Here is a 99209-nt window from a genome sequence, read left to right on the forward strand (position 1 = left end):
AGTCAAGATTTCCGCCTTCAATGACCACGACGGGGTGGCCGAAACAGGTACAAATTTCGTCGAGGGATTTGCGGATGACGATCCGGTCAACATCACCCAGGTCAAGGTTAATGGCGTTATCGTCGCTGCTAACCTCAGCGGCGATACTGCGGTCATCTCGGGCGTCAAGAACGGGGATGCTGTCACCTACACCACCACCAGCGCCCACACTCGGGTGCTGATCGAAAACGTCCAACCCGTGAAGGGATCGGGTTCGAACATCACCCTCGACATCGGCGGATTCACGATCTTGAGCAGCCAGGCCGCGAGCGCGTTTGCCGGCACGCAGATCCAGTTCGACGATGACGGGCCGACGATCACGGCTGCGGCGAGCACGGCGTCGGTGCGCCACGACGAGACCGCCGAGGTGCAGGCCGACACCGATGTCGACGGCACGGTGATCGCCTTCGGCGCGACAACCGTCGCGAGCCTATTCACCAACGTGCCGTCACCGGGCGACGATCCGGACGTGGCGGGCACCGGTGCAATCGGCTTCGCCCGTAGCACCGCTTCGCTGCTGACCGTGACGGGCAGCGCCGGGGCCGATGGGCCGGCGGCGCAAGAGCTCAGCTATGCGCTGAGCGTGGTCAACGGCACCGACTCTGGGGTAGAGACCACCGCAGGCACCAAGATCTTCATGTACAACGGCACCGGCAGCGCCGCAGGCCTGATTCTCGGCCGGGTCGGTATCGAGAACGTGGGTGGTGACACCGTCGATCCCGCCGGCACGGTGGCCTTCGCCCTGGCGACGAACGCGGCCAATGGCGAGGTCTTCCTCTCCCAGTATCTGTCACTGCACCATCCGACTCCCGGCGCCTCGTACGATGAGACGATCACGCTGGCGTCGGGCGCGGTGCAGATGAGCGTCACCCGCACCGACGGCGACGGCGACACCGCCACCGACTCCGGCAACGACATCGGCCTGCTCGTCAAATTCGACGATGACGGGCCGACGATCACCGCTGTGGTGAGCGGCACCGCCTCGGTGCGCCACGACGAGACCGCCGAGGTGCAGGCCGACACCGATGTCGACGGCACGGCGATCGCCTTCGGCGCGACAACCGTCGCGAGCCTGTTCACCAACGTGCCGTCGCCTGGCGACGATCCGGATGTGGCGGGCACCGGCGCGATCGGCTTCGCCCGCAGCACCGCTTCGCTGCTGACCGTGACAGGCGGCAGCGCCGGGGCCGATGGGCCGGCGGCGCAGCCCCTCAGCTATGCGCTGAGCGTGGGCAACGGCACCGACTCTGGGGTGGAGACCACCGCAGGCACCAAGATCTTCCTGTATAACGGCACCGGCAGCGCCGCAGGCCTGATTCTCGGCCGGGTCGGCACCGAGAACGCGTTAGGCGACACCGCCGATCCCGCAGGCACGGTGGCCTTCGCGCTGGCGACGAACGCGACCACAGGTGAGGTCTTCCTCGCCCAGTATCTGTCGTTGAAGCATCCGACCGGCGGCGCCTCGTACGATGAGACGATCACGCTGGCGTCGGGCGCAGTGCAGATGAACGTCACCCGTACCGACGGTGACGGCGACACCGCCACCGATTCCGACAACAACATCGGCCTGCTCGTCAAGTTCGACGATGACGGGCCGACCATGGCGGTCAACGACTCCTCCGGCACCTACAGCGCGGGCGCCCAGGGCACCTGGACCGAGGCTCTCGGCGCCGATGGGTTCAAGTCACTGAGCCTGGCACTAGACACCTTCGAGATCGACACGCATGGCGCCGTGACGGCCACGGCTTCCAACAGCTCGTTGACCAGGATCGACGATTTCCACTACAGCGGGTCGATCACAGCCGACTTTACTGACGACGGCATCGCCAACAATCAGACGGTGCAGTTTACACTGACCTTCGACCCGAACGCTGGCCCCCCCAGCTATGACTTCGATCTGACGACTCCCCCCGGGGGGATAACGACGATTTCGAGCGCGAACGGAAGCCTCGATGCGGGCGGGCCGGATCCGGTGCGGACGCTGACGATCGGAACCCGGTCAATTGTGTTCTCGGCCGTCAAAGCCGGTGCGTCGGTAGGTGATATCGAAGCCAATTTCAACAAGACCGAAGCCCAAATCCAGACCAACCCCCTGCCGTCCTATATCGACCCGTCGGCGATGAATGTCAGCACCTCCGGCATCGGGGTGGGCAACAACAACTTCGACGGCAACGCCGAAGCCAACGTCGACACCATCGTCGACGCCAACAAGGCCTACGACGAGAGCTTTGTGATTGACCCGACGGTCCTGGTCAGCAGCATGAAGGTCTTCATCGACAATTCGGTCGGCGGCTACGACCCCACGACCGAGGGCCTCTTCTACAGGACCTACACCCGCAACGCCGACAGCTCGATCACCGTGGGCACCATTACCAAGGTGACGACTCTCACTTCAGAAGCCGGCGGGCAAAAGAGCTTCGTCATCCCCTCCGTCAACCAAACGAACGACTTGGACGCGGTCCAGCTCTTCATGGGTTCGGGCACCGTGAAGATCCCGGTGATCGAGTTCAATATTTCCAACACGTTCAACCCGGAGCCGCTCAACGTGAACTTCACGGCAACCATCGCCGACGGCGATAATGATACCAAGAGCGACCCGTTCACGATCGCTGTCGCCTGACGGAATACCATCCGCGGCCGGGCATTCGCCCGGCCGCCCTTCTTGTAGAACTGGGGTGGGGCAATGGACGCAGTACCCGAAACCTTTGTCGACGCGTTTGGCGAGATTTCGCTCAAGCACGGCATGATCCGCATCGAGCTGGTGTCGCTGTCGGGCTCCGAGCCGCGCGTGACGCAGCGGCTGATCACCAGCCTGCAGGCCTTCTCTCAAATGCTGCAGGCGCAGAACGGCATGCGCGAACAGCTCGAGAAGGCGGGCGTGATGCGGTCGCCACAGCCATCGCCCGGAGCCGAGTCGGGCTCCCAGCCCACGTCTCCCCCGCCGGTCGGGGAGGAAATGGGAGAAGCTGGCGCGACGGTGGTGCGGCTGATGCCGCAGCCGGCATGGCCTGCGGCGGCAACGCCCGCGGCGGCAACGGCGCTGCGGCTGCCGAAATCGCCGAATTTCAGCGACGAGCAATAGCCGAAATGCGTCAGCACCTCACACCGAATGGAGCCCCTCTTCGTCCGTCACGGCGGAGGCGAAGCGGGAGTATGCCGAAGCCCGTTAGCGGCAAAGCGTCCGTCCACGCGCCGACCAGCCAGCACGCCGCGGAGCGAGAGCCATGAACGATCTCTACGGCGAACTGAATCGCTGGTTGTCCGATGCGCTCGCCACTCTCGTCGCCGCCGGGCACGGGCTGGTCGCCGAGTGGCTCCACAGGCCGAGCCCCCCGGTTCAGTTCCTGCTGTGTACGGTGCTCGTATGGCTCATCCTGGCCTGGGCGACCCGAACGCGTTCGCCCGTCGTCAAGGCTGTCACTGCGAGTTATCTGCACGGTACCGTGGAAGGATCTCCAGTCGAAACCGCACTGCAGTGCCTTGTCGCCATCGGGCGGCACTACGGCATCGATCTTTCCCCCGAGCGCATCAAGCACGACTTTGCGATGAGGCCCGACGACGACATCACCCGGCTGCTGCCGAAGATCGCCCGCAGCAGCGGCATGCGCAGCCGCAAATTGAAGGTCGGCTGGAAAGATCTCCAACGCCTCGGCGACGCCTATCCGGTGATCGCCCGGCTGACAAACGGCAACAGCGTCGTCCTGCTCGGATTCAACGAGAACAAGGTCGGGGTCCTCGACCCCCTCGCCGACCGCCTCGCGGTATTGCCCCTCGACCAGGCGACGTTCTGCAGGAAGTGGACCGGCGAGCTCCTGCTGCTGCGCCGCTCATTCGCGCTGACGGATGAAAGCCGGCCCTTCGGCTTCACCTGGTTCCTCCCGGAAGTCGTCCGCAACGGGGCGATGTTCCGCGACATCGCGGTGGCCGCGGTCGCGCTGCAGGTGCTGGCGCTTGCCCTGCCGATCTTCATCCAGATCACGGTCGACAAGGTGCTCGTGCACCAAGCCTATACGACGCTCGCTGTGCTCGCCATCGGGGTCAGCGCCGCGATCCTGTTCGACGCGATTTTCAACTATCTGCGGCGCATCCTGCTGGTCTACGCCTCGGCGCGGATCGATGTGCGCACCTCGATCCGCACCTTCGCGCGTCTGCTGTCGTTGCCGATCGATTTCTTCGAGCGCGCCTCGGCCGGCGTCATCACCAAGCACATGCAGCAGGTCGAGAAGATCCGGGAGTTTCTGACCGGCCGCCTCTTCCTGACGTTGCTCGACGCCACCTCGCTGCTGGTCATCGTGCCGCTGCTGTTCCTCTACAGCAGCCGCCTCGCCATAATGGTGCTCGGCTTTTCCGCCCTCACCGCTTGTGTGATCGGCGGGCTGATCCCGCTCTACCGCCGCAAGTTGCGCGTCCTTTACGAGGCCGAAGGGCAGCGTCAGGCCTATCTCGTCGAGACCATCCACGGCATGGAAACGGTCAAGGGGTTGGCGACCGAGCCCTTGCGCCAGCGCGACTGGGACGCGCTCTGCGCCCAGGCCGCCGAGTCGCGGTTCGACGTCGGGCGGATCTCGACCTCGGCGCAGGCGGTGATCGGGTTCCTCGAAAAGCTGCTGACGGTTGCGGTCGTCGGCTTCGGCGCCCTGCTGGTCTTCGACAACCAGATAACGGTGGGCGCGCTGATCGCGTTCAACATGCTGTCGGGCCGGGTCACCACGCCGCTCTCACAGATCGTCGGTCTGGTGCAAGGCTACCAGGAGGCCGGGCTCTCGGTGCGAATGCTCGGCAACATCATGAACCGCAGTCCGGAGCGGCCACCGAATGTGCGCGGCCTGCGCCCGCCGATCGCGGGCACTGTCGAGTTCGAGCATGTGATCTTCCGCTACAGCGAAAGCGCTCCGCCGGCCCTGAACGACGTGTCGCTGACCATCCCGGCCGGTTCGGTTTTCGGCATCGTCGGGCGCAGCGGCTCGGGCAAGTCGACATTGACGCGGCTGATGCGCGGCACGTACCCGATCCAGCACGGCTCGGTGCGGATCGACGGTCATGAAATTCGCGAGCTCGACCTCCCGCATCTGCGCAGCAACGTCGGCGTCGTGATGCAGCAGTGCTTTCTGTTCCGCGGCACCGTGCGCGAGAACATCGGGGCGACCAAGCCAGATGCGACCCTGGAGGAGATCGTCCACGCCGCGACGATGGCGGGTGCCGACGAGTTCATCAAGCTGCTGCCGCAGGGCTACGACACCTTGCTCGAGGAGGGCGGCACCAACCTGTCGGGCGGCCAGCAGCAGCGCCTGTCGATCGCCCGTGCATTGCTGCGCCAACCGCGCATCCTCATCCTGGACGAGGCGACCTCCGCGCTTGATCCCGAGAGCGAGGCGATCGTCCAGGCAAACCTTGCCCGCATTGCCGAGGGGCGAACCGTGGTCATGGTTTCGCACCGTCTGTCCTCGCTCGTCGCAGCGGACGCCATTGTCGTGCTCGATCGCGGCCGGATCGTCGATCACGGGAAACATGGCGAACTCCTGTCCCGCTGCATGACTTACCGACAGCTATGGAACCAGCAGAACAGGCATCTTGCCCGATGAGCACGCTCCTTCCAGCAGTGAGAGACTTTCAAAGCGATGCCCGCAAGATCGACGAGCGGCGCCCGCCCTGGGTCGTGGGGGCCACGCTGTACGCACTTGTCGCGGTCATCATGGTCGCAGGCATTTGGGCGTCGGTGGCCAAGGTCGACCAGATCGTGGTCGCACGAGGCAAGCTGGTGACGACGGCCTCGACGATTGTCGTGCAGCCGCTCGAGATCTCGACCGTGCGCAGCATCGACGCCAAGGTGGGCGACATCGTGCGGAAAGGCGACGTATTGGCGACCCTCGACGCGACTTTCAGTGAAGCCGATGCCGACCAATTGCGGGGAAATGTCGCGAGCCTCGCCGCGCAAATCGGGCGACTCGAGTCCGAGCTCGACGACCGGCCGTACAAGCCCCAAAACCTGGATGACGAAGCGCGCCTGCAGACGACGATATGGATCCGGAGGATCGAGGAGAACAAGGCGAAGCTGGCTTCTTACGATCGGCAGATCGGTAATGTTCAAGCCCAGATGGCGACCAAGAGCGCCGATCGCGAGGCGTTGGAGCTCCGCCTTGGCGTGGCAAAGGATCTTGAGACGATGCGGGACGTTCTGGTGAAGAGGGAGGTCGGCTCGAAGGTCGACTATCTCTCTGCCAAAGGTCAGCGGCTGCTGGTCGAGCAGGAATTTCTGCTTGCGGGCAATAACATGGCTGAGCTCGAGGAGAATGTGGAGCGCTTGAAGGCCGAGGAAGCGGCTTACCTCGCAGAGTTCCGCCAGAAGACCGCTGAGGACCTGGTCCAAGCGCGCCGCGATCACGATGCCGCGGCCAGAGAACTCGACAAGGCGGTGCGGCGGAAGGCTGTCACGGTGCTAACCGCACCCGCCGACGCGATCGTGCTCGAAGTGGCGCAGCGCTCTGTTGGCTCGGTCTTGAAAGAAGCAGAGCCGCTCTACACCCTCGTTCCTCTGGGCTCTCCGTTGGAGGCAGAAGTCTCTGTCGAGGGGCTCGATGTCGGCCATGTCGAGCCCGGCAGCGAAGTTCGCCTGAAACTCGAGGCGTGGCCCTTCCAGAAGCACGGTACCCTGTCCGGTAAGGTTCGAACCGTCTCGGACGACACCTTCACGCCGGATCCGAAGAATGCTGGGCAGCAGCGTCCTTACTACAAGGCACGGGTGGAGTTGACCGCGACCGACCTGCGTGATGTGCCGAGCAGTTTTCGCTTGATCCCCGGCATGGCGGTATCCGCGGAGATCAAGGCGGGCAACCGCACGATCTTGTCATATTTCCTCTATCCGCTCCTGCGTGGTCTCGACGAAAGCATCCGCGAACCCTGAGTCACGAAGCTAACGCGAACCGACGTCCGCCGGAGCGAGCGGTCGCTGATAACGGGTTCTCGCCAAGCTGGAGGGCCGCAAGCTGCTGCCCGGCATGTCGAGCGAGGCGATGATCCGGACAGGTGCTCGCACTGTGCTTTCTTACCTCGCCGAGCCGATCACGCAGAACTTCCGCCGGGCAATGCGGGAAAAATAGCCGCTGGCCGTCCAAGACTTCTTATCTGACCGGACAAAGACCACCGCCCGACTTGACGACAGGCCCAGGATCAGGCCGCTCGGCTGGCCCACAGCACGCCGCGCTCGAAGATGCTGCGCATTTGCGGCACGGAAAACTCATCCGCCGTGTGGCCAAGCGCGCTGAAGAAGACGCGACCCTTGCCGTAGCGGCGCTTCCAGACCACGGGCATGACGACGCCGTCTACGAAGTCGAGATGCTCGCCGCCAAACGTGGTTGTCGCCAGCACCTCGTTGCTCGGGTCGACATGCATGTAGTACTGCTCGGAACGGTAGGCGAAACCGCCGATGCCCCGCACGATCGGATCATCGCTGGTGATGTCGACGCGATAGTCGATGATGTCGCCAGGATGGGCGACCCATTGGCCGCCGGTCATGAAGTGATAGTCCGGCTCGTTGCGGAAGCTGTCGCCCATGGTGCCGTGAAAGCCGGCAAGGCCGGTTCCACCTCTGACGGCGGCTACAAGGTTTTGCAGCTCCGGTTTCTCGATCGTCGACATTGTGACCACAGGGACGATCAAATCGATTGCCGAAAGCTGCGGATCGGCGAGAGCCGAGGTGCCCTGTTCGATCCGCACGTCGAAGCCGTGGCCGGCCAGCATCTCGCTGACGACAGCGGCACTGCGGGCCGGGGTATGACCTTCCCAGCCGCCCCAGAAAATCAATGCCGTCTTGCCCATGCTCGTTTCTCCTTTGGTCGACGACATTGATAGGCAAGCAGACCGCTTTTGTCTTCCCTTTCCATGGAGCCATTTCTGTCGGCAAGCATCGATCCGGCGATGAATTCCGTGGATGAGGAACGATTGGCTGCGCCTGGCGTCTTGTTTCAATGCCGGGCTGCACTCAAATCAGCTGTCTTCGCGTTTGCGCAGACATCGGTCCGATCCGCCGCAACCAGCCGGAGCCTTCCGGGGAGACCGCTTTATGAGTTTCGACCAGACGACTGTCGCCGCCTATCTGGAAGTCATCACCATCAACCTCGTGCTCTCGGGCGACAATGTCGTAGTGATCGGCATGGCGGCCGCGGGCCTGGCCAAAGCATTGCGCCAGAAGGCGATCGTCGCCGGCATAGCCGCGGCCGCGGTGATCCGCGTCGTCTTTGCCGTGATCGCGGTGCAGCTGCTGGAAATTCCCGGGATCATGCTGGTCGGCGGCATGCTTTTGTTCTGGGTGTGCTGGAACATGTTCCAGGAATTGCGTTCCACCCGCGGCGATGAAGACAGCGACGCCGACCCTGCCGCGACAGCGCTTGCGGCCGTGCGGCCGGCCAAGGCATTGCGCACGGCGATCCTGCAGATCGTGGTCGCCGACGTCTCGATGTCGCTGGACAACGTGCTGGCCGTGGCGGGCGCGGCCGCCCATGACATGAATGCGCTGGTGTTCGGTCTCATCCTGTCGGTGGTTCTGATGGCTGTCGCCTCGACGCTGGTGGCGGCGCTGCTTGCCAGATACCGCTGGATCGGCTGGCTCGGCCTGGCGATCATCGTCTACGTCGCCGGCAACATGACGCTGGACGGCATCGAGCAGGTGAGAACCGTCGACTTCCAGGCGCTGCTTTTGTCAGCTGCGAGCTAGTCCCGCGTAGCATTCAAGCGATGTCGAAAATCCGTCCGGGGTTGAGAATGTTGTGGGGATCGAAAGCCGCCTTGAGGCGGCGCATGGCCGAAATCTCGGCGTCGCTGCGCACCAGGCTCAGCCATTTCTTCTTGTCGAGGCCGATGCCGTGTTCGGCCGAGACGGAGCCGCCGCATGCGGCCACGCCGCGATAGATGATCTCATAGGCGGCGGCCGGTTCCCTGGTGTCGACCTGATAGTGCAGATTGCCGTCGCCGAGATGGCCGAAGACGTAGATCTCGGCGCTGCCATCCCTGGCTCGAATTGCCGCCTCGGCGTCGCGCAGGAAAGCCCCCATCGTCGACAGCGGAATGGAGATGTCGACGCCGATCAGGCCCTCGATTGCAAACAGGAAGCGGTTGGCCTCCTCGCGTATGTCCCAAAGCGCGCGGAATTCGCGCGGCGATTGCGAGACGACCACATCGTCGACGATGCCGTCTTCGACGGCCTGCATCAGCACCGAAGCAAAACGTTCGCCGTCCAGCTCGGCCTGGTTGCCCTGGATCTCGGCCAGAACATAGACGGGCGCGCCGGCAGGCAGGGGCGCCGGCGCGTCCATGCCGGCAATCATGGCGCCGTAGAGCGGCGAGAAATTCACCTCATAGGCCGAAAGCAACGGACCGAGCCGCTGCTTCAGCAGCCCGAGCAGCGCAATTGCCGCCTCCAGCGAGGCAAGCGCGCAGAAGGCGGCAACCTCGGTGGCGGGCTTCGGATGCAGTCGCAGGCAGGCACGGGTGACGACGCCCAGCGTGCCTTCGCTGCCAATGAACAGCTGGTTGAGATCGTATCCCGAATTGTCCTTGGCCAGACCGCGCAGCGAGGTCAGGACCGAACCGTCGGCAAGCACCGCCTCCAGCCCCAGCACCTGCGCGCGGTACATGCCGTAGCGCAGCACGCGGATGCCGCCGGCATTGGTGGCGATGTTGCCGCCGACCGTCGCGGTGCCGCGCGCACCGATATCGACACCGAACATCAGGCCGGCCGCATCGGCGGCTTCCTGCACCATTTGCAGCGGCACGCCGGCTTCCGCGATGATGGTTGCCGCCTGGCGGTCGGGCGCTTCGACCACGCTCATGCGCTCCAGCGACAGAACCGCTTCGCCCGGCTGCACGCGCGCGGCGCCGGCCAGCCCGGTGCGGCCGCCATGGACGACCAGCTTCTGGCCAAGGCCGCTGCAAACTCGCAGGATCTCGGCGACTTCGCCGGCGCTGCGCGGACGCAAGACCAGTTCGGGCCGGCTTCCGTCCTTGCCGGAGAGATCGTCTCCATAGCGCGGATCGACCGCATTGCCGGTGACAACAGCGGCGGCGTCGAGCCGCGGCTGAAGCTGGGAAAGAAGCTGATCGATCTGTTGCGTCATGGTTCCTGGATATTTCGCCTGCTCGCTGCGGTCGAGACTTTGATGCGGGACAATTTTCGCGTCAATTGATTACATTTACGCACGGTATAATTTGTCATTGCGCGTTGAAACGACTGAAGTTTCCTGTAAATTTCGTCTGAGGTTGCGGGGCGGCGCGTCGGCTACAGGACCGTCGGCAACGCCATGGGATGACCAAGGTTCTGGCGTCCGCCAGACGAGGGATCGAATGACAAAGCACAGGACGATGGAGGATTTCGCCCGCTCTTGCGGCGTCTCCAGGCCGACACTGTCGAAATATTTCGACGATCCGACCAGCGTCAAACCGGCAACGCGCAAGCGCATCGAGGATGCGCTGCGCTCATCCGATTACCAGCCCAATCTGTTTGCCCGCAACCTCAACCGCAAGCGTACCCGCAGCATCGGCATCGTCGTGCCGACGGTGGCCGATCCTTTCTATTCCGAAATGGTCAGCCGCATCGAGCTCAGGCTGCGCGACGAGGGCTACTGGCCCATCGTCATTTCCTCGCACGGTTCGCGCGAGCTCGAAGTTGAGGCGACGCGCACCATCCTGTCGCTGAAAGTCTCAGGCGCGCTGATCGCGCCGCTTGGCTTGCGCTCGGACCGCCACGCGCTGGAGAAGCTGACGCAGACAATGCCGATCGTCTATTTCGACACCTATCTCGAAGGCGGCGCACCCTTCGTCGGCAACAACAACGCCCAGAGTGTTTCGACCATCGTCGACTATCTCTGTCGCTCCGGCGACGCGCCGGTCTATTTCGATATCCCGCACGTCAACCACAATTCGCCGGAGCGGCTGAACAGCTATATCGGCGCCATGCAGCGGCTGGGCCAGGAGCCGGTCGTCATCGGCAACACAAGCGACTATACATGGGATTTCGAGCGTATCGGCTACGAGCAGATGGAACAGATGCTCGGGGCTGGCGGCCTGCCGGGCAAGACCATACTGTGCGCCAACGACCGCCTGGCCTTCGGCGTGATGGCGGCAGCCTTCGCGCAAGGCAAGAAGGTCGGCCGCAAGGCGGACTGCGACCTGCGCGTCGCCGCCCATGACGACCATCCGCTGAGCCGCTACACCTGCCCCGCTCTGACCACCATCGCGCAGGATTTTGCCGCCATGGCGGGGCGCAGCGTCGAGACGCTGCTCGCTTTGCTCAACGAGGACACAGCGAGCGTCGCGCCGAAGGTCAGCCTCGACGCCGCCTTGGTGATGCGTCAGTCGGCCTGAACACTTCCAAAGGCGGGGTCGAAGCTGCGCCATGCGGCGACCGCGATGATGGCGTCAGCGGCGATGTCGTCACGAACCAACCTGCCGTCAGGCAAGCAGGCTTGCCGCTTCCTCCTCGCCAAGCAGCGGCGGCTGATCGACCGTGCCGTTGACGGCAACCGAGTCGCGGCTTTCGCCCGAAGCCAGGATCGCCTCCATGATCTCCAGCACATGCAATGCGAGTTCGCCCGAGGCGCGCGGCTTCCTGCCCGTGGTCAGCGCGCGCGCCAGATCGGCGACGCCGAGCATGCGGTAATTGGCGCGGTCGGGCGCGGCATAGGGCCAGTTGCGGGCGCCGTAGAGCTCGCTCTCGCAGGCGAAATCGGCCCAGTCGGCGCCGCACGCCGACAGCGAGACCGTGCCGCCGAATGTGTCGGGGTCGGGCAGCCTGAGCGAGCCCTCGGTGCCGTGCAGTTCGATCGGATGGTTGGAATGTCTGAACACGTCCCATGAGGCGCCGAAGGTGACGGTGGCGCCCGAGCGGAATTCGAGCAGCGACAATATGTTTGTCGGCGTGCCGACCTTGAACGTCGTGTTCTTGAACGGGCCGTCGGCCGTGATCAGCCTCTCCTCCTGGCCGCGCGTCGCCATCGCCATGACGCGCTCGACCGGACCGAGCAGATTGACCAGCATGGTCAGGTAATAGGGACCCATGTCGAACACCGGACCGCCGCCGGGCTGATAATAGAATTGCGGATTGGGATGCCAGTGTTCCATGCCGCGTCCCATCATGAAGGCGGTGCCGGTCACCGGCTTGCCGATGGCGCCCTCGTCCATCAGGCGGCGGGCGCGGCGTCCGGCGGCGCCTAGGAAAGTATCGGGAGCCGAGCCGATCAGCAGGCCGCGCTTTGCTGCTTCGTCGACAAGCCGGCGGCCGTCGGCGGCGGTAGTAGCCAGCGGCTTTTCGGTGAAGATATGCTTGCCCGCTGAAAGTGCTGAAAACGAAATATCGAAATGCGCCGCCGGAATGGTCAGGTTCAGCACGAGGTCGACATCGGGGTCGGCGAGCAGCGCGTCGACGCCGAGCGCGCGGATGCCATATTCCCTGGCGCGGAGTTCAGCCATATCAGCCGAAATGTCGGCGCAGGCACGCAACTCGACGCCGCCGAAGAGCGCTGCATTGCGCAGATAGGTCATCGAAATGTTGCCGCAGCCGATGACACCGATGCCGAGCTTTGTCTTTGATTTTCCGTGCATTTCCAGCTTTTCCTCCGAAGCCAATGGCATGCTTGGGGGACCGTCGTGGGTGCAGCGGTCCACCTTCACAATCCGCTATACAGGATTTTAAATGTTGACGCGCGTAAAATTTTTATAGAGCATGTGATAATTCTGGCGCAGCGTTGGGAGGCCGCCAGCCTGAGGAGGAGAACATGACTGTCATGAAAAACGGCCGACCGCCGATACAAAGCCCGTGGATCATGCGCGCATTAGATCTTTCCGTCGCGGTCAGAGACCGAGACGGGTTCAGGCATAGATCACCTTCGCCGCGATCTTATCAAGCTGGCTGCGTATTGGACCGGGCAGGCCATCGTCGGTGATCACCACATCGACGGCCGACAGCGAAAATGCCTTGGAGGTCCCGCTGACGCCCCATTTGCTCGAATCGGCGAGGAGGACAACGCGCCGGGCCATGCGAACGAGGTTTCGCTTCGTTCGCGCCATGTCTTCGTTCACGTCGACCACATCCAGTGACGAGTCTATCGCATGCGCTCCAACAAAGACCTGATGCGCTACCAAGCCGCCGAGAGCCGTATCGGCATCTGTGATCAGCGTGCTCACCGTGTCGGGATAGACCCGGCCGCCGATCATATGAACGTCGAGCCCGGGACGATGCATAAGATGCTGCACGATATTCATGGCCGTGGCCGCGACCACGACATTACTGAGCGGCGGTAACTGCATGGCCAGCTGCATCAATGTCGAGCCGCCGTCGAAGATGACCGATTGGTTGTCCTCGAACAGGTCTACCGCCGCCCGGGCGATGCGCTTCTTTGCATCGAGGTTCGTTTGCATCCGCCGGGCGAACGCGGCCGTGGTCGAATCGGTGGTCCGGGTCACCGCCCCTCCACGGGTCTTGGTCAGCAATCCCTTGCGGTCCAGTATCTCGAGGTCGGAACGCACCGTGACTTCCGACACGCCAAACCCGTCCGACAGGTCCTTCGTGCGCACCTGTCCGCTGCGCTGCACCTCACCCAGGATGGATTGGCGTCTCTGCTCCGACAACATTGCCCTGCCCTTGCTTCCCTGCGCCAGGCAACCGCTCTGGCCTCGGCTCACCTTACCAAAAATACGCAAATTCGAAAGCTTTCGAAAGATTGTTTTTCTTTTTTCTTTCGGAAACACTGAGTCCGGGATTTTGAAATCAACCGATCAGGGAATTTTGCACTCATGAGCCTAGGAACCAAGGTGCGTCTAGCGCGCCTCTTCTCGCATCCATCGGGGAACCTTTTTGGCGGTGCGGTCGACCACTTCGTCGGCTATGGCGACGTGCGCAAAGGCGGCCTTGCCGACCTGCCGGGTGCGCTCGCACGCGTCATGGCGGGCAGACCCGACTACGTCAGCATCCAGCCTGGCACCGCGCGCCATCTGTGGCCGCAATATGCGGGCAAGGCTTCCCTGGTGATTCAGGCGGGCTGTTTCACTGCGGACGATCGCATCAGCGAGTTGATCGCAACGCCCGAGGATGCGGTGCGCGCCGGGGCCGATGCGTTGGCCGTTGCCATTCCGGTGCGCGGCGCGACCGAGGGCAAATACATACGCTGGCTGACCGATTCGGTGAATGCGGCGGCCCGTTACGGCATGCCTGTGGTGGCGCATATCTACCCTCGCGATTTCACCGACGGGGCAAAAATCGTCTTCACCCCCGACGAGATCGCCTATGCGGCGCGCATCGGCTACGAGTCCGGCGTCGACGTGATCAAAATCGGCTACACGGGCGATTTCGAGTCGTTCCGAGAGACCGTCCGGACTTGCCCGGTGCCGGTTGTGATCGCGGGTGGTCCAAAGACCGATACGCTGCTCGGCGCGCTTCAGCAGACGGCGGACGCCATCCGTGCCGGCGCACGCGGTGCCGTGGTAGGCCGTAATCTCTGGGGGCATGGCGATCCGGAGAAGGCAGCGCTTGCCTTTCGCGGCGTCATCCATGACGGCCTTTCGGCGCAAGACGCCCTGGCGAAGGCGGGGGCCTGAACGATGCCCACCGTCCCCTCGATCTTCGGCTTCGGCGCTATTGCGATCGACGACATCGTCTACGTCGATCAGCCGTTGTCGGCAGGCAAGGGGAAGGTTCTGCAAAGTGCCCGCGCTTTCGGGGGAAATGTCGCGACGGCGCTGGCCGCCGTCGCGCGGCTCGGCGGAACCGCCGGGTTCGTCGGATGGCTGGGCAGTGCCGCGGACGACGCCGTGCTGCGCGATCTCGTTGCGAGCGGTGTTGAAACCGCATTCGCGCCGTGCCATCCCGACGCGCGCCCGGTGCGCTCGCGGATCACCGTCGGCTCGGACGGGGAACGGTTCATTGCGTATGACGACGATGCGACGCTGGGCACCGCTCCGGACTTTCCGGACGATATCCTCAGCCGCGCGACCGTCCTGATCGTCGATAGCTATGCGATCCGGTCGCTGGATGTCGTGGCTCGGGCTCGCGATCTCGGCCTTGCGATCCTCGGCGATATCGAATGGAGCAGCGGCGCAGCCACGGAGAGGCTGATCGCGCTCTGCGACCATCTCATTCTTCCACTCGGCTTTGCGCGGACTGCCACGGGGTGCCGATCGCCCGCCGAGATACTCGATGCATTGTGGTTGCCGTCGCGGTCCGCCGTGGTTCTGACCGATGGCGGCAAGGGCGTCCACTATCGCGGACGCGACGAGACAGGGCTTTGGCACCTGCCCCCGCACCGGGTTGCGGTCGTCGACTCGACCGGCGCGGGTGACTGCTTTCATGGCGCCTATGCCTATGCATTGACGCGCGGTGCCGATACCGCCGGCCGGGTGGCATTCGCTGCCGCGGCGGCGGCCTTTTCGACAACGGGGCGTGGCGGGCGCGAGGCGCTTCCGACCGCCGACCAGGTCACGGAGCTCCTGGCGTCGACGAACGCGCCGTCGGCAGTCGAACTGAAATATGCGCAACTCGATACCGGAACATAGCCCGACCCATCCGAGGATATATTTCGCAGGTGAACATAAGCCGAGGACACCATAAAAATCAGTGGCTTAGACTTGTGGAGGAGAGGAATATGGCAGAAGTCGTTCTTGAGAATATCTGCAAGACATACGGGAACAATTTTCACGCAATCGACCAATTGAACCTGTCGGTCAGGGACGGCGAGTTCTTGATTCTCGTCGGGCCTTCCGGCTGCGGCAAATCCACAGCGTTGCGGATGATCGCGGGACTGGAGGACATCACCAGCGGCAGCCTTCGGATCGGCGGTACCGACGTCGTCGACATGCCGCCCAAGGACCGCGACATCGCGATGGTCTTCCAGAGCTACGCGCTCTACCCGCATATGACGGTGTCCGAAAACATCGCCTTTTCGATGCGGCTGGCAGGCAAGCCGAAGGCCGAGCGCAAGAAGCGCGTGGACGAGATCGCCAAAACCCTTCAGCTGACTTCTTTGCTGGATAGCAAACCCGCGAACCTTTCAGGCGGACAGCGTCAACGGGTTGCTATGGGCCGCGCCATGGTGCGTGAGCCGGCCGCCTTTCTCATGGACGAACCCCTTTCCAATCTGGATGCGAAACTGCGTGTGCAAATGCGCGCCGAAATCACCAGCCTGCAAAAGCAGCTCGGCGTAACGACCATTTACGTGACCCACGACCAAATCGAAGCGATGACGATGGGGGACAGGGTCGCGGTGTTGAAAGGCGGTGTGCTGCAGCAGGTCGACACACCCAAGAGGCTCTATGAATCGCCGGTGAACGCCTTCGTTGCCGGCTTCATCGGCTCTCCTTCGATGAACCTTTTCGAGGCGACCCTGACGGGCGACGAACTGATGTCAGGCACCTTCGCCGTCCGGCTGCAGGATGCAGCCTTCGTGCGCAGGCCGGGCTTGCGGTCGTATGAGGGGCGCAAGGTCGTGTTCGGGATCCGGCCGGAGGATCTTTATGACAGCAGCCTCGAATCCGGTCGCAAGTATCAGACGATACCCGCGAAGGTGACTTCGATCGAAGAACTCGGCTCTGAACAGATCGTCCACCTGAACATCGACGCGGTCCGGGTGGACTCCGGCGATCCGGACGCGGTGGACGATTTCGGCCTGGCATCGAACGCGGTGGCGAGATTCGAGCCGATCAGCGCCGTCCGCTCCGGCTCGGAAATCCGGTTGGCCGTGGATGATGCCAAGTTCCATTTCTTCGATCCTGAAACGCACCTGGCGATCTGAAGATCTGTGGAAGACCGCGGGCGGGAGCGAGGTGCCTGCGGAAGATACTTGAAAAAAGGCTTCTGAACAAAACAGGCGATCGTCCGCATTGTGCGGTCGATCTTGAAGAAGGAGGAGAAAGTGATGTTTCGGATACAACCCGCGATGCTGAAAATGGCCGCGGCCGCATGGTTGCTTGGCGCAACCAGCGCCATGGCGGACACGACGCTGGAATTTACCCAATGGTGGGAGCCTGAATTGCCGGCCGGATCGCTCAGGGCAATCATGAATGACTTCGAGGCTGCAAACCCCGGAATCAAAGTGACGCTGGTCAGCGGCCCCTATGCGACCACGCGAGACCAGATCTCGGTTGGTGCCGCAACTGGAACGCTTAGCGACGTCGTCGGTCTCGACGGCGCGTGGGTGAACAATCTGAACGCGCAGGGTGCGCTGGCCGACATGAACCCGATGATGGATGCGAGCAAGTTCGACAAAGCCCAAGTCGCGGACATCATCAAGGTGGACGGCAAGGCGGTGATGTTTCCCGTCGCTTCCTTCGTCTATCCTGTCTTCGTCAATTTGGACCTCGCCGCCCAGGCAGGCGTGACCAAGCTGCCGTCGACCCGTGCGGAGTTTCTCGAAGCCGCCAAGAAGATGACCCATGCCGACAAGAACCAGTATGGCTGGGTGCTGCCGCTGTCGCTGCAAACGCCGTCCGGCGTCCAGAACGACATGATGTCGTGGGTCTGGGCATCGGGTCAGTCGATGATGGCGGACGGCAAGCCGGCTCTTGAGGGCAAGCCGGTCGTCGATATGCTCACCTTCGTCAAATCGCTGAACGACGCGGGCACCATCTCGCCCGGCATCGCCACCAAGACCGAACAGGAAAAGGTCGAGGAATTCGTCAACGACCGGGTCGGGATGATGATCGACTCGCTCGCGCATGTGAACCTCATCCGCAAGCGCAATCCGAACTTGAACTTCGATCTCATCCCGGTCCCGGTCGTGGAGGGCTATACGGGCAAGCGCGGCCTTCCCTATGCCTCCTGGGGCATCGGTATCTCTGCCGCCTCGAAACATCAGGAAGAGGCCTGGAAACTCGTCCAATACCTGATGAGTGAAAAGGTGAACGCCAAGCTCGTGTCGCTAGCAAACGCCTTCCCGGGCAACGTCAACGCCAAGCCCGATTTCGTGACCTCGGACAAGGCTTTCGCCAAGGCTTTTGAAATCTTCAAGACCGGTTATCTCGCCAATGAGTTCACGGGCCTGCCGGTGGCTGAAGACCTGATGACCCAATTCGACGTGCAAGCCCAGAAGATGCTCGCCGGCGAGCAGTCTCCGGAACAGGCTGCCGCCGCCACCCAGAAGGGCTGGATGGCGAAATTCTGATCGGCCTGTTCCCGTTTCTTCGACCGGGTGGCCTGACTTCGGGCAGGCCACCCGGCACCAACGGATGGGCAATTTGAGATGGACCTGTTTTTGAAGCTTACCTTCTCTTGAAGGCGTATCCCAAGGTTGGCACATGACCCGGCAAAAGCGCTCCCACCACAAGCTGAAACGAGCGGTCGCACCCTACCTCTATCTGTCGCCCTCGCTGCTCATAATCGGGCTTCTGATGCTGCTGCCGATGGTGACGGTGATTGGCTATTCGTTCCAGAACAGCGCGGTGCTGCGTCGTGACCCATCCTTTGCCGGACTGAAACACTACCAGGCGATCTTTGCCGATCCGGTGTTCTGGGCATCGCTGTGGCACACGCTCTACTTCACATGCATGAGTGTCATTTTCCACATGACCATCGGCATGATCTTCGCGCTCATGCTGAACAGCGACCGCATCAATCCGATGCTGCGCAATATTCTGCGCGTGCTCTACATACTGCCCTGGCTGTTCACCGCGGTGATTATCGCGGTGATCTGGCGCCTGCTGCTCGAGCCGAACGGCGTCGTGAACAGCATTCTCCTGCAGATGGGCATCATCGGTTCCAAGGTCGAATGGTTTTCCTCGCCCGAGACCGCGTTGCACGCCGTCACCCTCGCCAATATCTGGGCGGGTTATCCGCTCTTCATGGTCAGCCTGCTGGCGGGCCTGCAAGGCATTCCCAAGGATTTCTACGAGGCCGCCGATATCGACGGGGCGAAGGCCTACCAGAAGCTAATCTTCATCACCATCCCGCAGCTGATGCCGATCATCATCAGCATCTCGCTGCTGGATTTCATCTGGACCATGCAGGTTTTCCCGTTGATCTGGATCACGACGGGCGGCGGTCCGATCTACTCGACCGAGGTGCTGAGCACCTACACCTACAAGCTGGCGTTTTCGAGCTACAACCTGTCCCAAGCGTCGGCGAGCGCCGTGGTCATCCTGCTGATCTCTCTCGGTCTGACGCTGTTCTACATCCGCTATCAAAAGGCTCGGTAGTCACTATGAGGAAAAAGCACACGCCGAAAGACAGGCTGATCACCGTTGCGCTCCATGTCGCGCTTGCCGCAGGGCTCTTTTTCGCGGCCTTCCCGATCTACTGGATGTTGAGCAGCTCGTTCAAGTCGAATACCGAAATCTTTGCCCTGCCACCAACCGTCCTGCCGAAGGCCTTCACGCTGGAAGCGTATGCGGCCATCCTTGGTGACCCGGTAAAGCTGCGCTTCTTCTTCAACAGCTACTTCGTGGCCGGAGCGGTGACCGTGCTGACGGTGCTGATCGCCTTGCTGGCGGCCTATGGGTTCAGCCGTTTCAATTTCCGCGGCAAGGGCAGTCTCAACACGCTTATCATCAGCACGCAGACGATCCCGCCGATCACGCTTTTGATCCCCTTCTTCGGGCTTGTCGTCTCGTATGGCATCTTCGACACCTATGTCGCGCTGATCCTGACCTACCTGGTGTTTACGCTGCCCTACGCGATCCTGCTGATGACGGGATATCTGAACACCTTGCCCCGCGATCTCGATGAAGCGGTGGCTGTCGACGGCGGCACCAGCTGGACCGCACTCTGGCGGGTGATCGTCCCGATTTCACTGCCTGGTATCGTGGCGACGTCGGTCTACACCTTCCTGTTGTGCTGGAACGAATTTCTCTTTGCGCTGACGCTGACGAAGTCAACGTCCATGCGCACCGTCCCGATCGGCATCCAGCTGTTGATGGGGCAACACGCCTTCGAATGGAACCAGATGATGGCGATGAGCGTGCTCGGCTCGCTACCGCTCTTGGTCATCTACCTCGTTGCCCAGAGGTTCTTCCTCGCCGGCATGACCGCAGGCTCGGTCAAGTAGGATGTCAAGGAATGAAAGGATGAACGTGAAAGACCTCAAAGTCGGCTGCCAGACCTTCACTTGGGAAATGCTCGGAGACCGTTTTGCCGGCGGCCCCGACGATCTGCTCAAGGCGATCGCTGATGGCGGCTATGCCGGCATCGAGATCACCGACACGATGATCGGCCGCTATGCCGGCAAGCCTGCGGAATTCGCGGCCGCGTTGAATGCGTCTGGATTGACGCTTGTCTCCTTCGCGTTCGGTTCGAAGAGCGGTTTTACGCTGCAGGATCAGATCGGCGCCGACCTCGAGACCGCCAAACGCTGGATCGACTTCGCTGCAGCCTTTCCGGGCGCGCTGGTGTCGATGGGCTCAGCCACCGTCGTCTCCGACGGACTGCGTGACGACAAGTTCGCCATTGCCGCCGAGGTCTACAACAAGGCCGGCGAGCTCGGGCGCAAGGCTGGCGTCCAGGTCGCGGTGCATCCGAGCTCGCACCACAACACGCTGCTGTTCGACCGCGCCGACTATGACCGCATCTTCGGACTGATCGACGCCTCGCTGGTTGGCTGGGTGCCCGACACCGGCCACATCTTGCGCGGCCATCAGGACATGGCGGATACGCTCGCCACCTATCGCGACCGCATCCGCTATGTCCATCTGAAGGACGTCGATGCGAGCGGCACCTGGGCGATGCTCGGCAAGGGCGTCTGCGACACGGCGAAGGTGATCGAGATCGCCGGCGCTGCCCCCAATTTCAACGGCTGGCTGGTGCTGGAGGAGGAGTCCGAGACTGCGGCTGCCGATCCGGCCAAGGCGGTCAAGACCAACCGCCAGACCATGCGCGGCTACGGAGCTTAGACGATGATTTTTTCGAACTGCAACTTCCGGAGCCTCATTCGATCATGACGAGCAAATCCCTGTCCGGCCCCGCCGCAATCGCCGCCTTGCCGCGCAACCGTCTGATCGGCGAGTTCTCGCTGTGGTCGGCCGATCTCGCCAATATGGAGCGCGATCTCAAGCGCATCGAGGCCCATGCCGACATTCACCACATCGACGTCGCCGACGCCCGCTTCACCCCGGGCTTCCTGTTCTTCCCGGATCTGGTGGCGCGCATCGCCAAGCTGACGGCCAAGCCTATTCATGTGCATTTGATGGTCGAAGCCGAGATCGTCGAGGCGCAGACGCGGCAATTCATCGAGGCCGGCGCCGACCTGATCAGCGTCCATGCCGAAAATGGCGAGGCTGGCCTGCGCGCTGTGAAACTGGCGCATGAGCTCGGCGCCGAGGCCGGCCTGGTGCTGCGGCTGGAAACGCCGGTCGCGGCAATCACGCCTTTCCTTTCTGAAGTGGCGTTCGTGACGCTGCTCGGCACTTCTATTGGCGTCAAGGGCCAGAGCCTATCGGAACAAGCCTGCCCCCGCCTGATCGAGGCGCGCGCGCTGATGCGCAAAGCCGGCCGTGAAGCCGACATCGTGCTCGCCGCCGATGGCGGTATCCGCCACGAGACGGTGCCGCTGCTGCTCGCCGCAGGCGCCGAGACCGTGGTGCTGGGCTCACTGGCCTTCGGCGACCCCGACCTCGCGCGGCGCATGGCTTGGCTGCACGGGCTGGAGGTCGCCGCCTGATGAGCAAGCTTGCGCTCGCCTTCGATCTCGGCGGCACGGCGCTGCGCGGCGCGCTGGTCGAAAGCGACGGCAGTGTCGTCGCGCATGCTTCGGCGCCAACGATGGCGGGCTCGGGCTCGGAAGCGGTGATCGGCCAGATCATTGCGCTCGCCGGCGATCTCATAGCGCAAAGTCCGCAGGCCGAAATTGCCGGCATCGGCGTCGGTGCGCCGGGGCCGCTGGACCCCAAGGCGGGGATCGTGATTGCGCCGCCAACGCTGGCGGGCTGGCACGACGTGCCGCTGATCGACATTCTGGGGCAGCATTTCGGCTTGCCGGTGCGGTTGGAGAACGACGCCAACGCGGCGGCGCTCGGCGAATGGCGTTTCGGCGCCGGACGCGGCAGTGGATCGCTGGTGTTCGTCACCGTGTCGACCGGCATTGGCGGCGGCGTCGTCGCCGACGGCCACATCTATCACGGCAGGCGTGGGCTGGCGGCCGAGATCGGCCACATGACCATCACCGGCGAAGGCGACCGCTGCTTTTGCGGCGCCATCGGCTGCTTCGAGGCTGTTGCTTCGGGAACCGCGCTCGGACGTCGCGCCACGCGGCTGACCGCAGCGGGTGACGGTTCGCAGCTGCGACGGCTGTCGAATGATGGCGACGTCTCGGCCAGGCATGTTGTCGAGGCAGCCCAGGCCGGCGACGCCAACGCTCTCGAGCTGATCGAGGCGGAAGCGAGATGGTTGGGCATCGGCTTCACCAACCTGCTGCACCTCTATTCGCCCGATTTAATCGTCATGGGCGGCGGTCTTTCCAACGGTTTCGACCTGCTGGCGCCGTCGATCGCGGCGGTCGTCCAGCAGCGGGCCATGCCGGCCTACCGCGACGTGCCGATCGTGCGCGCCGAGCTTGGCGACCGTGCCGGGCTGATCGGCGCCGCCAGCCTGATCCTGTGGGAAGGTGAGCCGGGTTTGGCACTGGCGATGGCGCAGGACGACTAGGACAGCGGCGCGACCGCTGATGCCAGGGAGCGCGGGCGATCTCCTGATTGATGGCGTGCGCGCCAACGACATCGATCCGTCGGAACGTGGCCTCGCCATGGTGTTCCAGGTCCTGCGCGCTCTACCGCACTGCACAGCCCGATCGCGCTCGACATCGCGCCGGCCGCTTGCCACCTGTTTCGCACCGATGGCCGGCGCTGGAACCGCTGCCTTAGGGAAGCCGTCCGCTCCGCCTATTTCCCGCAATGGTGGTCGTTGATCTTGTTCAGCGCATTCGCGTCCGGTCCGACCCGGTTGTAGGAGCAGGCGCCGGCGGCCGTGGTGGTCAGCATTGTGTCATAGTAACGCGGGCCGCCGAACAGAGCGTAGATCAGGTCGCGATGGGCGGGAACGTAGCGTTGCTCCGGTTCCGGCTGACGATGGCGGTGCTTTTCCTTGGCGATGGCCGTGCTGGACAGGCTGCAGCCCACCGCGAGGACGAGCGCCCAGGTCGCAAGGATCTTGGTGGTCATCGGCAGTACCCTTCTGACGGTTCGGAATCGCAGCATATCCAAAAGCGCCGGCCGAACAAAGGTTCCCTGGCGGCATTGCCGGCTGGCGTAACAATCAGCCCGCAACAGCATTCCGCGCCCGCCGCCTTTCGGCAGCAACGAGCAGGTCGACGAAGGCACGCACCTTGGCCGGCCTGAAGCGCGCCGGCGGAAAGACGGCATGGATGCCGCCGGACGGCAAGGTCCAGTCCGCGAACACCCGCACCAGGCGACCTCGGGCGAGATCGTCGGCGACGCTGTAATCCGGAAAGATGCCTAGCCCAATGCCGGCCAGCACGCAGGACAGCACGCCGGGAGTCTTGTCGCAGCTGACGACCGGATTTAGTTCGGCCACCACCGTCTCCGCCTCCCTGGAAAACAGCCATTGGCCGATGCCGCGCAATTGGGCATTGCCGACCCAGGGCAGCGCTTTCGCCTGCCTGGGGCTGGCATCAAGCGGCAGCCCGGCGGCGAGTTCCGGGCTGGCAACGACGAATTGTTCATGGCTTCCCAGCCGCCGCGCCAGATTGCTGGAATCGGCCAGCCAGCCGACGCGGATGCCGAGGTCGATCTGCTCGTCGACCAGATTGCTGACGGCATCGTCGAAGATCGTCTCGACCCGCATCTTCGGATATTTTTTGAGATAGGCGGCGATGGTCGGCGCCACCACCTTCTCGCCGTAGTCGAGCGGCGCTGTCAGCCGCAGCATCCCGGTTGGCTTCAAGGCGCTCTGCGAGATGTCGCCATAGGCGGCTTCGGCCTCGCGCAGGATTATGGCCGCCCGGTCGTAGAACAGGCGCCCTTCCTCCGTCAGCGTCACGCGCCTTGTCGTGCGGCGCAGTAGCGTCGCGCCCAGTTCCTGCTCCAGCCTGCCGACCTGATGACTGACCACTGCCTTGGCGACATCGAGCCGGTCGGCGGCGGCTGTGAAGGAGCCGGTCTCGACCACGGTGGTGAAGTAGACGAGCCGGTTGAGGTTCAGAAGCTCGGTCACAGCTCACTCATTGTCCGATCTAATCAGACAGTTTGTATGATTGATCGCTATTTTTCGCAAGCCGTGGCCTTGCCATGTATCGGAGCAACGAATGGCGAAAGGAAAACCCATGAAAATCGCACTCATCGGCGCGTCCGGCCAGGTCGGCTCGCGCCTGCTGAAAGAGCTCTCCGACCGCGGCCACACGATCACCGCCATCGCCCGCAATCCAGACAAGATCGCCGCGCTGCCGGGCGTGACCGCCAAAAAGGGCGATGTCTTCGACAGAGACGGCCTCGCCGCCTTGATCAAGGGGCATGACGCTGTGATCAGCGCGGTGCATTTCCTCGACAGCGATCCGGACACGCTGATCGCAGCGGTGCGCGCCTCCGGCGTCAAGCGCTACCTGGTCGTCGGCGGCGCCGGCAGCCTCGACGTCGCGCCGGGCAAGCGCCTGGTCGATACACCGACTTTCCCTGCGATCTACAAGGCGGAGGCGCAGAAGGGCGCCGACTTCCTCGACACGCTGCGGACGATCGATGATCTCGACTGGACCTTGCTGTCGCCGTCGGCGCTGTTCCTCGCCGGCGAGCGGACCGGCAGATACCGCATCGGCAAGGACACGCTGCTGACGTCCGACAAGGGCAGCAGCATTTCCTTCGAGGATTATGCGATCGTCATGACCGACGAGATCGAAAAGCCGGCGCATATTCGCCAGCGCTTCACCGTCGGCTACTGACCGGACTGCCGACATTGGCGACAACTGCCATCGGAGCCTCCGATGGCACTATCGTTTTCTTCCGTTTCCACTCCTGCCGCCGGCCTGCGAAATCTCGCCCGAAACGATTAGGATCGGAACGGAACATGGCAGACAAGAACAACGCTAAATCAAAGATCGTCATCGTCGGCGGCAGTTCCGGGATGGGGCTGGCGCTGGCAAGGCGCTGCCTGGACTCAGGCGCCGAAATCATCATCGTCGGACGCAACGAAGCAAAGCTGAAGCGCGCCAGCGAGGTGCTGCGGAACCCTGCCGGTTTGAACACCATCGCGGCTGATATCGCCGAAGAACATCAGGTCGCCGACCTGTTCGACCGGATCGGCCGGCTCGACCATATCGTCAGCACCGCCGCCGATATTGAAGGTGCCTACGAGTTGTTGCCTTCAGTCGACCTCAAGGCCGCGCAGGGGGTGGTGGAAAGCAAATTCTACGGGCCGTTGCTGCTTGCCAAACATGGCGCGCCGAAGCTTTCGGCCAACGGCTCCATCACCTTCACCTCGGGAATCGCCGCCTACCGGCCAGCGGCGCGCGGCTCGGTTGTCGCCGCCGTCAATGCGGCGCTGGAAGGGCTGGTGCGGGCGCTGGCGGTCGAACTGGCGCCGATCCGCGTCAACGCCGTTTCGCCGGGCTGGGTCGACACGCCGATCTGGCACTTCGTTGCCGGCGACAAGAAGGACGAAACGCTTGATGCCATGGCCAAGCGGCTGCCGGTCGGGCGTGTCGGACAACCGGACGACATCGCCGACGCTATCGCCTTCCTGATGGGCAACGGCTTTACGACAGGGACGATACTGCATGTCGAGGGCGGTCACCGGCTGATCTGACCGGCGCGAAAGTCTCACCCGCTGCCGCCAGCAGCAGCTTCAGCGCCGGCGGCTGCACCCGGCGGCGGCGCCAGATCATGACCAGGGAGGCTGCTTGGGCTGAACCCGGCCAAGGCAGCTCGACAATCTCGCCGCGATCGAGCGCCTCGGCGACCGCCAGCCGCGGCACCAGGCCCATGCCGATACCAGTCGCCACCAGGCTCGCAATGGCGCCGATGCTGCCGACTTCGGCGGCAAGTTTCGGCGCCGCCATTCCTGTCTCGGCGAACGCTGTGTCAAACAGATGCCGGTAGACGCATCCGGTTTCCGTCACCACGAAACGCATCGCGGCGAGCGCGGCCAGATCGCCTTGTCCTGATGCGGTGGCATTCTCGGCGGACGCGACAAGGACGAGCGGCTCTGGCGATATCGTGCGCCGGGCCAGACGCTCATCGAGCCCGCCCTTGTCGAAACAGAAAGCAACGTCGATCTCGCCCTCTTCGAGCTGCCGCAGCAGAACATTGCTGCCGGCGATTTTCAATCGCAGACCGATCTCCGGGTGATCGCCCTGAAAGGCCGCCAGCCATTGCGGAAGTTTCACGGCGGCAATCGTCTCCAGTGCACCCACCGTCACCGTCGCGGCGGTCGTTCCCGTCCTTGCCTCGACAGCAATTCGCGCCTCTTCCGCCAGTTGCAGGATCTCTTCGGCATAGGGTTTCAGCGCCTCGCCGGCCGTCGTCAGGTCAAGGCCCTGCCGCGAGCGGGTGAAGAGGGCGACGCCGAGTTCGCTTTCCAGCGACTGGATCTGGTCGCTGACGCTCGACTGCGCCAGATGAACCTCCCGCGCCGCGCGGGTGATATTGCGGTGCCGCACCACGGCGAGGAAGGTCTTGAGCAATCTTGGATGCATGCCGTTTCCGGATCTGGTCTGTGTCCGATATTTCGGACCTGGCCGGCTTGTTTGCAACCATTGACGCCGGCGAATGCGATTGCCGCAGACAGAAGGGCCAGGATTTCGCAGCCATTGCGCGGCGAGTTTTTGCTTGTGAACGGGCCGGCGGCTTGTAGCTTGCTCGAAAGCCGGTCCGACGGAGGCAATTCGGGGGAAATGAGCGTCATCAGGATTGTTCGGGCATGCCGCTGAAAGCCGCCGCCCATATCGAGGCTATGTCGGCCTTCGCGCTGGCGAATTTTGGCGGCTATGACCAGCCAACCCTTGCCCAGAACGAGAGCGCTTTTCCGCCAAGCCCCAACGCGATTACCGCCGGCCAGGACGCGATCGCCCGCAGCCATCTCTACCCCGATCCGGACTGGACGGTGCTGCGCGAAGCCATCGCGCGAGCCTATGGCGTCGAACGCGAGCTGATCCTGTGCGGCGCCGGTTCGATGGACCTGATCAGCTGCACCATCGCGGCATTCGCCGGCCTTGGCGACGAGGTGCTGGCCACCGCTTACGCCTATAATTTCGCGGCCTCCGCCACGGCGCGCGCGAATGCCGTCTATGTCAAGGTGGCGGAACGCGACTTCGTCGTGTCCGTCGACAGCATCCTCGCCGCCGTCACGCCGGCGACACGGATGGTCTTCGTCTGCAATCCCGGCAATCCGACCGGCACTCGCATCCGCAATGCCGAACTTTTGCGCCTACGCGCCGCCTTGCGCGGCGACGTGCTGCTGGTCATCGACCAGGCCTATGGCGAGTTCGACGACCAGGATCCTCAACCTGTCTTTGCGCTGGTCGCACGCGGCGATACCGTCGTGTTGCGCAGCCTTTCCAAAGCCTATGGGCTGGCCGGCGCGCGCGTCGGCTGGGGATTATTTCCGCCTGAAGTCGCGGCCGAAGTGCGCAAGCTGCAGAACTCGAACCAGGTCACCACGCCAAGCCTCGCCATGGCGGTCGCGGCAATCGAGGACCAGACCTATATGCGCGAGACCGTGGCGCGCACCGCCGCGATCCGCGACCGCTTCGCGCAGGACCTCAGATCCGCCGGTTACGGCGTTCCTGAAAGCCGGACCAATTTCGTGCTGATCCGCTTCGCCAATGCCGCCGCCGCTGTGGCTGCCGATGCCGCCTTGCGCGAAGCCGACATCATCGTGCGCAACCTCGGCGGCTACGGCCTGACCGATTGCCTGCGCGCAACGGTCGGCCCGCAGGACATGATGGACCGGGCGCTGCGCATCCTGACCGACCAGCGCGGCGGTTGATTTAGCGATCACGAGGAGACTTCACCGATGTCCTATGTCCCGGCCCGTGACTTCATCGGCTACGGCGAAAAACCGCCGGCAGCCGCGTGGCCCGGCGGCGCCAAGCTGGCGCTCAACATCGTCGTCAATTACGAGGAAGGCGCTGAGTACAGCATAGACGAGGGCGACGGTGTTTCCGAGACGATCCTGTCGGATCTGGCCGTGTCGCCGGCGGTGCCCGGCCTGCGCAACCGCAACATGGAATCGCTCTACGAATTTGGCTCGCGCGTCGGCGTCTGGCGGCTCGCCTCGCTGTTTCGGGACAAAGGCATCGTGCCGACCTTCTACGTCGTCGGGCGGGCGCTGGAACTCAACCCGGCCGCCGGCAAGGCGATCGCCGAGCTCGGCAGCGACATCGTCTGCCATGGCTGGCGCTGGATCGACTACGCGCCGCTGAGCGAGGCGGAGGAGCGCAATCACATCGCCATGACCGTCGATACAGTGCAGAGGCTTACCGGCATCCGCCCGCTCGGCTGGTACACCGGCCGGCCCAGCCTGAACACCAGGCGCCTGGTGGCCGAGCATGGCGGCTTCCTGTTCGACTGCGACGACTACAATGACGACCTGCCCTATTTCGTCGACGTCGATGGCAAGCGACATCTGGTTGTGCCGCATAGCTTCGACAACAATGACAGCCGTTTCTCACGCGGCTCCGGCCTGGAGACCGGCAGCCAGTTCTTCGACTATGTCAGCGACGGGGTGGACTGGCTGCTGGCGGAAGGACAGACGACACCGCGCATGATGACGGTGTCGCTGCACTGCCGGCTCGCCGCACGGCCCGGCCGCATGATCGGCCTCGCTCGCTTCCTCGACAAGATCAGGAACAATCCGGACATCTGGATCTGCCGCCGCTCCGACCTCGCCCAGCATTGGCTGGATCGCTTCGGCGGCTGAGCCGGCGGCAACCGCGAACGCCTATTTGTTCGGAACTTCGTAGACCTTGCCGTGCCAGGGTGCCGCGTCAATCTGGTCGAGCGCCATCACATAGAGCGCCTTCTCGTCCGGACCGAAGGCGAAGTTCGGCATGGACGGCGACGGCACCGAAAGCGTGCGAAGCAGCTTGGCATCCTTGTCGACGACGATGATCTTGCCTGGCGCCTCCAGCGAGCGCGGGCTCTGGCCGATATACATCTCTCCCGCCTTGTCCATCTTGATGCCGTCGGGCCAGATGTGCGGTTGGTTGGGGAAGAGATCGTCGAGGCGCAGGAAGACACGCCGGTTGTTCAGGCTGTGATCGGCCTGGACATCGAACTCGATGATCCTGTTGTCCTCGGTCTCGACCAGATAGAGGATCTTGCCGTCATTCGACATAACGAGGCCGTTGGCATTGTGCAGGTCGCCGGCGACCCTCTTCACGCTACCGTCCTTGCCGATGTAATAGGCCGAAGCGTCGATGAGCGGACCGCCCTTGCCCGACCCGGTGAAATAGATGCCGCCATCCTTGTCGGGCGCGAAGTCGTTCGGCCCGCTGAACGGCTTGCCGTCCGCGTCCTTGTCATAGGCCGGCAGCGTCTTGCCGTCGGCGGAGATGCGGCCGATGGAGTTGCTGTCGTAGCAGGTGACCAGGAACTCGCCGGCCGTCGTCGGCACCACCGCCGAAGGACCACAGCCATCCATCTTCCAGAAAATCTCGTTCTTCTTGCCGTCCCATACGTCCACGGTGCCGCGGCCATATTCAACGTAGAAGAGCTTGTCCTGGTACCAGATCGGACCTTCGGCGAACCAGGCGTCGTCATTGATGACCTTGATATCAGCCGCGTGCGCGGAGGATGTCAGAAGCAGGGCAAACATGGTGCTGAGCAGATGCCGTTTGATCATGCGATTCCCCTTTGTTTCAGGTCGTTGAAATCTGCTTTGTGTCGATAGAAGCGAGACCTACGCCCGCAGCCGTTTGCCTTCGGGATCGAAGGGCGGCTCGCTCAACAGCACCGCCTCATGCGGCCGACCGAGGATGGCCACCGACACCTTGTCGCCTGCCTTGGCGGAGCCGGCCATGACATAGCCGAGCGCCAGCGACTGTTCGACGAAGTAGCCATACGCCCCTGACGACACCTGTCCGATCGGTGTGCCGTCGGGCAGGAAGATCGGCTCGCCGCCGGCGGCGTCAGCATCTTTTGCGGCGATCGACAGCATGATCAGTTGATCGCGCGCCGGCTTTTCGGCGATGGCCGCGTAGGCGTCGCGGTTGAGGAAGTCGCCCTTGTCCATCTTGACCAGGCGATCGAATTTGACCTCCTGCGGCCAATATTCGGGCGAGTACTCGCGGCTCCAGCTGCCATAGCCCTTTTCGACGCGCAGCGACATCAGCGCGCGCGAGCCGACCGGTCCGGCGCCGACCTCGCTGCCAGCCTTGAGCAGCGCGCCGTAGAGTGCGACCTGGTCGGCGGCCGGGCAATAAAGCTCCCAGCCGAGATCGCCGGTGAAAGAGACGCGCAGCGCCACGACATCGACGCCGCCAACCGTGATCCGCTTGGAGCGCATGAACGGAAAGGTCTCGCTGGACAGGTCCGCATTGGTCAGCCGCTGCAGCAATTCGCGCGACTTCGGACCGGCAACGTTGAAGCCGCCCATCTCCTCCGTGCGCGAGCGAAAGCTCGTGCCTTCGGGCAACGGAACCGCCTTGAAGAACCTCTGATGGAAGCGCTCGGCCATGCCGGAACCGAAGACCATGAACTCGTCTTGGCCAAGCTTCGTCACGGTGAAGTCTCCGGCAATGCCGCCGCGCTTGCCGATCAATGGCGTCAAACAGGAGCGGCCGATTTCGGCCGGCATGCGGTTGGCGAACAGCGCGTTCAGCCAAGCCTCGGCGCCCGGCCCCTTGACCTCATATTTGGCGAAGTTCGAGACGTCGATAATCCCGGCATGCTCGCGCAGCATGCGCGCCTCGCGGCCGACCGGGCCCCACCAGTTCTGCCTGGTGAAGCCGTTGGTTTCCTCGCGCGGCTCGCCTTCGGCGGCGAACCAGAGCGGATGCTCCCAGCCGAAATTGAGACCGAAGACGGCGCCCATCTGCTTTTGCATCTCATAGGCCGGGCGGGTGCGCACGGGGCGTCCGGCGGCGCGCTCCTCATTGGGGAAATGGATCTTGAAACGGTGGCTGTACTGGTCCTGCACGCGGGCCTTGGTGAAGGCCTTGCCGGCCCAGTGACCGAAGCGCGCCATGTCCCAGGCGAACATGTCGAGCGACGGCTCGCCTTCGATCATCCACTCGGCCGCCAGCTTGCCCATGCCGCCGGATTGCGAGAAGCCGGGAATGATGCCGTTGCAGCAGAAATAGTTCTGCAGTTCCGGCACCGGGCCGAACAGCACGGCGCTGTCGGGCGACCAGATCATCGGGCCGTTGATGACGCGCTTGACGCCTGCCTTGCCGACCGCCGGAACGCGCGCAATGGCGCGCATCATATTGTCCTCGATGCGGTCGAGATCGTCGGGGAAGAGTTCGTGGCCGAAGTCGAGCGGTGTCCCGTCCTCGGCCCAGAATTTCATGTTGCGCTCATAGGCGCCGATGAGCAGGCCGAGCCCTTCCTGGCGCAGATAATATTCGCCGTCGCGATCGGCGACCGAAGGCAGCCGGCGGCCCATGGCGGCGATTTCGGGGATGGTCTCGGTGACGAAATACTGATGTTCGGTCGGGATCAGCGGCAATTGCAGGCCGGCCATTGCGGCGACCTCGCGGCCCCACAGGCCGGCGGCATTGACCACCCATTGCGTGCGGATGTCGCCCTTCGGCGTGCGCACGATCCAGCTGCCGTCGGCTTGAGCTTCCGTGGCGATGACCGGGGTGAAGCGATGGATCTCGGCGCCGCGCTGGCGCGCACCGGCGGCGTAGGCGGCGGTGACACCGGACGGGTCGACATTGCCGCCTTCGGGTTCATACATGATGCAGCGTATGCCGTCGAAATCGACCAGCGGATGCAGCCGCTCCGCCTCGTCGCGCGCGACCTCATAAAAATTCATCTTGTAGCGCCGCGCCTTGGCTTCCTGGAGCCGCAGCTGGTGCTCGCGCGCCTCGGTCTGGGCGAGATAGAGCGAGCCCGGCTGGAAGATGCCGCAGCCCTGGCCCGTCTCGGTCTCCAGTTCCTTGTAGAGCGCCATGGTGTAATGCTGCAGGCGGCTGATGTTGGTCGAGTCATGCAGGCCATGAATGTTGGCGGCGGCGTGCCAGGTCGAGCCGGATGTCAGTTCGTCGCGCTCGAGCAGCACCACATCGGACCAGCCATGCTTGGCCAAATGATAAAGGATCGAGCAGCCGATCAGGCCGCCGCCGATGACAACGGCTTGTGCATGGGTACGCATATCGAGATTTCTTCCCTTGTGTTCGGCGACTTGTCTTGTTCCAGATCAATGAATTCGCTCTCGTCGCCTTGGCGAAACTCCAGGGGGCGATCAGGCCGCCCCCTGGATGCTTACAGTTCAGGCCTTGTCGAGCCAGACCTTGTCCAGTTGCAGTTCGAATGTCTGATGCATTTTGAGGTTTTTCACATAGGTGGCGTGATGGCGGTAGAGCGAGCGCCAGAATGACTGCACCAGAACGCCAGAATCCTGCAGGATGAACTCGACATCCTTCATCAGCTCCTTGCGCTTGGCCGTATCGGGAATGGCGAGTGCTGCATTGAGCTTCTTGTCGAACTCGGGATTGGCATAGGCCGTCTCGTTCCAGGCTTCGCCGCTGCGGTAGGCTAGCGCCAGCACCTGTACGCCGAGCGGACGCATGCCCCATTCGGTGGTCGACCACGGATATTTCGTCCAGTCGTTCCAGAAGGACGTGCCGGGAATGATGGTGCGCTTCACCTTGAAGCCGGCCTCGCGCATCTGCGCGGCAACGACGTCGGCGGGGTCCTTCACATAGTCCGAATCGTAGGAGATCAACTCGAACTCGTGGTCCATCTGGCCGGCCTCGGTCATCAGCGCCTTGGCCTTGGCGAGGTCGCGCGGCACTTTCGGCAGTTCATAATATTCCGGGTGGATCGGGCAGACATGGTGGTTCTCGGCGACCTGGCCGAGGCCGCTATAGCCGAGCTTCAGCACCGTCTCGTTGTCGACCGCGAGTTGGATGGCGTTGCGCACCCGTTTGTCGTCATAGGGCTTGTTGGTGACATTGGTGCGCAGCACGATCGTTCCGGCGGTGACGACGGATTCCTTGACTAGACCCATGTCGTCATAGAGGTCCACCGTGCCGCCGACGGTCTGGTAGTTGCAGTCGATCTCGCCGGCTTCGAAGGCGCTGGCGATGGCAGGGTTGGACGCGTCCGTGCCGTAGTCGGTCCAGTCGACACCATCGAGATAGGTTTCGCCGCCAAACCAGGTGAAGTCCTTGCGGCGCCGAACCGAGGCCGAGTCGCCGACCTTGTAGGAGATGAGTTCATACGGGCCGGTGCCGGGCGTCTTGGTCATGTCGGCGCCGTTCTTGTCGAAGTCGCGATGGACGATGATGGCCGGATAGTCGGCGAAGCCGGGGATGATGGTGACATCGGACTGGCCGCATTTCAGCTTCACCGTGTGGTCGTCGACCTTGGTGATGGCGCCGGCGATCGCCTTCTTGGTGGCAGGATCGATCAGCGTGGCCATGCGGCCAGCCATCGAATTGCCTTCGGCCGCCTTGTCGCACCAGCGCTCGATGTTGAAGACGATATCGTCGGCGTTGAGCTCGTCGCCGTTAGACCACTTCACGCCCTTGCGCACATGCAGCGTGTATTCGGTGGCGTCGTCGCTGACCTCCCAGCTCTCGATGAGATGGCCCTCGAAGGTGAAGTCCTGGGTGTAGCGGATCATGTAGTCGTTGCACTGGCGCAGCACATTGGCCATCTCAGACCAGTCCCAGGTGCGCGGATCCTTCATGTCCTTGATGATCATCTGCATCTTCAGGATGCCGCCCTTCTTGCCGGGCTCCATCGTTGCAGCTTCGGCCGGCGTGGGAAGGCCGGCCATTGCATAGGCGAACGCCGTCGAGGCGCCCATTGCGCTCGCCATGGCGAGGAATTCGCGGCGGTCCATCCTGCCGCTTCGGACTTCATCTGCGTAGCTTTCGATGACCGCCGGGACGCGGTCACCGTTGCTCCTGAAAAGTGCCATTGTTGCTTCTCCGGTTTGGGCTTTCCGCCCGTTCATTCCCCATTACGCAGGGAATGTTAGAGGCGATGCAAAAATCCCGGAAGGGCTTGAGAGCTCACAAACCGCTGAAAACCGGCTCGTAAGACCTAATAAAACGATGCCATTGGCGTCTCAAATTTTTTCGCGCTCGGTCGTGCCGATGTCGGCGACCCACTCCTCAGGCGCTGTCTTCCTGCGCCCTCGCAACGATCCATTCGCGCACAGTGCGGGCGATGTTCCCCTTGGAGACATGGGTCTCGGTCAGGTAGTAATTCCAGGGGCTGGGCGGCCGAACCGGAAACGGTTCGACGAGCAGCCCGCGCCTGAGATAGGCGTGGGCAAGCGAGCGCTGGGTGGCGACGAGACCGGCGCCCATGGCGGCAAGTTCGAGCGCGATGTTGGAGGCGTTGGTCGACAGGCCCTTGTCGAAATCCTGCATGTCGACGCCAAGCGCGGTGGCAACGACCTGCCAGTATTCCTGGCGACCGTGCACGAAGATCCGGTCCACCTTGAGGATGTCCGCCGGCACCTTCACGGCGTGCTCGCCTTCGAGCAGCGAAGGCGCGCACAGCAGCACCAGCTCGTCGTTCCAGAGCGGAATGGCGGCGGGTGGGCGATCGTCGAAGCGGCGCGTCGAAATGGTGATGTCGGCGACCTGTTCGCTGAGATCTTCCCAGATCGTGCCGTGCAGCACGATCTCGATTTCGGGATGCTTCTTGCGGAAGGCGGCCATGCAGCCGGCCAGCCAGTTCTCCGCCAGGCTCATCGGACAGGAGACGACCACGGTGCGGTTGCGCGACGAGGTCACGATCGCTTCCGTCGCCTGGTCGATCTGGTCGAGCGCCTGGCGCAGGGTCGGCAGGAACGCCTCGCCCATCTCGGTCAGCTTGAGGCTGCGCGGATAGCGGATGAACAATTGCCGACCGATGTAATGTTCGAGCGAGCGGACATGCGTGCTGACCGCGGCCTGCGTGTAGCCAAGCTCCTTGGCAGCCATGGTGAAACTCAGATGCCGGGCCGAACTCTCGAACGACCTGATATAGTTCAAAGGCGGGGGTGGCTTCATCTCCGGCTCCTGCTCTGTGCCAGAATAGGTAGACCATGGAGCCGCCGGCGTTCAATTGCACGCAGGCGACATGGCATAGATATTTTTGGTCAAAGCCGCTGAACTAATTGCGTGAATGCACGATGAACCCAAATTAATGATGGCGTGACGACAGAGGGAGTGGAGCAAGTGGCTGTGTCGCCCCATCGCCGTGAAGGGCCGGACGCAAGCGCTGAGACTGCCGTGCGCCTGGCCGACTTCGTCTTACGCCGGCCGGCATCGGTTTTCCCCCAGGCGGTGCTGGACCAGGCCCGCTACCTCTTGCTCGACACGATTGGAATAGCGATTGCCGCAGGGCCGATGGAGGCCGGTCGGATCGCCAGGGATGCCGCGACCCTCCTCTACAATTCGAGTGACCCCAGGCATTCCGCCCGCATGCTTTTCGACGGCCGCCGCGTCTCCATCGCAGGTGCCGCCTATGCCTGCGCGACGCAGATCGACAATCTCGACGGCCATGATGGCTACAGCCCGACCAAGGGCCATATCGGCGTGGTGGTGGTGCCGGCGCTGGCGGCGCTGGCCGAACAGCTTCCGGAGCTCAACGGCCCCGACGCGCTGGCAGCCCTGGTCGTCGGCTACGAAGTCGCCGGGCGCGCCGGCATCGCATTGCATGCGACCGTGTCGGACTATCATACATCGGGCGCCTGGAATGCGCTCGGCGTCGCCGCCGTGGCGGCGCGCCTGCGCCGGCTGAGCGACGGGCAGTTGCGCGAGGCGCTCGGCATTGCCGAGTATCACGGCCCGCGCAGCCAGATGATGCGCGAGATCGCCACGCCGACGATGCTGCATGATGGTTCGGGCATCGGCGCGCTGACCGGCCTGTCGGCGGCGGTGCTCGCCGAACGCGGCTTCACCGGCGCGCCGGCCATCACTGTCGAGGCGCCGGAAGTCGCAGCGTATTGGCAGGATCTCGGCAGCTTCTGGCAGGCGCTGCATCAATATGTGAAGCCCTACCCGATCTGCCGCTGGGCGCATGCGGCCATCGACGCGGCGCGCGGGCTGGTGCGTTCGCATCATCTCACGCCAGCCGACATCGACCATGTCCAAGTCAACAGTTTCCATTATGCCGCGACGCTGTTCGATGGCATGCCGGACACGACGTCGAAGGCGCAGTACAGCCTGCGCTTTGCGGTTGCGAACTTCATCCTGCATGGCCGCATCGGGCTGGAGCATATTTCCGGCGCCGGCCTCGAAGATGCAGCTGTCGCCGAGATGCTGAACCGCATCAGCGTGTCGGAGCAGGAGCGCCACAGCGCCCGCTTCCCGGCAGGCCGCTGGGCCGATGTCGCCATCACCACGACCGATGGACGGGTGCTGACCTCAGGCGACGTCCACGCGCGCGGCGGACCGGAGGCGCCGCTGACATCAGGGGAGATCGAGGCCAAGTATCTGGAGTTTGCGACACCCGTGCTCGGACGGGGCCGCGCCATGGCGATCCGCGACGCTATCCTCTCGCTGACCGATCCCGACAGCCGCTTCTCCGAGCTCTCCGCCCTGCTCTACGATCCTCCCGTGATCAGCAAAGCCCTCCAGCGGCCGGCGTGGTAGACTGACATGCCGCTCGGGCTGCTGAAATACGGTCTCAGCCGGGACTATCCGGTCAGCGAGGACATCCCCGCCACGCCGGCGCTCAAGCCATCCTACGATGTCGTCATCATCGGCGGCGGCGGCCATGGCCTCTCTTGCGCGCATCATCTGGCGAAGTACCACGGCATCACCAGCGTCGCGGTGCTCGAGAAGGGCTACCTCGCCGGCGGCAACACGGCACGCAACACCACGACGATCCGCTCCAACTACATCACGCCACAAGGCATCGCCTTCTACAAGGAGGGTGTGGCGCTGTTCGAGACGCTGTCGCAGGAACTCGATTTCAACGTCATGTTCTCGCAGCGCGGCCAGCTGACGCTTGCGCATTCGGAAGCGACGCTGCGCAGCTTCCACTCACGCGCCGAAATGGGCAAGCATCTGGGCACACGCACCGAAGTGGTCGACCAGAAGGCAGTCGAAGAGTTGGTGCCGTCGCTCAACATGGACTATGGCGGGGCGCTCGAAATCCTCGGCGGGCTGTGGCATGCCGATGGCGGCACCGCGCGGCATGATGCGGTCGCCTGGGGTTATGCCGCGCAGGCGTCGCGGCGCGGTGTCGAGATCCACCAGCGCACCGAGGTGCAAGGTTTTGAGGTCACCGGGGACCGGGTCCAGGCGGTGAAGACCAACCGTGGCCGCATCGCCTGCGGCCAGGTGCTGATCGCCACCGGCGGAATGAATTACGATGTGGCGCTGATGGCCGGCGTCGAACTGCCGATCCGCTGCTATCCGCTGCAGGCGATGGTGACGCAGCCGTTGAAGCCATGGCTCAACACGCTGGTCTCCTCCGTCTCGCTGCACACCTATCTCGTGCAGTCGTCGCGCGGCGAGGTGGTGATCGGCGGCGGCTCCGATCCCTACCAGCTCTACTCGACACGCTCGACGCTCGACATGAAGGAGCATCTGGCCGAAGGCGCGGTGCATCTCTTCCCGTTCCTGCAAGGTGTGAGATTGCTCAGGCAATGGGCCGGGATTACCGACATGACGCCGGATTACAGCCCGATCATGGGCGCCAGCCCGCTCGACAATCTGTGGCTCGATTGCGGCTGGGGCACATGGGGCTTCAAGGCAACGCCGGTCGCCGGCAAGCGCATGGCCGAGACCATCGCCAGCGGCCGCGTGCCGGATATCCTGAAGCCGTTCGCGCTGGAGCGGTTCGAGACCTTCCAGTTGCTCAACGAAATGGGCGCCACGGCTGCGAGCCACTGACGATGAAGATCATGACCTGCCCGATGAACGGCCCGCGCAACATCGACGAGTTCCAGTCTTTTGGGCCGGTGCGCGACGAGTTGGATCCTGAACGGACCGCCGACGCGGACTGGTCGCGGCATCTGTTCCGCGCCGAGAACCGCAAGGGCGTTGTGGTCGAGTGGTGGCGGCATGTGCCGAGCAACTATTTTTTTCTCGCCGAACGCGATCTGGTCAGCAACGAGATCATCCGTACCTTCGATGCCTCGCAGCGCAGCGGCCAGTCATGAATCGCCTGGCCGCCCCTTTCGGTACAAGGATCGACCGGGCGCGCCCGCTGCGTTTCAGCTTCGAGGGCAAGAGTTTCGATGCCTATGCCGGCGACTGCATCGCCAGCGCGCTCGCTGCGTCAGGGCAATGGATGCTGTCGCGCTCGTTCAAATACCACCGCCCGCGCGGCGTCTTCAGCATGAACGGCGCCGAGGCGAACACGCTGGTGCAGCTGCCTTCGGAGCCCAACGTCGCAGCTGACCGCACACCGGTCAGCGAAGACCTGCAGGTCCGCGCGCAGAACGTCAACGGCTCGCTGGCGCATGACCGTGACGCCATCATCGACAGATTTGGGCGCTTCCTGCCGGTCGGTTTCTACTACCGCACCTTCATGGGACCGCGCCGCGACAGCTGGCTGAAATTCTGGGAGCCGATCATCCGCCGCAAGGCGGGGCTCGGCATCGTCGACACCAAGGCCGCGCAACGGCATTTCCACAAGTCGCATCTGCACTGCGACGTACTGGTGGTCGGCGCCGGTCCGGCCGGCCTGAACGCGGCGATCGCTGCTGCCGAAGCGGGTGCCGATGTCGTGCTCTGCGACGAGAATCCGGAGATCGGCGGATCGCTGACTTACGGCCGCTACGACCCGGCAATGCTTGCGGACCTGACGGCGCGTGGCGAGGCGCTGCCCAATCTGCGGATTATGACCGGCACGCTCTGCAATGGCTGGTACGAGGACAATTGGCTGCCGCTGATCCAGGGCGACCGGCTCTATCGCATACGCGCCCGCGAGGTGATCCTTGCCACTGGCGCGATCGGGCAGCCTGCAATCTTTCGCAACAATGATCTGCCGGGGATCATGCTCGGCAGCGCCGCACAGCGGCTGATCCGCCACTATGGTGTGCGCCCCGGGCAAAAGGCCGTGGTGCTGACCGGCAATGACGAGGGTTATGCCGTCGCGCTCGATCTGGTCGAGGCCGGCGTCTCGGTCATGCTGGTCGCCGATCCACGATCCGGCGGCGTGCCGGGTCCGCTCGAAGCCGAACTGCACGGCAAGGGCGTGGCGATCCAGAAGGCAGTGACGGTTGAAACCGCCGAAGGCAGAAGCGGACACCTTGCCCGCGTTCGCGTGGGCGGACGATGGGTCGAATGTGACCTGCTGACGATCGCCGTTGGCGAGGTGCCGGCATGGCAACTGCCTTGCCAGGCGGGCGCCAAGGTCGGGTACGATGACGTCAGCGGATCGATGACGCTCACGCTGGCGCAAGGGTCGGTGCAGCTTGCCGGCTCGGTCGCCGGAGACCATGGCCTCGAAGGCGCTGTTGCCGACGGCCGTCGTGCGGCTGCAATGTCACTGCAGCGGCTTGGCCATGCGGTTGCACAAGACGCAGTCCTCGGCAAACCATCCTGTCCGGTCCATGTGCAGCCGATCCTGGCCGATGCGAAGGGCCGCGACTTCGTCGATTTCGATGAAGATTTGCAGGTCAAGGATCTGCACAACGCCATCAAGGATGGCTATCGCGAGATCGAGCTGGTCAAGCGCTTCACCACGGTCGGCATGGGGCCGAGCCAGGGCCGCCATTCGGCGCTGGCGACGGCGCGGATCGTCGCCGAAGCGACCGACCGGACGGTGGCCGAAGTCGGCATCACGACGGCGCGCCCACCGGTCGGCCCGGAGACGCTCGGCGTGCTTGCCGGCCATCACGAGGTGCTGGAACGGCGCACCGCACTGCACGCCAGGCATCTGGCGCTCAACGCCGCGATGAAGCCGGTCGGCGCCTGGTGGCGCCCGTACTTTTATGGCGATACCGGCGGCGCGCAAAAGGCGATCCGCGACGAGATCATGGCGGTGCGCGAAGGCGTCGGCCTGCTCGACGTCTCGACGCTCGGCAAGCTGGAGCTGCGCGGGCCGGATGCCGGCGAATTCCTCGACCGGCTCTACACCATGGCGCATGCCAACCAGCCGGTCGGGCGCGTGCGCTATTGCCTGATGCTCAACGAAATGGGCTCAGTGATCGATGACGGCGTCGCCTACCGCATGGCCGACGACCGCTTCTATGTCACGGCCACGACAGGCGCCGTCGCGCGCGTCTACGCCGACATGCTGTTCTGGAACGCGCAGTGGCGGCTCAAGGTCGATGTGCTCAACCTGACCGGCGCCTTCTCCGGCCTCAACGCCACCGGCCCGAAGGCACGCTCGGTGCTTGAAGCCTTGTCAGGCGATATCGATTTCAGCCGCGAGGCCTTCCCCTATCTCAGCGGCCGCGAAGGCGTCGTCGCCGGCGTGCCGGTGCGCGTCATGCGGATCGGCTTCACCGGCGAACTCAGCTTCGAATTGCATTGCCCGTCCAGCCTCGCGCCGGCGCTGTGGGACGCGGTGATGGAGGCCGGCAAGCCGCATGGCCTCACGCCTTACGGGCTGGAAGCTTCGCGTATCCTGCGGCTGGAGAAAGGCCATATCCTGATCGGCCAGGACACGGATGCGATCACCACGCCAGACGAACTCGGCTTCGGCTGGGCGGTGTCGAAGAAGAAGCCGTTCTTCGTCGGCAAGCGTTCCATCGAAATGCGCGCCAGGCTTGGCCAGGCGCGCAAGCTGGTTGGTTTGCAATTTCCCGCCGGCGCCAAAGACATACCCGGCGAGAGCTGCCTGGTGCTGCGCGGCAACGATCCCGTCGGCCAGATCACCTCGATCGGCTTTTCGCCGACGCTCGGCTGTTCCATCGCGCTGGCTTATGTCCATGTCGACGATGCCGTGGAAGGAAGCCGCGTGACGGTGAAGTGCCGCGACGACGTGCTGGTCGAGGTGCCGGTTGTCGGCCATGCCTTCTTCGACCCGACCAATGCGCGGCAGGAGATGTAGATGGCGGGCCTCGACGCAATGCCCATCTTTCCCTTCGAGCCTGGTGGCGCGGCGCATGGTGCGGCACTGCCTTCCGGCGCCGTCGCTCTGACCGATCTCACGGCCAGCCCGCGTTTCGGCCTGAAGGGCGGTGGCAGCGCTGCCTGGCTCGCCGCGCATGGTGTTGTCTTGCCCGCGATCAATCGCATCGGCAGCCATCGCGGCATGCGCGTGCTCCGCCTCGGCAATGAGGATATTCTGCTGCTTGGCGAAGATGCCGGTGAGCCGCTGGCCGAACTGCGGGGCGTCTGGGAAAGCGACAACGGACCGAAAGGCTATTCATCCTGGCGCGAGGAAGGCTGGGCGTGGATGCGGCTTTCCGGTCCCGCAATCGCCGAAGCGATGAGCCAGCTCTGCGCACTCGATCTGCGCCCCGACAGATTCAGCGCCGAGGACATCGCGCAGACGCGTGTCGGCCATATCGAGGCGGTTACCTTCCGCGCGCCGGCCGGTTTCGATGTACTGTTCGACGTCACCGCGTCGGCGTATTTCGCCCGGACCGTCTCGGCGGTGGCCAGGCACTGCACGCAACATCAGGCATAGAGGATATAAATGACCCGCCCGCAAGGAACCATCGCCCCGATCCTGACGCCGTTCGAGAACGATGGCCGCATCGCCCGCGACCTCTGGATCTCGCACGCCAAATGGGTGCTGGACCAAGGCGCGCATTTCCTGTCGCCGTTCGGCACCACGGGCGAGGCGCTGTCACTCTCCCTCAGTGAGCGCATACAGGCGCTGGAATGGCTGGTCGAGGCCGGCATTTCGCCTACCCGGATGATGCCCGGCACCGGTGTCACCGCACTGCCCGAAACCATTGAACTGTCCAAGCATGCGGTCGGGCTCGGCTGCGCCGGCGTGATGGTGCTGCCTTCGTTCTTCTACACCGCTGCCGGCGACAACGGCCAGGCGCGCTATTACAGCGAGCTGATCGAGCGGGTGGCCAACCCGGCGCTGAAGATGATCCTCTACCACATCCCGCAGAACTCCGGCGTCCCGGTCAGTCCGGCCTTGACCGCCCGGCTGAGCGCGGCGTTTCCGGAGACCGTCGTCGCCTACAAGGACAGCGCCGGCGACTGGAACAACACGGCGGCGGTGATTGCCGCGGCACCTGCGGTCGCGGTGTTCCCTAGCTCCGAGGCGCAGCTGACCAAGGGCCTCGCCAATGGTGCTGCAGGCTGTATCTCGGCGACGGTCAACCTCAACGCCGCGGCCATCCGCGCGCTCTACGACGCGACGATCGCGGGCAAGGACGTAACCGCGACGGATGCCGCGATCAAGGCGTTCCGCAAGGTGATCCAGGATGCCGGCCTGATCCCGGCGATGAAGGCGGTGCTGGCGGTTCGCTCCGGCGACAAGCGCTGGCTGAACCTGCGCTCGCCGCATGAGAATGCGACGCTGGAACACGGCAAGACGCTGCTCACGGCGCTTGGTCCCGCAGCCGACCATATTGGCCGCGGCTGAGGCGCAAGACATGTCAGCTCACCCCACCGTCATCCTGCACACCGACCGGCCGGCGGCAGCGATGGCGGTGCTCGGCGAGACGCATCCGGATCTCACCGTCCACGCCTGCGATACCTATGCTGCCCTGCCCGGCCTGATCGAGCAGATTGCCGCGGAGGTGGTCTATACCGTTCGCTTCGACGGGACGCCGCGCTTTCCCCGCCAGGCGCTTGTCGAAAGCGCGACCGTGAAGTGGGTATCGGTCGGTGGGTCCGGCACGGATCATCTCGGGCGCTGGGATCCGGCGCGCGTCACGGTGACCAATTCGGCCGGCGTCGCCGCCGGCATGCTGGCGGAATATGCGCTGGGCGCCATGCTGTCCTTCTCGCTCGACCTGCGCGGTTTCGAGCGCCGCCAGCAGGCACGCCAGTGGGGCGGTGGCCGTGTCGAGCCGATCGAAGGCAAGACGGTCCTTGTCATCGGCCTCGGCAAGACCGGTACGGCCGTTGCTATGCGCGCCAAGGCGATGGGCATGGAAACGCTCGGCATCCGCGCCCGGCCAAAGCCGATGCCCAGTCTTGACGAGGTGCACGACCCGGATGCTCTGCTTGCTCTGCTCGGCCGCGCCGACTTCATCGTCTGCTGCGTGCCGCTGCTGGCCAGCACGCGCGGATTGCTCGGCAGAGCGGCCTTCGCGGCGATGAAACCTTCAGCCGTGCTCATCGATATTTCGCGCGGTGGCGTGACCAACGAGGCAGCGTTGCTCGAAGCCCTCGACGGCAAGCGGATCAAGGGCGCGGCGCTGGACGTGTTCAGCACAGAACCGCTGCCGGCGGACCATCCTTTGTGGGGCTACGACAATGTCGCCATCACGCCACATTGTGCGGCGGTCTATGAGGGCTGGGATATCAAATCGGTGCGGATGTTCGCCGACAATCTCAAGCGCTACCGCTGCGGCCGGACGCTGGAAAACACAGTCAATCCGGAGCGCGGCTACTGAGGCCGGGAGAACGAAACAAATGACGCAGGACAGGCGCGGCGGGGGTCGCAGATCGAGGATCGGACGCAGCGGCGGCGGCATCGCGCAGCTGCCCTGGCAGCATGTCGAGAACCCCTATCCGCCGATGCAGTTGCTGGACGAGGATCGGATGCAGCGTCTGCACGACACGTCGATGCGCATCCTGTCGGAGCTCGGCATCCGCGTGATGAGCGAAAAGGTGATGGATCTGTTTGCTGCGGCAGGCGCCATTGTCGACCGCGAGGAAAAGACCATCAGGATCGACGAGAGCCTGGTTACCGAAGCGCTACGGGCGGTGCCGTCGTCCTTCAGGCTGACCAGCCGCAACCCGCAAAAGCAGGTCCACCTCGGCGGCAACTCGCTGGTGTTCGGCCTGGTCGCCGGTCCGCCCAATGTGCATGACCGCATCAATGGCCGCCGCCAGGGCAATCTCACCGACTATCAGAACTTCATCCGGCTGGCGCACCACTTCAACGCCATCCACATCATCGGCAACCAGGTGGTGGCGCCGATGGAATTGCCGGCCAATGCGCGCCATCTCGACACCTACTACGCCAATCTGACGCTGAGCGACCTCTCCTTCCACTGCACGGCGATCGGCCGCGCCCGGGCGATGGACGGCATCAACATGATGGCGATTGCGCGCGGCATGAGCGTCGAGGAGATGCGGGCCTCGCCGGGCGTGACGACGATCATCTCGATCAACTCGCCGCGCCTGTTCGACGACGCCATGGCCGAAGGCCTGATCGCGATGGCCGAGCACGGCCAGCCGGTGACTGTCACCCCCTTCACGCTGATGGGCGCGATGACGCCGGTGACATTGGCGGCGGCGCTTTGCCAGCAAAACGCCGAAGCGCTGTTCGGCGTGGTGCTGACGCAGCTGGTCAATCCCGGCACGCCGGTGATGTACGGCGCCTTCACCTCCAATGTCGACATGAAGTCGGGCGCGCCGGCCTTCGGCACGCCGGAGAACGCCAAGGCCAACATCATCGCCGGGCAGCTGGCGCGGCGCTATAACCTGCCTTACCGCACCTCGAACGCAAACGCTTCGAACGTCGTCGATCTGCAGGCCGCCTATGAGACCGAGATGGCGACGTGGGGCGCGGTACTCGGCGGCGCCAATCTAATCTACCACGCGGCGGGCTGGCTCGAAGGCGGACTGACGGCGTCCTATGAAAAGCTCGTGCTGGATGTCGAGATCCTGCAGAACATGATGGAGTTCCTGCGGCCGCTGCCGTTCCAGGAGGACGATCTCGGTTTCGAGGCGATCAAGTCGGTGCCGGCCGGAGGTCACTTCTTCGGCGCCGAACATACGATGTCGCGCTACACCACCGCCTTCTACCAGCCGATGCTGTCCAACTGGCAAAACCATGGCGCCTGGGAGGAAGCCGGCGGCAAGGATGCGCTGGAGCGCGCCACCGAACTCTGGCAGCAGGCACTGCATGATTACGAGGAGCCAGTGATGGATCCCGCGATCCGCGAGGAGCTCGACGCCTATGTCGCGCGCCGGCGTGAAGAAATCGCCGCCAATCCGGACGGCTGACAGCAATGCCATACGATCTCGTCATCCGCCATGGGACGCTGATTTCGGGCGACGGTTCCGATCGCTTCGAGGCCGACGTCGCCATCGACGGCGACAGGATCGCCGCCATCGGCGACCTGGGCGACGCACGTGGTGCACAAGAGATCGACGCTTCGGGCAAGATCGTCGCGCCGGGCTTCATCGACGTGCACACCCATGACGATGGCGCGTTGCTTGCGCCCGATGGCATGGTGCCGAAGATCAGCCAGGGCGTGACGACGGTGATCGCCGGCAATTGCGGCATCAGCCTTGCGCCTTTGCTGCTGGATCGCGCCCCGCCGCCGCCCTTCACGCTGGTCGGCGGCCAGGAGAATTTTCGCTTCGACCGTTTTGCCGATTATATCGCCGAACTGAAGAAGCGCGGCATCGCCACGAACGCGGCCTTGCTCGTCGGCCACACCACATTGCGTCAGCGCTGCATGCCGGTGACGGACCGCCCGGCCAACGAGGCGGAGGCGGCGCTAATGCAGGAGGCGGTCGCTGAGGCGATGGCCGAGGGCGCGTTCGGCCTCAGCACCGGGCTCGACTACCCGCCAGCAGTCAACTCTTCGACTGAAGAGGTCAAGGCGCTTGCGTCGACGGCGGCAAGCCTCGGCGGGCCGTACGTCACCCATACGCGTAACTATTTCGAGACAATGGATGAGGCGATCGAGGAAGCCATCGACATTGCCGGCCATGCCGGCGGCAAGCTGTTCATCTCACATCACCAATGCACGGGCCGTGCCAATTTTGGCAAGAGCGGTCCTTCGCTGAAGCGCATCGACCAGGCGCGCGAGACCATGGACATCGGCATGGATGTCTACCCCTATGCCGCGAGTTCGACGGTGCTTCGGCTGGAGCGGTGCGACACCGGGCTGAAGATCCTCATCACCTGGTCCACGCCGCACCCCGAAATGGCGCGGCGCGAGATCGCCGACATTGCGCGCGAATGGAACTGCACCGAACGTGAGGCCGGCGAGCGGCTGCTGCCGGCGGGCGCAGTCTATTTCCAGCTCGACGAGACGGATGTCCGAAACATCATCGCCCATCCGCGCACCATGATCGGCTCGGACGGTCTGCCACACGACATCCACCCACATCCGCGCCTGTGGGGGACATTTCCGCGCGTGCTCGGCCACTATGCCAGGGATGTCGGCCTGTTCAGCCTGGAAGAGGCGGTGTTCCGGATGACGGGGCTGCCCGCGCGTGAATTCGGCATCGCTCAGCGCGGCACGCTTGCGGTCGGCAATTTCGCCGACCTGACGATCTTCGATTCCGCGACGATCATCGACACCGCGACCTTCGAAGAGCCGCGCCAGCCTGCTGCCGGCATCGAACATGTCTTCGTCAACGGTGTGTCGGTGTGGAGCAGCGGCAAGGCGACCGGAGCGCTGCCGGGTGTGGTGCTCAAGCCCGCTGCCTCAAAGACGATCGTCAGAAGCGCGTGCGGCTGCGGCGCGGATCACAGCGCTTCGTAGAGGCTGTCGACCGTCTCCAGCGTGTAGACAAACTGCACCGGCCTTGTGCAGCGCCAGCCATCAAAACTCTGACCGGCGAGCGCCCTCAGCGCCTCGGGCATGCGCAATATGCCGCCGCCATAGAGGCGGTTGGCCATGTCGAGCATGCCGGTGCGGTGCATGGCCTCGCTCATGCTGCCGCAGGCGTCCTTGACCACCCAGACCCGAAACCCCTGATAGACCGCGTCGAACACGCTCTCGGTGACACAGCTGTCGGTGAGCACGCCGGCGACAACAAGGTTTTCGATCTTGAGATCAGCAAGCCGCTGCGAAAGATCGGTGCGGCGAAAGGCGCTCGGCCAGTGCTTGTGGATGACAATGTCGCCAGGCAGCGCCGCGACTTCGGCGCAGATGTCGGCGCCTTCGCTGCCGGCCACGGCGGAGCGGAACTCCTCGGTCAGGATCTCCTCCTGCCTGGCATAGCCGGCGCGCTCTTCCGGCTTCACCCAGGCCTGCGCATGGATGACCGAAATGCCGGCAGCGCGGGCGGCGGCGATCAGACGGGCGGCGTTGGCGAGCACGGCGTCGTATCCAACGACCGGCCAGGCGGCGCTGGGCCGGTATTCGTTCTGCAGGTCGATGACGAGTAAGGCGGCGTGGTTCATGGCTGATCCTTGTCGAAATCGGTGACGAAGCGCAGGAGCAGACGGATCGCCTGATCGAGATCGGCGATCTCCATCGCCTCATGCGGGTTGTGGCTGCCGTTCTCATTGCGCACGAAGAGCATGGCGGTCGGAATATTTGCGCCGGCAAAAGTGGCGGCGTCGTGCCCTGCCCCGCTCGGCACATGCGGCGCCGGCATCTGTAGCGCGTTGGCGGCGCGGTCCAGCCTTGCGATCAAAGCTTGCGACATGGTCGCCGGCTCCCAAGTGAAGCGTGACCCGGCTTCGAACGTGACGCCGCGCTTCGTGCCCACCTCCGCAAAGAGCGCGTGCAACCTTGCTTCAATCCGCTCAAGAACAACGGCCTCGGCGCTGCGCACATCGAGGGTGAAACCGAGCTCGCCGAGCACGCGACTGCCGCCATGTTGCGAGGGGTCGGACTGCACGCGGCCGAAGGTGATGGTGGCTTCGTGTCTCTCGCGCTCGAGCGCGTCCCATTCCGCTTCGAGGCCGGCGACCAGATCGGTGAAACCGAGCACGCTGTCATTCCGGGCAAAGCGCGGCTCGGCGCCGGAATGGGCGTAAGCGCCAAGGCACTTGGCATCGACATAGCGGAAACCGCCGGCAATGCCGGTGACAATGCCGACTGGCACGCCAGCGGCGACCAGGCGCGGTCCCTGTTCGATGTGCACTTCGACGAAAGCGGCGATGCGGGAGGCGTCGATACCCGGCATGCCACGCCGCACGGCATCGGGGTCAAAGCCTTCCTCGCGCATGTGATCGGCCAGGCTGCGGCCACTGTCCGACCGCTTCGCGTCCTGCGCTGCAGGATCGAGCAGTCCGAGCGCGGCCCGACTGCCGGGATAGGACAGCGGAAACCACACGGCCTCCTCGGCGCGCGTCACCAGCACGATGAGATCGCGCGGCAATTGTATGCCTTGCCCGACCACCTCGGCCATCACCGCCAGGCCCGCCACGACACCGGCGGCGCCGTCGAAATTGCCGCCATGCGGCACGCTGTCGAGATGGGAGCCTGTAACGATTGCCGGCAGGTTGGGATCGCGACCTCTGAGGGTCAAATAGAGATTGCCGGCGGCATCGACGCGCGCGACCGCGCCGAGTTTTTCCGCTTCCTCGCGCATGAGATCATGGGCGAAACGTTCGCCGGAACCGTAGGCGATGCGCGTGATGCCCGGCGCATCGGCGGTGGCTTGCGCCAGTGTCTCCAGCAGGCGCCCGGCCAGAACGCCACCGGCCGTCAGTCCGGCATCGCTCATGAAGCAACCCGCGCGGATTGAGACACGCGCAGCCGGTGTGGAGTGAGATCGTCGAGCGACACCCCCTGCCGCGCGACATCATCCGGCATGCCGGTACCGGCGATCAGGCTGGCGCAGACGCGCGACAGTGCCGGCGAGGTCTTGATGCCGTAGCCGCCCTGTCCGACCAGCCAGACGAAATCCGGCACTTCGTCATCGGGGCCGACAACGGGCGAACCGTCGGTGACGAAGGTGCGGAGGCCGGCCCAGGAGCGCGACACGCGCTGCACCTCGATGGTGGTGGCCCTTTCGAGACGCTCGGCGCCGATGGCGACGTCGATGTCCTCGGCATAGGCATCCATCGGCGGCGACAGCGTCGCATCGGCCGGCGAGACGAAGAGTTGCCCGGCATCCGGCTTGAAGTAGAACTCGGCGCCGACATCGTGGACCAGCGGCCAGTCCGATATGTCGACGCCCGCAGGTGCGGGGATGTTGAAGGCGGTGCGGCGCTTCGGCTGCAGGCCGACGGGGCGGACGCCGGCCATGACGGCAATCTCATCGCCCCAGGCGCCGGCGGCATTGACGATGCGCAGCGCAAGAAAGGTTCCGGCCGGGGTGTCGACCCGCCACTGGCCGCCTTGCCGGTCGATCACGTTGACGCCAGCGTTGGTGACGATCCTGGCGCCTCGTGCACGGGCGCCGCGCAGAAAACCCTGGTGCAGGCCGTTGACGTCGATGTCCATCGAATGCGGTTCGATATAGGCGCCGGCGAGATAGTCGGCGCGCAGCACCGGCACGCGCTGGATCGCCTCGGCGGGCGTCATGGCGACGATGGACGGAACCAGCGCTTGAGCCGCCTCCAGATCTTGCGCCAGGAGCTCAAGCTGGTCGGCGCGGGCGACGGTAATCATGCCGCGCTTGCTCAGCAGCGGATAGTCGGAAAAGCCGGCCGGCGGTTCGGTCAGGAACGAGCGGCTGGCAAGCACGATGCGGCGGATGACGCCGTTTCCGTAGTTTTCGGTAAAGCTTGCCGCCGAGCGGCCGGTGGTGTGGTAGCCGCAATGGCTCTCGCGCTCGAGCAGCACCACCTTGGCCGACCGGCTGATCTCGAAAGCAGCGCCGGCGCCAGCCATGCCGCCGCCAATGACGATCACGTCCGTTTCTTCAGCGGCACTCATGGACATCCATCCTTCACTATCACGACTTCGCCGCGCGGCACCGGTCGCGGTTCGCCCAGCCTCCCGCGTTTGGCGCGGTCGCGGGCGCCGCGGCCTTCGACGAGATTGTCGGCCAGAGCGTTTTGCCGGGCGCAATCTTCCAGGGCAAGATCGGTGACCACAGGTATCGGCTTGCCGGCAATCGCGATGCCTTTCAGCCGCGCCCAGACCGCGCGACGCTTGCGCGTCTGATGCGACTGCAGTTCACCGAGTTCGGCAAAGCTGCTCTCGCGCTTGATAGCCAATGCGCCGGCTGCCACCGCCGCGTCGAACAGTTCGAGGCCACGCCTGGTGCGCACGATTATGCCGTTGAGGGCTTCGTCATCGACCGCCGGCCCACCATTCAGCCAGGCATCGGACGCGACGATGTCAGCGACCTGGCCGATGGCGTCGGGGCAGATCTTGCAGCGCGGCTGGATCATCCATTTGTCCTCGTCCTCCCATAGCTGCCGGTAGGTGAGCTGGAAGGCGCGGCCGTCCTTGGTTTCGATCCGGTTCAGGCCGGGATTGCCGTAGCCCCGGTAACGGAACAGCGCGAGCTCTTCCTCGGCGAGGCCGAAGCGCTGCAGCACCTGTTCCGATTTCGACAGGTCGGATGCGCCGCCGCAGACGAAAGCGAGCGCATAGCTCATGTATTTGTCGACGCGCGGATCGTGCCGAGCCAGATTGCGAACGGCGGTGACATCGCAAGGCTTGGCGATCAGCGCGAAGGGTTCGCCGCGAGCGAGTATCTCGCTGAAATTCTCAAGCGGCGCGACCGGCCCGTAGCGCGAGCCGGCGCCTTCGAGAACCGACGCGGCATCGAAGCTCAGCCGCCGCTCGCTGCGCATCGGGGTGGTCCGCGATGCGGAGACGTGCAGGACGAAGTTGACGCGGCCGGACGTCAGCAGGAACTGGCCAAGCGCCGTCAGCACGCCGCCGCTCGATGCCTGGAACCGCACCGCCGGGTCTCCGGCATAGCCGAGGCTGACCCGCTCGGCAGGCCCCCATACCGTGTCTGTCAGCGCGGCTGTAGCTGTTTGCGACGGCGGCGGGCCTGCGATCCGCGTTCCCGGGCAGACGGCGTTGATCCGTGTCAGGGTCGAATGGTTCAGCGCCACGCGGGCGACCGGCCGCAGGCGCCCCTCTGGCGTCATGATCATCTCGATTTCTTGCGGACCAGCGAGCGACCGGCAGAGCCCGCAACCGATGCAAAGTCCGTTCTCTACGATCTCGGCCAGCGATAGCGGAATGGCCGGCGGCGCCGCGATGCACGCGGCGGATCGGTCGCGGCCCAAGTCAGACATGCGAACCGACGGGCTCGCTGATCTGACGATACTGATCCGGGCGGCGATAGAGCGCGAAGTCGAAATTCACCTTCCGGCAGGTGGCGATGAGGTCAAGATCGGCGCGGTGGACGATGACTTCGTCGCCGAGCGAAATCGCCTGCGCTGCTATCTCGCCAGTGGGCGCGATGATGCAGGATCCGCCGATCAGCGCCTGGCCATCTTCCAAGCCGGCCTTGGCGGCGGCGGCGACCCACAGCGTGTTCTGGTAGGCGCCGGCCTGCATCGGCAGATGGTTGTGGAACATTCTGAGATGCGCCAGCGCCGGCGCCTCATCGAGCAACAGCGGGGTGTTGTAGCCGAGCACCGCCACTTCCGCGCCGTTGAGGCAGAGCATGCGGTAAGTCTCCGGCCAGCGGCGGTCGTTGCAGATCGCCATGCCGACGCGCACGCCGCGATAATCGAAGACCGGAAAGCCGAGATTGCCCGGCTCGAAATAGCGCCGCTCCAGATGCGTGGTCGTGCCTTCTTCCGGCTCGGCCGAGCCCGGCACATGCATCTTGCGGTAGCGGCCGATGAATCGCCCGTCCGGGCCGACCAGATCCATGGTGTTGAAATGGTGTGTGCGGCCGTCTTCCCTAGTGATTTCGCAATAGCCGACCGCGAAGCCGATCTTGAGGCGGGCTGCCGCATCGTAGAGCCGCTGGGTCTCCGGACCGGGCATCGCGCTCTCAAAAAAGGCGTCGATCTCGGCCTGATCGTCGATGCGCCAGCGCGGAAAGAAGGTGGTCAGCGCCATCTCGGGAAAGACGGCAATCTCAGCTCCGACGGCGGCAGATTGCTCCAGCAGATGGATGAGGCGACCGACAGTCTCGGCGCGCGTTGCGCTGCGCTGGATCGGCCCGGTCTGGCAGACAGCTATGGTTAGGCATCGAGCCATGGCGTCATCTCCTCGACAGGTTTTCCCGAGCCGGCCGGATCGGCGGCGGTGCGCTTCACGAATTTTCCGAAACCCGGCTGTGCCCTCAGCACGCCATCGGCGATCACCGGCACGCCGCGCACAAGAACAGTGGTCGGCTTGCCGGTCACGCTCCTGCCCTCGTAAGGCGTGAAGTCGACGCGCGAATGCAAAGCGGCGTGGCCGAGCGTCCAGGTGGCTATGGGATCCCACAGCACTAGGTCGGCATCGAGACCGACCGCTATACGGCCTTTACGATCGGCGAAGCCGTAGAAGGCGGCGGCATTGCGCGAGGTGAGATCGAGATAGCGGTCGAGCATCAGCCGGCCGGTCAGCAGCCCCTCGGAGAACAGCAGCGGCAGACGGGTTTCGATGCCGGGAATGCCGCTCAGCGTGGTGGTGAAATCAGGCGTTTCCGCTTTGCCGATCTTGTCGGCGAAGTAATAGGGCGAATGGTCGGACGACCAGAGATCGATGCCGCCGTCGACCAGCGCCTGCCACAGATGCTGATGGCTGCGCGGCGAACGCGGCGGCGGCGAAAAGACGAAGCGCGCGGCATCGACTGCCGGGCGGTCAAGGTCGGCGGCACTGACAAACAGATATTGCGGGCAAGTCTCGGCGATGGCGTCGACGCCACGCAATCGCGCCCGCGCCACCTCTTCAGCCGACTGCCAGGACGAGACATGCACGATGGTCATGCGCGCGCCGGTCATTTCGGCGAAGGCGAGCGCGCGGTGCGTCGCCTCGCGCTCCATAGTCTCGCTGTGCGCGACGACATGGTAGCGTATGTCGGTGCGGCCGAGGTCGATCAGCCGCTGGCGTGTGCGCCGGATCGCGGCGTCGTTTTCGGCATGGACCATGACGATCCAGCCAAGCGTATGCGCCGTGTCGAGCACCTTGAAGAACAGATCGTCGCCGACGGCAAAGCCCTGATAGGTCATGAACAGCTTGACCGAGGCAATGCCGCGGCTGGCAAGCGCGGCGAGTTGCTGCTCGACATCGGCGCCGGTGCCCATCGTCACGACGGCATGCAGCCCGTAGTCGATCACCGCACGGCCCGCGGCGCGATCGAGCGCGCGATCAATGGCGCCGATCGTCGACATATCAGGACCCGGCATGCCGAACGGGACGATGCAGGTGGTGCCGCCAAAAGCAGCCGAAATGGTGCCGGATTCGAAATCGTCGGCATTGCCCGCCCCGCCCCAGACCGGCTGGTCGAGATGGCAATGGGCGTCGATGCCGCCAGGCATGACCCAGCGATTGCTTGCGTCGATCAGCGTCTCGCCGGACAGGCCGTTGCCGATGGCTGAGATGCGGCCGACATCGATGCCGATGTCGCACTCAGCCCAACCGGCGTCGAGCGCTACGCGTCCGCCTGTGATGACCATCTTATGCATTGCGTTTGCCCGCCCAACCGGCCTCAGCCGACCGCCGCCGTCACCATGATCTCGACGCGGTACTGGTCGCCGGCAAGGTGCGCCTCCACCGTGGCGCGCACCGGCATGGCGCTGCGGTCGATCCAGGCATCCCAGGCGGTGTTCATCATCTCGAAATCGGCAATGTCGCGGAGCCAGATCTGGGCGCTGAGGATTTTGGTCTTGTCGCTACCGGCCTTGGCCAGAAGGGCATCGATCTTGGCGAGGATCTGCTTGGTCTGCGAGGTCGTGTCGCCGGAGAGGTCGTCCGCCGTCAGGCCGGCGACATAGACGGTGCCGTTGTAGCGCAGCACCCGGCAGAAACGTTGGCCGTTTTCAAGACGCTCGATCGTCATGGAATTCCTCCCTGCTGCTTTCGATCAGGCAGCTCGCGATGTCGGTGACTTGCCTATGGTATGGACGGCACAAAACCGCTGTAAAGCCCTGCCGGCGGCCTAGATGCCGCTTTCCGTCATCGGCATGGCCAAAAAAATCAAAGCCATAGCCGTATCTATCTTCGTTTGCAGCGATTGCTGCCCCGTGTAGCCTCTCGCTCAGGGTGGCGTCGGTGTCGGCGCGGCCAGGGGAGCAGCCATGAGGTCGATCGCCCAATCCGCGATGCGGCTGTGGCAAAACGCAGAGCGGTCGCGCGCCTTGCTGCCGATCATGGCCGGCATCTGTCTCGCCTGCATCGGCAGCGCCATGCTGACCACCGCCGTCTCGCTGCATCTCGGCAAGCCCGGCATTTCCGCCGATGTCGTCCAGATCGTGCTCACCGCCTATCCCGTCGGCTTTTTCGTCGGCTGCCTGGTCACGCGCCCAGCGGTCGCCCATTACGGCCATGAGCGCACCTTCACGGGTGTCCTTGTGCTGGCGCTTCTGGCTGCAGCGGGCTTCGTCTTCACCGATTTCCTGCCGAGCTGGATATGCTTTCGCCTGCTCGGCGGGCTGTCGATGGCATCGCTGTTCGTCGTCTGCGAGAGCTGGATCAACCTCTATGCCGAGCAGCACAATCGCGGCGCGATGTTCTCGGTGTACATGCTGACGACGGCGATCGCGGTGCTGCTCGGACAACTCCTCGTCGCGCTGGTCGGGCCGCAATCGCCGCATCTGTTCCCGGTCGCGGCGGCGATGGTGCTGCTGGCGCTGGTGTCCAAATTCGTCGGCGGACGCTGGCCGGCTTTGCCCGTCGCTCCGCCCGAACCGGAACATGCGAGCGGACCCGTCAAACGCCTCGGCCCGCTGGCGCTGTTCCGGCTGGCGCCGGTGACGGTCGTTGCCATCTTCCAGGGCGGCATCACCAACATGAACATCTTCGTGCTGACGCCGATCTACGGCAGCCAGATAGGATTGTCGGCGGCGACGACGGTCGGCCTCGTGACGACCATCAGCATCGCCGGCATGCTGGCGCAGACGCCCGTCGGCTGGCTGTCGGACCGGTTCGAGCGGCGGCTCATCCTGCTGGCGCAGGGCCTGCTGTCGGTCGTGCTGTGCGCCACAATCGCCTGGCTCGGCAATTTCTCCGAGCCGCTGCTGTTCGTGCTGTTCTTCCTCTATGGCGCCACGGCGCTGACGATCTATCCGGTGGCGATGGCCTTCGGCGCCTCGCAGTTGCACAGCCGGCATATGGTCGGCGCCTCCGGCACGCTGCTTTTGCTCTATTCGATCGGCAATGTCGCGACTCCAGGCGTTTCCGCCGGATTGATGGCGCATATGGGCGCACCGGCGATGTTCCTGCTGCTGGGCGGTGGCGCGGTTCTGGTGACGCTTGCCGCCTGCTACAATCTGCTGCGCCGGCCGGTCGCGATGAAGATCGTGCAGACCGTCGAGGAGCGGGTTTGATGACGACCGCCATGAACCGCCTGCAAGACAGCGTCATCCTGATCGCAGGTGCTGCAAGCGGCATCGGTGCGGCGATCGCCAAGCGGTGCATTGCCGAGGGCGCCAGGGTCGTTTGCGCCGACTACGATCTCGAACCGGCAACGCAGCTTGCCGACACGCTTGGCCCTTCGGCTGCGGCCTGCCAATGCGACGTGACAGATAGCGGTTCCGCCCGGGCCGCTGTCGAATTTGCGCGACAGAAATTCGGCCGGCTGGATGGGCTGGTGCATAACGCCGCAGCGCCCTCGACCAGCGCCACCGTCGTCGATCTCGATGAGAGCGCGTGGCGGCGCGAGCTCGATGTCGGCCTGACCGGCGCCTTCCTGATGAGCAAGTTTGCGGTGCCGCTGATCGCGGCAAGCGGCGGCGGATCGGTTGTGTTCATCGGCTCGCAATTCGGCCGCGTCGCGACCACCAAAGCGGTTGCCTATTGCGCCGCCAAGGCCGGTCTGATCCACCTCGCCAAGGCCATGGCGGTCGACCATGCGCCCGACAAAGTGCGCGTCAACAGCCTGTCGCCGGGCGCGGTTGCCACGACGCGGCTGCTGCGCCGCTTTAGGGATTTCGAGGCGGCCAATGCCACACTCGGACCGGCGCATCTGCTTGGCCGGATCGCCGAGCCGGAGGAGATCGCGGCGGCCGCCGCTTTCCTTTTGTCGTCGGACGCCTCCTTCGTCACCGGCTCGGACATGCTCGTGGATGGCGGTTATGCGACGCGCTGAATCCTTCAAGTCGATTTCAAAGGAGTTCCCATGACGCTTCTCGTCACCGGCGGCACCGGTTTTGTCATGAGCGTGGTGGCGCGCGAATGGCTGGACCGCGATCCGCACGCTCGCGCCGTCATCCTGGATCGCTCCAACCTCGACGCGATCGCCGAGAAATTCTTTGCACCGGTACGCGATCGTCTGACCGTGCTCACCGCAGACATACTGGATCCCAAGCAATGGGCGACAGCACTCGACGCGCATGGAATCACGGCAATCGTCCATGGCGCGACGGTGACGCCGAACTCGCGCCCGAGCGACCCGACACAGCCGCCCGAGGCCAACGATCCGGCGGCCATTATCGACGTCAATCTGATGGGCACGGTGCGGATGCTGGAATGGGCGCGCGGCCGCCCCGGCATCAAGCGCTTCGTCTATGTCAGCTCCGGTTCGGTCTATCGCCACAACGGGCCGGACTGGAGCGGCGAGCCGCTGCCCGAGGACGGCTATGTCGCGCCGCTGACGCTTTACGGTATCTCGAAATTCGCCGCGGAAATGGTCACCAACCGCTACGCCGACCTGTTCGGCCTGTCCGCCATCTCGGTCAGGTTGTCCTCGGTCTATGGGCCGATGGACCGCGTCACCAGCAGCCGCAATGTCCGCCATCTGCCGAACCGCATCGCCCATATGGCGCTTTCCGGCGAGACGATCCGGCCGAACAGTCTCGAGCCGCTTGGCGACTATGTGCTGTCGAGCGATGTCGCCAAGGCTTTCATGGCGCTGCTCGATGCCGACACCTTGCGCTATCGCCACTACAACATCGGCAGCGGCGGTACACAGACGGTCGGCGACTTCATCGACTGGGCCAAGGAGCGCATCCCCAACCTAAAAAGCGAAATCAGCCCAACCGAGACGGCGAACATCACCATGAACGCGACGCTGAAGACCGGCATGTGGGGCGAATACGATCTTGCCCGCATCGAGCGCGATACCAACTGGCGGCCGACGCCGGCGAGACAAGCCTTCCACGACTACATCGACTGGATCGCTGCCAACGAAGTCTGAGGAGCAGAGCGATGCCGACCGATTTTCAGCAACCGCGCGACTTCGTCGGCTACGGCCCGCATCCGCCTTTCATGACCTGGCCGGGCGGCGTCAAGCTCGCCATCAATTTGGTGCTCAATTACGAGGAAGGGTCGGAATATTCCTGGCTCGAGGACGGCCGCAACGACAATTGGGGCGAGTATAATCTCGTCTCAAGCCCGCCGGTACGCGACCTCGGCACCGAGACGCATTTCGAATATGGCAGCCGGGCCGGTGTCTGGCGGCTGGCGCGGCTGTTCGACCGATATGACATCCCGATCACCGTTTCCGCCTGCGCCGTCGCGCTGGAGCGCAACCCGGCGGTCGCCGAATGGATGAATGCGCGCGGACACGATCTGCTCGGCCACGGGCTGCGCTGGATCGACTACACGACGATGGAGCGCGGCGAGGAAGAGCGCCAGCTGCACGAGGCGATTGCACTCTACGAGAGGCTGATGGGCAGGCGTCCGCTGGGCTGGAACTGCCGCTCGCTGCCGAGTGTCAACACGCGCGATCTGTTGGTGCGCGAAGGCGGGTTTCTCTACCACTCCGATCCCTGCAATGACGATCTGCCGTACTTCCTGGACCACCAGGGCACCGAGATCCTGGTCGTGCCCTATTCCAAGACACTGAACGACAGCCGCTATCTCGTCGCGCCGGGCTACAGCAATCCGCGCGACTTCGCGCAGGATTGCCGCTCGGCCATCGACTACATGCTCGACGAAGCCGACGAGACCGGCGGCCGCATGCTGACGATCGGCATTCATGCGCGCTGGATGGGCCAACCCAACCGTGCCTCAGGGCTGCGCGAGGTGATCGAGCATGTAAAGCAGAAGCCGGCGGCCGCCTTCATGCGGCGCGAGGACATTGCCCGCTTCTGGCTGGAGAACCATGCCGGCTTCGAGCGGCACGGCTGAGTATGTTCGAGACGCTGATCAGGGGGGCGACCGTCGTCAACGCCGAGAGGCAGGAACGGCGCGATGTCGGCATTGCCGGCGGCCGCATCGTGGCGCTGATCACACCCGGCGGAACGGCTGAAGCCGCGACGGTAGTGGATGCCTCGGGCTGCCTGCTCCTGCCCGGTCTGGTCGACGCGCATGCGCATCTGCGCGAGCCTGGCCTGACGCACAAGGAGGATTTTTCCTCGGGCACCCATGCGGCGGCACTTGGTGGCGTCACGACAGTGCTCGACATGCCGACCGACGAGCCATGGACGGCCAGCGCCGAACAGCTCGCCGACAAGATGGCGACGGCGACAGGCCGTCTCCATGTCGATGTCGGCTTTCAGGCCGTGGTCAGCCGCGATCTGTCGCGCATTGCCGGCCTGCTCGCGCTCGCACCGGTGTCGTTCGAATTGTTCACCTCCGATGTGCCGGAGGCCTTCCTCTTTCGCAATTTCGACATGGTTGCCGAGGCACTCAGACATTTCGGCCACGCCGATACGCTGATCGGCATTTCCCCGGGCGATCAATCGATACTGACCGGCGCCAATGAGCGCAACAAGACGGGGACCATCGCGGCCTTTCTCGACAGTCGGCCACCGCTGGCGGAAGCCGGCGGCGTTGCGCGCGCCGTGCTTGCCGCCGCCGCGACCGGCGCGCGTATCCATGTCCGGCAGATCAATTCGGAACCGGGCGTCGAAGCGTGGAGCCGGCTGCGCGACAGGGCCGATGCCAGTGTCGAGACCACGCCGCAGAACCTGTTCTTCACCGCCGACGATTACGAGACGCAAGGCGCCAGGCTGAAGGGTTCGCCACCGCTACGGTCGCGGCAGGATGTCGAAGCCTTGCGCGCTGCGCTGAAGGGTGGGCTGATCGACATCGTCGCCACCGACCACGCACCGCATGCGCCGGCCGAGAAGGCCGCCGCTTACGCTGCTTTCGCCGATATTCCCGGCGGCATGCCGGGGCTGCAGACGTTGCTGCAGGTGATGCTGAAGCTCGTCGATGAGGGGCTGATCACTCACGTCGATGTGGTGCGAATGTGCGCGCGCAACCCGGCTGAGCGTTTCGGGCTCGGCCGGCGCAAGGGACGCATCGCCACCGGCTACGATGCCGACCTGCTGATCGTCGACCCGAGCCTGTCCAGTTCAATCTCGGACGCCGAACAGGTTTCCCGCGCGGCCTACACACCGTTCGACGGCTGGAGCGTCAAGGCGCGGCTGACCAATGTGTTTCTGCGCGGGCGACAGATCGTGCGCGATCAGGTGCTGACCGGTCCGGGGCAAGGCAAGGCCGTGCACCGGGAACATTGAGGAGAAAAAATGCCCCTGCTCAAGGACAAGGTTGCGATCGTCACCGGAGCAAGCTCCGGCATCGGCCGCGCCATCGCGCTGAAATTCGCGGCCGAAGGCGCTGCCGTCGTCATTGCCGATACCGCCGAATTGCCGATCGAAGGCGGCCAGAGCACCGCCGATCTGATCCAGTCAACTGGCGGGACGGCGATGCATGTCGCGACCGACATTTCGGACTGGAACGCGGTCGACGCGCTGGTCGGCGCGACGGTCGCGCGGTTCGGACGGCTCGACGTAATGGTCAACAATGCGGCCATCTACACCAGCACCAACCTAGTCGAGACCACGCCGGAGCAATGGAACCGCGTGATCAGCGTCAATTTGACGGGGTTCTTCCACTGCTCGAAGCGCGCCGTCATCCAGATGCGGACCCAGGCGCCGGTCAACGAGGTGTGCGGCCGCATCATCAACATTTCCTCGCAGCACGGCATGGTCGCCTGCCCCGGCGATTTTCCCTATTCGGTGAGCAAGGGTGCCATCGTGCAGATGACGCGGCAGATCGCCGTCGACCACGCCGATGATTTGATCGTCTGCAACGCCATTGCGCCTGGCAAGATCATCACCGGCAAGCCGGGTGTCGCCAACGATCCCGACGCGCTCGCCTACTCGCACAGCCGCACGCCGTGGCCGCGGCTCGGCACCCCGAATGACGTCGCGGGTGCCGCGCTGTACCTCGCCAGCGACATGGCCAGCTACGTCACCGGCATCAACCTGATGGTGGATGGCGGCTGGATGGCGGGCTGATCGTGCGGGACAATGCCTCGTAATGCGCCATAAGCCAAACCTGCAATCTTAGCCTCAGCTCATATGTCATGCGCCGCCCTCAGGCACAGTGCGATGCCGTCATTGGCCCTTGAACCGCCAAAATGGAGGCGTACCATCGCAGCATCTGAAACTGAGTCTGTTTTCATTCGTCTGGGCTAAAGTCCGGGCCGGATTGGATATTTTCCTTGGCAATGGATGCAACCAGCGGCGCGGCCAAGCGCGGCAAATCGTTTGCCCATGTGGCGGAGGCGTCCTGGGGCAAGGGCCTCAGCACGCTGCTGCGCATCGTGCGCATGACGCTGCGCCATCCCTGGCAGGTGGCGATTACCATCGTCTCGACCTTCATCGCCGCCACGCTGCAGCTGTTCATCCCACGCCTGCTCGGCCACGCCATCGACCAGGCGCAAGGCGTGATGGAAGCGGGCGGCGGTGCGGCGGCGGAACAGGCGCTGTGGACGACGGCGCTGACGCTGCTCGCCGTCAGTATCCTGCGCGGCCTCTTCACCATGGCGCAGAACTATTACGGCGAGGCCGTCGGCCACCGCACCGGCTATGAGTTGCGCCTCGCCTTTTACGAAAAAATCCAGCGGCTGAGCTTCAACTTCCATGACAGGGTGCATACCGGCGATCTCATCACGCTCGGCCTGCTCGACCTCGACGGCGTGCGCATGTTCTTTTCCACCGGCATATTGCGCGTGGTGCTGCTCGGCGTGCTGATCGGTGTCGGCTCCTACCTCCTGATCAGCACGGATCTCGAGCTCGGGCTGCTCAGCCTGAGTTTCGTGCCGTTCGTGGCCTGGCGCTCCTCGGTCACCCAGCTCAGGCTGCGCAGCACCTGGCTGACGCTGCAGGAGCGGCTGTCGGTGCTGAGCCGGGTGATGGACGAGAATCTCGGCGGCATCCGCGTCGTGCGTGCGTTCGCCGCGCAGCGGCATGAGTTGGAAAAATTCGACCGCGCAAAGCGGTCGGCATTGGAGCTTGCCAATGAGCGCGTCGACATTCGCGTCTCCAACACCAGCGCCATGAATTTCTCCTTCCTGGCCGCCATGGGGCTGGTGCTGTGGTTCGGCGGCCAGAAGGTGATCGCCGGCGAGATCAGCGTCGGCACGCTGGCCCAGTTCCTGACCTTCATGACCATTTTGCAGATGCCGGTGCGCCAGCTTGGCCTGATGGTCAATTCGTTTGCCCGCGCATCGACCTGCGGCACCAGGCTGTTCGAGCTGCTCGACGCCGAACTCGACATCGAGGATGCGCCTGGCGCCAAGGACCTCGTCGTCTCTGACGGCGTGCTGCGCTTCGACAATGTCGGCTTCCGCTATGCGGGCACAGGCGGCCGGCCGGCGCTGTCGGGCATCTCGTTCGAGGCCAGGTCGGGCGAGACGGTCGGCATCGTCGGCCCGCCAGGCAGCGGCAAGTCGACCATCGCGCATCTGATCCCGCGTTTCTATGACGTGACGTCGGGCGCGATCACCATTGACGGGCAGGATATCCGCGCCGTGACGCTGCAATCGCTACGCAAGGCGGTCGGCGTCGTGCAGCAGGACGCGTTCCTGTTCACCACCTCGATCGAGAACAACATCGCCTATGGCAATCCCTGGGCGCGCGAGACCCGCATCGGGCAGGCCGCCGAGTACGCCCAGCTGCACAATTACATTATCGGGCTTCCCGCCGGCTACACCACGGTCGTGGGTGAGCGCGGCGCGTCGCTTTCCGGCGGCCAGCGGCAGCGCCTGACCATTGCCCGCACCCTGATGCTGCGGCCTTCGGTTCTGGTCTTCGACGATTCCACCGCAGCCGTCGACGCCGGCACCGAGCAGCGTATCAGGACGGCGATGAAACGCTTCGCCAAGGACCGGGTGACGCTGATCATCTCGCACCGGCTGAGCTCGCTGATGCATGCCGACCAGATCCTGTTCATCGAGAACGGCCGCATCGCCGAGCGCGGCACGCACCAGGAATTGCTGGCGCTGGGCGGACGCTATCGCGCGCTCTACGACCTGCAGCTGCGGCCGGAGGACGACCTCCCTGTCGCCGTGGGAGCCGCATGATGTCGACACAGAACGACGACGAGAAGGAAGACACCAGCCGCCGGCCGACCAAGGCCGTCGTCGGCTCGCATCGCGACGAAGAAGAGGTCTTCGGCAAGGTCTACGATCCGCGCATCGTGCGCCGCATCTGGAGCTTCGTGAAGCCTTATCAGGGCAGGATCTTCATCTCGGTCGCAGCGGTGCTGGTGTTCACGTTGACGCAGCTGGCGATCCCGCTGGTCATCCGCTACGCCATCGACCATGGCATGGCGGCAGGCAAGGCCGACCGCTCGGTGATGAACTGGGCGATCGGCGCCTTCGCGTTGATCATCCTGATCAACTATGCCGCCAGCTATGTGCAGGAAAGCGTCGTCGGCAAGGTGGCCGAGAATGTGCTGTCGGATTTGCGCCGCGCCATGTTCAGCCATCTGCAGAGGGTCTCGCTGAGCTTCATGGACAAGACCGAAGTGGGCCGCCTGATGTCGCGCCTGCAGGGCGACGTCAATTCGATGCAGGAATTCCTCGAGACGTCGGTGATGTCGGTAGGCGACATCGTGCTTCTGTTCGGCATCGTCAGCGTTCTGTTGTGGCTCGATTTCCGGCTCGGGCTGCTGACGCTGTCGACCATGCCGGCGCTGTTTGTCGTACGCCTGTTCTGGCTGCCGCGCGCCAAGGTCGCCTTCATGGCCGCGCACGAGACCAATTCGATCGCCAATGGCGCGCTGGCCGAAGGCATCCACGGCGTGCGCACGGTGCAGAGCCTGGAGCGCCAGCACGTCAATTTCGACCTCTATGACGAGAAAGTGCTGGCCAATCTGAGGACGCATCTGACCTCGGCGAAATATGCGCAGGTGATGGTGCCGATCGTCGACACGCTAACCGGCATCGCCATGGCCACCGTCATCGTCATAGGCGGTTCGATGGTGCTGTCGCACAGCCTCGACATCGGCGTCATGGTGGCGTTCCTGTTCTACATCCAGCGCTTCTTCGACCCGATCCGCTCGCTCACCATGCAGTACTCGGTCATGCAGCGCGCCATGGCTTCGGGCCAGCGCATCTCCGAAGTGCTCGACGTGCCGGTCGACGTCAGCGACAGCCAAGGCGCGGTGGCGCTGACGCGCGACATGGACGGCTCGGTCGAGTTCAGGAACGTCACCTTCGGCTACCGGCAGAACCAGCCGGTGCTCAAAAATGTCTCGTTCCGCGTCAATCCAGGCGAGACCGTCGCGCTAGTCGGCCCCACCGGTTCCGGCAAGTCGAGCTGCATGGCGCTGGTGCACCGCTTTTACGATGTCTGGTCGGGCGAGGTGCTTGTCGGCGGACACGACGTCCGCGACGTGACGCAGGATTCACTTGGCGATCAGGTCGCCATGGTGCTGCAGGAGCCGTTCCTGTTCTCCGGCACGGTGCTGGAAAACATCCGCTATCACAAGACTGGCGCATCCCGTGAAGAAGTGGTGCGCGCGGCGCGGGCTGTCGGCGCGCACGACTTCATCGAGCACCTGCCCAATGGCTACGACACGGAGCTCGAGCAACGCGGCGGCAACCTCTCGCTCGGCCAGCGCCAGCTGATCAGCTTTGCGCGGGCGCTGGTCGCCGACGCAAAAATCCTGGTGCTCGACGAGGCTACGGCCAGCATCGATTCCTATACGGAAATGCTGATCCAGAAGGCGCTGGTCACGCTGCTCGAAGGCCGCACCGGGCTGGTGATCGCCCACCGGCTGGCGACCATACGCGGCGCCGACCGCATCATCGTGCTGCAGAATGGCGAGATCATCGAAAGCGGCAATCACGACCAGCTGATGGCGGTCAAGGGTCTCTACGCTCGGCTCTACAATATGAACTATGCCTCGTTCGACGATATTGCCGAGGAAGACTTAGGCGCGCCAGCCGGCAAGGCGACGTGAAGGTGGCCTGCTGAGCCCAACGGAAACTCGCGGCAAGCGGGGCAGAGCCGGTCAGCGATTCTATCAAACGCCGAGTCCCTCCGAAGCCAACAGGCAGGATTCCTGCTTTTCTTAGCCGTCAAAAGAGACCGTAATCACTCCGGCTGCGCTTGCCCTTGGCGCGCAAGGGTTGCAAAGGCATTGGAACAGGATGGCCTGCCGCGAGTTTCTGTCTTCGAGCCGCGCGGCGTGAATCGCGCGGCAGCGCAAGGAGACGGCATATGGGCCTGGGTACCATTCTTATTATCATCCTGATCATCGCGTTGCTCGGCGGCTTCAGCGGCCTCGGCGGCGGACCATTTTACGGCACCGGTTACTATGGCGGCGGCGGCCTCGGGCTGGTGCTGCTCATCGTCATCATTCTGGTTGTTCTTGGGCGCATCTAGCGCCGCTGCCAGCGGCCGCCGGACCTCGGCGGCCGCTCTCGTTTGAAGACATTGGTTGGCAGCTGAACAGTGCCGGCGCCTGGAGACATTGGTGGCACGCAAACTCGACCTGCGCAGCGGCCGGCCGGTCTGGTTTGCCTATCGGGCTCCATCGGTGCCGACCGAAAAACTGACCCGCGATGTCAAGACCGACGTGTTGATCGTCGGCATGGGGATCAGCGGCGCCATGGTCGCCGAAACGCTGACTGCCGCCGGTCATTCGGTGATCTGCATCGACAGGCGCGGACCTTTGCGGGGATCGACCGCGGCGACGACGGCTCTGGTGCAGTTCGAACTCGATCAGCCGCTGACGAAACTTTCGGCAATGGTCGGCAAGGCCGATGCCGGACAGGCATGGCGGCGCTCGCGCCTTGCGGTGTCCAACCTTAGCGGCCGGATCGCCGAACTCGGCATCGACTGCAACCTGACACCATCTTCCGCACTCTATCTCGCCGGCGATGTACTCGACCCCCCTGCACTGCGCGACGAGGCAGAGGCGCGCCGGCAGGTCGGAATCGGCGCAAGCTACCTCACCCGCAAGGCTCTCGCCGACAGCTTCGGCATCGACCGCGCCGGCGCCATTCTCAGCCACGGCAATCTCGCGCTCGACCCGCGCAAGCTCACAGCCGGCCTGCTGCTGAAAACCCTGCAGCGCAAGGCGCGTTTCTATGCGCCGGTACAGGCGACGGCGATCGAGGACAGAAGCGATCAGGTCGTCGTCGCCACCAGCGGTGGCCCGACGATCACCGCGCGGCATCTGGTGCTGGCCACCGGCTACGAATTGACCGACATCATGCCGAAGACCGCGCACAGCGTCGTGTCGACCTGGGCGATCGCCACGGCGCCGCAACCGAAAAACATATGGCCGGGCTCTGTGCTGATCTGGGAGGCGTCGGACCCATACCTATACCTGCGCGCGACGGAAGACGGCCGCGTCATCTGCGGCGGCGAGGACGAGGACCTCACCGACGAGGCACGCCGCGATGAGTTGATCGCCGACAAGGCGAAACGTCTGGCGAAGAAGCTGCATCGTTTGCTGCCGCGGCTCGACGTGAGGCCCGAATTCGCCTGGACCGGCTCGTTCGGGACAAGCAGCACCGGCATGCCCTATATCGGCGCCCTGCCCCGGCATCCGCGCATCCATGCCGTGATGGGTTATGGCGGCAACGGCATCACCTTCTCGCAGATCGCTTCGGAGATCGTCGCCTCGGCGATCGGCGGCGTAGAAGATGCGGACGCGAAGCTGTTTTCATTCAGCCGATCATGATCGATCGCTTTCGCCCGCACCGCCGCTCAGGCAAGGAGTTCTACAGCACCGCGGATGAAGCTTCCGTCTTCAACCGGCCAGCGCATTTCAGGGTGTGCAACTGCTGACGCTTTTGAACGTCATTTCATTTCTGCAATCATATTCCGGAGGCCAGTCGTTGCTAATTCTGGTGCAGTATTGGGCGATTATGGCCTCCGCGCTATACCGACCAATGAAAATATCGGGCTTTATGGAATTGTCGGTTTGCAGACCGGTGAAAAAGCTGATTTCCGATCCGCTTTTGCAGGCATAACCGATCATCAGATCGTCTTCATCCGACCGGCAATCTGAGCGCAGCCTGCCGGTCCAGGAAGTGCATCCGAAATTTGAGTAATCTCCAGGAAGGTTCCGTGTTGCGGTTCGCGCCATTTCGAGTTCAAGGCGGGAAGATCATCCGCCAATGACGCCGTTGTCGCCACGCCTAGAAATACCATCTCGACAACGACAGCAATCAGGAAAGCTTTCTTCATCGATATCTCTCCCTGTTACATCCCGGTGAGCATAGCATATTTGTAAGGTCTGGTGTGTGAGCGGCTTTACTTAGGAAGATCTACGCGATCGCTGGCTCTGCGGAGCGAGCGGTTCGGGTGCCGAGAAGAACCAGCGGAATTGCGATTGCGTAGACGACCAGCACCGAGAGCCAGATGGCTCCGGGCCACTCTTTCTGGACGACGAAGTAGAAGGTCGAGAAGCCGAGTGGGGCGATGACCGAGGCCAGGCTGACGGCCGATGCCAGCACGCCCTGGAGTTGACCCTGGCGAGCCGGGTCGACCTGCCTTGTGGCAAAGGCCTGGAACGCCGGCGCGCCGATGCCGGCAAGCGCGAAGACCGGCATGATGGCGAACACCATCCAGCTGTGATTGGCGAAAGCCATGGCGAGAAGGGCGATGCAGGCAAAACCTATGCCGGTGACGACGGCCCAGCGCTCGCCGAGCAATCTCGCTGCCGGGCCGGGCAGGAATGCCTGCACCAGCGTCTGGCAGACACCGAAGGCGCCCAGCGAAAGGCCGATCCAGACACCGTTCCACTGGAACGTGTCGAAGCCCCACAGCGCCCAGCAGGTGCCGTAGGCTTCTCCGGTGGCGCTCATGATGAAGAACACGAGCACGATCGGCAAAAGCCCCTTCAAAGAGAACACCCAGCGGAACGGCGCAAACGGGTTGAGTGCGGCCAGATCGAGCTTCTGGCGGGCAGGTGTGCGCGACTCCGGCAGGATGAAAAAAGCGAGCAGCAGATTGCAGGCGTTGAGCACGGCGGCGGCGATGAAAGGCAACCGCAGCCAGTGGTCGCCGAGCAGACCGCCGAGAACCGGCCCGATGATGAAGCCGGCGCCGAACACGGCGTTGAACAGGCCGAAGCGACGGGCTCGCTTGTCCTCAGGTGAAACGTCGGTGATGTAGGCCATGGCAACGGAGACGTTGGCGCTGGTCAGGCCGGCAAGGGCGCGGCCGAGGAACAGCATCCAGAGCTGCGGCGCGAAGGCCATGACGATGTAGTTGATGGCCGCACCGGCGAGCGAAATCAGCAGCACCGGACGCCTGCCGATGTTGTCGCTCAAGGCGCCGAGCATGGGCGCGAAGACGAATTGCATCAGCGCATAAAGCGCGGTCATGATGCCGATATAAGGTGCGATGTCAGGGCTGTGCGTCACCTCTTCGAGGAGGCGCGGGAGGATCGGGAAGATGAGGCCTATGCCGACGGCGTCGAGGCCGATCGCGGCGAAGATAACGGTAAGGGATTTGTTCATGGTGAGTCCAGACGATGAAAATGATGAGCCCATGACGCGCGCCTTGCGCTGACGTCCTGGGTCTCTGCAGTCAGATCGAGCCGAGAAGCTTGCTTTTCGGCTCAGCTCTTACTATACTCGATCCAAACTTGTACTCAGTACATATTCAACCAGGAAAGCCATGTCAACCCCGTCCGACCTCCGGGCCCGCAAGCGCCTCGCCACGCGGCAAGCCATCTCCAATGCCGCCACGATGCTGTTCTTCGAGCGGGGCTTCGATGATGTGACGGTGGACGAGATCGCGGCGGCCGCCGATGTCGGGCGGATGACGGTGTTCAATCACTTCCCGCGCAAGGAGGACATGCTCTTCGACCGCGACGAGGAAGGCCGCGAGATGCTGCGCGAGGCTCTGCGGCAGCGCGATCCAGGCATCGCGCCGATCGAGGCGTTGCGGCTGTTCGCGCATCGCCTGGTTGCCGAACGCAGCCCCGTCGTCGAATTCTCCGCCAGGAGCCAGGGCCTGATCAGGACGGTCGAGGGCAGCGAGACGCTCAAGGCACGGGCGAGAGCGATACGGGATGAGCTGGCGGACGTGCTGACGGTAGCGCTGACTGAAGGCGCGGGGCGTGATGCCGCCGACCCCGACGCCCGGCTGGGTGCGGCGCTGCTCCTGACGACATGGAGTGTGGCCTTCATCCAGGCGCACCGGACGTTTCGAGAAACCTGCGACAGCGGCCAAGCGAGCGCGGCCTTTCTCGCTCTCGTCGACAAGGGCAGCATCGGCCTGAAAGCCGCAATGGCAGGCACGCCCTACGCCTGAGCAAGGTCTTCGCTCAAACCCGCCGTCTCTGCGCCATCAGAAACACCACCAGCACACAGCACAGCAGGCCGAGCGACGATGGCAGTCCGTGATGTCCGGTCAGCTGCATTGCCAGCCCTGCTACGGGCGAGCCGACGATGCCGCCTATGCCCCACACGAAAGCGAAGGCGGCATTGCCGGCAATCAAGGCCTGACCGGTGAAACGCTCGCCGAGTTGGATCAGCGACAACGTGTAGATGCCGAACGAGACCCCGCCCCAGACGAAGAAAAGCGGCCAGATCAGCCAATTGTCGAAGAGCAACGGTAACAGCAGGCAACCGGCCAGGCACACCAGGACACAGAACAGCATCATCCGCGTCGAGCCAAACCGTTCGGCCGCGCGCCCGAGCACGATCTGCAGCACCGCATTGCCGGCGATGAAACAAGTGATAAGCGAAGCGATGCGCTCTTCGGCGCTGCCGAGTGCGGCGCCATAGACTGCGAACAGGGAAAGCAGAACCTGCTCGAAGGCGGCAGCGGTGAAAACGGCAAACAACAACAGCGGCGCCAGGGCAAAGAAGCCGCCGACCGACACCGCCTCGCCGTCATGCGGCATGTCGGGCAGGCGCGCCGCGACGGCGAGCACGATCAGGCCGCAGACCAGGAAGGCCGCGCCGCCGATGATGAAGGGCGGCCACCCTTGGGTGCCCACAAGGCCGAGCGACAGTGGGCCGAGGCCGAATCCGGCGGAAACAATGGAGGAGTAAAGGCCCATGATGCGGCCCCGGCGCGCGGCGGGCGTGATCGAGACCAGCCAGGTTTCACTGATCACGTAGAGCGGGTTCGCAAAGAAGCCGAGCAGGAAGCGCAGCGGCATCCAGGCCCAGACGTCCTGCGTCCAGGCAATCGCGATCAGGGCGGTCGCTGCCAGGATTGAACACAGGACCGCGAAGCGCGCCGCGCCCACGCGCCGAACCAGCGCCGGCGTGAAGAGCGACGATGCGATGAAACCCAGCGGCGTCATTGCCGCCGAGAAGCCGATCAGGCCCGGTGTCGTCCCCTGCCGTTCGAGGATGAAGCTGAGCAGCGGATAGGTCAGCCCCTGCGCGACGGCGAACACCGTGACGGTCGCGATGATGCCGGCCATCGCGGCCCATGGGATGCGGTTCTCGCGCGGTGACGTCGCGTCTTCGGCGCTCATGCAGCCTTCGAAGCAGGATCGGCAAATTCCGGCAAGTGCAAATACCGGCGAAGCGCCGCGGCACGCACAAACGGGCGATCCGGTATCATCCGGCTCACACTTGCCAGAAGCGTTTGACGATCTCTGCCTCGACCTGGCGTCTGGTCAGGCCGATATCGTCGATCAGATGCGGATTGGCCTCCGCCATCTGCTTCAGGTCCCAGCGAAAGCGTATCCGCTCACGCCAGGCCGCAATCATGCTGCGCGGGCCCGTCAGGTACCGGCGCGATGACGCCGCGGGTTTTTCCGGCCAGGTTGCCGGGGCAGAAGCAAGGGTATCGTTCATGGCAACCTCCATTCGGCTTGAGGGGCAAGAGCCCTCGGTTTGAAAAGAGGCTGAATTCTGCAGCATGCGGACGGCGCCGTAATTAAGCCTTCCCAAATAGTTCTCAAAACTTCCAAACGGGCTATAGATGCGCGTTATGCAAGGAGCGCGCTTTGCCTTTGGTCCGTTCGTGCTTGATCCGGGTGCGGGAACGCTCCTTCGGGACGATGTCCCCGTCGCCGCCGGTCATCGCGGACTGCAACTGCTGGCGGCGCTCGTCGCACGGCCCGGCGAGATCCTGGCCAAGGCCGAGTTGATGGACGCGGCATGGCCAGGCACGGCCGTCGAGGAAGGCAACCTCACGGTCCAGATCGCGCAATTGCGCAAGCTGCTGGGTCCGGCCGCGAATGGCGGGGAATGGATATCGACGGTTCCGCGCGTGGGCTATCGCTTCACCGGCGCCATTGAACGGCTCGGCGATGCAAAGCGACAGCCTTTGTCGCTGCCCGCCAAGCCGTCGATAGCCGTGTTGCCCTTCGCCAATTTCAGCAACGACCCCGAGCAGGAAGCCTTCGCCGACGGGTTGACTGAAGACCTCATCACCGACCTGTCCCGGATCGGCGGCCTGTTCGTCATAGCGCGCAACTCGACCTTTGCCTACAAGGGCAAGGCGGTGGATGTGCGCGAAATCGCCAGGGAACTTGGCGTGCGCTATCTCTTGGAGGGCAGCGCCAGACGTGCCGCCGGGCGCGTGCGCATCAACGCCCAGCTGGTCGACGCACTGAGCGGCGAGCATCTGTGGGCGGACCGCTTCGATCGCGGCCTGGAAGATATCTTTGCCGTCCAGGACGAGGTGACGGCCAAGATCGTCGAGGCGCTGCTTGGCCGGCTGCGCGCGCCGCTGCCGCGCAACCGACCGGGAAATCTCGAGGCCTATGATCTGTGTGTGCGGGCCCGCAAGCTGATCGACGTCTCGCCGGAGACGGCGCGCGAAGCGCATCTGATGCTGACGCGTGCGATTGCGCTCGATCCGGACTATGCCGAGGCCTATCGCTGGCTTGCCATGAACCACTGGATGGGATGGGTGCATTGGGGCGATCCTATCGAACCTGCCCGCGGCCTTGCCCTGGACCTGGCGCGCAAGGCCGTGGCGATCGATCCCAATGATGCCGGCTGTCACTGGGTGCTTGCCAACCTGCTTGCCTATGAGCGCAGATTCGATGAGGCGGACGCAGAATTTGCCAAGGCGTTCGAGCTCGACCCGAACGACGCCGACGCCTGGGCGACATTGTCCGACATCACGACCCTGGCCGGGCAGGTGGAGGAGGGCCTCGAGCAGATCCGCAAAGCGTTCCGCCTGAACCCGTATCCGGCCAGCTGGTACTATCTGACGCTCGGCCAGGCGCAATACGCGGCGCGCGACTACGAGGCCGCCGTCGAGACGCTGCGCCGGGACGAGACCTATCGCACAAGCTCGCGCCGCTTCCTGGCGGCGAGCCTCGCCCAGCTCGGCCGGCTCGACGAGGCGCGCGCCGAGGTCGCAATGTTCCTCGTTGCCAATCCGCATTTCACGACCCGCCACTGGGTCGAGACCGAGCCATTCCGCGACACTTCCACGCTCGAACATTTCGTCGATGGCTTCCGCATGGCCGGCCTTCCTGAGTGACGGACCGCCGGCGACCTGCCGCCTACTATGCCGTCGCCTTTGCGTAGCGGCCGGGCGGCTGGCCGACATGGCGGCTGAAGGCGGTGCCGTAGCCGACGCGCTCGGCGACCTCGGCGATGTCGATCGCCTGCCGGCGCAGCATCGCTCGCGATGATTTTCTCGCCGAAAGCGCCTCCTGCCAGGTCAGTGACCATCGATCCACATGGCGTCCGGCACGACCACGAGCTTGCCAACAAAATCCTTGGCGATGAAGTCGGCCTGCGCTTTGTGGAAATCGGACAGTTTGTAGACGCCGCCGACCAGCGGCCGGATTTTCTTGGCCTCGATGTATCCAACGATGCGGCGGAAATCGGCGCGCGTGCCCTGGCTTGAGCCATGCAGCTGCAGCTGCTTGAGATACATCGTCCTGAGATCGAGCTGCACGACTGGGCCGGCGATCGCGCCGGCGGTAGTGTAGCGGCCTTCGGGTCGGAGAATGCGCAACAAGTCGTTGAAGATCGCGCCGCCGACGAGATCGGCGACCACGTCGATCGGCTGGCCGCCGGTCGCCTCAGTCACCGCGGCAGGCAAGTCGGCGACGCCGCGGGTTATCACCGCCTCGGCGCCGATGTCGCGCACCGCCTGTTCCTTGCCCTTGCCGACAACGGCGTAGGGAATGGCGCCGCGCGCTCGCGCCAGCTGGACGATGCCGGAACCGACACCGCCCGAAGCGCCGGTGACAAGCACGCGCTCGCCGGCCTTGAGTGCGGCGCGCTCCAGCATCTGCTCACCGGTGAGATAGGCGCAGCAGAAGGTGGCGAGTTCGACGTCGCTCATCTCGGTGTCGACGACATGTGCATTCTCGGCCGGCACCGTCTGGTATTCGGCGTACCCGCCGTCGCGACCGTGGCCCATATAGTCGATGTCGGCGAGTGAATCGTCGTCGCGGTTGTAGATGGAGAAATCGACCATCACCCGCTCGCCGATCCGGTCCGGCGAGACGCCTTCACCGACGGCCGCAACAATGCCGACCGTGTCGGTGCCCTGGATGCGCGGGAAAACAAGTGTGTTGCCTTGCCGCCGCCAGGTCGACACGGCGGCAGCATCTTCCTCCGTGCCATAGGCGCCCTGGCGCACCCAGACATCGGTGTTGTTCATACCGCAAGCGCTGACCTTGACCAGCACTTCACCCGGGCCGGGCACAGGCACCTTCACATCGGTGCGGTAGACGAGTTTTTCCGGTCCGCCGTGCCCGGTGAGCAGCACGGCGGCCATGGTGGCGGGAAGGGTCTTGGTCATGGCATTCATGGTCGATCTCAGAGATTGGCAAACACGCTGTTGACCGCATCGGCGGCCTTCGAAACGACGATGTCGGCTTCCTCACGGGTCAGGCAGAGCGGCGGCGCGAAACCGAGTATATCGCCCTGCGGCATGGCGCGGCCGATGACGCCGTTTGCGGCAAGTGCCGTCGCCACTTGCGGCCCGATCTTGAGCGAAGCATCGAAGAACACACGGTCGTCCTTGTCGGCGACGAACTCGACCGCCGCCAGCATGCCGTCGCCGCGTACGTCGCCGACATGTTTGTGGTCGCCGACGGCCTTGGCGAGTTCGGCGCGGAAATAGGCGCCGGTCTCGCCGGCGTTCTTCACCAGATCCATCTCGTCGATCAGTTCGAGATTGGCGACGCCTGCCGCGACGCAGATCGGATGCGCAGCATAGGTCCAGCCATGACCGAGCGAGCCGAGCTTGTCCGAACCCTGCACCAGCACCTGCCAGACCTTGTCGGCAACGATGACGCCAGACAGCGGCGCATAGGCCGAGGTCAGGCCCTTGGCGATGGTGATCAGGTCCGGCTTGATGCCATAGTGGTCGGAGCCGAACATTGTGCCGAGACGACCGAAGCCCGTCACCACCTCGTCGGCGACCAGCAGCACGTCATACTTCTTCAGCACGGACTGGATCTTTTCCCAGTAGCCGGCGGGCGGCGGCACGATGCCGCCAGTGCCAAGGATCGGCTCGCCGATGAAGGCGGCGACGGTCTCGGGGCCTTCGGCAAGGATCATCTCCTCGAGCTTGTCGGCGCAATGCTGCGAGAACTGCTCCTCGCTCATCGAACGGTCGGCGCGGCGGAAATAGTAGGGCGCCTCGGTGTGCAGCACCGGCGCGCGCGGCAGGTCGAAAGCATTGTGGAAGAGGTCTAGCCCGGTCAGCGACCCCGTCATCACGCCAGAGCCGTGATAGCCGCGCCAGCGCGAGATGATCTTCTTCTTCTCCGGCCGCCCAAGCACATTGTTGTAGTACCAGATCAGCTTGATGTTGGTTTCGTTGGCGTCCGAACCGGAGAGCCCGAAATAGACTCTGGACATGCCCTTGGGCGCACGGTCGATGATCATCTTGGCCAGTGTGATCGACGCTTCGGTGCCGTGCCCGACATAGGCGTGATAATAGGCGAGGTTCTTCGCCTGGGTGGCGACGGCATCGGCGATCTTCTGGCGGCCGTAGCCGACATTGACGCAATAGAGGCCGGCAAAGGCATCGATGCTCTTCTTGCCATTGTTGTCCCAGACGGTGACGCCTTCACCACCGGCCATGATGCGCGTCGGCGATTCACCGCGCGCATGCGTGCCCATATGGGTCGAGGGATGGAAAAAGTGGTCGCGATCCCAGGCGTTGAGTTCGTTGGACTGGTCGAGCATTTTTTGACTCCTTAAGGGATGGCCGGACGGACTTATGCGACGTCCAGGCAGAGATATTTCAGATCGGTGAAAGCCTCCAGTCCGTGGCGTGAGCCCTCACGGCCGATGCCGGATTGCTTGACGCCGCCAAAGGGTACCGGCGCGCCGGTGATCTTCACCCGGTTGATAGCGACCATGCCGTAATCGAGTGCACGGCCGATGCGCTGCTGGCGGCCGCCGTTCTCGGTGACGGCATAGGCGACGAGGCCGTATTCGGTGGCGTTGGCGCGGGCGATGACCTCGTCCTCGCTATCGAAAGACGTGACGGCGGCGACCGGGCCAAAAGTCTCCTCGCGCATGATCAGCGCCTCGTCAGTGACATCGGCCAGCAGCGTCGGCTGGTAGAACAGCGGCCCGGCCTGATGTCGCTTGCCGCCGGCGAGGCACCGCGCGCCGCGAGCGATGGCATCGGCAACCTGTTCCTCGACCTTGATGACGGCGCGCTCATGCATCAGCGGCCCGATGTCGGTGCCGTCGGCAAGCCCATTGCCGGTCCGCAGTGCCTCGATGCGCCTGGCGAAGGCGGCGCAGAAGTGATCGTAGATCGGGCGCTGGACGTAGATGCGGTTGGCGGCAAGGCAGTCCTGGCCCGATGTGGCGAATTTGGCGTCGATGGCAATGCTCACGGCCTTGTCGAGATCGGCGTCCGCAAAGACGATCAGCGGCGCGTGGCCGCCAAGCTCCATCACCAGCCGCTTCATTGTCCGCGCGCTTTGCGCCGCGATCAGCCGGCCGATCTCGGTCGAGCCGGTGAAACTCATGGCGCGGACGCGCGCGTCCTCACACATGCGGCCGACGATGGTCGCCGCTTTGCCGGTGACGATGTTGAAGACACCGGAAGGCAGGCCGGCACGCTCGCCGAGTTCAGCCAGCGCCAGCGCCGACAGCGGCGTTTCCGAGGATGGGTGTGCGACGATGGTGCAGCCGGCGGCAAGGGCGGCCGCCGCCTTGCGGGTCAACATGGCGGATGGAAAATTCCATGGCGTGACGATTCCGACGACGCCGAGCGGCTCGCGCCGCACCATCATCTCGGCGTTCGGCAGATGGCTGGTGACGCTCTCGGCATTGAGGCGCTTTGCTTCCTCGGCATACCACTCAACGAAGGACACGGCGTAATCGATTTCGCCGAGCGATTCCTGCAGCGGCTTGCCCTGTTCCAGTGTCATCAGCAGAGCAAGATCGTCTTTCGCGGCGATGATCAGTTCGAACCATTTTCGCAGAATTTTCGAGCGCTCCTGCGGCAACAGGGAGCGCCAGGCTGGAAAGGCGCGCGCGGCGGCATCGATTGCTTTTGTCGTTTGCCGCGCATCGAGCGCCGCGACGAAAGCGACAGTCGCACCGGTGGCCGGATCGGTGACCTCGAAACTTTCCGCCGCCTCGCTTGCCGTCCAATGCCCGTCGACATAGGCGAGTTCGCGCAGCAGCCGGCGGTCGGTGAGCCGGTCGAGCGCTTCATGGCGATGTGAGCGAGCAAAATGCGCGGACATGGTCGAGGCCTCCCGGTTCGGACTGATGCGGGAAGCCTATCCGTCATGAGCAGACAGAGAGGCTGTTTGCGTGCCTGGCCGCAGAGAGAATCTCTCTATTCTGCCGCCTTGGAAGACAATCTCTCCGGCCTACGATGCCGGAAGCAGGTCGGCGACGGGAAGAACGATTTCCTCCTTCACCGTCTTGGTGACGATGTAGGTGAAGTAGCGGTCGATGCCGATCTCGCGCTCGAGCAAGCCGTCGACCAGCCGCTGATAGGCGTCGATGTCGCGCGCCATCACCTTCACCACATAGTCGACGCCGCCGCCCACCGACCAGCAGGCGACGATCTCGGGGATGTCGCGGATGACGCGTTCGAAGCGGTCGAAATCGGCCTGGCGGTGGCTGGCCAGCGTCACCTCCATCAGCACGGTGGCGACCGGCGCCACGACGCGCATGGCGATCCTGGCGTGATAGCCCGAGACGATCCCGGCCTTCTCCAGCTTGCGCAACCGCATCCAGCACGGCGTCGGCGACAGGCCGACCTGTTCGGCCAGCGCCAGCTTGGTGATGCGTCCGTCGCTCTGGATGGCATCGAGGATCTTGAGGTCGATCGCGTCGAGTTTGGCTGATGTCATCGGCGTCCACTTTTTGTCGGCATCACCATGATGGCGCATTATTTCGATTGTCAATTGCACTGATTTCGATCTCTAATAAGTCATGACATTGTGGCAACCCGACCCGGAGCTCCTTCGCCGGCCAGCCTATCAATCGCTGGCCGACCAGTTCGCGCGCGCCATCCATGACGGGCGCCTCGCCAATGGCGCGCGGCTGCCGACGCATCGAAGGCTGGCCGACGATTTGAAACTGTCGGTGCAGACGGTCAGCCGCGCCTATGAGGAACTGATCCGGCGCGGCCTGATTTCAGGCGAGATCGGCCGCGGCAGCTTTGTCCAGACGCAGCGCCGCGAGCCAGAGCCGCCCTATCTGCCGGAGCGCCTCGGCGAAGTCATCGACCTCTCGATCCTGAAGCCGGTCTGCGAGCCGATGCATCTGGAGCGGCTGAAGCAGGCGCTGGGCTGGCTGGCCGAAAACCTGCCGTCGAGTTCGGCGCTGTCGTTCCGGCCCAACATGGTATTTCCGCGCCACCGCGCGGTGGCGGTGGACTGGCTGAGACTGTGCGGGCTCGACATTTCCGCGCAGAATATCAGTCTCACCAACGGCGCCACCGCGGGGATGACGGTAGCGTTGATGAGCGTGGCGCCGCCGGGCTCGACCGTCGCCACCGAAGCCATCGGCCACCACACGCTGGTGCCGCTGGCGCGTTATCTCGGTTTCAACCTCGAAGGCCTGCCGATCGACGGCAACGGCCTGATCCCGGAAGCGCTCGACGAGGCCTGCCGTCTGTCCGATATCCGCGCGGTGTTCGTGCAGCCTTCGGTGATCAACCCGACGGCGACGCTGATGGACGCACGTCGGCGTGAGGAGATCGCCGGGGTCGCGCGCAAGCATGACATCGCTATTATCGAGAACGATGTGCTGGGTCCGCTGGTTGAGGACCGGCCGCCGCCGGTCGCCGCGTTTGCACCGGAGCGCACGCTTTACGTGACCTCCTTCACCAAGATCACCGTGCCCGGCCTGCGCATCGGCTACCTCGCCGCGCCCGACCGCTACGTCGCGGCTGTGGCCAACCGGCATCTGGTGTCCAACTGGATGGCGACGCCGCTGGTGGCCGAGATCGCCACCAAATGGGTCACTGACGGTACAGCGATGGAGCTCGTGCGTTGGCAGCGCGCGGCCTTGCGACGGCGCCAGGACATCGCGGCTGAGGTGTTGGCCGGGGTCGACTACCGCGCCCGGCGCGACGGGCTGCATATCTGGCTGCAATTGCCGGCCGACCGCGCCGAGGAGAGCTTTGTCGCCCAGGCTCGCCTCCAGGGCGTCGCGATCGCGCCCGGCATGTCCTTCCGCATCTCGGACGCGCCCTGGCATCCGGCGGTGCGCATTTCGCTGGGCTCGACCACCGAAGGGGAACTGCGCGCCGGCCTCGGCGTTGTCACCAAGCTGCTGCTTGGCGATCCGGAGCACCTGCTGCTCGCAATCTGAGCGGAAATTGCCCTGAAATTGTGCGGTCGCGGAAATATTGTCATGATATTATTTTCCCAATTGACATGATTTGGTGCCTTCCGCATCGTTAAGGGCACAGGCTTCTCCAGCAGGGGAAATTCATTTGTCCACTCCCATCATCAAGGTCGACGCCATTTCGAAGAGCTTCGGCTCGTTCAAGGTGCTCGACGGCCTGTCGATGCAGGTCATGCCGGGCGAGAAGCTGGCGCTGATCGGCCCGTCCGGCTCGGGCAAGACGACGATCCTGCGCATCCTGATGACACTTGAGAAGATCGACGGCGGCCATATCCAGATCGATGGCGAGCAGCTCTATCACATGGAGCGCAATGGCCAGCTGCTGCCCGCCGACGAGCGGCATTTGACCAAGATGCGCCAGAAGATCGGCATGGTCTTCCAGCTGTTCAATCTGTTTCCGCACAAATGCGTCATGGACAATGTCACCCTGGCGCCGATGCTGACCAAGGGCACGCCGCGCGCAGCTGCCGAAAAGCGGGCTATGGAACTGCTCGACATGGTCGGCATGGCCGACAAGGCGAAGTCGATGCCGGCGCAATTGTCCGGCGGCCAGAAGCAGCGCGTGGCGATTGCGCGTGCGCTGGCGCTGTCGCCAAAGATCATGCTGTTCGACGAGGTGACGTCGGCGCTCGATCCGGAGCTGGTCGAAGAGGTGCTCAACGTCATGCGCAAGCTTGCCGCCGAGACCGACATGACCATGCTGCTCGTCACCCACGAGATGGGCTTTGCCCACGACTTCGCCGACCGCGTGCTGTTTTTCGACCGCGGCAGGATCGTCGAGGAAGGCAAGCCCGACGAGATTTTCCGCCATCCCAAGCAGGAGCGCACACAAGGCTTCCTGAAGAAGATCATCGCAGCCGGACATCGTGTCTGACCGCTTTGCGGGGCGGAAGACCGCCCCAGACAAAACCAAGAAGACAAACAAGGAGTTGGGAACAATGAAGAAACTTGGCATTCTGGCCGGCGTCGCCGGTCTCGCACTGACGGTGGTACTCGCGGCTTCAAGCACCGGTTCGGCCGATGACAGCAAGCTCGAGCAGCTGAAGGCGCAGGGCTTTGCCCGAGTCGCGATCGCCAACGAGCCGCCCTATACGGCGGTCGCCGCCGACGGCAAGGTTTCGGGCGCGGCGCCCGACGTGGCCCGCGAGATCTTCAAGCGTCTCGGCGTTGGCGACATCGTCGCGTCGATCTCAGAGTATGGCGCCATGATCCCCGGACTGCAGGCCGGCCGCTTCGACGTCGTCACCGCCGGCCTGTTCATGAAGCCGGAGCGTTGCGCGGCGGTCGTCTATTCGGAACCGGTGCTGTGCGACGCCGAGGCGATGCTGGTGAAGAAGGGCAATCCGAAGGGCTTCAAGAGCTACGAGGATGTCGCCAAGGACACGTCAGCCACCATCGGCGCGCCGGGCGGCGGCACCGAAGAGAAGCTGGCGCTCAACGCCGGCGTGCCGCGCGAACGCGTCATCGTCGTGCCCGACGGCCAGAGCGGCCTGAAGATGCTGCAGGACGGCCGCATCGATGCCTACTCGCTGCCCGTTCTGTCGATCAACGACCTCGTCAAGAAGGCTGCCGACCCGAACCTCGAAGTCATTGCGCCTGTGCAGGGTGCGCCGGTCTATTGCGACGGCGCCGCCTTCAAGAAGGGCGATGAGGCATTGCGCGATGCCTTCGATGTCGAACTGGCCAAGCTGAAGAAATCCGGCGACTTCGCCAAAATCATCGAGCCCTACGGCTTCTCGGCGGCAGCAGCGATGTCAACGAGCCGAGACAAGCTCTGCGCCGCGAAATAGCGCGCCTCTTTACCTTCTCCCCGTTTACGGGGAGAGGGTGTCACGAACTGACGGAGAGGGGCAGCGCTTTCCCTTGAGAGGCTGGCTCTGCCCCTCATCCGCCTGCCGGCTTTCGTCGCTCGAAAAGCCAAGCAATTGGCTTTTCGTCCGCTACGCGGCCGCTCCCCCATAAACGGGGAGAAGGAACCATGATCAACCGTTGGAACCCTAGATGACCCAGTGGTCCGGCTATCTCGGCCTGATATTGCAGGGAGCGCTTGTCACCATCGAGCTGACGCTGATGGGGTCGGTGCTTGCGCTGATCATGGCCTTCCTTGCCGGCATGGGGCGCGTGTCGCGCTTCTTTGCGCTGCGCTGGCTGGCCACCGTCTACATCGAATTCTTCCGCGGCACCTCGATCTTCGTGCAGCTGTTCTTTGCCTATTTCGTGTTGCCGTTGATCGGCCTCGAGCTGACCCCGCTGCAGGCCGGCGTGCTGGCGCTGGGCCTCAATGTCGGCGCCTATGCGGCCGAAGTGGTGCGCGGCGCCATCCAGTCGGTCGGTCGCGAACAATATGAGGCCTGCATCGCGCTCAATCTCGGCCGCTGGCAAGGCATGCGCCACGTTATCCTGCCGCAGGCGCTGCTGATCATGCTGCCGACCTTCGGCAACAACGCCATCGAGCTGCTCAAGGCGACTTCCGTGGTGTCGCTGATCTCGCTCGCCGATCTCACTTTCCAGGCGCAGGTCGTGCGCTCGCAAACTGGCAACACGCTGGTGCCGTTCGCCACCATCCTGATCATCTATTTCGCGCTGGCGCTGATCATCTCCTGGGGCGTGCGTTCTCTGGAACGCCGCATGGCGCGTGGCCTTGATGGGGTGCGCGTCTGATGGAGTGGGATTGGAACTTTGTCTGGGAGATCATGCCGACGCTGATCCAGGGCGTGAAGATCACCATCCTGGCGACGCTGCTCGGCTCCGTTCTGGCTGCAATCGTCGGCCTGGGCATCGCGTTGGCGCGGCGCTCGCCCAACAAGGTTCTGTCACGCACCGTCGGCTGGGCGGCTGAATTCATCCGCGGCACGCCGCTTCTGGTGCAGCTCTATTTCATCTTCTACGTGCTGCCGGATTTCGGCATCCTGTTGCCGCCGCTGGTCGCCGGCGTCATCGGGCTCGGCCTGCACTATGGCACCTACACTGCGGAGGTTTATCGCGCCGGCATCGACAACGTGCCGCGCGGTCAGTGGGAAGCCGCCAAGGCCTGCAATCTGAGCGCCACGCAGACCTGGACCAACATCATCATCCCGCAGGCCATCCCGCCGATGATCCCCGCGCTGGCCAATTATTTCATCGCCATGTTCAAGGAGACGCCGCTGCTATCGGCGATCACCGTGCTGGAGCTGATGAACCAGGCCAAGAGCGTCGCCAACACCTACTATCGCTACATCGAGCCGATCACGCTGGTCGGCGCCTTCTTCCTCGTCATCAGCCTCTTTTCGGTCGTGCTGTTGCGCTGGCTGGAACATCGCTACGGCAAGATCGAAAGGTAATTCTCAAGATGAAACCGCTGCCCGAAATCAGGCTGATGCCGGCAAGGCCGGCGCTCGACGCGCGCCCGCTGGAAAAGCGCGTCGGCCTGATCATCCTTGCCACCGACCACACCAGCGAGCCGGATTTCCGCCGCATGGTGGCGAGCGAGCGGATCGGCGTCTATGTCGCGCGCATTCCCTACAAGAACCCGACCACGCCGGAAAACCTTCGCAAGATGCAGCCGGAGCTGGCGGCAGGCGCGGCGCTCATCCTGCCCGACGAGAGCCTCGACGCCATCTGCTATTCCTGTACCTCCGCCTCTGTGGTGATCGGCGACGCCGAGATCGAGGCGGCAATCCAGTCTGCAAAATCAGGCGCTCCCGTCGTCACACCGCCGATCGCCGGCGTGCGCGGACTGAAGGCTTTGGGCGCGAAGAAGATCAGCATCCTCACCCCTTACACCGTCGAAACCTCCAGGCCGATGGCTGCCTATTTTGCGGCACGTGGCTTCGACATATTGAGCTTCACTTGCCTCGGTTTCGAGGATGACCGCGAGATGGCGCGCATTGCGCCGGCATCCATTGTCGAACTGGCGCGCGAGGCGACGCACGCTGAAGCCGATGCGCTGTTCGTGTCCTGCACCGCGCTGCGCGGTGCGCTCGCGGTTCCCGGCATGGAAGAGGCGATCGGCCGTCCTGTCGTGACCAGCAATCAGGCCAGCGCCTGGAATTGCTTGCGGCTTTGCGGCGACGGGACACCGCGCCCTGAGTTTGGCCGCCTGATGATGCTGCCGCTGGGACAGTAAGATTATGTCCCGCATTCACGAGCGACCCCTTCTGGCCTGCCGGCCATCTCCCCCTCAGGGTGGGAGATTAGCTGCTGCCACGCCTTCGCCAATCATCGACGTTGCAGGAAGAGCGGCAACGCTGAGGCTGCCGATCTTCCCCCTTGAGGGGGAGATGGCCGGCAGGCCAGAGGGGGTCGCCCCATGACGCGCGCCGTCACCCTAACGGACATCCATGCCGCCCGTGAGCGTATCGCCAACAAGGTTGTGCGCACCCCAACCGTATTGTCCCACAGCCTGTCGGGACGCTTCGGCGTCCCCGTCCACCTCAAACTCGAACATCACCAGACCACCGGAAGCTTCAAACTGCGCGGCGCCTCGAACGCTGTCGCTTCGCTGAGCTCTGAGGAGAAGGCGTGCGGCGTGGTCGCCTCATCGACCGGCAATCATGGCCGTGCGCTGGCCCATGCAGCAAAGCTCGAAGGCATGCGCGCGGTGATCTGCATGTCGCGCCTGGTGCCGGGCAACAAGCTCGACGAAATCCGCCGGCTCGGTGCGGAGGTCCGCATCGTCGGCAACAGCCAGGACGAGGCGCAGCAGGAGGTCGAGCGGCTGGTGGCGCAAGAGGGGCTGGTGATGCTGCCACCTTTCGACCATCCCGCCATTATCGCCGGGCAAGGCACGCTCGGCCTGGAGATCATCGAGCAAGTTCCGGATACCGCTCTCGTTCTGGCGCAGCTCTCCGGCGGTGGCCTAGCCTCGGGCATTGCCGCCGCCGTCAAGGGAGTCAGCCCCGACACAAAAGTGATCGGCGTCTCGATGGCGCGCGGCGCGGCGATGAAGGCGAGCCTCGATGCCGGCCGCCCGGTCGAGGTCGAGGAGTTGCCGACGCTGGCGGATTCGCTCGGCGGCGGCATCGGCCTCGACAACCGGCTGACCTTCGCCATGTGCCGCGACCTGCTCGACGACGTGGTTCTGCTTAGCGAGGACGAGATCGCCGCCGGCGTCCGCCATGCCTACGAACAGGAACGTGAGATCGTCGAAGGCGCCGGCGCGGTCGGCATCGCCGCGCTGCTCGCCGGCAAGGTCAGAGTGAACGGGCCGGTCGTGGTTCTGCTGTCCGGTCGCAACATCGATATGAACACGCATCGCAAGATCATCTGCAGTGACGCCATTGCGGAGCCCGCGGCATGAGCCGGATGATGATCCTCACCGAGAAAGAACTGCGCACAATCGTGACGCTCGATCTCGATGCTGTAGCCTACGTCGAAAACGCTTTCCGTGCGCTTGCCACGCTGCCTGTCGCGATGCCGCCGATCCTGCGGCTGGATATTCACGAGCATCGCGGCGAGGTTGATGTGAAGTCGGCCTATGTGCCTGGCATCGATGGCTTCGCCGTCAAGATAAGTTCCGGCTTCTTCGACAATCCGAAACTCGGTCTGCCCAGCGGAGGTGGCATGATGGTGCTGCTCTCGGCAAGAACCGGTGTGGTCGAGGCGCTGCTGCTCGACAATGGCTATCTCACCGACATCCGTACCGCCGCTGCCGGGGCGGTCGCGGCGAAGCATTTATCGCGGCCGGATTCGTCTGTTGCCGCGATCTTCGGCGCCGGCGTACAGGCCGGGCTGCAGCTCGAAGCGCTCATGCTGGTGCGGCCGATAGCCGAGGCGCGCATCTGGGCGCGTGATGCGGCAAAAGCGGAGGCAACGGCAGGCGCCCTGCGTGAGAAGCTTGGCATCCTCGTGCGCGCCGAACCGGACGCGGCAAAGGCTGTTGGCGGCGCCGACATCATCGTCACCACCACGCCGTCGACCGAGCCGCTGATCAAGGCCGGCTTTGTCGTTGCCGGCCAGCACATCACCGCCATGGGCTCGGACGCCGAGCACAAGAACGAGATCGCGCCGGCGATCCTGCGCATGGCCGATCTCTATGTCGCCGACAGCGCCACGCAGACACGGCGCCTCGGCGAACTGCACCACGCCATCGCATCGGGCGTGATGAGCGCTGATGCCGAGATCACCGAACTCGGCCAGATCATCGCCGGCGAACGTCATGGAAGGGGCTCAGCCAGAGACATCACCATCGCCGACCTCACCGGCACCGGCGTGCAGGACACGGCGATTGCAACATTCGCCCGCGACCGCGCTCGTGCGGCCAAGTCAGGAACGATTTTCGAAAGCTGATGCTGGCCGCGAGGCCCAACAAACGAGGACCCAAGAACAATGCAACCGAACCTGAAATTCTCGCGCGGCGAATTTGCGGAACGCCTCGCCAAGACACGGCAATCCATGGAGGCGAAGGGCGTCGACCTCCTGATCGTCAGCGACCCCTCCAACATGGCCTGGCTGACCGGCTATGATGGCTGGTCGTTCTACGTACATCAGGCGGTCATCGTGCCGCCGTCGGGGGAGCCGGTCTGGTACGGCCGCGGCCAGGACGCCAACGGCGCCAAACGCACAGCCTATCTCGCGCATGACAACATCGTTGGCTATGCCGACCACTATGTGCAGTCGACCGAGCGCCACCCCATGGATTTTTTGTCCAGCGTGCTTGCGGATCGCGGCTGGGGCAAGCTGACCATCGGCGTCGAGATGGACAATTACTGGTTCTCTGCCGCCGCCTTCGCTTCGCTGCAGAAACACCTTCCCAATGCCCGCTTTGTCGATGCCACAGCTTTGGTCAACTGGCAGCGCGCGGTGAAGAGCGCGACCGAGATCGATTATATGCGCAAGGCGGCCCGCATCGTCGAAGCCATGCACCAGCGCATTGTCGACAAGATCGAGGTCGGCATGCGCAAATGCGACCTTGTCGCCGAGATCTATGATGCCGGCACGCGCGGCGTCGATGGGATCGGCGGCGACTATCCGGCAATCGTGCCGCTGTTGCCGTCGGGCGCCGACGCTTCGGCACCGCATTTGACCTGGGACGACAAGCCGATGAAGTCCGGCGAAGGCACTTTCTTCGAGATCGCCGGCTGCTACAACCGCTATCACTGCCCGCTGTCGCGCACCGTCTTTCTGGGCAAGCCGACGCAGGAATTTCTCGACGCCGAAAAGGCGACGCTGGAAGGCATGGAGGCGGGGCTTGCAGCGGCCAAACCCGGCAACACCTGCGAGGACATTGCCAACGCCTTCTTCGCCGTCTTGAAGAAATACGGCATCGTCAAGGATAACCGCACGGGTTATCCGATCGGCCTGTCTTATCCGCCGGACTGGGGCGAACGCACCATGAGCCTGCGCCCTGGCGATCGCACCGAACTCAAGCCCGGCATGACCTTCCATTTCATGACCGGCCTGTGGCTGGAGACGATGGGACTGGAGATCACCGAATCCATCCTGATCACCGAAACCGGTGTAGAGTGCCTGGCCAATGTGCCGCGCAAACTGGTGGTGAAGAATTGAAAACGATGTCCCGCCCATCCCCGATCGCCCCGACCGTCGATTTCGACAAGGATGGCGTGCAACATGGTTTCCTGCGCTTGCCCTACAGTCGCGACGACTCCGCGTGGGGTTCGGTGATGATCCCGATCTGCGTCATCCGCAAGGGCAAGGGGCCGACTGCCCTGCTCACCGGCGGCAATCATGGCGATGAGTATGAAGGTCCGCTGGCGCTGTATGACCTGGCTCGCACGCTCGACCCGAAAGATGTCTCGGGCACCGTCATCATCGTGCCGGCGATGAACTATCCGGCCTTTCGAGCCGGCACCCGCACGTCGCCGATCGACAAGGGCAATATGAACCGCAGTTTCCCGGGAAGGCCGGACGGCACGGTGACGGAAAAGATCGCCGACTACTTTCAACGCGAATTGCTGCCCCGCGCCGACCTCGTCTTCGACTTCCACTCCGGCGGCAGGACGCTGGACTTCGTACCGTTCTGCGCCGCCCACACTTTGTCCGACAGGGCGCTGGAGCAGAAAGCCTTCGACGCGGTCGCGGCATTTTCGGCCCCGTTCTCGATGCGCATGATCGAAATCGACTCCGTCGGCATGTACGACACGGCGGCGGAAGAAATGGGCAAGGTCTTCGTCAGCACCGAGCTTGGCGGCGGCGGCACCTCGCGTGCGCAGACGGTGCGCATTGCACGGCGCGGCATAAGCAATGTGCTGCGTCATGCCGGCATTGTTGAGGGTGCGGTCGAGACAGGCACGACCCAATGGCTGGACATGCCGTCGGGCGATTGCTTCTCCTTCGCCGAGGACGACGGCATGATCGAAACCATGGTCGATCTCGGCGAACCCGTGAAAGAAGGTGCGGTGCTGGCGCGTATCCACTCCACCGGCCGCACCGGCATCGCTCCGCAGGAGATCAAAGCAAAAATGTCCGGCCTGCTGGCGGCGCGGCATTTTCCAGGCCTGGTCAAAGCCGGTGACTGTGCCGCGGTGGTTGGCGCTCTGGTCTCCTGATGTTCGGAGCCAGCGAAATCAATGACCAGCGTGTGTGCTTACATCAGAGCGCGTCGTAAACGGCGTCGATCAAAACTTTGCGGCGTGGATCGAGGTCGTCGAAACCGAGCATACGGTTAGTGACATAGCCGAACCCGACACCGGCGGCGGGATCGGCAAAGCCGATGGCGCCGCCCCAGCCGCTGTGGCCGAACGTTTGCGGCGACGCGCGGCTGGCGTAGGTGGAATCCTCCATCTGATAGCCGGCGGCAAAGGCGGTCGGCAACGCGAAGCTGTCGTCCATGCCGCGAATGCGAGGTCTTGCTGCTTCTTCGACCGCGGTGGAGCCGATCAGAGGCTTGCCCTCCCAAACGCCGCCGGCCGCCATCATGCCGTAGATGCGTGCCAGTGCGTGTGCCGTCGACTGGCCATTGCCGCCCGGCACCTCGGCGGCGCGCCAGGCGCGGTCGTTGGGCGCCGATGCCCGGGGTGTGGGATTCTCGCCTGCGTGGGGAAATGGCGAGGCGCGGACAAACTCGACCCAGTCGGAAGCCTTTGGACCTTCAATCATCTCGGCGACCCTGGGATCCTCGCTGGCTGGCAGACCGACGTGAAAATCAGCGCCAAGCGGGCCTGCGATCTCTTCCGCGATGAAGCGGCCCATGCTTCGCCCATCGACACGGCGCAGCACTTCGCCCGCAAGGTGGCCGTAGGTAAGGGCGTGATAGACACAGCGGCTGCCCGGCTCCCACAGGGGTGACATGGCGGCAAGGGCATCGACAAAAGGCGTCCACGCCAACAGTCCTGCCTCGTCCATCGGCACGGCGAGACCGTTCAGCCCGGCCTGATGCGACATCACGTGATCGAGCGTGATGCGCTCCTTGCCGCCGGCCGCGAACTCCGGCCAGTAGCGCGCAACGGGGGCGGCATAATCGAGCTTGCCGCGTTCCACCAGCATGGCAATGGCCAAGGCCACGACGCCCTTGGTGCAGGACCAGACATTGACCAGCGTGTCCTGCCGCCACGGACGGCTGCGCGCAGCATCCGCATGACCGCCCCACAGATCAACGACTGTCCTGCCTTGGACCACGACCGACACGCCGCCGCCATGCTCCAGCCCTTGCGCGAAACACCTGGCAAAAGCGTCGCGCACACCGGCAAAGCGTGGATCGCAGGTACCCTCGATGTTCATGTGCGACTTCTCATTCGGTTCCTCAACGCGGTGCAGTTTCCGTGGCTGCCCCTGGATTGGCAACCAAGCTCTGGCGGCCAGCACAGAGACATGGTGCCGCAGTCAGTTCCGAGGGCAATGGCGTGCCTGCCAATACGATCTTGCCACCCATGCATCGATCGCACGGCGGGTGACGAGCGCGTCTTCCTTGGAGATACGGTCGGGTTCTGGACGACGCTGACGGTGTGGCCTTCCTTGGTGAGGATGTCGTAGACGCCCTTCCATCCTGTCACTGTCAGCTCGCTATTAAGGATATTGTACATCCTTGTGGATATACGATATCCTTAATTATGAACTGGAAAGTCCTTTCGACACAAGGGACAGACAAATGCCTTGCCGGTCGCCAGGTGCCCTGCCCAACGGGCTAGCCAGGAACGATGAGACTTGCACCGCAACATCGGCTTGTCCAAGGTGGTGCAATGACGGACCTAGCTGTCTTTGCTCGCCGATTTGACCGGAAGGTTACCGCACGATGCCACTCATGAATCGACGATTGGGAGCCAAGACTCTGGCGCGCCCGGCACGACGTCTCGGAGATCTGACTGCGATGCTAGTCCTGATTGCAAGGCCGCTCCTCTTTGGGATTGCGCTCTTGTTGGCTGGTCAGGCACAGGCACAGGCGACCGTCCCGCCTGAAAGAGTCAAGCAGCTGTTCGAGCTTCTCGACGATCCGTCGGTGAAGGCCTGGCTGGCCGAACAACGAAATCAGGACGCGGGATCAACGCCTGCCGAGACAGGAGCTTCGTCGGCCGACGCATCATCCGACGCCGTGGCCCCACCCGGCCAGATGAATACGATGGCATCCTCGACGCTCGATCGGATCAGGCATCATATCGAAAGGATCATGCGGACTTTGCCTCTGCTGCCAGGCCAGTTCGCGCGCGTTCGCGCCGAGACCATGCAGGATATGTCCAGCAAGGGGCCCGTCAGCGTACTTATTCTGATTGCGATGTTCATCGCTGCCGGCCTGGCGCTCACCTGGGCAACGTACAAGGTCACTCGTCCATTTCGTCTTTGGATTATCGCGCAACCGAAGGATACGCCCATCGGGCGAGCCAAGAAGATTGGCGGTCGCGCGCTTTATTCCAACATGCTGCTCGTCTCGTTCGCACTGGGCAGCGCCGGTGCGTTCATGTTGTTCGACTGGCCAATGCTTATCCGCGAAATTGTGCTGACATTTCTGATGGCGGCGGTCGTTACATGGGGTGTGCGCCTGTATGTGATGGCCACGCTCGTCCCTTCCTTCATGAACGTCGAGAACGCCGTCGAGGTTCGCGCTTTGCCGATCACCAACGAAACGGCTGACCATTGGTCCTACTGGCTACCCCGGATCGTCGGCGTCTTCGCCTTCTTTGGCGCCGCGCTTATCCTTTTGCCAGGTCTTGGCATCGATCAGGACGGAATGATGGTCCTGTCCCTGGGCGCCGATTTCGTGCTGCTGGTGCTCTTGCTGCTTGCCATCTGGCGCCGGCCACGAACGCAGCGGGAGGGTGTGCGCCATGGCGGTCACGCGGAAATGACATGGCTGTTGACTGCGTATTTCGTCGTTCTGTTCCTGCAGCGCATCGCCGGCCTTTATACCTACTTCTGGTTTACCTTCGCTGCATTCTTCCTGCCCTTGGCAATCGTGCTGACGCAGCGCGGGGTTAATTTCGTTCTGCGGCCGGGTTCCGAAGATGCCGGTCGGCCCACGATCCCGGCGGTGACGATCGCCGTCATCGATCGCGCAATCCGAATGATTTTCATCCTGGCGGCGGCTTACTTTCTCGCCCGCGTCTGGGGCCTGAACATGCAATCCATGCGCGACAGCGATACGACGACGACATTCATATTGCGCGGCTTGATCAATATCGTTGTCATTGCCCTTGCAGCCGATTTTGGCTGGTCGATCATCAAGGCTTTGATCGAACGAAAGCTGGGCATCGAAGCATCGCACCCTATGATCAGCGACGAGGAGGTCCCGATCCTCGACCCGCAGCAGGCGCGACTGCACACGCTGTTGCCGATCCTCCAGAACATCCTGCTCGCATCGATCATCGTGATGGCGGTGCTTATGATGCTCGCCTCGCTGGGTATCCAGATCGGCCCGCTGATCGCCGGCGCCGGCGTCGTCGGCGTCGCGGTCGGCTTTGGCGCACAAACCATCGTCAAGGACATCATTTCGGGCGTGTTTTTTCTGCTCGATGATGCGTTTCGTGTCGGCGAATATATTTCGTCGGGCAATTACAAGGGTACCGTGGAAAGCTTTTCGCTGCGTTCGGTGAAGCTGCGCCACCATCGCGGTCCGCTGTTCACGATACCTTTCGGTGAGCTCGGGGCAGTCCAGAACCAGAGCCGTGACTGGGTTATCGACAAATTCAACATCACCGTCGGCTATGACACCGATATAGACTTCGCTCGCAAGCTGATCAAGCGAATCGGTCTCGAACTGGCGGAAGATCCCGAGTTCAAAAACTGGGTGCTCGACCCGATCAAGATGCAGGGCGTACAGGAATTCGGCGAGTACGGCATCGTATTGAGGGTCAAGGCCATGACCAGACCCGGAGGCGCCTTCGGCATGAAACGCAAATTCTATGTGCGCCTGCGCCAGGTCTTCAAGGAGCAAGGCATCGAACTGCCATTCCCGACGGTCCACGTCCAAGGGCTGCAGAACACGCATGAGGCAGAGAATGCGCCGTTGGAGATCACACCCGAGTTGCAGATGGCCGTCGCGCAGTCGCACACCAATCGGCGCAGAAAAAAAGCTGGCACAACGGAGTAGGAAAGCTGGGTTCCTCGGTCACAGGGCGGGCCTTCCACCTGGGCGCCGTCAGCTCCAGGGTCGCGGACCATGGAAATAGGCGCACGTGGTCGGCAGCGCTTAATCGGAGGGCGGCCGGGCATTCTTTGTGCTATTTTTGCTACATTGCGTAAATTTGTGGCTTGAATCCAGCCTTTTAGTGTCCACTAAATTGTAAGTTTGTAGACAATTGTGCTTGGGTCGTAGCGCCTTGGAATAACGTGCAGGGGGAATGTTGGGGTGGGTAAAATGAATTCGACAACTATGTGGGCCATATGCAAGCGCCTTGGCCTGCTGACGACGGTTGCCATATTGAGCTGCGGGAATGCTCACGCGCTCACTCTTAAAGAGGCGATGGCGGTCGCGGTGGAGTCCAATCCCGAGATTGGCCAGGCAATCGAAAACCGCGAAGCAATCGAATTCGAACTGCGCCAGGCGAAGGGGCTTTATCTTCCCAGCGTTGACCTGGAAGCGTCGGCGGGGGCTCGCCGCCTCGACAATCCGGACAGGCGCTCACTTTCCATCGAGAATGACACGCTCTATCCAGCTGAAACCGACCTCACGGTTACGCAGACGCTCTACGACAGCGGTGCAAGGCGCGCCGAACTAAACCGCCAGGCCTCGCGCGTCGACGGTGCCTCGTTCCGGGTTCTGGAACGGTCCGAATTCATTGGGCTCTCGGTTGTCCAGGATTATCTCGAAGCCATGTTGCAGGCCTCGATCGTCGCCGAGGCGAAGAAGAACCTCGGATTCCATCAGGGAATTCTCGGCGACATCCGGCAAGGCATTGCCGGCGGCGCGCTGAACGAGGCCGATCGTCAGCAGGCTGAGGAACGGCTGTTCGCCGCCAAGGCCCGTGTGCAGGAAGCCACCGAGGAACTAGAGGCAGCAAAGATCCGGTTCTTCAAGACTGTCGGAAAGCCGCTGACCAGTGCATCGAGGCCGGGCGATGTGTCCGCCGCGCTGCCGAGATCGCTTGACGAAGCAATCGGGTTGGCACGACAGAACAATCCGCGCGTGCATATGGCCAACAGCGATATCGACGCCGCGGCTTCCCTCGTGGATGCCGCACGGGCAAAATTCGGGCCCTCGATCACCGCCGAAGGTGTCGCCCGGGCAGGATCCGACATCGATGGCAGCGACGGCGACACGAGCGACCTTCAGGCAAGGGTCGTGCTGCGCTGGAACCTTTATCGCGGCGGCATCGACAAGGCCAACGAGCAGGAACAAATCCGCCGCACCAGCGAGCAGCGCCTTGTCCTGCACCAGGTCCTGCGCGAGATCGAGGAAGCCGTCCGGACGTCATGGGATCGCCGCTTCCGGCAGGCCGATCTGGCCAAGACGCTGAAGCTTCAGGCCGCCGCCAACGAAAGGCTGGTGGCGTCCTATCGCGAGCAGTTCAAGGTCGGACAGCGCTCGCTGCTCGACGTGCTCGATGCGCAGAACACCAGGTTCAACACAGCGACGCTTGCCGACACCGCGTCCTACGCGTCGCTTTTCGCCCAGTACCGGCTGCTGGCGGCAACCGGACAGTTGCTGAACACCATGGGTCTGCACCCGGCCAAGCAGGCAACCGCCTACGCCAAGGCCGAGTTCAATGCACCGGAAACGGCCGACACCGAAACCTATGCACGCACGCCGTCGGAGCAAAAGAACGATCTGCCTTTTGACATCCTCGCGCCAGTAAGGAAGAAATAGGAAGGCCAAGGTCGAACGATAGTCCTGCGGGCGGATCGTGAACCCACAACCTAAAATCCTGTCCCCAAAGGAGGCCTTCAAGGCCTGCTTTTCAGCTGTTGCAGGCTACCTGGGCAGGCCGAGCGCCGAGACCGTGCTGTTTGCCGGCGTGCCGCTGTCGGATACCCAAATCGATATCGACGCCGTTCGGCATCTTGCCGAACGCATCGGTCTTGAAATCACAGAGTTCAGCCATCGCGACTTTCTTCGCGGACGCATCGACCTCCCCGCCATCCTGTTTCGCGTCAGCCAATTGCCGGTGGCGCTGCTTGCCGAGACAGCGGACGGTGGATTTACCACCGCTCCCCAGGAGGACGGCCGCACAACAATCAGCAAATCCGAACTTGCCGGAAGCTACATAAGCGGCGGCGTTTCCTTCTCGATAACCTATGCCAACGCGGTCGAGGGGATGAGCGTCGGTTCGGCAGCCAAGATTGAGCGGCGACATTGGTTGACCGGAACGATGGGGCCATTCTGGCGCACCTATTCGAAGGTCATCCTGTCGGCGGTATTCATCAATCTGTTGGCTCTTGCCTCGCCGATCTTCACCATGAACGTCTACGACAGGATCTTGCCGAACAAGGCGATATCGACGCTCTGGGTGCTGTCGATCGGGATCGGCGCGGTCATTCTGTTCGACCTGCTCTTGAAGACCGCCAGAGCGTCGCTGATCGACTATGCCGGGCGCAAAGCCGATCTTCGCATTTCCTACATGCTGTTCGAGAAGGTGCTGAACTCGTCCTTGTCGGCACGGCCCGGCTCAACCGGCGAATATGCAAATCGGGTGACGCAGTACGAGTTCGTACGCGAGTTTTTCACGTCGAACACCGTCAGCGTCTTCATCGACACCGCATTCGTCTTCGTCTTTCTTCTTGTAATCTATGCGATAGGCGGCTGGCTGGTCATCATACCGGCCATTGCCTTTGTCGCCTCCGTGATCGTCGGGCTGATCACACAACGGCGTATCGGCAAACGCGTTGCCGCGTCCATGAACGAGGCTTCGCAACGCCAGGCCCTGCTGGTTGAATCCATCTCCACGCTTGAGACCATCAAGTCGTTGCGGGCAGAGGCGTATCTTCTGCGAAAATGGGCAGAGCATTCCAAGAACGCATCAAACACCTCCGAGAAGATCAAGCAGCTTTCGGCTGCCGCCGGCAACATAACGCAGGCCATCCAGCAGTTGGTAACCGTCGCCCTGATCGTGGCCGGCGCTTATGCCTTTTCGGAAGGACATGTCTCCACCGGCGCCATCATCGGCACCGTCATGCTGGCGGGCCGGGCGGTGGCTCCCCTTGGGCAGATCGCTATCACCTTGTCCAGACTTCGTCAGGCAATGCTCTCCTTGCGAATTGTCAATTCGATCATGGCGCAGCCGGAGGATCGGCCGGACACGGTTGGTTTCGTCAACCGCCCCATTCGCAATGGCGCGATGGCGTTCAGGAACGTCGGCTTTGTCTATCCGGGTTCTGAAAACGAAGTTCTGACCAGCGTGAATTTCTCGGTGAAGCCCGGTGAGCGGATCGGCATCATCGGCCGCATAGGCTCGGGAAAGACGACCATGGGTCGGCTGATCGGCAGGCTCTTCCTGCCGACCTCCGGCGAGCTGCTGCTGGACGGCATCGACATCCGCCAATACCACCCGTCGGAGGTTCGCGCCGCGGTCGGTATCGTCGCGCAGGCCAACGATCTGTTTTCGGGCACCATCAAGGAAAATCTCCTGATGGCTTGTCCGGAGGCGACCGATGAACAGATCGTCGAAGCGGCCAAGGCTGCCGGCGTCGACGATTTCGTCTCCCGCCATCCGCGCGGCTACGACATGAATGTCGGCGAGCGCGGCACCAATCTCTCGGGCGGCCAGAGGCAGACAATGGCAATTGCCCGCCTGTTGCTGACCAAACCGAAAATCGTCTTCCTGGACGAGCCGTCCGGCTCGATGGATCTGGCTTCCGAGCGCCAGTTGATCAAGCAGCTCAAGGTGGCCTTCGATCGCAGCACGACGCTGATCGTTTCGACGCACCGCTTCAGCATGCTAGAGTTGGCCGACCGTCTGATTGTCATCGAGCAAGGCAAGATCGTTGCCGATGGACCGAAAGACCAAGTGATACAGGCGCTGCAGAGAACGAGCGCCTGACAGAAACAGACTTGTTGAGTGCATTCAATACGTTGGGGCATGGGAAATGCTTGCCAGGGAAGACCGCCCGCCGCTTTTTGCGTCAGCGTCGATATTCATCATCGGAGCGCTTTTTGCGAGTTCGGTCGCCTGGGCGTCCTTCGCCGAGGTCGATGAAATCGCACGCGGCGACGGCAAGATCATACCCGCGTCGAAGACCCAGATCATCCAGGCCAGCGAGCCCGGCGTTGTTCAGGAAATCGCTGTGAAGATAGGGCAGATCGTCAAGAAGAACGACCTCATCATTCGCCTCGACAACACCTTCAACACCTCAAGCCTTGGCGAGCAGCAGGCCAAGGCGCGGGCGCTGCAGACGCGCATTGCACGGCTCAAATTCGAACAGACCGGCAATCTCGAGGGCGCATTTCCCTGCCCGTCCGAGATCCAGAAGGTCGCGCCGGAAATCTGCGACAACGAGCAGAAACTGCTCATCGCACGCCGCGACAACTTCGAAGTCAAGCTATCGGTTCTCAAGTCGCGCCTCGATCAGCGCGAGAAGGAACTGGATGAGGCCAACGCCAATGCCGATCGCCTCACCAAGAATCTGGCCGTCAGCGACCAGGAGGCGAAGCTGGTCGAGGCGATGGTCAAGAAAGGCCTGATGGCGCGAACCGAGCAACTCCGCGTCGAGCGCGAGCAGACCGAGCTCAATGGTCAGCTGGCACTCGCCGGCGAAACCATCAAGAAAGCCAAGTCGGCCATCACGGAAGCCCAGCTTCAGGTCGATGAACTCGGCCTGCAGCTGCAACAGGAAGCGCTCAGCGACCTGACACAGGCGCTCGCCGACCTCTCGGTGGTGGATGAGACGATACGCGGCGCCACCGACAAGGTGGCGCGAACCGACATACGGTCGCCTGTCGACGGTATCGTCAACACGCTCGACATCAATACGGTCGGCGCCTTCGTCCAGCCCGGTGCCGTCGTCGCGGGCATCGTGCCGACCTCCGAGACCCTACTGGTCGAAGCGCGGGTTTCACCGCGAGACGTCGCCTTCATCCGGCCGGGGCAGGATGCCCTGATCAAGGTGACTGCCTATGATTTCTCGATCTTCGGCGGCATCGAAGGCAAGGTCTCGAACATCACCGCCGACAGCCTGGTCGACCAGAAGACCGGCGAACCCTACTATCAGGTTCGCGTCGCCACCGACAAATCGACGCTGACACGTGACGGCAAGACCTATTCGATCATCCCCGGCATGATCTGTTCGGTCGACATCAAGACCGGACGCAAGACGATCCTCACCTACCTGATGAAGCCTATCAACAAGGCGCGTGAGGAGGCGATGAGTGAGCGGTAGCGCGATCTCCCCTCCTGCCGATCGCGACCGGCTGCTTCCACCGCTGGTGGCAGAGGATTTCGGACTGGAGTTCCGGGTCGTGGCGCGTGGCGGCACGCGCCGCGGCATTCGTCTGGAGAGGGCGTTCTGGACCTCGCTGAAGCAAATGGCCGAAAACCGTAAATGCACGATCGGCATGCTGATCGAAGAGATCGCCGAGAGCCACGCCAACACCGGAAACCTGACATCGGCAATCCGCGTAGCCTGCATGCGTGGACTGGCCGACGAGAACCTAACCTTGCAGAGGCTGGCGTCGATCAAGACCATCAACGCTATTCTGGTCGCCTGTCCCTCGCCGGCCTTTGCCCTGTCATCGTCGAAGAAGATCCTGACCTTCAATGCGCCGTTCCAGCAACTGGTGCGTCGTCAATTGCCGGCGGCGCCGAACGAGGACACGCGCCACGACCTCAAGCTGGCGTTGGACCTCCATGTCGCCGATATATTCGCCAGGCTCGAGGCCAATGGCGAGACGCCGGTCGCCACCGGTTTCGTCATCGGCGCCGGTGACCGCCGCTACCGGGGTCAACTGAACGCGGTGCGGGCGCCGGTGGTCGAGCCGGAACTGCTGATGGCGTTCGTCTTCGGCGGCTAGGGCGCCCAAGACACCCTGACGGCATACTTACTGTTGCAGACCTTCGCCCGGCGCGACCGTCGAAAGGCCGCCCTTGATATCGGCGATTTGCGCGGAGCCGGTCTTTGCGCCATGGATCCATGCGCGGTCGGTGCTGAACGAATACAGCGGCACGTAGCTCGGCAGATCGCTGTCGCGCGAAACGACATTGCTCAGACTGTCGAGAATGAAGACGCCACTGCCGGTGCTGACCGACAGCACGGCATGGAAGAAACCGCGCTTGCGATCCTGCAAGACAACCAGCGACATGCTCTGAGCCGGGATGCCCGCATGCAGCAGCGCCGCCATCTTGAGGATAGCGAAATCCTCGCAGTCCCCTGCCCGGCGCTCGAGGATTTCCGAGGGCTTGGCCCAGTAGTCGAGCTTGCCGTAAACCACGCTGTCCTTCTTGTAGGCGATCGCGCGATTTATACTTGAGTTGACGAAGGACAGCTTGTCGATGAAGCGCTTGTCCCGGGCTGCCTCGACGATCCCGGCAAAGGTGCTGTTCTTGCGCTCGCATGGACTGCCCGCGGTGCACTCGACAATTGCCTTGTAGACAGGCGCCCAGCGCGCCGAGACCGGGAAATTGCGCATCGACAGGGCAACCGAACCGAACACGCCGGGAATGATCGCTGCCGTCTGGATCGGGTCGATCCCGGCGTCGTCCTGCGCGATCGAAGGATCGCGCTTTTCATTAACGGCAACAGGACCATAGCTGCCGAAAATCATGCCGATCCTGTAGGCCGAAACGGGCTGCCAGGGTTGCGGTCGAGCCAGTGAGACGCCGCCGAGACTGGGCGGGGTTCCGACCCTCGCCAGCATTCCAGCGGCAGCCCGGTTATCCACGGCAACGGCGCTTGCGGATGATGGTTGCGGCAGGCTTGCGATGCCCGTTGCCAGCAGGAGCAGCTTGAGCCCGGTTATCCCCGGGGCAGATTTTTCTTTTTTCATAACGCCCACCTTTGACTGTGGACGCTACCGATCTTGTCTCAAATTACTGGAAAGGAAGGTGGATAAATTTTTGCAAAACAGGAACATCCACTTTGCGTAAACTTTTATCCAAATTTATACTTCTGCTTGCCGACCCAGCTCAACTGGTGGATGTCAAACGGACCGCGGCCCAACCAATGTATATCAGGTTATATGTTGGGAGTTTACCACGTCTAAAAAATGCTGAGACAGGCATATCGGCATATATAAAAGCGGTTGCAGGATAGTTGCAAAGCAGAGGCTGTCACTGTCTCTTTCCGGGAAATACCGAAGGGGTTTGGTTATGGCGAACAGTAACGAATTGGACACCGTCTCGAATTCTTGGGACCAGCACTCTCCCAATGAACATGGTGGCTCACCGTCGCAGGCAGGGACGCAGATAGCGCAAGCCGCCCAGCCGGCGCCTGCCGAGCCCGTACCCGTCGATGTCGGCAGCGGCGCGCCCGTCAAGCAAGATGCACCTGCGGAGGCGAAGGCCCCGGCGGCCGCTGCGCCCCACGAATACGTGGCCGACGCCAGCAACGTGGTAAAGCTTCCGGCCGACGTCTCGATCGACAACATCAAGGTCGACGGCCACAACCTCGTGCTCGAACAGGCTGATGGTTCGGTCATCGTGATCAAGGATGGCGCCTTGAACGTGCCGACGTTCATCATTGGCGACGTCGAGGTACCGCGCGTTGCCCTGATCGCCGCGCTCGAGGCCAGCCACGTCGATGTCGCCTTTGGCGCCGACGGCTCCATCTCGGCCGGTCCGGGCGGTTCGAACTCAAGTGCAGGCGGAGACTTTTCGGTTCCCCCCGGCGGCATCGGCGACGGATTCGGTCTTTCGGCGCTGTTGCCCCCGACAGACCTGGCGTTCGGCCAGCCGGATAACCGCGAGTTGTTTCCGAGCCTGCGGCCGGATTCCACACCCTCGATCATCGACCTGACGCCTTCCGTCGATGGCGGCGACACCATCGCCAATGAAAAAGGCCTGCCGGCAAGCTCGGGGTCGGAAGGCTCGGGCGAGGCGCAAGATTCTTCGCCCAACACCGACCAGTCGGAGATCAACACCGGCACCTTCACCATCACCTCGCCCGACGGTGTCGGCTCGCTGACCATTGCCGGCCAGGTGATTTCGGGCGCTGCCCTTGCCAACAGCGCATCGACGCCGATCAACATAACCACGCCGCTCGGCAACACGCTGACCGTCAACGGCTACGACGCCGCGACTGGCCAGGTGAGCTACAGTTACACGCTCGTTCATAGCGCGGCTCACCCCGGCGCGGGGACCGATTCCATCTTCGACGACATGACGGTGACTGTTACCGACACCGACGGAGACGTCTCCCTTCCAGGCACGCTGTCCGTCCAGATCGTCGACGACGTGCCGACGGCATTTGCCGATACCGATGCCGTGGCGGCGGGCTCGTTCGGGCCGGTCGGCGGCAATGTAATCGACGGCAGCGGGTCCGACGGCAATGCGGCGGGCGCCGACACCAAGGGCGCCGATGGCGCGGCGGTGGTTGGCGTCGCGGCTGGTAACACCAATGCCGATGTCGACGACGCGGCCACGGTTGGCACGCTGATCCAGGGCACCTACGGCAAGCTGACGCTGGCTGCCGACGGTTCGTACAGCTATGTTCGCGATGCCGGCACGTCCGGTGGCGTCAACGACGTCTTCACCTACACCATCAAGGACGGCGACGGCGACCTTTCGCACACCACGCTGACCATCTCGATCGGCGATGGAACGCCGACCGTATCGATCCCGGTGGCGGGCGGCGCCGACACGACGGTCTACGAGGCCGGCCTGCCGGCACGCGCCGGCGAGCCCGAGGGCTCGGACGAGCCTGCGACCTCGGAAACGACCTCGGGCACGATCGGCTTCACGTCGCCGGACGGCCTGACGACAGTGTCGCTGGGCGGCCATGTACTGACCGGTATCCCGACGGCGTTCGCCGACGGGACGACAGGCACGCTGACGGCAAGCTATGTCTACAATCCGGCGACCGGCCTCGGCACGATCAGCTACTCCTACACGCTCATCGACAACACGCTGACCGATCCGTCCAGCACCAGCTTCGCGGTCGTCG

86 protein-coding genes and 1 pseudogene (1 of these 87 cut by a window edge) are annotated in these 99209 nt (G+C 63.6%); 58 read left to right on the plus strand and 29 right to left on the minus strand.

From position 1 onward, the window contains the following. The 5 genes and pseudogenes from AC1D1L_RS22620 to AC1D1L_RS22640 form a co-directional block, all read left to right on the plus strand. On the plus strand, positions 1-2659 hold the 3' portion of the coding sequence (locus AC1D1L_RS22620; RefSeq protein ID WP_477343671.1) for a DUF5801 repeats-in-toxin domain-containing protein. It extends 950 nt beyond the left edge of the window; 2659 of the gene's 3609 nt are visible here — the last part of the coding sequence; its start codon lies off the left edge, out of view; the stop codon is at positions 2657-2659. A 63-nt stretch (positions 2660-2722) separates the two neighbouring features. Then, a complete protein-coding gene (locus tag AC1D1L_RS22625; protein WP_477343672.1) occupies positions 2723-3121 on the plus strand; it encodes a hypothetical protein in 399 nt (132 codons plus the stop codon). 142 nt (positions 3122-3263) lie between these two features. Next, a complete protein-coding gene (locus AC1D1L_RS22630; protein ID WP_477343673.1) occupies positions 3264-5621 on the plus strand; it encodes a peptidase domain-containing ABC transporter in 2358 nt (785 codons plus the stop codon). Next, complete coding sequence (locus AC1D1L_RS22635; protein WP_477343674.1) at positions 5618-6940, plus strand: HlyD family type I secretion periplasmic adaptor subunit; 1323 nt, start codon at positions 5618-5620, stop codon at positions 6938-6940. The genes AC1D1L_RS22630 and AC1D1L_RS22635 overlap by 4 nt, the downstream gene beginning before the upstream one ends. Positions 6941-6998: 58 nt before the next feature. Continuing rightward, a pseudogene (locus AC1D1L_RS22640) lies at positions 6999-7136 on the plus strand (HlyD family type I secretion periplasmic adaptor subunit); the annotation flags it as partial. A gap of 70 nt (positions 7137-7206) precedes the next feature. On the opposite strand, the gene AC1D1L_RS22645 reads toward AC1D1L_RS22640, so the two are convergent. Beyond that, a complete protein-coding gene (locus tag AC1D1L_RS22645; protein WP_477343675.1) occupies positions 7207-7854 on the minus strand; it encodes a ThuA domain-containing protein in 648 nt (215 codons plus the stop codon). 244 nt (positions 7855-8098) lie between these two features. Here AC1D1L_RS22645 and AC1D1L_RS22650 point away from each other — a divergent pair, with 244 nt between their 5' ends. Beyond that, entirely contained in the window at positions 8099-8749 is a 651-nt protein-coding gene (locus AC1D1L_RS22650) for a YjbE family putative metal transport protein (RefSeq protein ID WP_477343676.1), read from the plus strand. Positions 8750-8762: 13 nt separating this feature from the next. On the opposite strand, the gene AC1D1L_RS22655 is transcribed toward AC1D1L_RS22650, so the two are convergent. Beyond that, positions 8763-10148, minus strand: a complete 1386-nt coding sequence (locus AC1D1L_RS22655; protein ID WP_477343677.1) for an FAD-binding oxidoreductase — start codon at positions 10146-10148, stop codon at positions 8763-8765. Between the two features lie 226 nt (positions 10149-10374). Between AC1D1L_RS22655 and AC1D1L_RS22660 the strand changes: the two genes are divergently transcribed. Next, the gene (locus tag AC1D1L_RS22660) at positions 10375-11394 is read left to right on the plus strand and encodes a LacI family DNA-binding transcriptional regulator (RefSeq protein WP_477343678.1); all 1020 of its coding nucleotides are present in this window, start codon (positions 10375-10377) and stop codon (positions 11392-11394) included. An 87-nt stretch (positions 11395-11481) separates the two neighbouring features. Here the strand turns inward: AC1D1L_RS22660 and AC1D1L_RS22665 are convergent, their stop codons facing one another. Beyond that, positions 11482-12630 (minus strand): Gfo/Idh/MocA family protein, encoded by a 1149-nt coding sequence (locus AC1D1L_RS22665; RefSeq protein ID WP_477343679.1) that lies wholly within the window; start codon positions 12628-12630, stop codon positions 11482-11484. A 267-nt stretch (positions 12631-12897) separates the two neighbouring features. Further along, complete coding sequence (locus AC1D1L_RS22670) at positions 12898-13659, minus strand: DeoR/GlpR family DNA-binding transcription regulator (protein WP_112566013.1); 762 nt, start codon at positions 13657-13659, stop codon at positions 12898-12900. 162 nt (positions 13660-13821) lie between these two features. Between AC1D1L_RS22670 and AC1D1L_RS22675 the strand changes: the two genes are divergently transcribed. From AC1D1L_RS22675 to AC1D1L_RS22715, 9 genes are all read left to right on the plus strand, one after another. Continuing rightward, complete coding sequence (locus AC1D1L_RS22675; RefSeq protein WP_352589140.1) at positions 13822-14622, plus strand: class I fructose-bisphosphate aldolase; 801 nt, start codon at positions 13822-13824, stop codon at positions 14620-14622. A gap of 3 nt (positions 14623-14625) precedes the next feature. Next, positions 14626-15576 carry a PfkB family carbohydrate kinase gene (locus AC1D1L_RS22680; RefSeq protein ID WP_477343680.1) on the plus strand — a complete coding sequence of 317 codons (951 nt, stop codon included), beginning with the start codon at positions 14626-14628 and terminating at the stop codon, positions 15574-15576. 89 nt (positions 15577-15665) lie between these two features. Further along, positions 15666-16811, plus strand: coding sequence for an ABC transporter ATP-binding protein (locus AC1D1L_RS22685; RefSeq protein WP_477343681.1), 1146 nt, complete (start codon positions 15666-15668; stop codon positions 16809-16811). A 123-nt stretch (positions 16812-16934) separates the two neighbouring features. After that, a complete protein-coding gene (locus AC1D1L_RS22690) occupies positions 16935-18179 on the plus strand; it encodes an ABC transporter substrate-binding protein (protein WP_477343682.1) in 1245 nt (414 codons plus the stop codon). 133 nt (positions 18180-18312) lie between these two features. Beyond that, positions 18313-19209 (plus strand): carbohydrate ABC transporter permease, encoded by an 897-nt coding sequence (locus AC1D1L_RS22695; RefSeq protein WP_477343684.1) that lies wholly within the window; start codon positions 18313-18315, stop codon positions 19207-19209. 5 nt (positions 19210-19214) lie between these two features. After that, entirely contained in the window at positions 19215-20057 is an 843-nt protein-coding gene (locus tag AC1D1L_RS22700; RefSeq protein ID WP_477343685.1) for a carbohydrate ABC transporter permease, read from the plus strand. 19 nt (positions 20058-20076) lie between these two features. Further along, the gene (locus AC1D1L_RS22705) at positions 20077-20898 is read left to right on the plus strand and encodes a sugar phosphate isomerase/epimerase family protein (protein WP_477343686.1); all 822 of its coding nucleotides are present in this window, start codon (positions 20077-20079) and stop codon (positions 20896-20898) included. A 44-nt stretch (positions 20899-20942) separates the two neighbouring features. Further along, the gene (locus AC1D1L_RS22710) at positions 20943-21665 is read left to right on the plus strand and encodes a ribulose-phosphate 3-epimerase (protein ID WP_477343687.1); all 723 of its coding nucleotides are present in this window, start codon (positions 20943-20945) and stop codon (positions 21663-21665) included. Beyond that, positions 21665-22648 (plus strand): ROK family protein, encoded by a 984-nt coding sequence (locus AC1D1L_RS22715; protein ID WP_477343688.1) that lies wholly within the window; start codon positions 21665-21667, stop codon positions 22646-22648. Before AC1D1L_RS22710 ends, AC1D1L_RS22715 begins: the two co-directional genes overlap by 1 nt. Positions 22649-22881: 233 nt before the next feature. On the opposite strand, the gene AC1D1L_RS22720 is transcribed toward AC1D1L_RS22715, so the two are convergent. Together AC1D1L_RS22720 and AC1D1L_RS22725 are read right to left on the minus strand one after the other, a co-directional pair. Then, positions 22882-23160 (minus strand): hypothetical protein, encoded by a 279-nt coding sequence (locus AC1D1L_RS22720; RefSeq protein WP_477343689.1) that lies wholly within the window; start codon positions 23158-23160, stop codon positions 22882-22884. A 94-nt stretch (positions 23161-23254) separates the two neighbouring features. Beyond that, on the minus strand, positions 23255-24172 hold the full coding sequence (locus AC1D1L_RS22725; RefSeq protein ID WP_477343690.1) for a LysR substrate-binding domain-containing protein: 918 nt from the start codon (positions 24170-24172) through the stop codon (positions 23255-23257). A 109-nt stretch (positions 24173-24281) separates the two neighbouring features. Between AC1D1L_RS22725 and AC1D1L_RS22730 the strand changes: the two genes are divergently transcribed. Both AC1D1L_RS22730 and AC1D1L_RS22735 read left to right on the plus strand, forming a co-directional pair. Beyond that, complete coding sequence (locus AC1D1L_RS22730) at positions 24282-24890, plus strand: NAD(P)-dependent oxidoreductase (RefSeq protein ID WP_477343691.1); 609 nt, start codon at positions 24282-24284, stop codon at positions 24888-24890. A 125-nt stretch (positions 24891-25015) separates the two neighbouring features. Further along, positions 25016-25753 (plus strand): SDR family oxidoreductase, encoded by a 738-nt coding sequence (locus tag AC1D1L_RS22735; protein ID WP_477343692.1) that lies wholly within the window; start codon positions 25016-25018, stop codon positions 25751-25753. Here AC1D1L_RS22735 and AC1D1L_RS22740 read toward each other — a convergent pair. After that, positions 25704-26642 (minus strand): LysR family transcriptional regulator, encoded by a 939-nt coding sequence (locus AC1D1L_RS22740; RefSeq protein ID WP_477343693.1) that lies wholly within the window; start codon positions 26640-26642, stop codon positions 25704-25706. The two genes, AC1D1L_RS22735 and AC1D1L_RS22740, sit on opposite strands and share 50 nt — an antisense overlap. A gap of 224 nt (positions 26643-26866) precedes the next feature. On the opposite strand from AC1D1L_RS22740, the gene AC1D1L_RS22745 reads away from it, so the two are divergent. Further along, positions 26867-27934, plus strand: coding sequence for a pyridoxal phosphate-dependent aminotransferase (locus tag AC1D1L_RS22745; protein ID WP_477343694.1), 1068 nt, complete (start codon positions 26867-26869; stop codon positions 27932-27934). A gap of 27 nt (positions 27935-27961) precedes the next feature. Then, complete coding sequence (locus AC1D1L_RS22750; RefSeq protein WP_477343695.1) at positions 27962-28867, plus strand: allantoinase PuuE; 906 nt, start codon at positions 27962-27964, stop codon at positions 28865-28867. A gap of 21 nt (positions 28868-28888) precedes the next feature. Here AC1D1L_RS22750 and AC1D1L_RS22755 read toward each other — a convergent pair whose 3' ends face one another. The 4 genes from AC1D1L_RS22755 to AC1D1L_RS22770 all read right to left on the minus strand — a co-directional run bounded on the left by AC1D1L_RS22755 (position 28889) and on the right by AC1D1L_RS22770 (position 35129). Then, positions 28889-29791: an SMP-30/gluconolactonase/LRE family protein gene (locus AC1D1L_RS22755; protein ID WP_477343696.1), complete on the minus strand. Its 903-nt coding sequence runs from the start codon at positions 29789-29791 to the stop codon at positions 28889-28891. Between the two features lie 57 nt (positions 29792-29848). Then, on the minus strand, positions 29849-32269 hold the full coding sequence (locus tag AC1D1L_RS22760) for a GcvT family protein (RefSeq protein WP_477343697.1): 2421 nt from the start codon (positions 32267-32269) through the stop codon (positions 29849-29851). A gap of 117 nt (positions 32270-32386) precedes the next feature. Continuing rightward, positions 32387-34045 (minus strand): ABC transporter substrate-binding protein, encoded by a 1659-nt coding sequence (locus AC1D1L_RS22765; RefSeq protein WP_352589192.1) that lies wholly within the window; start codon positions 34043-34045, stop codon positions 32387-32389. A gap of 196 nt (positions 34046-34241) precedes the next feature. After that, on the minus strand, positions 34242-35129 hold the full coding sequence (locus AC1D1L_RS22770; protein WP_477343698.1) for a LysR substrate-binding domain-containing protein: 888 nt from the start codon (positions 35127-35129) through the stop codon (positions 34242-34244). Between the two features lie 168 nt (positions 35130-35297). Between AC1D1L_RS22770 and AC1D1L_RS22775 the strand changes: the two genes are divergently transcribed. From AC1D1L_RS22775 to AC1D1L_RS22815, 9 genes are read left to right on the plus strand one after another with little or no spacing between them, the layout of a single operon-like run. Continuing rightward, entirely contained in the window at positions 35298-36716 is a 1419-nt protein-coding gene (locus AC1D1L_RS22775) for an MmgE/PrpD family protein (RefSeq protein ID WP_477343700.1), read from the plus strand. 6 nt (positions 36717-36722) lie between these two features. Then, positions 36723-37964, plus strand: coding sequence for an FAD-dependent oxidoreductase (locus AC1D1L_RS22780; RefSeq protein WP_477343701.1), 1242 nt, complete (start codon positions 36723-36725; stop codon positions 37962-37964). Between the two features lie 23 nt (positions 37965-37987). Then, positions 37988-38233 carry a sarcosine oxidase subunit delta gene (locus AC1D1L_RS22785; protein ID WP_436258681.1) on the plus strand — a complete coding sequence of 82 codons (246 nt, stop codon included), beginning with the start codon at positions 37988-37990 and terminating at the stop codon, positions 38231-38233. After that, positions 38230-41076 carry a 2Fe-2S iron-sulfur cluster-binding protein gene (locus AC1D1L_RS22790; protein WP_477343703.1) on the plus strand — a complete coding sequence of 949 codons (2847 nt, stop codon included), beginning with the start codon at positions 38230-38232 and terminating at the stop codon, positions 41074-41076. Before AC1D1L_RS22785 ends, AC1D1L_RS22790 begins: the two co-directional genes overlap by 4 nt. Then, complete coding sequence (locus AC1D1L_RS22795; RefSeq protein ID WP_477343704.1) at positions 41077-41658, plus strand: hypothetical protein; 582 nt, start codon at positions 41077-41079, stop codon at positions 41656-41658. 9 nt (positions 41659-41667) lie between these two features. After that, positions 41668-42576, plus strand: a complete 909-nt coding sequence (locus AC1D1L_RS22800) for a dihydrodipicolinate synthase family protein (protein ID WP_477343705.1) — start codon at positions 41668-41670, stop codon at positions 42574-42576. A 10-nt stretch (positions 42577-42586) separates the two neighbouring features. Beyond that, positions 42587-43555, plus strand: a complete 969-nt coding sequence (locus AC1D1L_RS22805) for a D-2-hydroxyacid dehydrogenase (protein WP_477343706.1) — start codon at positions 42587-42589, stop codon at positions 43553-43555. Between the two features lie 19 nt (positions 43556-43574). After that, positions 43575-45116, plus strand: a complete 1542-nt coding sequence (locus tag AC1D1L_RS22810; protein WP_477343707.1) for a trimethylamine methyltransferase family protein — start codon at positions 43575-43577, stop codon at positions 45114-45116. Positions 45117-45121: 5 nt separating this feature from the next. Continuing rightward, complete coding sequence (locus tag AC1D1L_RS22815) at positions 45122-46612, plus strand: N-acyl-D-amino-acid deacylase family protein (protein WP_477343708.1); 1491 nt, start codon at positions 45122-45124, stop codon at positions 46610-46612. Here AC1D1L_RS22815 and AC1D1L_RS22820 read toward each other — a convergent pair. From AC1D1L_RS22820 to AC1D1L_RS22850, 7 genes are all read right to left on the minus strand, one after another. Next, entirely contained in the window at positions 46597-47256 is a 660-nt protein-coding gene (locus AC1D1L_RS22820) for a cysteine hydrolase family protein (RefSeq protein WP_477343710.1), read from the minus strand. The genes AC1D1L_RS22815 and AC1D1L_RS22820 overlap by 16 nt on opposite strands. Next, positions 47253-48530 (minus strand): Zn-dependent hydrolase, encoded by a 1278-nt coding sequence (locus tag AC1D1L_RS22825; protein ID WP_477343711.1) that lies wholly within the window; start codon positions 48528-48530, stop codon positions 47253-47255. Before AC1D1L_RS22825 ends, AC1D1L_RS22820 begins: the two co-directional genes overlap by 4 nt. Continuing rightward, positions 48527-49687: an NAD(P)/FAD-dependent oxidoreductase gene (locus AC1D1L_RS22830; protein WP_477343712.1), complete on the minus strand. Its 1161-nt coding sequence runs from the start codon at positions 49685-49687 to the stop codon at positions 48527-48529. The genes AC1D1L_RS22825 and AC1D1L_RS22830 overlap by 4 nt, the downstream gene beginning before the upstream one ends. Beyond that, positions 49684-50868: a Coenzyme F420 hydrogenase/dehydrogenase, beta subunit C-terminal domain gene (locus tag AC1D1L_RS22835; RefSeq protein ID WP_477343713.1), complete on the minus strand. Its 1185-nt coding sequence runs from the start codon at positions 50866-50868 to the stop codon at positions 49684-49686. The genes AC1D1L_RS22830 and AC1D1L_RS22835 overlap by 4 nt, the downstream gene beginning before the upstream one ends. A gap of 136 nt (positions 50869-51004) precedes the next feature. Next, positions 51005-51931, minus strand: a complete 927-nt coding sequence (locus AC1D1L_RS22840) for a nitrilase-related carbon-nitrogen hydrolase (RefSeq protein ID WP_477343714.1) — start codon at positions 51929-51931, stop codon at positions 51005-51007. Beyond that, a complete protein-coding gene (hydA, locus tag AC1D1L_RS22845) occupies positions 51916-53346 on the minus strand; it encodes a dihydropyrimidinase (RefSeq protein ID WP_477343715.1) in 1431 nt (476 codons plus the stop codon). Before hydA ends, AC1D1L_RS22840 begins: the two co-directional genes overlap by 16 nt. 23 nt (positions 53347-53369) lie before the next feature. After that, on the minus strand, positions 53370-53720 hold the full coding sequence (locus tag AC1D1L_RS22850) for a RidA family protein (protein WP_477343716.1): 351 nt from the start codon (positions 53718-53720) through the stop codon (positions 53370-53372). Positions 53721-53958: 238 nt separating this feature from the next. Between AC1D1L_RS22850 and AC1D1L_RS22855 the strand changes: the two genes are divergently transcribed. The 11 genes from AC1D1L_RS22855 to AC1D1L_RS22905 all read left to right on the plus strand — a co-directional run bounded on the left by AC1D1L_RS22855 (position 53959) and on the right by AC1D1L_RS22905 (position 66085). Further along, positions 53959-55206: an MFS transporter gene (locus AC1D1L_RS22855; protein ID WP_477343717.1), complete on the plus strand. Its 1248-nt coding sequence runs from the start codon at positions 53959-53961 to the stop codon at positions 55204-55206. Next, positions 55206-55967 (plus strand): SDR family NAD(P)-dependent oxidoreductase, encoded by a 762-nt coding sequence (locus AC1D1L_RS22860; RefSeq protein WP_477343718.1) that lies wholly within the window; start codon positions 55206-55208, stop codon positions 55965-55967. The genes AC1D1L_RS22855 and AC1D1L_RS22860 overlap by 1 nt, the downstream gene beginning before the upstream one ends. 30 nt (positions 55968-55997) lie before the next feature. Beyond that, positions 55998-57014 carry an NAD-dependent epimerase/dehydratase family protein gene (locus tag AC1D1L_RS22865; protein ID WP_477343719.1) on the plus strand — a complete coding sequence of 339 codons (1017 nt, stop codon included), beginning with the start codon at positions 55998-56000 and terminating at the stop codon, positions 57012-57014. Between the two features lie 11 nt (positions 57015-57025). Continuing rightward, complete coding sequence (locus tag AC1D1L_RS22870) at positions 57026-57949, plus strand: allantoinase PuuE (protein WP_477343720.1); 924 nt, start codon at positions 57026-57028, stop codon at positions 57947-57949. Between the two features lie 2 nt (positions 57950-57951). Continuing rightward, the gene (locus tag AC1D1L_RS22875; RefSeq protein WP_477343721.1) at positions 57952-59286 is read left to right on the plus strand and encodes a dihydroorotase; all 1335 of its coding nucleotides are present in this window, start codon (positions 57952-57954) and stop codon (positions 59284-59286) included. A gap of 9 nt (positions 59287-59295) precedes the next feature. Next, positions 59296-60069, plus strand: a complete 774-nt coding sequence (locus AC1D1L_RS22880) for an SDR family NAD(P)-dependent oxidoreductase (RefSeq protein ID WP_477343722.1) — start codon at positions 59296-59298, stop codon at positions 60067-60069. Between the two features lie 212 nt (positions 60070-60281). Beyond that, positions 60282-62138, plus strand: coding sequence for an ABC transporter ATP-binding protein (locus AC1D1L_RS22885; protein WP_477343723.1), 1857 nt, complete (start codon positions 60282-60284; stop codon positions 62136-62138). After that, positions 62138-64024 (plus strand): ABC transporter ATP-binding protein, encoded by a 1887-nt coding sequence (locus AC1D1L_RS22890; protein ID WP_477343724.1) that lies wholly within the window; start codon positions 62138-62140, stop codon positions 64022-64024. The genes AC1D1L_RS22885 and AC1D1L_RS22890 overlap by 1 nt, the downstream gene beginning before the upstream one ends. Before the next feature lie 260 nt (positions 64025-64284). After that, complete coding sequence (locus AC1D1L_RS22895; RefSeq protein ID WP_112566134.1) at positions 64285-64449, plus strand: DUF3309 family protein; 165 nt, start codon at positions 64285-64287, stop codon at positions 64447-64449. A gap of 91 nt (positions 64450-64540) precedes the next feature. Further along, a complete protein-coding gene (locus AC1D1L_RS22900) occupies positions 64541-65755 on the plus strand; it encodes an NAD(P)/FAD-dependent oxidoreductase (protein ID WP_477343725.1) in 1215 nt (404 codons plus the stop codon). Between the two features lie 54 nt (positions 65756-65809). Next, entirely contained in the window at positions 65810-66085 is a 276-nt protein-coding gene (locus AC1D1L_RS22905) for a hypothetical protein (protein WP_477343726.1), read from the plus strand. Here the strand turns inward: AC1D1L_RS22905 and AC1D1L_RS22910 are convergent. Both AC1D1L_RS22910 and AC1D1L_RS22915 read right to left on the minus strand, forming a co-directional pair. Beyond that, positions 66055-66264 carry a hypothetical protein gene (locus tag AC1D1L_RS22910; RefSeq protein WP_477343727.1) on the minus strand — a complete coding sequence of 70 codons (210 nt, stop codon included), beginning with the start codon at positions 66262-66264 and terminating at the stop codon, positions 66055-66057. The two genes, AC1D1L_RS22905 and AC1D1L_RS22910, sit on opposite strands and share 31 nt — an antisense overlap. 80 nt (positions 66265-66344) lie before the next feature. Beyond that, on the minus strand, positions 66345-67541 hold the full coding sequence (locus AC1D1L_RS22915) for a TCR/Tet family MFS transporter (protein WP_477343728.1): 1197 nt from the start codon (positions 67539-67541) through the stop codon (positions 66345-66347). A gap of 160 nt (positions 67542-67701) precedes the next feature. Between AC1D1L_RS22915 and AC1D1L_RS22920 the strand changes: the two genes are divergently transcribed. Continuing rightward, positions 67702-68340 carry a TetR/AcrR family transcriptional regulator gene (locus AC1D1L_RS22920; RefSeq protein ID WP_477343729.1) on the plus strand — a complete coding sequence of 213 codons (639 nt, stop codon included), beginning with the start codon at positions 67702-67704 and terminating at the stop codon, positions 68338-68340. A gap of 13 nt (positions 68341-68353) precedes the next feature. Here the strand turns inward: AC1D1L_RS22920 and AC1D1L_RS22925 are convergent, their stop codons facing one another. Beyond that, positions 68354-69520 (minus strand): MFS transporter, encoded by a 1167-nt coding sequence (locus AC1D1L_RS22925; protein WP_477343730.1) that lies wholly within the window; start codon positions 69518-69520, stop codon positions 68354-68356. Positions 69521-69614: 94 nt separating this feature from the next. Next, positions 69615-69845: a DUF1127 domain-containing protein gene (locus tag AC1D1L_RS22930; RefSeq protein WP_477343731.1), complete on the minus strand. Its 231-nt coding sequence runs from the start codon at positions 69843-69845 to the stop codon at positions 69615-69617. Between the two features lie 127 nt (positions 69846-69972). On the opposite strand from AC1D1L_RS22930, the gene AC1D1L_RS22935 reads away from it, so the two are divergent. Then, the gene (locus AC1D1L_RS22935) at positions 69973-71490 is read left to right on the plus strand and encodes a winged helix-turn-helix domain-containing tetratricopeptide repeat protein (RefSeq protein WP_477343732.1); all 1518 of its coding nucleotides are present in this window, start codon (positions 69973-69975) and stop codon (positions 71488-71490) included. A 25-nt stretch (positions 71491-71515) separates the two neighbouring features. Here AC1D1L_RS22935 and AC1D1L_RS22940 read toward each other — a convergent pair whose 3' ends face one another. The 5 genes from AC1D1L_RS22940 to AC1D1L_RS22960 form a co-directional block, all read right to left on the minus strand. Further along, positions 71516-71692 (minus strand): hypothetical protein, encoded by a 177-nt coding sequence (locus tag AC1D1L_RS22940; RefSeq protein WP_477343733.1) that lies wholly within the window; start codon positions 71690-71692, stop codon positions 71516-71518. Continuing rightward, entirely contained in the window at positions 71674-72777 is a 1104-nt protein-coding gene (locus AC1D1L_RS22945; RefSeq protein ID WP_477343734.1) for an alcohol dehydrogenase family protein, read from the minus strand. Before AC1D1L_RS22945 ends, AC1D1L_RS22940 begins: the two co-directional genes overlap by 19 nt. Before the next feature lie 8 nt (positions 72778-72785). Next, positions 72786-74165, minus strand: coding sequence for an aminotransferase (locus tag AC1D1L_RS22950; protein ID WP_477343736.1), 1380 nt, complete (start codon positions 74163-74165; stop codon positions 72786-72788). Positions 74166-74197: 32 nt separating this feature from the next. After that, positions 74198-75691: an NAD-dependent succinate-semialdehyde dehydrogenase gene (locus AC1D1L_RS22955; protein ID WP_477343737.1), complete on the minus strand. Its 1494-nt coding sequence runs from the start codon at positions 75689-75691 to the stop codon at positions 74198-74200. A gap of 129 nt (positions 75692-75820) precedes the next feature. After that, a complete protein-coding gene (locus tag AC1D1L_RS22960; protein WP_477343738.1) occupies positions 75821-76309 on the minus strand; it encodes an Lrp/AsnC family transcriptional regulator in 489 nt (162 codons plus the stop codon). Positions 76310-76391: 82 nt separating this feature from the next. Here AC1D1L_RS22960 and ehuR point away from each other — a divergent pair, with 82 nt between their 5' ends. The 10 genes from ehuR to doeB all read left to right on the plus strand — a co-directional run bounded on the left by ehuR (position 76392) and on the right by doeB (position 86299). Next, positions 76392-77777, plus strand: coding sequence for a MocR-like ectoine utilization transcription factor EhuR (gene ehuR / locus AC1D1L_RS22965; RefSeq protein WP_477343739.1), 1386 nt, complete (start codon positions 76392-76394; stop codon positions 77775-77777). Positions 77778-77901: 124 nt separating this feature from the next. Then, positions 77902-78687, plus strand: coding sequence for an ectoine/hydroxyectoine ABC transporter ATP-binding protein EhuA (ehuA, locus tag AC1D1L_RS22970; RefSeq protein ID WP_210285109.1), 786 nt, complete (start codon positions 77902-77904; stop codon positions 78685-78687). 64 nt (positions 78688-78751) lie between these two features. After that, entirely contained in the window at positions 78752-79603 is an 852-nt protein-coding gene (ehuB, locus tag AC1D1L_RS22975) for an ectoine/hydroxyectoine ABC transporter substrate-binding protein EhuB (protein WP_352589294.1), read from the plus strand. A 211-nt stretch (positions 79604-79814) separates the two neighbouring features. Next, positions 79815-80474 carry an ectoine/hydroxyectoine ABC transporter permease subunit EhuC gene (ehuC, locus tag AC1D1L_RS22980; RefSeq protein WP_477343740.1) on the plus strand — a complete coding sequence of 220 codons (660 nt, stop codon included), beginning with the start codon at positions 79815-79817 and terminating at the stop codon, positions 80472-80474. Continuing rightward, the gene (ehuD, locus tag AC1D1L_RS22985; protein WP_112566166.1) at positions 80474-81133 is read left to right on the plus strand and encodes an ectoine/hydroxyectoine ABC transporter permease subunit EhuD; all 660 of its coding nucleotides are present in this window, start codon (positions 80474-80476) and stop codon (positions 81131-81133) included. The genes ehuC and ehuD overlap by 1 nt, the downstream gene beginning before the upstream one ends. Positions 81134-81141: 8 nt before the next feature. Next, positions 81142-81918: an ectoine utilization protein EutA gene (gene eutA / locus AC1D1L_RS22990; RefSeq protein ID WP_477343741.1), complete on the plus strand. Its 777-nt coding sequence runs from the start codon at positions 81142-81144 to the stop codon at positions 81916-81918. Positions 81919-82101: 183 nt separating this feature from the next. Then, entirely contained in the window at positions 82102-83091 is a 990-nt protein-coding gene (eutB, locus tag AC1D1L_RS22995; RefSeq protein ID WP_477343742.1) for a hydroxyectoine utilization dehydratase EutB, read from the plus strand. After that, positions 83088-84080: a cyclodeaminase gene (locus AC1D1L_RS23000; protein ID WP_477343743.1), complete on the plus strand. Its 993-nt coding sequence runs from the start codon at positions 83088-83090 to the stop codon at positions 84078-84080. The genes eutB and AC1D1L_RS23000 overlap by 4 nt, the downstream gene beginning before the upstream one ends. A gap of 39 nt (positions 84081-84119) precedes the next feature. After that, on the plus strand, positions 84120-85298 hold the full coding sequence (doeA, locus tag AC1D1L_RS23005) for an ectoine hydrolase DoeA (RefSeq protein ID WP_477343744.1): 1179 nt from the start codon (positions 84120-84122) through the stop codon (positions 85296-85298). 5 nt (positions 85299-85303) lie between these two features. After that, positions 85304-86299: a N(2)-acetyl-L-2,4-diaminobutanoate deacetylase DoeB gene (doeB, locus tag AC1D1L_RS23010; RefSeq protein WP_477343746.1), complete on the plus strand. Its 996-nt coding sequence runs from the start codon at positions 85304-85306 to the stop codon at positions 86297-86299. Positions 86300-86342: 43 nt separating this feature from the next. Here the strand turns inward: doeB and AC1D1L_RS23015 are convergent, their stop codons facing one another. Next, positions 86343-87470 carry a serine hydrolase domain-containing protein gene (locus AC1D1L_RS23015; RefSeq protein WP_477343748.1) on the minus strand — a complete coding sequence of 376 codons (1128 nt, stop codon included), beginning with the start codon at positions 87468-87470 and terminating at the stop codon, positions 86343-86345. Positions 87471-88056: 586 nt separating this feature from the next. Between AC1D1L_RS23015 and AC1D1L_RS23020 the strand changes: the two genes are divergently transcribed. From AC1D1L_RS23020 to AC1D1L_RS23040, 5 genes are all read left to right on the plus strand, one after another. Then, positions 88057-90270, plus strand: a complete 2214-nt coding sequence (locus AC1D1L_RS23020) for a mechanosensitive ion channel family protein (protein ID WP_477343749.1) — start codon at positions 88057-88059, stop codon at positions 90268-90270. A gap of 267 nt (positions 90271-90537) precedes the next feature. Continuing rightward, positions 90538-91986, plus strand: coding sequence for a TolC family outer membrane protein (locus AC1D1L_RS23025; protein ID WP_477343750.1), 1449 nt, complete (start codon positions 90538-90540; stop codon positions 91984-91986). Positions 91987-92023: 37 nt separating this feature from the next. Continuing rightward, complete coding sequence (locus tag AC1D1L_RS23030; protein ID WP_477343751.1) at positions 92024-94156, plus strand: type I secretion system permease/ATPase; 2133 nt, start codon at positions 92024-92026, stop codon at positions 94154-94156. 46 nt (positions 94157-94202) lie between these two features. Beyond that, entirely contained in the window at positions 94203-95492 is a 1290-nt protein-coding gene (locus tag AC1D1L_RS23035) for an HlyD family type I secretion periplasmic adaptor subunit (protein WP_192255851.1), read from the plus strand. Continuing rightward, complete coding sequence (locus AC1D1L_RS23040) at positions 95482-96123, plus strand: ribbon-helix-helix domain-containing protein (protein WP_192255848.1); 642 nt, start codon at positions 95482-95484, stop codon at positions 96121-96123. Before AC1D1L_RS23035 ends, AC1D1L_RS23040 begins: the two co-directional genes overlap by 11 nt. A gap of 27 nt (positions 96124-96150) precedes the next feature. Here AC1D1L_RS23040 and AC1D1L_RS23045 read toward each other — a convergent pair whose 3' ends face one another. After that, on the minus strand, positions 96151-97095 hold the full coding sequence (locus AC1D1L_RS23045) for a transglutaminase-like cysteine peptidase (protein ID WP_477343753.1): 945 nt from the start codon (positions 97093-97095) through the stop codon (positions 96151-96153). Between the two features lie 322 nt (positions 97096-97417). Here AC1D1L_RS23045 and AC1D1L_RS23050 point away from each other — a divergent pair. Next, positions 97418-99209, plus strand: a 1792-nt coding sequence (locus AC1D1L_RS23050) for an Ig-like domain-containing protein (protein ID WP_477343754.1), incomplete at its 3' end; no start/stop codon positions are given.

This window comes from Mesorhizobium sp. P2_D6, from assembly GCF_056404315.1.

What these genes read in the sequence shown, in the direction of transcription:
- AC1D1L_RS22625 (WP_477343672.1), top strand. Translation starts at nt 2,723, where the DNA reads ATGGACGCAGTACCCGAAACCTTTGTCGACGCGTTTGGCGAGATTTCG.
- AC1D1L_RS22630 (WP_477343673.1), top strand. Translation starts at nt 3,264, where the DNA reads ATGAACGATCTCTACGGCGAACTGAATCGCTGGTTGTCCGATGCGCTC.
- AC1D1L_RS22635 (WP_477343674.1), top strand. Translation starts at nt 5,618, where the DNA reads ATGAGCACGCTCCTTCCAGCAGTGAGAGACTTTCAAAGCGATGCCCGC.
- AC1D1L_RS22645 (WP_477343675.1), bottom strand. Translation starts at nt 7,854, where the DNA reads ATGGGCAAGACGGCATTGATTTTCTGGGGCGGCTGGGAAGGTCATACC.
- AC1D1L_RS22650 (WP_477343676.1), top strand. Translation starts at nt 8,099, where the DNA reads ATGAGTTTCGACCAGACGACTGTCGCCGCCTATCTGGAAGTCATCACC.
- AC1D1L_RS22655 (WP_477343677.1), bottom strand. Translation starts at nt 10,148, where the DNA reads ATGACGCAACAGATCGATCAGCTTCTTTCCCAGCTTCAGCCGCGGCTC.
- AC1D1L_RS22660 (WP_477343678.1), top strand. Translation starts at nt 10,375, where the DNA reads ATGACAAAGCACAGGACGATGGAGGATTTCGCCCGCTCTTGCGGCGTC.
- AC1D1L_RS22665 (WP_477343679.1), bottom strand. Translation starts at nt 12,630, where the DNA reads ATGCACGGAAAATCAAAGACAAAGCTCGGCATCGGTGTCATCGGCTGC.
- AC1D1L_RS22670 (WP_112566013.1), bottom strand. Translation starts at nt 13,659, where the DNA reads ATGTTGTCGGAGCAGAGACGCCAATCCATCCTGGGTGAGGTGCAGCGC.
- AC1D1L_RS22675 (WP_352589140.1), top strand. Translation starts at nt 13,822, where the DNA reads ATGAGCCTAGGAACCAAGGTGCGTCTAGCGCGCCTCTTCTCGCATCCA.
- AC1D1L_RS22680 (WP_477343680.1), top strand. Translation starts at nt 14,626, where the DNA reads ATGCCCACCGTCCCCTCGATCTTCGGCTTCGGCGCTATTGCGATCGAC.
- AC1D1L_RS22685 (WP_477343681.1), top strand. Translation starts at nt 15,666, where the DNA reads ATGGCAGAAGTCGTTCTTGAGAATATCTGCAAGACATACGGGAACAAT.
- AC1D1L_RS22690 (WP_477343682.1), top strand. Translation starts at nt 16,935, where the DNA reads ATGTTTCGGATACAACCCGCGATGCTGAAAATGGCCGCGGCCGCATGG.
- AC1D1L_RS22695 (WP_477343684.1), top strand. Translation starts at nt 18,313, where the DNA reads ATGACCCGGCAAAAGCGCTCCCACCACAAGCTGAAACGAGCGGTCGCA.
- AC1D1L_RS22700 (WP_477343685.1), top strand. Translation starts at nt 19,215, where the DNA reads ATGAGGAAAAAGCACACGCCGAAAGACAGGCTGATCACCGTTGCGCTC.
- AC1D1L_RS22705 (WP_477343686.1), top strand. Translation starts at nt 20,077, where the DNA reads ATGAACGTGAAAGACCTCAAAGTCGGCTGCCAGACCTTCACTTGGGAA.
- AC1D1L_RS22710 (WP_477343687.1), top strand. Translation starts at nt 20,943, where the DNA reads ATGACGAGCAAATCCCTGTCCGGCCCCGCCGCAATCGCCGCCTTGCCG.
- AC1D1L_RS22715 (WP_477343688.1), top strand. Translation starts at nt 21,665, where the DNA reads ATGAGCAAGCTTGCGCTCGCCTTCGATCTCGGCGGCACGGCGCTGCGC.
- AC1D1L_RS22720 (WP_477343689.1), bottom strand. Translation starts at nt 23,160, where the DNA reads ATGACCACCAAGATCCTTGCGACCTGGGCGCTCGTCCTCGCGGTGGGC.
- AC1D1L_RS22730 (WP_477343691.1), top strand. Translation starts at nt 24,282, where the DNA reads ATGAAAATCGCACTCATCGGCGCGTCCGGCCAGGTCGGCTCGCGCCTG.
- AC1D1L_RS22735 (WP_477343692.1), top strand. Translation starts at nt 25,016, where the DNA reads ATGGCAGACAAGAACAACGCTAAATCAAAGATCGTCATCGTCGGCGGC.
- AC1D1L_RS22740 (WP_477343693.1), bottom strand. Translation starts at nt 26,642, where the DNA reads ATGCATCCAAGATTGCTCAAGACCTTCCTCGCCGTGGTGCGGCACCGC.
- AC1D1L_RS22745 (WP_477343694.1), top strand. Translation starts at nt 26,867, where the DNA reads ATGCCGCTGAAAGCCGCCGCCCATATCGAGGCTATGTCGGCCTTCGCG.
- AC1D1L_RS22750 (WP_477343695.1), top strand. Translation starts at nt 27,962, where the DNA reads ATGTCCTATGTCCCGGCCCGTGACTTCATCGGCTACGGCGAAAAACCG.
- AC1D1L_RS22755 (WP_477343696.1), bottom strand. Translation starts at nt 29,791, where the DNA reads ATGATCAAACGGCATCTGCTCAGCACCATGTTTGCCCTGCTTCTGACA.
- AC1D1L_RS22760 (WP_477343697.1), bottom strand. Translation starts at nt 32,269, where the DNA reads ATGCGTACCCATGCACAAGCCGTTGTCATCGGCGGCGGCCTGATCGGC.
- AC1D1L_RS22765 (WP_352589192.1), bottom strand. Translation starts at nt 34,045, where the DNA reads ATGGCACTTTTCAGGAGCAACGGTGACCGCGTCCCGGCGGTCATCGAA.
- AC1D1L_RS22770 (WP_477343698.1), bottom strand. Translation starts at nt 35,129, where the DNA reads ATGAAGCCACCCCCGCCTTTGAACTATATCAGGTCGTTCGAGAGTTCG.
- AC1D1L_RS22780 (WP_477343701.1), top strand. Translation starts at nt 36,723, where the DNA reads ATGCCGCTCGGGCTGCTGAAATACGGTCTCAGCCGGGACTATCCGGTC.
- AC1D1L_RS22785 (WP_436258681.1), top strand. Translation starts at nt 37,988, where the DNA reads ATGAACGGCCCGCGCAACATCGACGAGTTCCAGTCTTTTGGGCCGGTG.
- AC1D1L_RS22790 (WP_477343703.1), top strand. Translation starts at nt 38,230, where the DNA reads ATGAATCGCCTGGCCGCCCCTTTCGGTACAAGGATCGACCGGGCGCGC.
- AC1D1L_RS22795 (WP_477343704.1), top strand. Translation starts at nt 41,077, where the DNA reads ATGGCGGGCCTCGACGCAATGCCCATCTTTCCCTTCGAGCCTGGTGGC.
- AC1D1L_RS22800 (WP_477343705.1), top strand. Translation starts at nt 41,668, where the DNA reads ATGACCCGCCCGCAAGGAACCATCGCCCCGATCCTGACGCCGTTCGAG.
- AC1D1L_RS22805 (WP_477343706.1), top strand. Translation starts at nt 42,587, where the DNA reads ATGTCAGCTCACCCCACCGTCATCCTGCACACCGACCGGCCGGCGGCA.
- AC1D1L_RS22810 (WP_477343707.1), top strand. Translation starts at nt 43,575, where the DNA reads ATGACGCAGGACAGGCGCGGCGGGGGTCGCAGATCGAGGATCGGACGC.
- AC1D1L_RS22815 (WP_477343708.1), top strand. Translation starts at nt 45,122, where the DNA reads ATGCCATACGATCTCGTCATCCGCCATGGGACGCTGATTTCGGGCGAC.
- AC1D1L_RS22820 (WP_477343710.1), bottom strand. Translation starts at nt 47,256, where the DNA reads ATGAACCACGCCGCCTTACTCGTCATCGACCTGCAGAACGAATACCGG.
- AC1D1L_RS22825 (WP_477343711.1), bottom strand. Translation starts at nt 48,530, where the DNA reads ATGAGCGATGCCGGACTGACGGCCGGTGGCGTTCTGGCCGGGCGCCTG.
- AC1D1L_RS22830 (WP_477343712.1), bottom strand. Translation starts at nt 49,687, where the DNA reads ATGAGTGCCGCTGAAGAAACGGACGTGATCGTCATTGGCGGCGGCATG.
- AC1D1L_RS22835 (WP_477343713.1), bottom strand. Translation starts at nt 50,868, where the DNA reads ATGATCATGACGCCAGAGGGGCGCCTGCGGCCGGTCGCCCGCGTGGCG.
- AC1D1L_RS22840 (WP_477343714.1), bottom strand. Translation starts at nt 51,931, where the DNA reads ATGGCTCGATGCCTAACCATAGCTGTCTGCCAGACCGGGCCGATCCAG.
- hydA (WP_477343715.1), bottom strand. Translation starts at nt 53,346, where the DNA reads ATGCATAAGATGGTCATCACAGGCGGACGCGTAGCGCTCGACGCCGGT.
- AC1D1L_RS22850 (WP_477343716.1), bottom strand. Translation starts at nt 53,720, where the DNA reads ATGACGATCGAGCGTCTTGAAAACGGCCAACGTTTCTGCCGGGTGCTG.
- AC1D1L_RS22855 (WP_477343717.1), top strand. Translation starts at nt 53,959, where the DNA reads ATGAGGTCGATCGCCCAATCCGCGATGCGGCTGTGGCAAAACGCAGAG.
- AC1D1L_RS22860 (WP_477343718.1), top strand. Translation starts at nt 55,206, where the DNA reads ATGACGACCGCCATGAACCGCCTGCAAGACAGCGTCATCCTGATCGCA.
- AC1D1L_RS22865 (WP_477343719.1), top strand. Translation starts at nt 55,998, where the DNA reads ATGACGCTTCTCGTCACCGGCGGCACCGGTTTTGTCATGAGCGTGGTG.
- AC1D1L_RS22870 (WP_477343720.1), top strand. Translation starts at nt 57,026, where the DNA reads ATGCCGACCGATTTTCAGCAACCGCGCGACTTCGTCGGCTACGGCCCG.
- AC1D1L_RS22875 (WP_477343721.1), top strand. Translation starts at nt 57,952, where the DNA reads ATGTTCGAGACGCTGATCAGGGGGGCGACCGTCGTCAACGCCGAGAGG.
- AC1D1L_RS22880 (WP_477343722.1), top strand. Translation starts at nt 59,296, where the DNA reads ATGCCCCTGCTCAAGGACAAGGTTGCGATCGTCACCGGAGCAAGCTCC.
- AC1D1L_RS22885 (WP_477343723.1), top strand. Translation starts at nt 60,282, where the DNA reads ATGGATGCAACCAGCGGCGCGGCCAAGCGCGGCAAATCGTTTGCCCAT.
- AC1D1L_RS22890 (WP_477343724.1), top strand. Translation starts at nt 62,138, where the DNA reads ATGTCGACACAGAACGACGACGAGAAGGAAGACACCAGCCGCCGGCCG.
- AC1D1L_RS22895 (WP_112566134.1), top strand. Translation starts at nt 64,285, where the DNA reads ATGGGCCTGGGTACCATTCTTATTATCATCCTGATCATCGCGTTGCTC.
- AC1D1L_RS22905 (WP_477343726.1), top strand. Translation starts at nt 65,810, where the DNA reads ATGAAGCTTCCGTCTTCAACCGGCCAGCGCATTTCAGGGTGTGCAACT.
- AC1D1L_RS22910 (WP_477343727.1), bottom strand. Translation starts at nt 66,264, where the DNA reads ATGAAGAAAGCTTTCCTGATTGCTGTCGTTGTCGAGATGGTATTTCTA.
- AC1D1L_RS22915 (WP_477343728.1), bottom strand. Translation starts at nt 67,541, where the DNA reads ATGAACAAATCCCTTACCGTTATCTTCGCCGCGATCGGCCTCGACGCC.
- AC1D1L_RS22920 (WP_477343729.1), top strand. Translation starts at nt 67,702, where the DNA reads ATGTCAACCCCGTCCGACCTCCGGGCCCGCAAGCGCCTCGCCACGCGG.
- AC1D1L_RS22925 (WP_477343730.1), bottom strand. Translation starts at nt 69,520, where the DNA reads ATGAGCGCCGAAGACGCGACGTCACCGCGCGAGAACCGCATCCCATGG.
- AC1D1L_RS22930 (WP_477343731.1), bottom strand. Translation starts at nt 69,845, where the DNA reads ATGAACGATACCCTTGCTTCTGCCCCGGCAACCTGGCCGGAAAAACCC.
- AC1D1L_RS22935 (WP_477343732.1), top strand. Translation starts at nt 69,973, where the DNA reads ATGCGCGTTATGCAAGGAGCGCGCTTTGCCTTTGGTCCGTTCGTGCTT.
- AC1D1L_RS22945 (WP_477343734.1), bottom strand. Translation starts at nt 72,777, where the DNA reads ATGAATGCCATGACCAAGACCCTTCCCGCCACCATGGCCGCCGTGCTG.
- AC1D1L_RS22950 (WP_477343736.1), bottom strand. Translation starts at nt 74,165, where the DNA reads ATGCTCGACCAGTCCAACGAACTCAACGCCTGGGATCGCGACCACTTT.
- AC1D1L_RS22955 (WP_477343737.1), bottom strand. Translation starts at nt 75,691, where the DNA reads ATGTCCGCGCATTTTGCTCGCTCACATCGCCATGAAGCGCTCGACCGG.
- AC1D1L_RS22960 (WP_477343738.1), bottom strand. Translation starts at nt 76,309, where the DNA reads ATGACATCAGCCAAACTCGACGCGATCGACCTCAAGATCCTCGATGCC.
- ehuR (WP_477343739.1), top strand. Translation starts at nt 76,392, where the DNA reads ATGACATTGTGGCAACCCGACCCGGAGCTCCTTCGCCGGCCAGCCTAT.
- ehuB (WP_352589294.1), top strand. Translation starts at nt 78,752, where the DNA reads ATGAAGAAACTTGGCATTCTGGCCGGCGTCGCCGGTCTCGCACTGACG.
- ehuC (WP_477343740.1), top strand. Translation starts at nt 79,815, where the DNA reads ATGACCCAGTGGTCCGGCTATCTCGGCCTGATATTGCAGGGAGCGCTT.
- ehuD (WP_112566166.1), top strand. Translation starts at nt 80,474, where the DNA reads ATGGAGTGGGATTGGAACTTTGTCTGGGAGATCATGCCGACGCTGATC.
- eutA (WP_477343741.1), top strand. Translation starts at nt 81,142, where the DNA reads ATGAAACCGCTGCCCGAAATCAGGCTGATGCCGGCAAGGCCGGCGCTC.
- eutB (WP_477343742.1), top strand. Translation starts at nt 82,102, where the DNA reads ATGACGCGCGCCGTCACCCTAACGGACATCCATGCCGCCCGTGAGCGT.
- AC1D1L_RS23000 (WP_477343743.1), top strand. Translation starts at nt 83,088, where the DNA reads ATGAGCCGGATGATGATCCTCACCGAGAAAGAACTGCGCACAATCGTG.
- doeA (WP_477343744.1), top strand. Translation starts at nt 84,120, where the DNA reads ATGCAACCGAACCTGAAATTCTCGCGCGGCGAATTTGCGGAACGCCTC.
- doeB (WP_477343746.1), top strand. Translation starts at nt 85,304, where the DNA reads ATGTCCCGCCCATCCCCGATCGCCCCGACCGTCGATTTCGACAAGGAT.
- AC1D1L_RS23015 (WP_477343748.1), bottom strand. Translation starts at nt 87,470, where the DNA reads ATGAACATCGAGGGTACCTGCGATCCACGCTTTGCCGGTGTGCGCGAC.
- AC1D1L_RS23020 (WP_477343749.1), top strand. Translation starts at nt 88,057, where the DNA reads ATGCTAGTCCTGATTGCAAGGCCGCTCCTCTTTGGGATTGCGCTCTTG.
- AC1D1L_RS23025 (WP_477343750.1), top strand. Translation starts at nt 90,538, where the DNA reads ATGAATTCGACAACTATGTGGGCCATATGCAAGCGCCTTGGCCTGCTG.
- AC1D1L_RS23035 (WP_192255851.1), top strand. Translation starts at nt 94,203, where the DNA reads ATGCTTGCCAGGGAAGACCGCCCGCCGCTTTTTGCGTCAGCGTCGATA.
- AC1D1L_RS23045 (WP_477343753.1), bottom strand. Translation starts at nt 97,095, where the DNA reads ATGAAAAAAGAAAAATCTGCCCCGGGGATAACCGGGCTCAAGCTGCTC.